This window comes from Nocardia sp. CA-135398 (assembly GCF_050955845.1).
In the GTDB taxonomy this organism is placed as follows: domain Bacteria; phylum Actinomycetota; class Actinomycetes; order Mycobacteriales; family Mycobacteriaceae; genus Nocardia.
This window is the reverse complement of sequence record NZ_CP192084.1, coordinates 3,102,532-3,216,659: the sequence shown is the minus strand read 5'-3', so window position 1 is coordinate 3,216,659 and position 114,128 is coordinate 3,102,532. Positions and strand designations below refer to the sequence as shown.

The window sequence follows — 114,128 nt, the reverse complement described above, 5'->3', positions numbered from 1 at the left end:
GAATTCGGATATACCGCGTGGGGTATGGACTGGGTCCGGCTTGCCGAATCCTTGCGCCAGACCCGACCGGATCCGCTACTCCCCCGTGCCCGCAGCATTGCTCGCAACAATGGCGTCCAAGCGACGATCGAAGGCCGCATCGTGCGCGCCGCCATCCATCGCGGTGGGAAGGCCTCGGTCACCCACCTCGAAATCGCGCCGATGGCCCGTTCGTCGAGAACCGCGATCGCCGAAATCATCCCGGATACAACGGTTCTCACCGACGAGATGCATCGGGCGTTGGTCGGCGCTGGCATCAGTCCTGCGCCGAATCCGGCCGGAACGGACTGCTCCTGTTCGGCCCGCACCGCCCGGTGTGTGCACGTCCTCGCGGTGTACTACGACATGGCCCGCCGCGTAGACGAGAACCCTCGCCTGACCCTGGAGATCCAGGGATATTTCCAAGCAGCAGAGCAAGGTTCGCCAGGGCCGGTCGAGTCGGCCCGCTGGACGCCGATCAACGCACTCGATCCTGCGGACTACTTCGAGGCCGCATTGGCGGTGCACTGAAAGCCTCCTCACTCGGGGCGGCGCGCGCGGAAGCGGAAACTTGTTGCGCCGGTTTCGATCTCGACATCGGTGAAACCGACTCGGGCGAGCCGATCGGCGGCCTGCTCCGGCGGTACCGGGACGCAGGTGTCGCCGAGGTGCAGCAGACGGAATATGCGGCCGTCGAGACCGTCGCTGCCCGCGAATACACCGCCGGGGCGCAGGACGCGTAAGGCTTCGGCGAAGAGAGCGTCCTGCGCTCCGACGGTAGGTACATGGTGCAACATCGTGAAGCACACGACCGAGTCGAATTGCGTTGGCGGCAAGGGCATATCCGCGCCGTCGCCCTGGATCACCGTCATCGAGGCGCCGTGCCGGGTGCGCAGCCGATCGACGAGCACCGGATCGATCTCGACACCGGTCAGTTCGCTCGTGCGCTCTCGCAATGCGCGGATATTGGCACCGTAGCCGGGGCCGATCTCGAGTGCGGACGCTCCCAGCTCCAGGCCGGACAGCGCCCACGGAACGATCCGCGTCGCACTCGTCCGCTCCCAGGCCGCCGACCGGCACAGCAATTTGTGGAGGTAGTTCATCGCCATGCGATTCACGCTAGGAGCGGCCGCTTGTGACCACGACAGGCTACGGTGACAAGTTGTGTCGCGAAACGGCCAATCCCTGGTGCCCGGCCAACCCGGGACATCCGAGCCGACCGAGGGATCCGTGGTATTCCCGGCCGCGATCGGCGATACCGCCATGGTCTTCGGGGCTGGCGTCATATCCGCGGGCTACTGGTTCGACACCCATGAACATCCTCAGCACCAAATCGCCTGGGCGGCACGAGGTGTCATCGCGGTCGAAATCGGCGACGGATACTGGGTGCTGCCACCGACCCGTGCCCTGTGGATCCCCGGCGGCACCCGGCACCGAACCGGAACCACTCAGGGCGCCACCATGCGCGGGATCTTCGTGGCGCCCGACCGATGCCCGGTCTCGTTGACCGCCCCGACGATGCTGCGAGTATCGCCATTGCTGCGCGAACTGTTCGACCATCTCACCGGGCCCGACACCGCGCCGACGCGCAATCCTGCCGACGACAACGCCGCCGCGCGGCGCGAACGGGCAGAGGCGGTCGTCTTCGATCTGATCGAGCCGGTCGATGTGATTCCCGTTGGTGCCCGCCGACCGGTGGATGCCCGAGCCGGACAGGTCGCCGACGCCTTGACCCACAATCCCGCCGACCCCCGCACGCTCGACGAACTCGCCGCAGACGCCGCCACCAGCCCACGCACGCTCGCCCGCCTGTTCCTCGCTGAAACCGGAATCTCCTTCGGCCAGTGGCGAACCCAGATTCGGCTGGCGGCCTCGCTGCCCCTGCTCGCCGAGGGCCTGCCGATCGCCCGCATCGCGGGCCGCGTCGGCTACGCCACCCCGAGTGCCTACGTCGCCGCCTTCCGCCGCGCCGTCGGCGTCTCCCCGGGCCGCTACTTCGCCGGGTGATCACGGAGTCGGCGGAATCAGGCGTTGGTGCCACCGTCGACGGTGAAGGTCGCGCCGGTGATGCTGCGGCCGGACGGGCCTGCGAGGAAGGTTACGGTGGCGGCGATGTCATCGGCGGTGCCGAAGCGGCCGAGAGCGGTCAGCTCGATTTGCCGCGGAGCGTGGTCGCCGTCGGCGGGGTTCATATCGGTGTCGGTGGAGCCGGGCTGCACCAGGTTGACCGTGATCTTGCGCGGACCGAGTTCGCGCGCAAGGGCTTTCGTGAAACCATTGAGTGCGGATTTGCTCAGGTTGTACAGCGTGACTCCGCCGAACGCGGCGCGTTCGGACAGGTTGCTGCCGATGCTGATGATCCGTCCACCGTCGGTCATGTGTTCGACCGCCGCCTGTGCGCCGACGAATGCCGCCCGCGCATGGATATTGAGCGCGCGGTCGATCTCCTCGACGGTGAACTCCTCGAACGGCTTGGCCGGGAAGATGCCCGCGTTATTGACCAGGACATCGAGTCTGCCGAGTTCGTCCGCGGCCCGATGCACCGCCGCGACGACTGCGCCCGCGTCGGCGCTGTCGGCTTGGATGGCGATCGCACGCCGCCCCGATGCTTCCGCCTCGGCGACCACGGATTTCGCCTGCAATTCGTTGTGCTGGTAGGTCAGTGCCACATCCGCGCCCGCAGCGGCCAAGTGCCGGACTATCGCCGCGCCGATCCCCCGGCTGCCCCCGGTCACCAGCGCTACCTTGCCCGTCAGATCCGACATCGCAACTCCTCCTAATTCTGTGTCGATCAATACATAAATAGCTAAGCGCACGGGCGGCGACGGCGTCAAGGGGGTATATTTAACGATCGACACAGAAAGGGAACGAGCCATGGCCGAACGTGGACGTCCACGCGCATTCGACCGCGAGGTCGCGCTGCGTCGCGCCATGGAGGTGTTCTGGGAGCACGGCTACGAGGGCTCGTCGATGAGCGATCTCACCGCGGCGATGGGCATCAACTCACCGAGCCTGTATGCCGCCTTCGGTGGGAAAGAAGAGCTGTTCCGCGCGGCTGTCGGGCTGTACGGCACGACCGAAGGCGGCTACACCGCACGCGCCCTGCGCGAGGAACCCACCGCCCGCGCCAGCATCGAAGCAATGCTGCGCGACAACGCCACTGCCTACACCCACAAGGACAAACCGCACGGCTGCATGGTCGTGCTGGCGGGCTCCACCTACACCACCCGCAGCGAAACCATCCGCGACTTCCTGGTCGAAAAGCGTCGCGAGACAACCGAAGACATCCGCGAACGCCTGGATCGCGGTGTCGCGGAAGGCGATCTAGCGCCGGACACCGACACGGCGGCCCTCGCCAGCTTCTACACCACCGTCCTGTACGGCCTGTCGATCCGGGCTCGCGACGGCGCCTCGCACAGCGAACTCACCCAATCCATCGACTGTGCCATGGCAGTGTGGCCCGCATCGGCCGTCGCACGCTGATCGCCCCGACTACTTCCGGCGCAGGGCGGCGATGCGCTCACCGAGTTGGTCCGCGCTGGCCAATGCCGTTGGCGGACCTCCGCATTCGCGGCGCAACTCACCGTGGATCACACCGTGCGGCTTACCGGTGCGATGGTGGTGCATCGCGACCAGGCTGTTGAGCTCGCGGCGCAGCTCACCGAGTTTATCCGCGGTCGCGACCCGTTCGGCGGCCGAGGCGACCTGCGGACCAGGATCGGGCGTCGCGGCCTCACCGCGTTCGGCGAGCTGCTTCGACTGACGTTCACGCAGCAGCGCCCGCATCTGCTCGGCATCCAATAGTCCGGGAATCCCGAGATAGTCCGCCTCCTCCGCGCTGCCCGCGAAAGTGGCTGTGCCGAAGGAGGATCCGTCGTAAATCACCTGGTCGAGTTCGGCGTCGGCGGCGAGTGCGACGAAGGGCTTCTCATCCTCGCCCGGCTCGTCCTTCTGCTTGTTCGCCTCGATCAGGAGTTCGTCTTCGAGGCCGTTCTGCTCGCGGTGCGGCTTGCCGATGACGTGATCGCGCTGCAGCTCCAGCTGCGCGGCCAGATCGAGCAGTACCGGCACCGACGGCAGGAACACACTGGCGGTCTCGCCCGGCTTGCGCGCACGCACGAACCGGCCGATGGCCTGGGCGAAGTACAGCGGTGTCGAGGCACTGGTCGCGTAGACGCCGACCGCGAGGCGCGGCACGTCGACCCCCTCGGACACCATGCGCACCGCGACCATCCACGGCTGGGTGTTCTTGCTGAATTCGGCGATCCGGTTCGAGGAAGACGGATCATCCGACAGCACCACCGCGGGCCGCTCGCCCGAGATGTGTTCCAGCAGTTCGGCGTAGTCGCGGGCCCGCTCCTGATCGGTGGCGATCACCAGACCACCGGCATCGGGCATACCGGACGCACGCAACTGGCGCAGCCGCGTGTTCGCGGCGACGAGCACCTTGGACATCCAATCGCCAGCCGGATCCAATGCGGTGCGCCACGCGCGGGCGGTGTGTTCGGCGCTCAGCGGCTCACCGAGGCGAGCCGAATACTCCTCGCCCGCGCTGTCGCGCCAGTGCGCCTCACCGGAGTACGCCAGGAAGACGACGGGCCGGACGACGCCGTCGGCCAATGCCTCCGCGTAGCCGTAGGCGTGGTCGGCACGCGAACGCGGGAAACCGGCCTCATCGGGTTCATAGGTGACGAATGGGATCTGGCTGTCATCGCTGCGGAACGGGGTGCCGGTCAGCGCGAGCCGACGGGTGGCGTCACCGAAAGCCTCGGCGGTCGCCTCACCCCAGGACTTCGCATCGCCCGCATGGTGGATCTCGTCGAGAATCACCAGCGTTCTGCGTCTTTCGGTGCGGACGCGGTGCCGCGCCGGATGCGAGGCGATCTGCGCGTAGGTCACCACGACGCCGTGATAGTCGCCGGAGGTCGCACCGGTCGCGTTGGAGAAGCGCGAATCCAGCTGAATACCCACGCGGGCCGCGGATTGGGCCCACTGATGTTTGAGGTGTTCGGTCGGGGCGACCACGGTGACCTGGTCGACGGTCCGGTCGGCCAGCAGTTCGGCCGCCACCCGCAGTGCGAAGGTGGTCTTACCCGCGCCAGGCGTCGCCACCGCGAGGAAGTCCCTCGGCTTGGTGGACAAGTACTTCATCAGGGCCCGGCGCTGCCAGGCACGTAGCGAACCACCTGCAGAAACCGCGGCGCTCGATTTTTGCGAATCGCCCGGTGTTTCCGCTTCTCCCGCCACAGCGGCGCCACCCGACACAGTCACGAAGACGACCCTAGCTGTCCCCCATGGCGTGTCGCCAAACCGACGCGGCGTGGGCGACGGGCATCACACGCCGAACCGTGCGCCACGCCGTGTTCATGTGCTCCCCATCGACTCGATGCCATGGCAAACCGGAACAATATGCCCGGATGCGCGATGCTGTTAGGCATCATGACCGACGAAAGTGCCCTACCACGCCATACCGCGGGGACCGGCGACCAGCCGATCCACAGTGGCGGAAGCGGCGCGGAACCCACCGCGGCGACCTATGCCCACCATGCCGCAACGCGGGTCGCGCATGCCGCGCGACAGGGTGGCAACCTCGTCGTGCGGGCGGCGGTGAAGTCGTGGAACGATTCGATTTTCGCCAAATCCGCGGCCGCGGCGTTCTGGCAGACGATGTCGCTGGCGCCGCTACTGCTCGGGGTGCTCGGCAGCCTCGGTTACGTCGGGGAATGGTTCGGACCCGACACGGTGCAGATCGTCCAGCAGAAGATCATCGCATTCAGCCGGGACCTGTTCAGTTCCAGTGTGGTGAGCGATCTGATCGAACCGACAGTCACCGATGTGCTCGGTCGCGGACGCGCCGCCTTCGTCTCGGTGGGTTTCGTGATGTCGCTGTGGGCCGGATCCTCGGCGATGTCGACCTTCGTGGATTCGATCGTGGAAGCGCACGGACAGAAGGATGCCCGGCATCCGGTCTGGCAGCGCATCTTCGCCTTGCTGCTGTATGTGCTGTTCCTGGTGGTCGCGGTGTTCCTATTGCCGCTGATCGCGCTGGGGCCGACGCTGATCGGTCGGGTGCTGCCCGATTCTTGGCGCGAACCCGGGCTGCGGCTGATCGACTCGTTCTATTACCCAGGTGTCGGACTGGTGCTGATCATCGGACTCACCACGCTATACAAGCTGGCACTGCACAAATCGCTGCCGTGGCACCGCTTGTTCGGCGGGGCGCTGGTCGCGGGCGTGTTCTTCATGGCCGCCAGCGAGGGGCTGCGCCGGTATCTGGGCTGGGTCACCAGGACCGGCATCAGCTACGGCGCGCTCGCGACGCCGATCGCGTTCCTGCTTTTCACGTTCTTCCTGGGCTTCGCCGTCATCCTCGGCGCGGAATTCAACGCCACGGTGCAGGAATTCTGGCCCGCTCGCAGCACCCGCATCGACCAGGTGAAGGAATGGTTGTCCAATCAGTTGAGCGGGGACGACTCCGACGCCGACCAGGATGATCCGGGCACAGCGAAGCCCCCGAACCCACCGGAGGCTCAGGGGCCGATCGAGCGGGCAGACGACGACACCGACGCCGCCCGCGCACGGCTCAGCGCGCCGGGCGGTTCGTCACCATCTCAGCCCTTGCGCAAGCTGTCGTAGACCTTCTTGCACTCCGGGCACACCGGCGAGCCGGGCTTCGCCGAGCGCGTCACCGGGAAGACCTCACCGCAGAGGGCAACCACATGGGTGCCCATGACAGCGCTCTCGGCGATCTTGTCCTTCTTCACATAGTGGAAGAACTTCGGGATGTCATCGCCCGTCGTCTCATCGGTGGTCGTATCCGGGCGAACCAGGGTATCGGTACTCACGGATTCCATGATGCCGCATACTCGCGGGCTCGGCTGATCACGGTCCGCAGTCATCCAACTGACCAGGCCGTGTGCGGTGCGCCCTCGACAGTGGAAGACTCAGGGGTATGCAGCAGCACGGCGACACCCCCGACGCCGACGACATCGGCAGCGGTGATCGCCCGGACGTGACAATGCCGACGCCACCCCGCAAGTCCAGCGGTTACTTCCCCGGCAATGACGAGAAGCACCCGGTGCTGATCACCGAGGCCGCGCCGTCACTGGAGGATCAGCACCGCGCCAGGGTCCGCCGCTACACCATCATCATGGCGTTCCGCATCCCCTGCCTGATCCTGGCCGCGATCGCCTACAGCGCCTTCAGCAATGCACTGCTCTCGATCCTGATCATCGCCGCCTCGATCCCATTGCCATGGATCGCCGTATTGATCGCGAACGATCGGCCGCCGCGCCGCAAGGACGAACCGAGTCGGTGGGACCGGCCACGCACTGCTATCGAGTCCCGGCCGCACCGGGCGATCGATTCCTGAGGCTGGGCTCGAGAGAGTGCCGCCACCAGCGCATTCTCGGCGGTGGGTTCAGGGGTGGCGGCGGATGCCTGCGGACATGAGGGCGGCTGCGGCGCAGAGGGCGCCGGCGATGTACCAGGCGAGGGTGTAGGAGCCTTGGACGTCGCGGATGATGCCGGCACCGGTGGCGGCTATGGCGGAGCCGATCTGGTGTGAGGCGAAGACCCAGCCGAAGGCGACCGGGCCGTCGGCGCCGAAGAGTTCGCGACAGAGCATGACCGTCGGCGGGACGGTGGCGATCCAGTCCAGGCCGTAGAAGACGATGAATACCCACATGCTCGGCTGGGTGTCCGGTGCGAACAGCGAAGGCAGGATCAGCAGCGACAGTCCGCGCAGCGTGTAGTAGCCGACCAATAGGTAGCGGGGGTCGGCCCGGTCGGTGAGCCAGCCGGAGAAGATGGTGCCCGCCACATCGAAGATGCCGACCAGTGCCAGTAGGCCCGCGGCGGTGGTCGGCGGCATGCCGTGATCGTGTGCGGCACTGACGAAGTGGGTGCCGACCAGGCCGTTGGTCGATGCTCCGCAGATCGCGAATCCGCCTGCGAGCAGCCAGAATCCGGGGCTGCGCGCGATCGTGGTCAAAACCGTCAGGGCGCGGGTCGCGCCGCCGGTCGCCTGCACGCGCAGTCCAACTGTGCTGCCGGGTTCGGCACCGTAGGCGAAAACGCCTGCGTCACTGGGGAAGTCGCGGATGAACAGCAGGACAAGCGGCACCACGGCCAGCGCGACAGCCGCCACGATGAGCGAGGGCACCCGCCAACCGTGTGCGTGTGCCACCGCGGATACCAGCGGCAGGAAGATCAGCTGGCCGGTCGCGCCCGCCGCGGTGAGCACGCCGGTCACCAGACCGCGCTGGCGCACGAACCAGCGGCCGGTGATCGTCGCCACGAACGGCATGGACATCGATCCGACGCCGACTCCGACCAGGAGCCCCCAGGTGGCCATCAAATGCCAAGGCTGGGTCATGAAGACGGTGAGTCCGCTGCCCGCCGCGACGAGCACCAGGGCGGATGCCACCACACGGCGGATACCGAATCGGTCCATCAGCGCCGCCGCGAACGGTGAAATCAGGCCGTACAACAGCAGATTCAGCGAGACCGCTGCCCCGATTGTGCCGTGCGACCAGCCGAACTCCTCGTGCAGCGGATCGAGCAGCACACTCGGCACCGATCGGAACGCGGCCGCGCCCAAGAGCGCGACGAATCCCACACCGGCGACGATCCAGGCGGGATGCAGCCGCCTCGGCACGGAATCGACAGGTACCGTAGGCGTCCGCAGTTCAGTCACCCGCTGAGCGTGCCGGAATTTCGCGGATCGAACGAGTGGCCGGAATGCCATAAACCGCCAAGATCGTGCCAGTCACGGCCGAGCCGAAACCGGCTCGACAACCATCGTGGGCGACACCTACTGTGTGGCGGGGTACGAGACGGGAACTCTCTCAGCGTCAGTGATGTGCGACACATCCGCGCCAACCCGGCGCGGGCGGCGCCGAATCGCCGGAAGATGCGACAACTGCACGCCGGCGGCGGCGCGGAAACTCCCGCCAGGAAACAGGAGAAAGCATGATTCGGTGGGTCTGGGCCTTCCTCGACCGCCCGACGCAACGTTTCGACGAATGCGCGACATTCTGGTCGACGATCACCGACACCCAACTCTCGCCGCGTCGCGGTGAGAACGACGAATTCCTCACGCTTCTTCCAGATCCCGCACTCTTCGCCGATGCGGGCGTCAAGATGCAGGCGGTGACCGGACTCGGCCGGGTACACCTGGATCTCGACGTCGACGATGTCACCGCCGCGGTCCGCATCGCACTCGACCTCGACGCCGAACTGGTCGCCAACCACAAGAGCTACGCCGTGCTGCGCTCCCCCGGCGGTCAGATCTTCTGCTTCACTCCCAACGGCCGCGCGAAGGGTACTCCCGCGCCGGCAGTGCGCGCCCCGGACGGCACCCTCACTCGCCTCGACCAAGTCTGCCTCGATATCGGCCCGACCGACCACGCCGCCGAAACCCGGTTCTGGACCACTCTCACCAACTGGGACCTGACGCAGGGCCGCCTGCCCGAATTCGGCCGGCTGCGCGCGAAAGAGTCGATGCCCATACAGCTTCTGCTGCAGCGTCTCGGCGAGGATCGGCCCGCCAGCGCGCATATCGACCTCGCCTCCGCCGATATCGACGCCACCGCCGCCTGGCACCAGTCCCTCGGCGCGACCCTGGTCGAACGGCACGAGCACTGGATCGTCATGTCCGATCCCGCCGACGCGCCCTATTGCATCACCGGCCGCGACCCGAACGGCGTGTGAGACCGCACGAGCGCTGTCCATGTGACACGACGGACACGTTTCGGTTGCTGGCTTGTCGCGGTGGCAGAGTACCGGTGTGCCTACCAACCAGACGACCACCGGATCGCTGCTCACCGCGCTGTGCCCCGATCTGCGGGCCGCGCTGATCCGCGTCGGCTACAACGCCGACACGCTGCTGGAAGTGCTCGGCCCCGACGTGCACGCCGCACTTGGCCGCTCCGAACCGGTACCGGTACGCCGGGCCGCTCGGCACGCGGGCGCGCTCGGCACGCTGATCCGTCTGTTGCTGCTCGGTGACGCACTGCCCGAACGCGACGTCGCGGCCGCACTGATACCGGTGGATATCGACCGCGCGGTGGCAGCCGGGCTGCTCACCCGCGACGGCGACGATGTGCGCGCGGCGCTCGACCTGCGCCCGCTCGACGCAGGCGAAGGCACCCGCTGGATCCTGTCCGACCTCGACGATTCCATGTTCCGGCGCACGCTGACCGAGGATCACGTGCTCGGCGTCGGGCACGCCTCCCTCTCGCTGTTGCGCGCCACTCCCACCCGCCACGTCGGTTCGGTCCTCGACCTGGGCACCGGCTGCGGCGTGCAGGCCGTCCACGCTGCCGCGTACGCGGACCAGGTGACCGCGACCGACGTGAATCCGCGCGCCCTGTGGTTGGCCGAGGCGACAGCCGCACTCAACGGCCTCGATATCGAACTTCTGCCTGGTTCGTGGTTCGAGCCGGTAGCCGGGCGCCGCTTCGACCAGGTGGTGGCCAATCCACCGTTCGTTGTCGGCCCGGCCCGCATCGAGCACACCTACCGCGACTCCGGCCTTGCCCTCGACGGCGCAAGCGAATTGGTGATCTCGCAGGCACCCAACGTGCTCGCACCGGGTGGCACCGCCGCGATGCTGGCCGCGTGGGTACATGTGCACGGCGAGGACTGGCGCCAACGCGTCTCGTCCTGGCTGCCCGCGCACGGCGTCGATGCCTGGGTGGTCCAACGCGATGTCGCCGATCCGGCGCTCTATGTCGGAACATGGCTGCGTGACGCGGGTTTGGATCCGCGCGACCCGGCCGCACAGGCCCGCGCCGAACAATGGCTCGACGCATTCGCCGCCGCCGATGTCGAGGGCGTCGGCTTCGGCTTCGTCTATCTGCACGCCATCGACGGTCCGACCGAACTGCTCGCCGAGGACTTGACGCATGGCTTCGACGATCCGCTCGGCGCCGAGGCCACCGCGTATTTCGCGCGCTCGGCCTGGTTGCGCCGCGCCGCCGCCGAGGAAAACCTCGCCTTGTCAACACGTTTCACGGTGGATCCCGCGACCGCGCTGGAACGGGTCTATCTGCACCGCGAATTCGGTTGGGAGCAGCAGGTCGCGCGGCTGCACCGCGGCGACGGTCCGCGCTGGCAGCACGAGGTGGACGAATCCACCATCGCGCTCGTCGCGGGAATGCGAGCCGACGGTTTGCCGTTACAAGAGCTGATAGAACTGCTCGCGCTCGCCCACGGACCGGGCGAAGTCACCGAGGAGTTCACGGCCGACGCATTATCCGTGGTGGCCGGATTGGTTCGCCACGGTTTGGTGCGGCCCGTGTAACGAAGCGGCACCCGCTCGCATCCCGCCGGACGCTTTCGCGCACGGGTGGTTCCGACAGGGTGGGGTTCTCAGGAACTTCTCAGACGCACGTGACGGAAACCGCAGTTCAGAGCGGTTTATCGGAGCAGTAGCGGGGAACTTTCTACCTGTCGGGTCCGTTGATCGGAGTGAGACACCACCGACAGGAGGCAAGTCATGACAAGCCCCGCCACCACTCGTGTGCGCACCAGCGATTCGGACCTCGATGCCCAGAGCCCTGCCGCCGACCTGGTACGCGTGTACCTGAACGGGATCGGCCGTACCGCACTGCTCACGGCAGCCGACGAGGTCGAGCTGGCCAAGCGCATCGAGGCGGGCCTCTATGCGCAGCATCTGCTGGAGACCGGCAAGCGACTGTCGGCCACCCGCAAGCGCGATCTGGCCGCCATCGTTCGCGAAGGCCAGGCCGCCCGCTCGCATCTGCTCGAAGCCAACCTCCGGCTCGTGGTCTCCCTCGCCAAGCGCTACACCGGCCGCGGTATGCCGCTGCTGGACCTGATCCAGGAGGGCAACCTCGGTCTGATCAGGGCAATGGAGAAGTTCGACTACGCCAAGGGATTCAAGTTCTCCACCTATGCCACCTGGTGGATTCGTCAGGCCATCACCCGCGGCATGGCCGACCAGAGCCGCACCATCCGGCTGCCCGTTCATCTGGTCGAGCAGGTCAACAAGCTGGCCAGGATCAAGCGCGAACTGCATCAGCAGCTCGGTCGCGAGGCCACCGATGCCGAACTGGCCAACGAGTCCGGCATTCCGGTCGACAAGATCTCCGATCTGCTCGACCACAGCCGCGACCCGGTAAGCCTGGATATGCCGGTCGGCAATGACGAAGAGGCCCCGCTGGGCGATTTCATCGAGGACTCCGAGGCCACCTCGGCCGAATCCGCGGTGATCGCCGGACTCCTGCACCACGATGTGCGCAGTGTGCTCGCCACCCTGGACGAGCGCGAGCAGCAGGTCATCCGGTTGCGCTTCGGCTTGGACGACGGCCAGCCGCGCACCCTGGATCAGATCGGCAAACTGTTCGGGCTCTCCCGTGAGCGCGTTCGTCAGATAGAGCGTGAGGTCATGTCGAAGCTGCGCAAGGGTGAGCGGGCCGACCGCCTGCGCGCCTACGCCAGCTGATTCCCGCAATAGCTCGTGCCGGTGATCCTGGCACGTGACGTCGGACTACTCCGAGGCCGTCCGACTTGGTGACCGGGGACGGTCACCCCGAAACGCCGACCGGTGACCGCGCGTCCCGCCCCCTCCGGGTTCGCGCGAGCCGGTCGGCGAACGTCATTCAATCCCCGCCGAGCCCGTCGTTCTCCGGTTTCAGTACGAGCCCGGAGTTCTCGGCCTGCAGATCGAACAGTATCGCGAAATCCTCCAGCACTCGGCTACTGCCGACGCTGGCCTGACCTAGTGTGCGGTGGCCGCCGCGAGTGGCATCGGCACGTCGAGTTGCCGCGCCGCGCACGGATCGAATCCTTGCGCAGAAGTAGTGGTGGCGCGACGCGTTAGTTGACCTGGACGGACCCGAGGCCGCGATCGAAAGTCCGCCCGACGCGACCACCTTCGCATTGCCGCTGGCCGGTGCGGCCAGGAAGCCGACGCCACCCAGTTCACAGGCCCCGCGAATGGCTGCCCAGGATTCCGTCGAGATGGTCGAGCAGTCCACGACTACCGCAGATCAGTGCGTTGCAGGGCGGCGGGGTCGCATGGGACGGCGGGAGTTCAGCCGAGGCGGCGGGGGCCGGAATCGAAGCGGCTCGGTTGGGGGCCGAAGCGGGCTCGGGCGTAGAGGATGGCGGCAGCGTTGGCGGAGGCGAGAACGGGGTCGAAGGATAGTTCTCGGATTTCGGGGAGGTCGTCGAAGAGGGACGAGACGCGTTGGACGAGTTCGATCAGGGCGGGTTTGTCGACCCGGGGGCTGGCGGGGGTGCCGGAGAGGAGGGGGGCGGCGCGAGGAGCGTCGATGAGGGCGGCCGCTTCATCGGCGGTGAGTGGAAGGGCGCGGTAGGCGCGGTCGCCGAGGAGTTCGATGATCATGCCGGAGAGACCGAATTCGATGACCGAACCGAACGACGGGTCGTCCTGCACCCGCAGCACACAGCCGACGCCAGGGGTGGCCATCTTCTGGATGTGCACGGCGGGGTCACCGCATAGTTCCACCAGATGCGAATAGGCCTGGCGCACAGCCTCCGGGCGCCACAGGTCCAGTCGGACGCCGCTGAGATCCGGTCGGCGCCGCCACATTTCGCCGGTCGCCTTGGCCGCGACCGGATAGCCGAGTTCCTCGGCCGCCGCCACCGCATCGTCGGCGCTGCGGACCTCACGGAATTCGACGACGTGAATTCCGTAGCAGTCCAACAGATCCACAGCTTCGAGGTCGGTAAGCCAACGCCCGTCGGATTCGCCCATCCAGCCCGCGACCAGCCGCCTGGCCCGTTCCGCGTCGATGCCCGCCGGACGCACCACCGTCGATACCGGTTTCGTGCGCCACTGCGCGTACCGGTGCGCCCTGGCCAGCGCCCGTGCGGCACGCTCGGGATCCGGATAGGACGGTATCGACCCGCGCACCGCCGTACCGGCCGTACCGCGCACGGCCAGTAAGTTCGGAATCCCTTGTTCGGCAACGAAAGTGGTGAGAATAGGCTTCGCCGCATCTGGCACGACCGCCGCGGCCTCGCGAATGGCATCGGCGAATCCGGCCATCGGCAGCGGCACCGGCGGCGCGAAAACCACGATCACCGCGTCGATCTCGTCCGAGCGCAGCGCGGCGACCACCGCGTCCAGATAGGCAACCGGCGTCGCGTCCGGCCCCAGGCTCACCGGATCGCCGATCGACTGCTCATCCACCACACGCTCGGTCGGGCGCGGGCGCCGAACACCGTCATCCAGCACCGTGGCGGGTCGCCGGACATCGAGCCCCTCACCGCGCGCGGCATCGACGGCCAGCCAGTTCAACGCCGCGCTATTGCCGATCACGGCGACCCGCGGACCCGCGGGCAGCGGCTGATAACCCAGCAGCGCCGCACAGTCGAACAGCTCGGAAATCGAATCGACCTGAACGATTCCGGACTGCGCGAACAGGTCTCGCACGATGGATCGGTCCATATCACCGGTCGGCTGGGAACGCGCGGCCAATCGCCCACTGCTCACCGCGACGATCGGTTTACTCCGTGCGACCCGACGCGCGATCCGGGAGAATTTGCGCGGGTTACCGAAGCTCTCCAGATATAGCAGGATCACATCGGTGGCGGAGTCGGCGTCCCAGTACTGCAGTAGGTCGTTGCCGGACACATCGGCGCGGTTTCCCGCCGAGACGAAGGTCGACAACCCGAGGTTGCGCGCGGCGGCCTCGCCGAGGATGGCCGCACCCAATGGCCCGGACTGACAGAAGAATCCGATGCGCCCTGGCCCGGGCAGCACCGAGGCCAGAGTCGCGTTCAATGAAATCGAGGCATCGGTATTGGCGATGCCAAGCGCGCTCGGCCCCACCACTCGCATCCCGTGTCCGCGCGCCGCGGCAACCAGCTCGTGTTCGGCAAACACACCGCCATCACCGGTCTCCCCGAAGCCCGCGGTGAGCACCACCAATCCCTTGACGCCCTTGGCCATACAGTCGTCGAGCACCGAGCTGATCGCCTCCGGCGGCACGGCGACCACCGCGAGATCCACCTCGTCGGGAATCTCGCGAACCGTCGGGTAGGCCCGCACACCGCGCACCGATCGCCGATTCGGATTGACCGGGAACACCGGCCCCTGGAACACACCGGACAGCAGGTTGGCCAAGATCACTCCGCCGACCCGGGCCGGGCCCACGGTGGCGCCGATCACCGCCACCGAACGCGGCGCGAGCAGATTGCCGACACTGCGTGCCTCGGAGGCGCGCTCCCGCGAATCGCGCACCGAGAGCAGGGCTTCGGTCGGATCGATGGCGAATTCCAGATGCAGCACCGAACCGTCCCTGGCGCGCTCCACCTGATAGCCCGCGTCACGGAAAACGGTGACCATCACAGTGTTCTCGGCGAGCACCTCGGCAACGAAGGTCTCGATCTTGTTCTCCGCGGCCGCACCCGCCAGATGTTCGAGCAGGATCGACCCGAGTCCGCGCCCCTGATGTTCGTCGGCCACCACGAATGCGACTTCGGCGGCGCGCGGTCCGGTGCGATCGGTCAGCAGTTCGTAGCGGCCGACCGCGATGATCGCCTCACCGAGTACCAATAGCAATCCGACCCGGTCGTGGTGGTCGACGTGGGTGGAGCGGTACAGATCCTTGGGCGAAATCCGCGGGTACGGACCGAAGTAGCGCAGATATCGGGAGCGATCCGATAGTGCCGTGTGGAATTCCTGCAGCCGCTGCGCGTCATCGGGCGTGATCGGGCGCAGTCGGACTACGCCGCCGTCGGAGGCGAGCACATCGGCGAACCAATGTTGCGGTGGTGGTGGCGGCACCGCGGGCGTGCTCGGAGATTCCGGGACGGGCGGGTTCTCAGTCACGGGGGTCCTCCGGATCCAGGCCGAGCAACCCGAAGGTGGCTCGGCGCGTAGCCAATACGGCCGTATCGATAGCGCGTTGCGCGCGATCGATACGCGCGTCCCCAGTCTCCCCGGTGCCGCCGGGACCATCCCAAGGGCGGTAGGCGGTGTCACCACCATCACCCATCGTGCGCGGCGGTTCGACGGTCGGCGCCGCGGAGCGGATCATATCGATCCAGTCCTGCGGCACCGTGGTTTCCGGTGCGATGGTGCGGTCCAGTGCGGTCGCCAGCAGATGCGTCCACGCGCGCGGCACCACCCGTACCAGCCCGTAGCCACCGCCACCGACGGCGAGCCACCGGCCTTCGGCGTATTCGTCGGCCAGATCACGCATGGCGATGAAGGCGGCGCGTTGACCGTCGACGGTCAGTTCCATATCGGCGAGCGGGTCCTCGCGATGGGTGTCGACACCGCATTGGCTGACCACGATCTGCGGTCGGAAGGCCGCGAGCGCGCCGGGCACGATCGCGTGAAAGCCGCGCAGCCACTGGGGATCCCGGGTGCCCGGCAGGACCGCCAGATTGATCGCGGTCCCCTCGGCGGCGCCGTGACCGGTCTCCTCCGGCCAACCGGTATTGGGCCACAGGGTGGCCGGATGCTGATGAATCGAGATCGTCAGCACGCGCGGATCGCCGTAGAAGGCGCGCTGCACACCGTCCCCGTGATGCACGTCGACATCGATGTAGGCGATCCGATCGAATCCGTTGTCCAGCAGCCAGGAGATGGCCACGGCCGCATCGTTGTAGATGCAGAATCCGGCCGCCGAATCCGGCATCGCGTGGTGCATTCCGCCGCCGATGCTCACCGCGCGCCGAGTCCGCCCTTGGGCGATCTCGCGTGCGGCGGCCAATGTGCCGCCGACGATCACCGAGGCCGCCTGATGCATCCGCGGGAATACCGGATTGTCCGGTGAGCCGAGACCGTACGGCGGTGCGAGCGGCGCACCCGCAGGTGGTGTGGCATGTTCGACGGCATCGATGTAATCCGCGGTATGGATGCGGAGCAAATCGGACACTTCGGCCCGCTCGGGCACCAATCGCTCGACACCGTCGAGTAATCCGAGACTTTCCGCCAGGGCCATGGTGAACTGCAGGCGCGCCGGTTTCATGGGGTGCTCCGGCGTCCACGCGTAGTCGAGGAAGCGGTCGGTCCAGACGACGGTCCCGGATCGCGTCTCGAGATCACCTTCGTCGAGCGGCGCGGACTGTTCGCCGTGCGGTGCAGTGGCCATGCTCGCAACGCTACGCGGGAAGGTAACGGCCCCGTTGGACGTTCGTATGCAGTAGAAATACAAGCAAGAGCGAACACGGTGACAGGCCGTGCGCCGACAGAATTCCCACAGCGCAGTCACGGGTGTAGCGCGAGACCACGCGGCACGCGGGGGGGCCGGCGTGCGTGGGTAGAATTCGTGCCGACGAAGGGGTAACAGGTGAAGGATCTGGTCGACACCACGGAGATGTACCTCCGTACCATCTACGACCTCGAGGAAGAGGGCGTGGTGCCCCTGCGTGCGCGCATCGCCGAGCGCCTCGAGCAGAGTGGCCCGACGGTCAGCCAGACCGTCGCTCGGATGGAACGCGATGGTCTGCTGCTGGTCGCCGGCGATCGCCATCTCGAACTGACCGAGAAGGGCCGCAGCATGGCGGTCGCGGTCATGCGCAAGCATCGCCTCGCCGAGCGGTTGCTCGTGGACATCATCGGGCTGGACTGGCAGAACGTGCACGCCGAGGCGTGCCGGTGGGAACACGTCATGAGCGAGGACGTCGAGCGGCGGCTGGTCGAGGTGCTCAACCACCCGACCACCTCTCCCTATGGCAACCCGATTCCGGGGCTGGACGAGCTGGGCATCATCCCGTCCAGCGGCGCCGACGAGACCCTGGTGCGGCTTTCGGATCTGCCGCATGGACAGGTGCACGCGGTCGTGGTGCGCCGCCTCGCCGAACACATCCAGACCGATCCCGAGGTCATCGGCCAGTTGCGGGAGGCGGGCGTGGTGCCCGATGCCCGGGTGACGGTCGAGACCAAGCCCGGATCGGTGGTCATCACCGTGCCCGGTCACGAGGGTTTCGAGCTCTCGGACGAAATGGCCCACGCCGTCCAGGTGAAGTTGGTCTGAGACGTGAAACTTCTGGTCACGGGTGGCGCGGGTTATGTCGGTGGCGTCTGCGCGCAGGTGCTGCTCGAATCGGGGCACGAGGTCGTGGTGGTCGACGATCTGTCGACCGGCAATGCCGAGGGCGTGCCCACCGAGGCGCGATTCGTCGAGGGTGATGTCGCGGTCGCCGCGCCCGCACTGCTCGAGGCCGAATCCTTCGACGGCGTACTGCATTTCGCGGCGCAGTCGCTGGTCGGCGAGTCGGTGCAGCAGCCGGAGAAGTATTGGCACGGCAATGTGGTGAAGACGCTCGAGCTGCTGGAGGCGATGCGTCGCACCGAAACGCCGAGGCTGGTCTTCTCCTCGACCGCGGCCGTATACGGCGAACCCGAACGGGTGCCGATCACCGAGGACGCGCCGACCCGACCGACGAACCCCTACGGCGCCTCCAAGCTGGCCATCGACCATGCCATCACCTCCTATTCCATCGCACACGGTCTGGCCGCGACCAGCCTGCGCTACTTCAACGTCGCGGGCGCCTACGGCGGCCTCGGCGAAAACCGGGTGGTGGAAACCCATCTCATCCCTCTCGTGCTCCAGGTCGCCCTCGGTCATCGCAAGGCGATCTCGGTCTTCGGCACCGACTGGCCCACCCCCGACGGCACCGCGGTCCGCGACTACATCCACATTCGCGACCTCGCCGACGCCCACCTGCTGGCCCTCGGCTCCGCGGAATCCGGCACGCATCGCATCTTCAATCTCGGCAGCGGCACCGGTTTCTCGGTCCGCGAGGTGATTTCGGCCTGCGAGCGGGTCACCGGCCTGCCCATCGCCGCCGAGGACGCACCGCGCCGCGCGGGCGACCCGGCCACGCTGATCGCGTCCAGCGACCGCGCCGTCACCGACCTCGGCTGGCAGCCCAAGCACAACAATCTCGACGAAATCGTCGCCGACGCTTGGGAATTCCTGCGCGACCTCGGCCCGCTGGCACACAGCGCGAAGTAAGCGAGTTCACCATCGAGCGCGGTCACATGGTGGTGCTGTACGTGCCGCGACCACCATGTGACTCGCCGAATCACCTCTGACCACCCGAGAACGCGCTCACCGGAGAACCGGCCCCAGGTCGATGCCGAGGTCCGCGGCGATGCCGAGCCCGCAGTAGGCCAGGCGGCGCAACGTATCCGGGCGCATCCCAGTGCGCAGGGAAATCTCGAGCAGACTCGCCATGGAATGGGCGGGATCCGCTTCCAGCGCCGCTTGCAGCGCGATCCCTGCGAGCGGCCCGTCACCGCGGATGTAAGCGCTGTAGCCGAGAAGTGTTGCGGCGTCGGCGCGGTCGCCGCCCGACAGCGCATGTGTCAGTGCCACCCACAGGGTTTCGGCAGGGGCGGCGTCGGATCCGACCGCCAGCCCGAACAGCGAATCACGCACCGTCCGATCACGCAGTGCCGCGGCCAGTTCCGCGTATTCCCGCGCGTCGAGGGCCACACCGGAATCGATGTTGGCTATCTGCCACAGCACGTGTTCGAGCGCCCGCCGGTGATAGCCGTCGGGATCACCGCGCCGGACGGCGGCCGCGTACCGCTCGTGCGCGAGTGCGCGGGCGCTGTCGAGATAGACCGCGACCTGTTGCGCCAGCTCCTCGTTCGGTGCCACCAGATCGGTCAGCTCCGAGCGGGTGCCCCGGATCGGTCGCCCTTCGAGCACATGCGCCACCGTCACCATCGATGCCGCCGGATCCGGCAGTGTCCCACGGTGATCCGCATCGAGCAGACTCCACCACCGCTGCTCGGCCTCGATGGCGCGCACCGCCCAGGCACCCTCGAGGTACACCTCGCCCCGGGCCAGTCGCCGCGCGAACGCCGCGATGAGCGTGCCCCACGTGCCCGTACTCCCTGCACCGTTTCGGCGCGTGCGCCGTGGTTCGCGTGCCCGATCATCGATGATTACCGCGAGTACTTCCGTCGCGCCCTCCGCGGCACAGATATGCGAAACGCACTCCGCATACGCCGCCGCGAGGCCCCGCCTGCTACCACCCTCCTGATCCAGATCGAACCGCACCACCGCCTCGATGATCGGACTTCGCGCCGCGCTCCCGCCTCGCAGCACAGCCACCACCAGCGACCGCTCCGGCACGAATCCGACCATGGCGGGCACCGCCACAATCAATTCACCGGGATCGTCGACATGCAGCGAATCGCCCGCAAGACGATCCCCGAATTCCGGTGGCGGTTCCGCACAGATTCCCGGGCGCAACTGTTTTCCGAAACCACGTGTGCACTCCGACGATCCATCGTCGACATCCGGATCGAAGAAGGCCAACGAATCGATGCGCGCCGAGATCTCGTCCAACCACACGGCTTCAGGACCTTCTGTTGTTCGGTCCATTCGCACACCGCCGCCCGTATCCGCGACGTCACGCGAATGCTCGACATCGCATGGGCCCGGGCCACCGACTCGCGGCGGGCGAGCGGATTTGCGGAGGTGAACGGCGGGGCTCGGGCAAAAATCGGGGCGCTGCGATGCACCATCACCTGGATCTCCGAGGGCGGCAGCGGCGTTCGTGGAAGTCGTCATGCATCGAGGGTGCGCTCACCCACCTCGAAACCCGCGATGTCGACCTGGGGATTTCGCGGGACCCAATTGTCCTGTGGAAAACACTTGGACTGTGGACGAATCGAGGATCACACACCAGAACGGCGGTGACCATGTCGGTGCTACCTGCTACTGTCCGGCTGCGAGCTCCAGCTGCCGCTCGACGGAGCCCTCCACATTCACCCCTTCTTGACCTTCAGCACCGCCGCCGTGAACAACTCGTCCAAGGCGGCGGTATCCGGCTTCGCATCACCGAATGTCATGTACGTCACCGTGATTCGCACATCGGCGATCTGCCCGGTCAGTGTCTGCATCGACTGCGTCAACCCGGCCGCGCTCACCTGCGGCGCCACCGTGCGGCGCAACGCGAGCGTGTCGTCGGCATCGATCGGCGGCGGCGCCTGCAAATCGGTGGTCACCGTCGTCGTCGCACCCGCCCGGCTGACGTGCACCTGCCGACAGCGCTTCACCTGGTCACGCAAGGCCGACAACGGCTGTCCGGTCCTGGTCAACTCCACGGTCATCGTGGCCCGCGTCTGGTTGTCGGTGCCCACCGCGATGGCCGTCTGATTCGAACCGAATTGCTGAGCGGGCGGGGCACACCCATCCGGTTGCACCGTCGAACCGCGCCCGACCCCGGTCAGATCCCCCGCCGCCTGCGCCGCCGCTTCCGCTGGCAGCACCACGGCCTCGTACTCGGCCGGGAACTGCGCGGGATCGGGCAGCAGCGTCGAAAGCTGTGCCGCCACATGCCGGGTCACCGTACTCGGTCCGGAGCCGACCGGATGGCCGGTCACCGTCGACGCGCAGCCGGTGAGCAGCATCGCACTCGCGGCGAGGGACACCCAACCCGAGAGCCCGAATCCGCGTGGTCCCCTGCGCGTCGAATTCGGCACGGTCACCGCTCCACTGTGCCAAACTCCCCGTGTCCGCCCGCGATGCCACGCCGATTCCTCGAGCGCGGCGGGAATGTGCGGGGCACGACCGATGTTGCCCTGTCTTATGGGTCGGTGTCGCCTGTGGCAACGTGTGTCGGTGCCATGGGGGACAATGGACAGTGGTTGACCGCCGCGAATTGCCCAACAGGCCTGTGAACCTGGAAGCTCGCATCGGTGAACCGCGCAGGAAGGAGACGCGATGGACCACGAGTCGCGAATGTACGAGTTGGAGTTCCCGGCTCCGCAGTTGTCGAATGACGATGGCTTGGGTCCGGTCCTGGTACACGGACTGGAGGGCTTCACCGATGCCGGGCATGCGGTGCGGCTGGCCACGACGCACCTGCGCGAAAGTCTGGAGAGCGAGCTGGTCGCCTCGTTCGATGTCGACGAGTTGCTGGACTACCGCTCGCGTCGTCCGCTGATGACGTTCAAGACCGACCACTTCTCGGATTACGCCGAACCCGAGCTGAATCTGTGGGCGCTGCGCGACACCTCGGGCACCCCGTTCCTGCTGCTGTCCGGCCTGGAACCGGATCTGCGCTGGGAGAAATTCACCACCGCGGTGCGTCTGCTCGCCGAACAGCTCGGTGTGCGGCGCAGCATAGGACTGAGTGCCATCCCGATGGCGATCCCGCATACCCGCCCGCTCGGCATCACCGCCCACTCCTCCGATCGCGACCTCATCGCCGACCATCAGCGCTGGCCGGGCGAACTACAGGTGCCGGGCAGCGCGTCCTCGCTGCTGGAGTACCGGATGGCCCAGCACGGCCACGAATCCGTCGGGTTCTCCGTGCACGTGCCGCACTACCTCGCGCAAACCGCCTATCCGGAGGCCGCGCAGACCCTGCTCGAACATGTCGCCGACAACGCTGGTCTGGAATTCCCGCTGGCCGCGCTCGGTGAGGCCGCGGCGCGGGTGCGCGAGCAGGTCAACGAGCACATCGCGGGCAACGCCGAGGTCGAGACCGTCGTGCACGCGCTCGAGCGCCAGTACGACAGCTTCGTGACCGCTCAGGAACGTCAGTCGAGCCTGCTGGTCGGCGACGGTGAATTGCCGAGCGGTGACGAATTGGGTGCCGAATTCGAGCGCTTCCTGGCCGAGCAGGGCGGCTACGACGGCGACGAGGGCGAACAGCCCAACTGACCCGATCACCCTGACCGGGCCGTAGACGGCTGCCCGTAGGGTGGTCGGAGTGGATCTGACCGAACTGCTCGAGATACCGGGAACCGACGCCGACGCCCTCTACGAATCCTTCGGGGCGTGGGCGGCCGAGCAGGGCACCCCGCTGTATCCGGCGCAGGACGAGGCGCTGCTGGAATTGGCGTCCGGATCCAATGTCATCCTGGCCACCCCCACCGGGTCCGGTAAATCCCTCGTCGCGGTCGGCGCGCATCTGTTCGCGCTGACGCGCGGGCTGCGCACCTACTACACCGCACCGATCAAAGCCCTGGTCAGCGAGAAGTTCTTCGCCCTGTGCGAGGTCTTCGGCGCGGACCGGGTCGGCATGGTGACCGGTGACGCCGCGGTGAATCCGGAGGCGCCGATCATCTGCGCCACCGCCGAGATCCTGGCGAATATGGCGCTGCGCGAGGGCGCGGCCGCCGATGTCGGCCAGGTCGTGATGGACGAATTCCACTTCTACGCCGATCCGGACCGCGGCTGGGCATGGCAGGTGCCGCTGCTGGAACTTCCGCGCGCCCAATTCCTGCTGATGTCGGCGACTCTGGGCGAAGTCGACTTCTTCGCTACCGATCTGGAGCGCCGCACCGGCAATCCGACCGCCATTGTCGCGGGCACCGAACGTCCTGTCCCGCTGAGCTTTTCCTACGCGCGCACCCCGATCACGGAAACCCTGGAAGATCTCGTCACGACCAACCAGTCACCGGTGTACGTCGTGCATTTCACCCAGGCGGCCGCATTGGAACGGGCGCAGGCATTGACCAGCGTCAACTTCGCCAGCCGCGCCGAAAAGGACGCCATCGCAACGGCTCTGGGTGATTTCCGCTTCTCCTCCGGCTTCGGCAAGACCCTGTCGCGGCTGATCCGCCACGGTATCGGCGTCCATCACGCGGGCATGCTGCCCAAGTACCGTCGCCTGGTGGAACGCCTGGCCCAGGACGGATTGCTGAAGGTGGTCTGCGGCACCGACACCCTCGGCGTCGGCATCAACGTGCCGATCCGCACGGTCCTGCTCACCGGTCTGACCAAATTCGACGGTGTGCGCACCCGCAGGCTCAAGGCCCGCGAATTCCATCAGATCGCGGGCCGCGCGGGCAGGGCTGGATACGACACCATGGGCACCGTGGTCGTGCAGGCGCCCGACCACGAGGTGGAGAACACCCGGCTGTTGGCCAAGGCGGGCGATGATCCGAAAAAGCAGCGCAAGGTGGTGCGCCGCAAGCCGCCCGAGGGCTTCGTCTCCTGGAGCGAGGAGACCTTCGACCGACTCGTCGCCGCCAGCCCCGAACCGATGGTGTCGCGCTTCAACGTGACGAACTCGATGCTGCTCAATGTGATCGCCCGCCCGGGCAACTGCTTCGACGCCATGCGTCACCTGCTCGAGGACAATCACGAGCCCCGTCCCGCGCAACGCCGCCACATTCTGCGTGCCATCCGGCTGTACCGCGCCCTGCGCGACGCCGGTGTGGTGCAACAGCTTCCGGAACCCGACGCACAGGGCCGCCGTGCCAGGCTCACCGTCGACCTGCAGCGCGATTTCGCCCTCGACCAACCACTGTCCCCCTTCGCCCTCGCCGCACTCGAGCTGCTCGACAAGGACGCCCCCGCCTACACCCTCGACGTCATCTCCCTCATCGAATCGACACTCGAGGATCCGCGCCAGCTGCTCATGGCCCAGCAGCACAAGGCCCGCGGCCAGGCGATCAACGAGATGAAGGCCGACGGCATCGAATACGACGAACGCATGGAGCTGCTCGAAGAGGTCACCTGGCCCAAACCCCTTGCCGAGCTGATCGAACCCGCCTTCGAGACCTATCGCGCCGGGCATCCATGGATGTCGGAATTCGCCCCGTCGCCCAAATCGGTCGTCCGCGACATGATCGAACGCTCGATGACCTTCGCCGAGCTGATCTCGCACTACGAACTGGCCCGTTCCGAGGGTGTGGTGCTGCGCTATCTCGCCGACGCCTATCGCGCGCTGCGGCGCACCGTCCCGGAATCGGCGCGCACCGAGGACCTCGACGATATGACCGAATGGCTGGGCGAGCTTGTGCGCCAAGTGGATTCGAGTCTGCTCGACGAATGGGAGCAGCTCACCAATCCGGGCGCGGAGACCGATGCCGATCAGCTCGCGTTCGGCGCGGAAACGGTGCGGCCGATCTCGGCGAACGAACGCGCGTTCAAGGTGATGGTCCGCAATGCCATGTTCCGTCGCGTCGAACTCGCCGCACTGCGCCGCTGGGAGGTCCTCGCCGAACTGGGCACCGGGCCGGACTGGGCGGCCGAGCTGACCCCCTACTTCGACGAGTACGAGAGCATCGGCACCGGCCCGGACGCTCGCGGTCCGCAACTGTTCCAGGTGGAGCAACGCCCCGGTTTCTGGCAGGTGCGTCAGGTGCTCGACGATCCCGCCGGTGACCACGGCTGGGCCCTGGCGGCGGTGGTCGATCTGGCCGAGTCCGATGCCGCTGGCGAGGTCGTATTCGACGAGGTCACGGTAGCCGCGGGGTGATCATGATCAAGGTGTCGTCAACGAGTTGGTTACCAGGGGCATCGCGCTGATACTCTCTCGCGCGGTGCCCGAACGACGGCCGACCCCCAAACGACGGAGAGTTCCCCTAGATTGACCGGTTCAAACCTGCCCGAATCGCCCTATCTGGTCATTCACCCAGAGCGGGTGCGCGAGAACTATCGCGCACTCGAGGCCGCGGTACCCGGAGCCCGAATTCGCTTCGCGGTCAAGGCGAGTCCGGTCCCGGAACTCATCCGTCTGCTCGACCGTCACGGCGCGGAGTTCGATGTCGCCAGTGTCGGTGAGATCGAACTATGCCTGCGCGAGGGCGTCGACCCGGCCCGCATGTGCTACGGGAACCCGATCAAGAAGGCCGCCCATATCGCCGCCGCCTATGCCGTGGGCGTGCGCCGCTACGCCTTCGACACCGAGGACGATCTGCTGCGCATCGTCGAGCACGCGCCGGGTACGGAGGTCGAGTGCCGGTTCCTGTCCTCGGCGCCGCAGTCGACGACGCCCTTCGGCACCAAATTCGGCTGCTCCCCCACCGAGGCGCTGCGCCTGCTGGTACGCGCCCGTGATCTCGGACTGATCGTCGGCGGTCCGTACTTCCACGTCGGCTCCCAGCAGACCGACCCGCGGGCCTGGCGCATCGGTATCGAACAGGCAGGCGTCATCACGGCAGCGTTGGCGGACAAGGATATTCCGGTTCGCTCGGTGAATATCGGTGGCGGCCTGCCCATTTCGTACGTCGAGGCGGCGCCCGCACTCGACGAGATCGGCGCCGTCATCGCGGCCGCCACCGCCGAATTCCTACCCGAGACCGCCGGACTCGTCATCGAGCCCGGCCGTGCGCTCGTGGGTTCGGCGGGCACCATTCACGCCGAGGTCATCGGCGTGCGCATCGCGCCGGACGGACGGCGCTGGGTGTATCTCGACATCGGCCGTTACAACGGCATGGCCGAGACCGAGAACGAGTACATCGCATACCGCTTCGTCACCGAACGTGACGGAGACCCCGTGGACGAGGCGGTGGTGGCCGGACCGACCTGTGATGGCGACGATGTACTGTATCAACGCACGAAGGTCCTTCTTCCGACCTCGTTGCGAGCCGGTGATCGCATCCAGATCCTCGATACCGGCGCCTATACCGCGAGTTATTCGTCGGTGTCCTTCAATGGTTTTCCGCCCTTGACCGTTCATGTCTCGGGCGCTGAGCGAGAGTGAGTTTGCCTATGACGGCGGAATTCACCGGCTGGCATGTGCTGGCCGAGTTCGGTGGTGTCGACGCAGATCTCTGCGACGATCTCGAACGACTCGAATCGGCGTTGCGCGAGTCTCTGATCGCGGCGGGCGTCACCATCTGCGATGTCGTACACAAGAAGTTCGATCCGCAGGGGGTGACCGTCCTCGCGCTGTTGTCGGAGTCTCACGCCTCGATTCACACTTATCCGGAGTCCGGCGACATCTTTGTCGACGTATTCACCTGCGGAACTATCGGCGCCGGTGCGTCGAAGGCCGTCGAACTACTGCGAGATAAGTTGTCTCCCAGGGATGTTCGCATGCAGGTCATCCAGCGCGGGCACGGCTCGACACGGATCGAGGAGCCGGTCGGCAACGGCCTGACCCGGATCTGGGATCTGCACGAGATCATCGTCGATACCCACACTCCGTTCCAGCACATGGTGATCGCGCGCACCGAACAGGGCATCAGCCTGTTCTCCGACGACGATCGCCAGTCCACGGAGTTCTCCCAGCTGACCTATCACGAGGCGATGATGGTCCCCGCCTTCGCGCTGGCCGCGAAGCTGGACAAGGTGCTGATCATCGGTTCGGGTGAGGGTGTGGCCAGCCAGATGTCGGTCGCCGCGGGCGCGACGCTGGTGGATCACGTCGATATCGACCAGCGCGAGGTCGAGTTGTGCGCCGAGCACCTGCCCTACGGCTACACCAGCGACGAGCTGGCCGCCGCGGTCCGGGGCGAGGGCCCGGTCAAGGTGCACTACGCCGACGGCTGGGACTTCCTGGCCAACGCGACCGAGGCGGGTACCCGATACGACGTGATCGTCATCGATCTGCCCGATGAGCGGGTCGAGGACGCGCAGCACAACCGGCTGTACGAGTCGGAATTCCTGACGCGATGTCGGGCACTGCTCGCACCCGGCGGCGTGCTCAGCGCACAGGCCGGATGCGCGACGATGTGGCGCAACGAGACGCTGAAGCGGTCCTGGAAGCGCTTTCACGACCAGTTCGACACGGTGGTGCAGTACGGCAGCGACGAGCACGAGTGGACATTCCTGTTCGGGTTGAACGAGCGAATCGATGATCCGGTCCAGGCGATGACCGATCGGCTGGGCACGCTGCCCTACCGCGCCGAGACGATCGATGCGCGGGCGCTGGTGCGCGGCGCGATCGAACCGCACGCTTTGCGGGTGTAGCAGCACGCTCGAATCGCACCGGCTCCCAAGGGGTTTCCCTTCGGGAGCCGGTGCGATTCGGTCAGGCATGCGGCGCGGCCTAGGCCTGCTGTTTGCGCCAGTCTTCGACGTTCATTCCGCCGATGCCCCAATCGGTGAGCTCGACCTCGTCGATCACGACGAAGGTGGTCGCCGGGTCCTTGCCGAGGACATCACGCAGCAGGTCGGTTACGCCCTTGATCAGTTGGGTCTTCTGCTCTCGCGTGACGCCCTCGTTGGTGACCTTGATATTGACGTAAGGCATTATGCGGCCCTTCCCGAGATGAACCCACCGTCGACGGGGAAGATGTGGCCGGTGGCGAAGGTGGCGTCCGCGAGATACAGCACCGCCGCGGTGGTTTCGCTCACTTCACCGATTCGGTTCAGCAAAGCCAGTCGAGCCGAGGCGCTTTCGTCGCCGTCACCGAAAAGCGGTGTGCGAATGATGCCAGGTGCGACGGCATTGACCCGGATTCCGTCGGCGGCGAGCTCCGCGGCCAGGCTCGTGGTCAACGCGTGGACGCCACCCTTGCTGACCAGTGCCGCCGATGCGGGCAGTCCCGCGAGCGCGTGGTTGATCAGGACCGTCCCGATATTCACAATGCTGCCACCGCTTTTCTGCGCTCGCAGCTGGCGCACGACGGCCTGCGTGGTGAAGTAGGTCCCCTTCAAGTTCGCGTTCAGGTAGCCGTCGAGATCCGCCTCGGTGACGTCGACGAACGGTTTGGCGCCGAAGATCCCGGCGTTGTTCACCAGTACATCCACTCGACCGAACCGCTCCACGGCAAGGCTAACCAGCTCGGAACCCGTTGTGGGCGTACCGATATCACCGGCGAAAGCCACCAACCGCGAGGGCGCGCCCAACGAATCCGCCACCGCCGCGAGCTTGTCCGCATCCCGCCCGTTGAGCACGACATTGTCACCACGCGCCACGAAGGCTCGAGCGATATCGCGCCCGATCCCGCTGGAGGATCCGGTAACGATGACCGTCTTCACCATATTCATCTCTCTTCCTCGTTGACAATGACCGATACGACCGGTCGTCTTGGAATACGCAAGCGGCTACACAGACCGCAAAACCTATAGGTCAGGGCCGAAAGTAGTCATCCAGCAGTCGGCGCAAACACTTGTGCAGCGGTTCGAGCGAGCGCTCGATCTTCATCCTGATCACCGCCCCCTCCCACGACTCCAACAGCAGATCGGCCAATTCGGTGGCGTCGATATCGTCGCGAATCGTCCCCAGTTCCTGCGCCCGCCGCAGCGCGGTCGCCACCCCGTCCCGCCAGGAATTCCAGGCCGCCGCCAAGGATTCCCGCAGCACCTCACTGCCCTCGAGTTCACCGCCGAGGTTCGCGATCAGGCATCCACCGGTGTACTCGGCCCGCACGAAATCGTCCATGAGCCGCCCGAAGAACGCGTGCAACCCGGCGATCGGATCCGGCGAGCTTCCGAGCGTCTCGGCCAGATTCCGCTGCACACACAGCGAATGGTGATCGATGATGGCCTGCCCGAAGCTCTCTTTGCTGTCGAAGTAGTTGTAGAACGAACCCTTCGGCACGCCGACCGCGTCCAGGATCTGCTTGATACCGGTGCCGTGGTAGCCGTTGGTCAAGAACCCGGCAGCACCCTGCTCCACCAGAAGCTGCCGAGTGTCATCACTGCGTCGCGGTCGCGCCATGGAGTTAATATATGACCGGTCGTCTTGGAATAGCAAATCCGGCCATGATTCAGAGCAGGCTTCGCCACGTGGCACACCTGGCCACGAACGCACCCAGATGCGCGGCGGCAAAGCGCTCTGCGTACCAATCATCTGGCGCAACAACGGAAGTCCACACATACGTCCACGCCGCCGCCGGACCCGGCCGAACCCGCCGCAACTCGTATTCGTCATCCTCGAATGCATCCAGCACCGCCCACTCCCCCGCGTCGAGCCCCGACAGCACCACACCCCGGGCAACACCGCCCGCTGCGGGCACCAGCCCGGGATACACGCGCCCCGGCAGTGCCGCGGCCCGCCACCCGACCAGCTCCGCCGACACCAATTCCGGACACCGCCCGATCAACTCGACCAATACCTCCGGAAACTGCAATGTCCCGTAGACGAACAGCCGATCACCGTGCGCGATCGAGCGACCGATCCGTCGTCCGGGCCTGGCATCCACCTCATCCACCGCGAACCCTTTCCGCCTGCCTACCAGCGGAGATTACGCCCATCGCAGACACAATCCACCCGACATCGACGCCTGGCTACCAGGAACCGGCTTCCCTGCGTGCACCGTGCCACAGGAACCGACACATCCGCCGGGCCGCGACCGCCCGCAGCCGCCATCACCTGGACCAACTCCGGTATCGACATCGAAAAGGCACCGCCCACAACGGATTCCCCGGCAATTGTCCGCACGGGCGCCACAGCCTTGCAGCGCCGAGTTCGAAATCTGCAATCAGTGTCCGCACACGAACGCGTCGATATTGCGCGCGCACCACTCGGCGAACGTACGCGGACTTCTACCGAGCAGTTCACGCACGGTGTCGGTGCGGAACCCCACCGTATCGGCGCGCATCAACTCGAACCCCTCGATGATCGCCGCCTCGAGCGCTGGTGGCGCACCGCCAGGGTAGCGGGATTCCAATGCCTCCTGCGGAGTGGCCGCCTCGTGCACCTCGATGGCGCGGCCGATCGTACGGGCGATGGTCGCGACTTGTTCTGCGACAGTGCAGGTTTCCGCGCCGGTGAGGGTATAGGTCATACCGGCGTGGCCGCTGCCGGTGAGCACCTCGGCCGCCACCGCGGCGATATCGGCGGGGTCGATCGGGGCGTAGCGGCCGGGTCCGGTGGGGTCGAGCACCGTGCCACCGCGGCGGATCGTCTGCGCCCACGCCAGCGCATTCGTCATGAATCCGCCGGGCCGCAGCACGGTCGCCGGTATGCCGGATTCGGCGACGACCCGCTCGCGCTCGCGATGCCAACGCCCCATCGCTGGGACCGGGTCGCCCATCGCATTGAACGACGACAACTGCACGATATGCCGCACTCCCGCTGTTTGCGCCGCATTCACCGCATCAATGGTGTGCTGCAGGCCGATGCCGGGCACGAGCAAGAACAGCGCGTCGGCACCATCGAATGCGGGAGTGAGGGTCGCCGGATCGTCCAAATCGCCGACGACCAATTCGCCCCGACCCGGATCCGCGACACGATCCGGATCACGCACGAGAACACGAAATTCCGCACCTCTTACAGCGAGTTCTCCGACCAGTTCACGACCGATATTTCCGGTGCCACCGGTGACCATTATCATCAGATCTCCACATCGTTAGCCGTCTAACGAGATAGAACGTTAGACGGCTAACGATCTATTCGTCAATCGCTGAGGAGATCCGACAGGTGCCCGAGTTCCTCGACCTACACGGCCGCAGTTCGAAGGCGCTGCGCGCGCTCGCCGACCGCGAAATGCGCACGCACGGACTGCATTTGGGCCAAAATCATGTCTTGGCCCTGCTGTGGGAGCGGGACGGGCGCACCCCGGGCGAGGTCGCCGCCGCGCTGAATGTCGCCACACCGACCGTGGTCAAAATGGCCACCCGCATGACCGCCGCGGACCTGCTCGAGCGCCGTCGGGACGACCACGACAACCGCCTGGTCCGCCTCTGGCTCACCGATAAGGGTCGCGCCCTGCAACGGCCGATCGAGGCACAGCGACAAGCCTTGGAGGACAGAGTGACCGCCGATCTCACCCCCACCGAACGCCGTTACCTCATGAGTGCCCTGCGCAAAATCCACCGCACCGCAACCGAACTCCTCGGCGAGGCCGCGCCCTGATCGCGCGGACTCAGTTCACGCCCGGCCGCTGGGACCGGATGATCTGCGCCAGCCGTTCGTAATCGTCCGCACGCGCCGTCGATGCGCGAAACGCCAGACCGAGCGTGCGCCCCGGCGCAGGTGCGGCGAAGTGCGCGGTTTCCAATGTGCCGCGCGCGGTTTCGGCCGCCACCGCCATCTGCGGAATCAATGTCACCCCGAGACCGCCCGCGACGCACTGGACTACGGTCGCCAGCGACGCGGCGCGGGTATCACCGACCGCACCCGGATGGGCGTCGGCGGAGCGGCAGAATTCCAGGGTCTGATCACGCAGGCAGTGGCCCTCGTCGAGCAGCAGCAGCGGCAGCGCGTCCAGACTGGCGGGCGCGATATCGGTGCGACCGGCCAGCTCGTGACCGCGCGGAGTCACCAGCACGAATTCCTCGGTGTACAACGGGATCTCGACCAGGCCCGGCGCCTCGGTCGGCAGCGCGAGCAGTGCGACATCCAGGACGCCGGTGCGCAATCCCTCCAGCAGCCGGGCGGTTTGGTCCTCGATCACCTGAGGATTCAAGGCGGGCAATACCTTGCGCAATTCAGGCAGCAGATTCGGCAGCACATACGGGGCAACCGTCGGGATGATGCCGATCCGCAGGGTACCGCCCAGGCTGTCACCGGTCGCCGAGGCGACGAATCGATCGGCCGCCTCGAGGGTCGCCGTCGCCTGCGGCAGCAGCCGCATACCCGCGGCGGTGACGAGCACCCGCCGGGTGCTGCGTTCGATCAGCTGCAGCCCGAGCCCGTGTTCCAATGCGGCGAGTGCCTGCGATAACGTGGGCTGGCTCACATTGAGCCGCGCGGCCGCGGTGCCGAAGTGGCGGTACTCCGCGACGGCCACGAACGCACGCAGCTGCGACAGGGTCGGCTGATAAGTCTGATCAGTCACGCCTATCAGTGTAGTGCGACTGATCACGTTTACCTTTCACCGGCCGTTGGGCAAGATCACCAATGAGCTTTTCGATCCACTCGCTCTAGCAAACCGACTGACGAGGAGACAAGCATGGCTTTGCTGACCATCGGCGACCAGTTCCCGGCATACAACCTCACCGCGGTGATCGGCGGTGACCTGTCGAAGGTCGACGCTCAGCAGCCTGACGACTACTTCACCCACATCACCTCCGACGACCACGCCGGTAAGTGGCGCATCGTCTTCTTCTGGCCCAAGGACTTCACCTTCGTGTGCCCGACCGAGATCGCCGCCTTCGGCAAGCTCAACGAGGAGTTCGAGGACCGGGACGCGCAGGTGCTCGGCGCCTCGGTCGACAACGAGTTCGTGCACTTCCAGTGGCGCGCCCAGCACGAGGATCTCAAGACCCTCCCGTTCCCGATGCTGAGCGATCTCAAGCGTGAATTGGCCACCGCCACCGGCGTTCTCAATGCCGACGGCGTGGCCGATCGCGCCACCTTCATCATCGACCCGAACAACGAGATCCAGTTCGTATCGGTGACCGCGGGTTCGGTCGGCCGCAATGTCGACGAGGTGCTGCGCGTGCTGGACGCGCTGCAGTCCGATGAGCTGTGCGCCTGCAACTGGAAGAAGGGCGACCCGACCATCAACGCGGGCGAACTGCTCGCCGCGAGCGTCTGAGCATTATCCGAACCACCTGAAAACCCCCGAACGAGAAGAGGATTCGCCGAATGAGCATTGAGACCCTGAAGAACTCCCTTCCCGAGTACGCCAAGGACCTCAAGCTCAATTTGTCGTCCATCGCACGCACCACCGTGCTGAACGAACAGCAGCTGTGGGGCACCCTGCTCGCGTCGGCGGCCGCGACCCGGTCGGCGACGACGCTGCGGGAAATCGCCGAGGAGGCCGCGGACAATCTGTCGGCGGAGGCCTACAACGCCGCGCTCGGCGCTGCCTCGATCATGGGCATGAACAATGTGTTCTACCGGGGCAAGGCGTTTCTGGAAGGACGCTACGACGATCTGCGTGCCGGTCTGCGGATGAATATCATCGGCAATCCGGGTGTCGACAAGGCCGATTTCGAGCTGTGGTCGTTCGCGGTGTCCTCGATCAACGGCTGCGCGCACTGCCTGGAGGCGCATGAGAAGACTTTGCGCGAGGCAGGCGTCTCGCGCGAGGTGATCTTCGAATCGCTGCGCGCGGCCGCGATCGTCGCCGGTGTCGGCCAGGCCGTGCAATCCACGGAGGCGCTGGCCACCGCCGCGGTCTGATATCTCGCCGGAAACCCGCAACGGCCCCGTCCGAATAGGACGGGGCCGTTGCCGTTTCCGCGCCGACCGGCACGTGTCGGAGCGGCTCGCTAACCTGTCCGCGATACGCACCTCGTGAACAAGGGAGCAGGCCGATGGCTGTCCACACGCCGCCGACCGATGAGGACACCTGGGTGGTACCCGCCGCCTAGTGGTCGAAACCCGATCCGTTCCGCGGTCGTTGGCCCGCACGCGGCGTTGCCGTGAACGCGGCTGCGGCACAAACCATTTCCGACAAGTTGTTCGCAGTCCGCGGATCGGATTCGCGCCATCCTGAGCCATTCCGGCTCGCACCAGGCGCTCGCCGAACGGGGTGCGCGGTATCTTGCCGATCGGCGGCCAGACCCGCTCGGTGCGGCCGTGTGCGCCGCGATCGGCATGGACGCGAAGCTGTGGGATGACAGGGCCCTGGACCGATTCGGCGCACGCGCACCGCATCCTCGATCTGCTCGGCTGGCACTGGCATCTGCTGCGCGACAATAAATCGCTGATCTACAGTGTCGCAGCACATCTCGGTCCGGACGCCGCCTCGGTCCTCACTCGACTGTGGGAGGCGGGCCGGGGCAACAGCTCCGCACCGGGACCGGAAACCCTCTGGAAGTCGCCGCGTCCGATCCCCGCGACCTCGGCGATTGGGTGCTGGAGGCGCTGGCCCAAGCCGATCCGGCGCTCGCCGAGCCGATCCTACGTGCCGAGTGCACCTGGTTACTCTGGTCGGTCAACGGGTTGATGGCGGTCACCGCCGCGCACGGTGCGGCGGCCCACGACCTCGTCACCGGTGCCATCGCGGCGGACCCGCGTGAGCTCGCCGCCGCGATCGCCCCCTTCGAAAGCCCAACCGTCGCAGCCTTCGTCGTCGACCGGCTGGGGTTGCGCACTGAGCAGGGCCACACGGCGGCGGTCCGCGATGCGGCGCACACCCGTGTCGCCGATGTCGCTGGCGAATTGGGTTTGAGCGAGGATCAACTCGCCGACCGTATGGTTCCGGATCTCGGACTGCGCCCCGACGGTACGGCGCTGCTCGACTTCGGGCCGCGCCAATTCGTGCTCGGCTTCGACGAGCAGCTGCGCCCCACCGTCACCGGTACCGAAGGCACCCGCTACAAGGCGCTGCCCAAGGCCGGAGTGCGCGACGACGATGCCCTGGTAGCCGCGGCGATTGCAACGTATCGATCGCTCCGCAAGTCGGTCGAGAAGTTCGCCGCCGACCAGATCCGGCGACTCGAACGCGCGATGGTCACCGAACGCCGCTTCACCCTCGACGAACTGCGCACCCAGTTCATCGCACATCCCGTGCGCATCAACGTGACCCGCCGCCTGATCTGGGCGACCTATCGCGACGACCAGGTGCTCGACTCGTTCCGCATCACCGAGGACAACACCTTCGCCGATGCCGACACAACCGCTCTCGATATCGCGGAGAACGCCGTCATCGGCATTGCCCATCCGCTGCACCTCGGTACCGAGCTGACCGCCGTGTGGGCCGAGGTGCTCGCCGATTACGAACTCCGGCAACCATTTCCACAGCTCGAACGGGAGGTGTACCAACCCCATCCGGAACTGCTCGCCAGTTCCAGCGCCCTCATTCCGGCGAACACCACCGTGCCCCTCGGCCGCATCCACGGCCTGACCAACCGTGGCTGGAATCCGCCCGAACGCGGCGACGGCGGTCGCATCGGAAATCCTGCGTGATCTCGCCTGGCTCTCCGGCCAGCATTGATAGGCATATCCGACAAATCAGGACAGGGGTTTTATCCCGAACAAAAATTCTGCGGCAGCGCACCGACCACTTCTCGGCGGCCGGTAGGCTCGCGAACATGGGCACACAGGGTGAACCAGAGACCATCGGTACGCGGGTCGAGGTCGTGCGCGTTTTCACGGACCCGACCGGGCGAGGCGGCAACGAGCTCGGTATCGCTCGCGCCGCGGACGTCGCCGAGGTCGACCACCAGGCATTGGCGGCGAAGGCTGGGTACAGCGAGACCGTCGTTGTCGAGGACCCGGTCGACGAGATCGCCAGGGTACGGATCTACACCCCCGCGGTGGAGCTGCCGTTCGCCGGGCATCCGTCGGTGGGTACCGCCTGGTGGTTCGCCGAGCAGGGCCAGCCGGTACGGATTCTGCAGGTGTCGGCGGGTGCGGTCGCCGTGGAACTCACCGACGGGCTCGTCTGGATCAGGGCACGCGGGGAATGGGCGCCGGATTTCACCTTCCACCAGCTCGACGACGTCGATGAACTGGCGAATCTGCGCGCCGAGGATTTCGACAGCGGCTCGCATTATCTCTGGACCTGGACCGACGAGCACCGCGGCGCCCTGCGCTCGCGCATGTTCGCCCCCGCGATGGGCGTCCCCGAGGACGAAGCGACCGGCGCTGCCGCGGTTGCCCTCACCGCTCTACTGCGCCGCAGCCTGATCATCACCCAGGGCAAGGGCTCACAGATCTTCACCGAATGGGACTCCGACGGTTGGGTTCGACTCGGCGGCCGCGTCGTCGCCGACTCGGTCGTCAACCTGTAAACCGCGATTATCCGACGTCAGGTCCACTCGGGCTGCTGACAAGGGCTTCGAACCCGGGCAGCTCGACGCGATCAATCGTGGTAGCGCCGAGGCCCTCTTCAACAGTCTGATCAGACGCGACGCGGGCGCTCTATCCCGAGACGGCGGCGACCAGCATGTAGGCGGTGCCCAGGTCCATGACGATATGGGGCACGATCGCGGATGTCAGTGCACGGGAGATGAAGGAAGCCGACCGCCGCGGGTCGGTTCGGATACCGATCTGGTGGCCGAGCCAGCGCTTGCGGCCGGTACTCGCAGCGACGATCAAGGCGAGCGCATCGGCGGTGAAGATCGCGGCCAGTGTCAGCGCCGGTGCGGGGGCCGGCCCGTCGGCGTGCATGCCCATGCTGTGTCCCGCGATCGAGTACAGCATGGTGGCCGCGACGGCGATGTGATATCCGAGGGCGATGATTCGATCATCGGGTAGCGCACGAGTCACATTGCGCCACTGCGCAATTCGATCTGTCAGCAAGGCCGCGAAGACGATGATGAGCGCGATCAGCACACCGCGCAGCACGACCGGATCCGCTCCCATCGGGAAGACCAGCATCGCCAGCATGACCATACACATGATCAGATGTGCGGCATCGGATTCGTGACACACCGCCGCTCCGGCCGAATTCGCCTGCAGGCGAACGGGTTCGGTCCGGCCGATGCCACCCGGCACCGCCAACCTCCCGAGCACCACCACGGCCGCGAACAGAAACGCCACCACCACCGACCACCGCAATGCGGCATACTCCTGCGCGAACTCCACCACACCCACCTCCCGAGGATCCGCGGACTAGCGTGCCACGCTGGGGCGCAGACGATCGGCGGCAGCGCGAGCGAAGCGACCGGGCGAGATGCCGCGCCATTGTTTGAAAGCGTTGGAAAAGCTCGGTGCGCCGGAGTAGCCCATGCGGTAAGCGACATCCTCGACGGTGAGACCGGTTGCGAGTAATTCCTCGGCGAGGGTGCCGTAGGTTTCGACGCACAGTCGACGGTAGGAGGTGCCCTCGTCGGCTAGGCGCCGACGCATCGTGCGCAGGCTCATGTGCAGGCGTTCGGCCACATCCTCCTGGGTGATGCGCCCGTTCATCTGATGCAGCAGCACCTCGCGCACCGATCCGGCGAGGCCCCGCTTCAAACCGCGACGTTGCAGCAGGTCGGCGCACTGTTCCTCGAACAGCAGCGCGGTGAGCGGGCTGGCGTTGGGCATCGGTCGATCGATATCGGCGGCGTCGAAGACCGCGAGCTGCAGCTCCGCGGATTCGGTGCTGGGAATCTCGAATTGTTCGAGTATCGGCCGTATTCGGGACAGCAGCCCACCGGCGACCTCGGCCCGCACCACCGGCGGCGGCACCCCGAAGACCAGATACCAGTTGTACAGCAGCGCCGCCACATCGCGTTCGGCGAGAAAGGCGCGCACATCCGCGGGCAGATCGCGGTCGTCGCCGTAGAGCCAGATCTCGTCGCCGTGATAGACGTGCCAGGCCCGCGCGAACGAGGTCATCATGCTGAAGTAGCGCATCGCGACATCGATGGCCGAGCGCATGGTCGGACTGCTCAGCACCGCCATACCCAGCACGCCGTGGGTGGTGATGCGCGTGCGCATACCCGCCTCGAAGCCGAGTCCAGGTTGGTCGTCGAGCAGGCTGACAAGATTGCGGACGAGTAGAAGTTCTTGTGCCGCAGTGATCTCCGCGCCGGGCGTTTTCAACGCCACCGGATCGATACCGGTGCCGCGCAGGAGGTCGGGGCGCGTCAGGTTGTGATCATCGGCGAGCTCGGCGAGGATCGCCGCATTCGCCACCGACCGCCGCCACTCCCAAGAGGCCACGGATACATCGTGAGCGCTGCTGGCCGATACTCGCAAGGTTTTGGCCGAACAACATATATACCAAGCGAGTTCGGCTCGAGCTGACCGGTATGCGCAATCTCATGACCCGATATCGCATGGCAACGGCACCATCGCATATCTACCGTCATAGCTATCGTTGAGCGAAGACCGAGGTAGGCGAGAACAACATGCCGAGAAAGACCCTTGTCGGCACGCGCGTCGCGATTACGGGCGGCACTTACGGTATCGGCAAGGAGGCCGCACTGGCCTTTCTGGCCGCCGGTGCCGATGTAGCGATCGGAGACGCAGACCTCAGCAAAGTACGTGCAATCACCGCCCAGCTCAACCGGATTCACGGGGCCGAAGCCGTCGGCCTACCCGTCGAGGTCACCGACGGTGTGCGCTTCGCCGAATTCCTGGCGGCCGCCGAACGCAGGCTGGGTGGTCTCGATGTCGTAGTGAATGCCGCTGACGTCGAGCCAACCGGTTCGTTCCTCATCGAATCCGATCATGAATCTGATCATCAGATCGATACCAATCTGCGCGCGGTGATCACCGGATCCCGGCTCGCCGGAATGCGTTTCGTCGAACAGGGCCACGGACATATCGTCAATATCGGTTCGGCCATCGGCGTCACGGCCGCACTCGGCGCCGCGGTGTACTGCGCGACCAAGCATGCGGTGATCGGGCTCGGCACCGCCCTGCATCGCGGACTCGCCGAACAGGGCGTACTGGTCAGCACCATCGCGCCCGGTTGCGCACCCGATCCGGATGCGGTGGCGGACGCGATCGTCGACTGCGTCGAGCATCGCCGCGGCGGACTGGTGGTGGTGCCGCCGACCGGATGGTTCCGCACCGCGATGCCGGATCCGATGCAATTGCGTCATACGATGCGGCGGATGCTAGGCAGTATGTGAGCCGTCAGGCCGGGAGGTCACGCAGGACTCGTTTGAGTACCTTTCCGGTGGGGTTGCGCGGAAGTTCGTCGACGAACAGCACGTCACGGGGGACCTTGAAGCGCGCCAGATGCGTCTTGACGTGCTCGCGCACCTCGTCCTCGGTGAGCGAATGCCCTTCGCGGACAACGACTACCGCGCGCAGGCGCTGACCGTAACGATCGTCGGGCACCCCGAACGCGCTGACCTCCGCCACTGCCGGATGCGCGGCGAGCAGTTCCTCCACCTCGCTCGGAAAGACGTTCTCACCGCCGGAGACGATCATGTCGTCATCGCGGCCGTCGATGAAAAGTCTTCCGGCACTGTCGAAATGGCCGACATCGCCGGTGGACATCAACCGTCCGATGCGCGCCTTGTCACCACCGCCGGTGTAGCCCTCGAATTGGTAGTTGTTGCCGACGAAAATACGTCCGGTAGTGCCGGGGCTCACCTCCCGGTCGTTGTCGTCGAAGATCTTCACCGTGGTGCTGGGTACCGGAGAGCCGACGCAGCCCGGTTCGACCGCCAGATCCGCTGGCGTGGCAATGGTCGCGTAGGCCACCTCGGTGGATCCGTACACGTTGTACACCACCGGACCGAATGCCTCGGTCACCCGGACGCACAGGTCGGCACCGAGCTGCGAACCCGCGACGAAGATGATCCGCAAACGCGAAAGATCGCGTCCGGCAAAGGCTTTCGGTCCGGCATCGACGAGCCGCCGCAACATCACCGGCACCGCGATCATCGCCGTTGCCCCGTGCCGGTCCAGACTGTCCAGCACCGCCTCGGGATCGAAGCGCCGCCGGATCACCAGCGTGGATCCGAAGCCGACCGCGAGAACGGCGTGCGCGAACCCGAGCGTATGGAACAGCGGTGCTGGGCATTCGGTGATTTCGCGGGCACGGAACGGCACCTTGCCGAGGATCGCGCCCAACGGTGACAACGAAATCGGCTCGCTGCCGCGCGGCGCACCTTTCGGGGTGCCCGTCGTCCCGCTGGTCAGCAGGATGATGCGGGCGGCCGTGCGCGGCTTACGCGGTGGCGTGCGCGCCGCACCGGCGATCAGATTGTCGATGGTGTCGACACCGGGTTTATCGGCCCAGGCGCGGTAGCGGCCGCGACGCGGTGTGAAATCGCCGAGCATACTTGCGTATTCGTCGTCGAAGATCAGCAGATCGGCACCCTCGCGGGTCACCACCTCGCGCAGTTGCGGCGCCGCGAAATCGGTATTGAGCAGGATGATTCGAGCACCGCATTTCGCCGCCGCGAAGACCGCGTAGTGGAAACCTCGGTGGTTGCGCGCCAGGATGGCCACGCCCTCGCCGTCGCGCAGTCCGCGCGCCCGCCAGGCATTCGCGAGCGCGGTGCTGCGCTCGTCGAGTTCACGAAAGCTGACCCGGCCGAGTTCATCGATGATGGCGGTGCGGTCGCGATAGCGCAGGGCGGCAACGGTTGTCAGCCCGCCGAGCAGACCGGAGCGCAGCAGCGCGGCACCCATGAGGGCGAGTCGGTCCGGCCGTTCGGGGGTCGCGAGTCCGGCACGCACCGTCAGCGCGGCGTAATAGGTCTCGTCGGCGGCCCGACGCGCCGCAGCCGCGGCCAGCGCCCCGACCTTGTTCGCAAACTTCATGATTCGATCCTGACGCCTATTTCGCCCAACCGCTCGTCGACCCGAATCCCTGCTGAGGGCGAGTGCCCTCACAGTAAAGCGTCGCCGGTGGATTAGTCGAGCACCGACCCAGACAGCAGGGACCACGCCGACACAATCCATGATGGACCGATGTCCAGCGATGTCGGCGAACACCTGCCGAACCCAACCGAACCGGCCGCCGCGCTGCGGATCATCGTCGATGATCTGTCCGGTTCGCAGGTCGCTGCCCTGCTGACTCAACACTTGGCCGAGATGTACGACAACTCGCCCGAAGACAGCGTGCACGCCCTGGACTTGGATGCGCTCCGCGGACCGAACGTCACCTTCTGGAGTGCCTGGGAGGACGACGAACTCGCTGGTTGCGGCGCACTCAAACACCTCGACCCCACCCACGGCGAGATCAAGTCGATGCGCACCGCCAGCGATCGCACCGGCCGCGGCATCGCCTCGGCCCTGCTCGAGCACCTGATCGCCGAGGCCCGCGCACGCGGCTACCAGCGGCTGAGCCTGGAGACCGGAGCATCCGAGTATTTCGCCCCCGCGCAGCGGCTCTACGTCCGCCACGGCTTCGAGATCTGCGCACCGTTCGCCGACTACGTCGAGGATCCGCACAGCCTCTTCATGACGCGCACCCTCTGACGCACGTTCGGTGCGCCCATCGACGCCGGTGGATCGGACGGTCAGCCCGCGTTGATCGCGGTGATCAGCGTGCGGTTGCCCGCCGTCCGGGTCGTGATGATCTGAGTGAAGGTCTGCGGCTCCTCCCCCGGCCGCTGCTGGGTGAGCCGGACTTCCCAATGCGCCTCCCCCGCATCGCTGCCCGCACGGGTGATCTGCACGCAGTAAAGGGTGCCGATCGGCACCTGGTTGATCCCGCGCTGGATCTGGTCGGCGGCGGGCACATTCGCGTCATTGGCGACGACGCCGCGTGCGGCGAAGCCGGAACGCTGCACATAATAGGCACGTTCGAATGCCAGGATCGCCGATGGCCCATCGCTGGTGCCGCCGGGATCGGTGCCGGAGATGACATCACCGGTGCGCCGCTGTTCGCAACCCGGGGTGGCGATCGCCGACGGTTCGTCGCTCGGCACAGTAGTCGCCGGGGCACGCCCAGCCGTCCCGCCCTGGGCGGCCGCCGGTGTGGTGGCCGCGGCCGATCTCTTGTGCTCACCCGAACCGCCGAAGACGAACATCAGCACCGAGACGACCGCCAACACCACACCGAGCACGATCAGCACCGCGACCACTCGATTGCCGCCACCGGTCGGTTGCGAATCGCGACGGCGCGGCGGATGCCGCAGTGCCGGACCGGGATTGCCACCGGACCGATCGATAATCGTCGGCACGACGGAACTGGTCTCCACCGGTAGCTCGGCCTCGGCTTCTACCGCACGCGTCCGAGGCCGACTGCGATCCGCCTCCGGAGGCGGATCGGCGGGGCGGCGCGGTTCGAGCCACTCCTGCCAATCCCCGGCGGGGCGGGGACGGTGCGGCCGCTCGGGTGGATCGAGCGCATCGGCCAGCGGTGTCCGGTGCTGGCCAGAACCACGGCGTGCGTTCGGGCGGCGGCGCCGCTTCTGGGGTGCCGCGGCGGGCCGGACCATGGGCAGCCCGGTGTCGAACGGATTGCCCTGGTTCTGGCTCGAAGAGCCGGAATCAGAGCTCGTCATCGTCGAATTCGCCGATCACCGCAGGCGGTACGGTCGCCAATACGGTGGGCACGGTGACGCCTAGTTGACCGTCACGCGGTCGGCGGTCCTCATCGGACTGCGACGAGGGCGGCATCGCCAGACCACCGGTGGTACCGGGCTGATTCGTCGGTTCCGGACCAGACGGACGTGACGGCGGGGTGTCCGCGCCCGCGGCCGGTGCCTGCGGCGCGGGTACCGGGGTCGGCGCGGGCGCGGGTTTCGTCGCGGTCGAGCCGCCGAGCGGGAACGCCGAGTTGGTTCCGGTATTCGGGGTGGGCTTCGACTGCCCCGACCCGCCACCGAAATCGATGACATTCGACGGCTTGCTGGCACTGTCACCACCGGTCGGCGAATTCGTGGTGCTGCCAGGATGGATGAGTTCGGGTATCGCCTTATCGATGACCTTGTCCGCGGAGGCGGCCGCGGTATCCATCGCGTGCATGCCCACTTCGGCGATCTTATCGATGAGGTGGGTGCCGATATTGACTCCGGCATCGATGGCCGCGGTGCCGACCGAAACGCCCGCGTTGATCAGATACTGCTGCAACTGGAGTTGGGCGGCCTGCACCGGATCCAGTGGCGTTGTCGTGGTCACGCCCGTAGTGGTCGTGCCGTTCGTCGTACCCGGCACTACGGTTTGTTGGGTAGTGCCGACACCCTGCGGGGTGGTCACCGTGAGCGGTCCCATCGCATCCAGTCGCGCGGTGTGGCCGTCCATTTCCGACTGCGCCGTGCTGACCGCGGTGACCGCGTCGCGGAGCGCCTGGGTCGCCCGCGCGATCACCGCGTCGGTGTCCGAGGAGGCGCTCGCGGTGCTCATGATCTGTTTGGCGTCGCGACGGAAGTCCGCGATGATCTGGTCCACCTTCTGCGCGGCCCGGGCGCTGGTGGCATGGGCGTCGCCGAGCACCGACAGGTACTCGGGTCCGCGGTCGGAGATATCACCGATCTGAGTTTGCGTAGTGCGCAACGCCGGAACGGCGTCGTCGGCGGCGCGGGAGGTCCAGGTCGATTCGAGGGCGTGCAGGCCCGCCCGATGCGGGCCCTCGGTATCGGCCGCCTGTGTGGACGCGGCGGACAGCGCGTCGACGACGGACCGGTCCGGAGTCGCGACCCCGCTGCCGAGCGAGGCGCGCAACTGCAGCATCGGTTCGACCAGCGCCGCCACGATCGGCGGATCCACATTCGGATCGATAGGCGTGCTTGCGGGGGTATCGGAGGCGTTGTTCGCGGGCCGCCGTCGGAGCAGTCGTCTCATGCCTGCGCCTCGCTGACGCTCGGCTCCGTCATGTGCGGTGCCTCTCCTTGCCGGGCGAGGGCGCCCGCGGAATCGACATCGATACCCTGCATGTCCGCGCTGTAGTCGCGCAGCACCTGCCCGTAGGCGGCGACCAATTGCCCTGCGGTCGAGAGCGCCTGCACGTGTTCGTTCACCTTCTCGGTGAACCGGGCCACGAATCCGGCGCCGACCTGACCGAGGTCGGCGACCAGCCGCTCGGGATCGACCGCGCCACCCGCGACCGCCGAGGCCGAGGCCAGCTGTTGCGACACCGTATCCGCGATCGTGGTGTAGGCGGCCATCGCCGCCGGGTCGAGCTTCAGCGCGTCCACTGTTCCCCCTTAATACGGAAACCAATCTGTCGCGTCACATTTCGACACTCCGAGCGTACTTGGGACCCGGGCAATACGCGCGCGGATCCTTTCGTTCCGGTGGAGTCTATGCCGCCGGATCCATCGCTTGTGCGACGCCGGTCCGGTTCCACAGACTCCGAGGTCGAAAACGAAAATGATCACTTTCACCCGGTGCCGGTTCTATGCTTGATCGCGACGAAGTTGGTCCCATACCACCCTGGCGATCCACGCCCAGGGTGCCGGCACCGGTTAGGGGTCAGAAGCGTGAAGAACAGCAGACGTTTTCGAAAGTTGTCGGTAAGATCCGCGGCGCTGATCGGTGCCGTTTCCGCAGGACTGCTGATGGCGGGAACGGCACAGGCCGAACCGTTGTGGCCCGGCGGTCCGGATATCGGTACACCGGCGATCATCCCACCGATTCCGCCGGCTCCCGTCTACGCACCGTGTGGCGAGACCGCACGTATGTGCATGCGGCTGTCGACGAACGAGGCCTGGCTGATGGACAACGGCAAGGTCACCTACGGTCCGACTCCGATCTCGCACGGACGGCCCGGATACGAGACGCCGCCCGGCGTCTTCAAGGTCGCCTTCAAGCGGGAAGACTTCTGGAGCACCATGCACAACGCTCCGATGAAGTGGGCGGTCTTCTTCAACGGCGATATCGCCACCCATATCGGCCCCATCGAGGAGCAGTCACACGGGTGCATCCGCATGACACCCGAGGGCGCCGAAGCGACCTACCGCTATCTCAACCCCGGTGACGTGGTCGAAGTCGTTCGCTGACACCGGATTTGCGCATGCGAAGGGCCCAGGCGGATTCCGCCCGGACCCTTCTCATATCCTCGCCTGCCTCAGTGTTCGCCGACGAGCTGTCGATCCGCGTCTTCGGCCATGACCGCCTCGCCGCGCGCGACCATTCCCGCCTCATCGGCGAGTTTCAGATGGGGGATGAACAGGGCGAGCACGAAGGCGATTACCGCGCCCGGGATCAGGTACCAGAAGCCGGGAACCAACGCGTCCACGTAGGCACCGACAATGGCATCGTGTAGGCCGTCGGGCAGATGCTTGACCACCGAGGGCACCAGGGCGCCCGGATCCAGCTTCGCGGCAGCGGCTTCGGGGCCGTGGGAGACGAAGACATCGGTGAGGCCCTCGGTCAAACGGTTGGTGAAGATGGAGCCGAAAATCGCCACGCCCAGTGCGCCGCCCATTTCCCGGAAATAGTTGTTGGCGCTGGTGGCGGTGCCGATTTGGTCGGGGGACACGGCATTCTGGACGACCAGGACGATGATCTGCATGATCAGGCCCAGGCCCGCACCCATGACGAACAGCATGGCGGAGACGACCCACATCGCAGTGTCCGCGTCCAAGCGGGTCAACCACAGCATGTCCGCGAACATCAGCACCGCGCCGAGCGGTGGGTAGAGCTTGTAGCGGCCGGTTCTGGTGATCATCGTCATCGAGGCGACCAAGGCGATCATCAGACCGACCATCATCGGAATCAGCAGCAGACCCGACACCGAAGCCGAAGCGCCCGTTGCCATTTGCAGATAGGTCGGGATGAAGGCGAGGGCGGCGAACATCACCAGGCCGACCACGAAGCCGATCGCGGAGGTCAGCACGAAGGTGCGATTGCGGAACAACCACAGCGGCAGCATCGGCTCTTCCGCGCGCGCCTCCGCGAGTACGAACGCGGCGACCACCACGACGAACGACGCGATCATGGTGACCATAACCATTGAGCCCCAAGCGTATTGCTTGCCGCCCCAGTCGGTGATCAGGATCAGCAGCGTGGTCGCGGCCGACATCAGCACCACACCGAGATAGTCGGGCCGGGTCTTGGGCCGATGGCTGGGAATGCTCAGGTAGCGAAAGGCGATGAACAGCGCGGCGATTCCGATCGGCACATTGATCCAGAAGCACCAGCGCCAGCCGAGATGATCGGCGAAGAAGCCGCCGAGCAGCGGGCCCGCGACCGAGGTGATGCCGAAGACCGCACCCATCGGGGCCATATACTTGCCGCGATCCTTGGCGGGCACCACATCGGCGATGATGGCCTGCGCCAGGATCATCAGACCGCCACCGCCGACGCCCTGCAGGCCGCGGAAGGTGATGAACTCCCAGAAACTCGTCGACGCGGCGGCGCCGATGGAGGCCACGGTGAAGATGGTGATGGCGAACAGGAACGGCCAGCGTCGCCCGAACAGATCACCGAATTTGCCGTAGATCGGCATCATGATGGTGGTCGCGAGCAGATATGACGTTGCGGTCCAAGCCATATGGGAGATGCCGCCCAGATCGCCGACAATGGTCGGCATCGCGGTGCCGACGATGGTCTGGTCCAGGCTCGCCAGGAACATCCCCGCGATCAGCGCGCCGAAGATGAGCCAGATCCGCTTCTGGGTCAGGACGATCGGTGCAGGTGGCGATTCAGCCGTGATGGTCATCTCTCGCGTCTCTCTTTCTTGCCGTCATGCCGTTCGAACAGCCGCGCGGCCATTGCGCAGTGTTCGCGTACTGCCGCCGCCAGCGATGCGGTCGGATCTCCGACCGTGGTCATCGCTGCCCGCGTGGTGATGTTTGTCACGAATCCCGCTGCCAGACCGGCGAATTCGGGAGAAACCGCACTGCCGAGCCGAGCAGCGAGCAGGTCCGCGAACACGCTCTGCAAGCGGGCGCCCGAGGCGACGAAGGCCGCGAGCACCCGCGGCTCGGTCTTGATGATCTCGGTAACCAGCGCGATGCCCTCGCGCACCTCGCTCTCGGATTCGAAGCCGTGCACGAACAACCAGGCGAGGTCGTCGATAAGCACGCCGCTCGGACCGCCCGCGATGAACTGCTCGCGCAACTGCGGAGTGCCGATCTCGCCGATCGGCCCGACGACCGCATCCATTTTCGTCTCGTAGTAGTTGAAGAACGTGCGGGGCGAAACCCCCACCGCTCTCGCGATGTCCTCGACGGTCGTCGCGTCCAGCCCGCGCTCGACCGCGAGCCGTCGTGCGGCGAGACAGAGATCGAGCTCTGTCTGGCGTTTCTTCTGCTCCCGCAACCCGATCGGGCGCTCGTCCTTGGACATGTCCGCCAAAGTAGCACAAACTGCAATTTTTCAGAAACTGCAAGTTCTGGAGAGCTCACGGCTGATCGGCCGAGACCGGACGGCTCCGGGGGGCGAAATCCATCCGGAAGCGAATCTCCAGTTACGCGCAACCCGACGCGTTCACCATCCACAAATCGCCCCGACGCGCGAATCTCCTTGGCAGGAAGGAGAATTAGCGCACCCTCCAAGCCGAGTTAACTCGGTTATAACTCAAGATTCATCGACTTGATACCGGATTTTCGATAGTGTTGATATCGCCTACAGCGAGGTGGGATTTCGAGAACTCACGTCGGTCGGGGGGAATAACGCCCGTAGGAGAACTCCAAGTGAAGTACCCAGTGTGCGCTCGCGTGTTAGGTCCATTGACGCTTGCTCTCAATAATCACAACGCAACGCCGACAGCACAGAAACAACGCCAACTGCTCGCCTTACTTCTCGTGCGACACGACACCGTCGTTCCGGTGACCACACTGGTCGAAGAGTTGTGGAACGACGATCCGCCGCGCAGCGCCGTCACCGTCGTGCAAACCTATGTGCTGGGAATTCGAAAGAAGATGGCCGAGCAACTCGGCATAGGACAGGCGGAGGTGGCCGAACGATTTCTCCGGACACGCAGTAAAGGATATTCGTTCGACGTCAAGGACTGCGTCTTCGATTTGCGCGACTATCAGAGCATGTCCGAGGCCGCGCGCTGCGCCGCCAAGGCCGGCGACGACTATCGGGCGGTGGATCTGTTCACCGCCGCGGAGGCGTTGTGGAGCGGTCCGGCGCTGGTCGATGTGGAGGGCGGCATCCCGCTCGCCGCGGAGATCTCGCATCTGGATCACCTGCGGCTGACCAATATCGAGTTGCGCGTCGAGGCCGAGCTGCGGCTCGGTCGATATCGCGAAGCCTGCCCTGACCTGGCCCGACTCACCATGCAGCACCCGCTGCACGAGCGGCTGCAGGCGTATTACATGTTCGCACTGAGCCGGGCGGGTCAGCGTGCCCGCGCACTGGAGTCCTACCAGCGGTTCAGTAGGTCGATGCAGCGCGAACTCGGGCTGGATCCATGCCAGAAGCTGCAGAAATTGCATCAGGATATCCTCGCCGCCTCCGATGTATCGGTCAGTGCCATGCTCAACAGCCGACACGCGGGATACCTCATCGGCTGGTACTCCCCCGAATTCCGCTCGGCTCGAGCAGAACCGGCCTAATCCGCCCGCAACATCTCGTCCACCAGTGCGGTCGAATGCGTCGCCGACCGCATGGCCGGGTGGTCGAGTACTTCCCCCAGAAAATCCCGGGTCGTCGCGACGCGCGCACCCGAAATCCGGAATTCGGCCAGGGCTCGTCGCATGCGGGCGAGCGCCTGGTCCCGGTCCGGCGCCCAGACGATCAGTTTGGCGAGCAGCGAATCGTAGTGCGGTGGGATCGAATATCCGGCGTGCACATGTGTATCGACGCGCACGAACGGACCGCCGGGCGGTGTGAATTCGGCCACAATTCCGGGTGCGGGCGCGAATTCGGCCGCCGGGTCCTCGGCATTGATCCGGCATTCAATTGCCGCACCGTCGAGGGAAATATCGCTCTGTGTGATGCCGAGCGGTTGCCCGGACGCGATATGGATCTGCTCGGCGATCAAATCGATTCCGGTAACCATTTCGGTCACCGGATGTTCGACTTGGATTCGGCAGTTCACCTCCATAAAATAGTAATTCCCCTGCCGATCCACCAGAAATTCCACGGTTCCGGCCCCGACGTACCCGGCTTCCAACACCCCGTCCACCGCGGATTTGCCCATCCGCGCCGCGAGCCCCTCCGGCAGCCGCGGTGCGGGCGACTCCTCGATGAGCTTCTGATGCCTGCGCTGCACCGAGCAGTCGCGCTCACCGAGGTGCACACCGTTGCCGTAACCATCGCACAGCACCTGGATCTCGACATGCCTGGCGCCCTCGAGGTACTTCTCCAGATAGACTCGACTGTCCCCGAACAACATTCGCGCGGTCGCCTGCGTTTCCTGGTAGGCGCGCGGGAACGCGGCACTCTCGCGCACCACCTGCATGCCTCGTCCGCCGCCACCAGCGGCGGCCTTGACGATCACCGGGTAGCCGATCGAGTCGGCCAACGCGTGCGCCTGCTCGGGGTCGAGCGGATCCAGACTGCCCGGCAGCAGCGGTAGCCCCGCCTTGGCCATCAGGGTGCGTGCCGACTGCTTGTCACCCAGTTGGGCCATCACATCGGCGGGCGGACCGATCAAGGTGATCCCCGCCGCGCGGCAGGCATCCGCGAAATCCGGTGACTCCGAAAGGAATCCGTAGCCGGGATGGATCGCATCGGCGCCGGTCGTCTCGGCCGCGGCGAGTACGGCGGCCGCATTGAGATAGCTGCGCTTGGCCGCGGCGGGCCCGATCTGCACCGACTCGTCGGCGAACCGCACGACGGCCGACTCGGCGTCGGCGACCGAATGCACCGCGACGGTGCGTACCCCGAGTTCCCGACAGGTGCGCGCGACCCGCAGCGCGATCTCGCCGCGATTGGCAATGAGAATCTTGTCGAACATGGCTTCCCGCACTCTCTTACGCCACCGACCGAACCGGAACCTGATGCCGCGCACCGAACCGGCGGAACCGGGCGCGCCGCTCGGCGGCGAGGTCTTCGCCGCCGCGGCCGGTCAATTCGCGCAGGCTCGCCCCCAGTGCACGGTGCAGTTGATTCGCCGCCGCCAGCGGTGCGGCACCGACATCGTCGCCGGGTTCGGGCAGCACCGCATCGACGACACCGAGCCGCAGCAGGTCGGCTGACGTAAGTGACAGCGCGGCGGCGGCTTTCGGTGCCGCGGCAGGATCGTTCCAGACGATGGCCGCGCACCCTTCCGGGCTGATCACCGAATATGTCCCGTTGGCGAACATCAGCACCCGATTGGCGACGCCGAGCGCCAACGCACCACCGCTGCCGCCTTCCCCGATCACCACACTGATCACCGGCACCCGCAGCGCCGACATCAGCCGGATATTCTCCGCGATCGCGACGGCCTGCCCCTGTTCCTCGGCGGTCGCACCGGGATAAGCGCCAGGGGTGTCGATCAACGTGATCACGGGCAGCCCGAGCTTTTCGGCGAAACGCATGAGCCGTGCGGACTTTCGGTATCCGGCCGGTGTCGGCATGCCGAAGTTGCGCGCCATCAGCTCCTTCGGCTCATGTCCTTTCTGATGTCCGATGACCACGACCGGCCGGTCACCGAGCCAGGCGGTACCGCCGACAATTGCCGGGCAGTCCGCCGAGATGCGGTCACCGCGCAACTCCTGGAAGCCGTCGAAGGCCAGGGCGAAGTAATCGAGTGCGGTCGGCCTGCTCGGTGTGCGCGCCCGCCGAACCTGCGTCCAGGGATCGTGCTGGGGAATCCGGGCCGGATCGGTGATGGTTCCCGCGTCCAGTTCGGTCACCGCATCGCCAGTCGGATCGACCGGACCGGCCACGCGCAACAGCGAACCGAGCGCCTGCCGCAAACCGGCACGCGGCACGATCATATCGATCAGACCACGCTCCAACAGGAATTCGGCGGTCTGGAACTTCGGCGGCAGCTCCTGCCGGATCGTCTGCTCGATCACCCGGCGACCCGCGAAACCCAGTCGCGCCCCTGGTTCGGCGATCAGCACATCCGACAGCGTGGCGAACGACGCCGCCACCCCACCGTAGGTCGGGTCGGTGATCAGCGTGATGGTGAGGATGCCCGCGCGGTCCAACTGTTCCAGGGCCGCACTGGTTTTCGCCATCTGCATCAGCGACAGCGGCCCCTCCTGCATCCGCGCACCACCCGAGGCGGTCACGATGAGCAGCGGAATACGTTCGGCGAGTGCGGTTTCCGCGGCGGCGGTGATCATCTCGCCGACCGCGGTGCCCAAACTGCCGCCGAGGAAACGGAAGTCCATGGCGGCGATGAGCACCGGATTGCCATCGATCGCCGCGAACGCGCACAGCACGGCATCGTGCATACCGGTGCGTGTCCGTGCGGCGGCGAGCCGGTCCGGATAGGACTTGGTATCGATGAAGGTCAACGGATCGTCGTCGGTGGGGATGACGGCGAGCGGTTCGAACCGGCCCCCGTCGGCGAGTTGGGTGATGCGCTGCTCGGCGGTGATCGGGGTATGTCTGCCGCATTCGCCGCAGACCCCGAGGTCGCGGGCGAATCGCTTGCCGTACAGCGGAATCAGACAGGCCGGGCAGAGCACCCAGTCCGCGGCACCGTCCAGGCCGTGTGCTGACTTCATCACGCATGTCTCCTGTGCTCGGGGAAGATGCGATCAGCCTGCGCGCACCCGCTAGAGAACAGCTCGACTCCGGCGCTCGAGTCAGGTTCGAGGACCGCCTTCGATGCTTGACCCCACGATCGAAGGGAGTCTCAATGACAATGTCAAGCCGCTCGGGCGGCGGTAGTCGCTGCTGTGGGCTCCCAGGTTCGGTTGTCGCGCAGCAAGGCCCACAGGACGTTGACGCGACGGCGTGCCAGGGCGATGGTGGCGCCTTTGGCGCCTTTGCCTTCGGTGCGTTTGCGGTCGTAGTAGGCGCGGGAGGTGGGACAGCATCGGATGCTGGTGAGTGCGGACATGTAGAACACCCTGCGCAGGGCGCGGTTGTAGCGTTGAGGTCGGTGCAGGCGTCCGGTGCGTTTACCGGAATCGTTGGGCACCGGCGCGAGCCCGGCGTAGGCCGCCAGATGATCGGCGGAGGCGAACCAGCCGGGATCGCCTGCGGCAGCGAGGAATTCGGCCCCGAGACGGAACCCGATGCCGGGCATGCTGGTGATCACTTCGGCGAATCGATGGCGGCGAAATCGGGCCTCGATGGCGGAGTCGAGTTCGGCGATCTGCTCATCGAGGCGCATCACCTCTTTCGCCAGCTCGGCGGCCAGCTCGGCGGCGACATCCTCGCCGGGCAGACGAGTGGTCTGGGTCTTGGCCGCGGCGACCGCCGCCGAAGCGACGGTGGTCGCGGTCTGCTCGCGCACGCCCAGGCTGGTGAGCAGGCTGATCAGACGGGCGGTGCCAGCGCGGCGAATTGCTTTGGGGCGCTGGTATCGCGACAACAACAGCACCCAGCCACGCTGGTGGGCGATGTCGGCGGCGCGTTCGAGGGCCGGGCAGATCGCGGTGAGCTGCTGGCGCAGTCGATTGATGGTCCGAGTACGGTCGCAGACAAGATCGGTGCGGCGGCCGGTGAGCAGGCGCAGTTCGAGGATCAATTCGTCGGTCGGCCGCAGTTCGGCCAGGTCGCGGCGCATGCGGGCCTGATCGGCGATGATACGGGCATCCTTGGCGTCGGTCTTGCCTTCGCTGCGATATCCGGCTGCCGCATGGTTGACGGCCTTGCCCGGCAGATACATCACGCGCTGCTGGTGGTCCCACAAAATCGCAAGCAGCAGAGCCGATTCCACGGTTGTCAGGTCCACCGCCCACGTCACTTCATCGGCTTCCAGTGCGGTGACATCGGCGAGCAACTGCGACACTGCCGCTTCGTCGTTGGCCACCCTGCGCGAAAGGATTCGGTTGCCGTCGCTGTCCATCGCGAAGGCCCAGTGGGTTTCCTTGCCCACGTCGATACCGACCCACAGCTTGCCCAACCCGACCTCCATCAGTGCGGTTCTTACAGGTCAACCCATGGACGAGCCCGCCGTCATCTCCTTAAACCAAGCGATAGTCCGCAGTTCTCAATCAGCGGCCAGGAACGTCCAGACAGGCCGGGCGGCCACTCCTTTCGAGCCGCACCACCAAGGCCGGCAAGAAAACACAAGCCTCACCCGACCCGCCCGGGGTCCAGCACAACGTACTGAACACCAACCAACTTAAGGAGATAACGCCATGAACCCCAACGCATCCGGTGGTGCGGTATGAGCCGCCGCGTTGTCGTCACCGGCCTCGGTGTCCGCGCGCCCGGCGGTTCGGGCAAGGACGAGTTCTGGAAACTGCTGTCCGAGGGCCGCACCGCGACGCGCCGGATTTCATTCTTCGACCCCACGCCCTACCGCTCCCAGGTGGCGGGCGAGGCCGATTTCGACCCGATTCAGGAAGGGTTGTCGCCCAGGGAAATTCGACGCATGGACCGAGCGGTGCAGTTCGCCGTCGTGTGCGGACGGGAGGCGGTGGCCGACAGCGGCATCGATATCGGATCGCTGGATCCGCACCGGCTCGGCGTCAGCCTCGGCAGCGCGGTAGCCGCGGCGACCAGCCTGGAGCAGGAATATCTGGTGCTGTCGGATTCCGGTAAGAACTGGCTGGTCGACCAGAGCTATCTGTCTCCGCACATGTTCGACTACATGGTGCCCAGCGTGATGCCCGCCGAGGTGGCCTGGAGTGTGGGCGCCGAGGGGCCGGTCGCCATGGTCTCCAACGGCTGCACCTCCGGGTTGGATTCGGTCGGCCACGCTGTGCAGCTGATTCGCGAGGGTTCGGCCGATGTGATGCTGGCCGGTGCCGCGGATACCCCGATCACACCGATCGTGGTGGCGTGCTTCGACGCGATCAAGGCCACCACCTCCCGCAATGACGATGCCGAACACGCTTCCCGGCCGTTCGACAACTCGCGCAACGGCTTCGTGCTCGCCGAGGGCGCGGCGATGTTCGTGCTGGAGGAGTACGAGAGCGCGCGCAAGCGTGGCGCGCATATCTACGCCGAGATCACCGGCTACGCCACGCGCTGCAATGCCTACCATATGACCGGGCTCAAGGCCGACGGCCGGGAGATGGCCGAGGCGATCCGGGTGGCACTGGACGAATCGCGCATCGACCCCACCGGCGTGGACTACATCAATGCGCACGGCTCGGGCACCCGGCAGAACGACCGGCATGAAACCGCCGCCGTGAAGCGCAGTCTCGGCCAGCACGCCTACGCGACACCGATGAGTTCCATCAAATCGATGGTCGGCCATTCGCTGGGCGCCATCGGGTCGGTCGAGATCGCGGCCTCCCTGCTCGCGCTGGAATACCAGGTGGTGCCGCCGACGGCGAATCTGCACGAACCCGATCCGGAATGCGATCTGGACTATGTGCCGCTCACCGCGCGCGGGCACCGGATGGACACCGTGCTCACCGTCGGCAGCGGATTCGGCGGCTTCCAGAGCGCGATGGTGCTGCGTAAGCCCGAGGCGGTGGCGGCATGATCCTGGTAACCGGTATGGGCGTGCTCGCGCCGAACGGCCTCGGCGTCGAACGCTTCTGGGATGCGGTATTGGACGGCCGGGGCGGTATCGCACCGCTGACACGGTTCGATACCAGCCGCAGCACGGCGCGATTGGCCGGACAGGTCGCCGATTTCGATGCGGCCGAACATCTGCCGAGCCGATTGCTGCCGCAGACCGATATTTCGACCCGGATGGCATTGGTGGCCGCGCAGTGGGCCCTGGACGATGCCAAGGTCGATACGGCGGCACTGACCGATTACGACATGGGTGTGGTGACCGGAAACGCCTCCGGCGGTTTCGAATTCACCCATCGCGAGTTCAATAAGCTGTGGTCGCTCGGTTCCGAACATGTGAGTGTGTACGAATCGTTCGCCTGGTTCTACGCGGTGAATACCGGGCAGATCTCCATCCGGCACGGTATGCGCGGGCCGAGCAGTGCGCTGGTCGCCGAGCAGGCGGGCGGTTTGGATGCGGTCGGGCACGCGCGGCGCACGGTCAACCGCGGTACCCCGCTGGTGGTCACCGGCGGCGTGGACTCCGCCCTCGATCCCTGGGGCTGGGCCTCGCATCTGGCCAGCGGCCAGGTCAGCGGCTCGAACGTCCCGGAGCGCGCCTATCTGCCGTTCGACACCGCGGCCGCCGGATACGTGCCCGGTGAGGGCGGTGCGATGCTGGTGGTCGAGGACGCAACGACGGCCCGCGCCCGCGGCGTGCCGAAGGTGCACGGCGAAATCGCCGGGTACGCCTCGACATTCGATCCGGCACCGGAGACCGGTAGGCCCTCGGGTCTGCGTCGCGCCGCGGAACTCGCACTCGCCGATGCCGGTCTCGGGCCGGGCGATATCGATATCGTCTTCGCCGATGCGGCGGGCGTGCCCGACCGTGATCGGGACGAGGCGGCGGCCATCGAAGCCGTCTTCGGGGCCGACGGCGTGCCGGTCACGGCGTCGAAACCGCTGACCGGACGGCTGTTCTCGGGTGCGGGCCCGCTCGACATCGTGACCGCCCTACTGTCCATTCGGGATTCGGTGATTCCGCCGACCGCCTACACCACCACCCTCGCCGAGGACTACCGGATCGACCTGGTTCTCGGCGCACCGCGGCCCGCCACCGTCGGCGCCGCCCTCGTCCTGGCCCGTGGCCGTTGGGGTTTCAACTCCGCGGTCGTCGTGCGCGCTGTCGACCAAACCTAGGGAGCCGATCATGACCATGACCATCACCGAATTACGCCGGATCCTCGTGGAATGCGCGGGCGGCGACGATATCGTCGAAGATATCGCCGGACTCGACTTCGAACAGCTCGGCTACGACTCGCTGGCGCTCATCGAAACGGCCTCGCGGATCCAACGCGATTTCGGCGTGCTGATCCCGGAGGAACAGCTCATCGATGTCAAGACGCCGCAGGAGCTGGTCGATATCGTCAATAGTCAATTGCAGGGTGCGGCATGAATACCCAAGTGATGAGCCACACCAAGGTGGTGCAGGCGCCGCCGGAGGTCGTCTACGACCTGGTGGCCGATGTCACCAAATGGCCGGTGATCTTCGCGCCGAGCGTGCTGGTGCGCCATCTGAACCGCGGACCCGACGAGGAGCGGTTCCGGTTGTGGGCCACCGTCAATGGCGAGGTGAAGAACTGGACCTCCCGACGCGTGCTCGATGCCGCGCAACGGCGCATCGTATTCGAACAGGAGCGCAGTCAAGCGCCGATCGCGTCCATGGGCGGCGGTTGGTCCTTCCGCGAAATCGAGCCAGGGACAACGAAGGTCACCCTCGATCATCGCTTCACCGTGGTGGACGGCGCCGATCCGGATCTGGTCGCGGGCGCGGTGGATCGCAACAGCGAGACCGAGTTGGCGGCGTTGGCTCGCATCGCCGAATTGGGCCATCCGGTCGACGAGGTTGTGCACACCTTCGAAGACGCTGTACCGCTCGATATCTCGGCGGCCGAGGCGTACGACTTCATCTACCACAGTGAGCGCTGGCCCGAACACGTCCCGCATGTCGGCCGGATCGAACTCGACGAAGACGGCGACGGCGTGCAGCTGATGGAGATGGATACCGTTACCGCGGGCGGTATTCCGCACACCACCAAGTCCGTGCGTATCTGCTTCACCGACGAGCGCATCGATTACAAGCAGCTGCTGCCGCCTGCCATGCTCTTCGGGCACAGCGGCGCCTGGGAATTCGCGGACGGTCCGGACGGTGCGGTGGTGACGGCACGGCACACCGTCGCGATCAATCCCGCCGCCGCTCGCGAAATCCTCGGGGCCGACACCGATCTCGCCGATGCCCGCGCATATCTCACCGAGGCGCTGTCGACCAACAGTCGCAACACGCTGCTGTGCGCGGTGCGGTACGCCGAATCCGTGAAGTCACCGACATGACGGCCACCGACCTACCACGGGTGGCCGGAGGCCCGGTCGTGCGCGAAATCGCCGACCGGATCTACGCGTACACACACAATCGAGGCGGCTGGTGTGTCAGCAATGCGGGTGTGCTGGCGGGTCCGGACGGCGCGGTGGTGATCGACACCCTGGCGACCGAGGGACGGACGCGCGCGCTCGTCGAATTCGTCGACGGGCTCGATATCGGCCCGGCCAGAACGATTGTCAATACCCACCACCACGGCGACCACAACTTCGGCAATCACCTATTCGGCCCCACCGCGGTGGTCATCGGCCACGATCGGATCCGGCCGGAGATGATCGAGACCGGACTCGCGCTGACCAAACTGTGGCCGCAGGTGCAATGGGGCGACGTGCGGGTCACCCTGCCCGGCATCACCTTCAGCAGCCAGGTGACCCTGCATATCGGCGAACGGCGCGTCGAACTCATCCACCTCGGACCGGCCGCGCACACCACCAACGATGTGGTGGCGTGGCTGCCCGAGGAGAAGGTGCTCTTCGCCGGGGATCTGGTGATGTCGGGCGCCGCACCGTTCTGTCTGATGGGGTCGGTGCGCGGGTCGATCGACGCGATCAACAAGCTCGCCGAACTGGGCGCGGAAACGGTGGTGTCCGGGCACGGTCCGGTGACCGGACCCGACATCTTCGATCGGACGCTGCGATATCTGCGCTGGGTGCAGGAGCTGGCCGCCGAGGGGCGCTCCCTCGGGCTCACCCCGCTGGCCATCGCGCTCGAGGCCGATCACGGTGAATTCGCCGATCTGGTCGACGAAGAGCGCATAGTCGGCAATCTGTACCGCGCAGATGCGGAGTTGGCGGGCGGTCCGCTCGGCGAAGCGCTTGATGTGCTGTCGATTTTCGATGAGATGATCGTGTACAACCACGGGCAGGTGCCGACATGTCTGGCGTGACAACCAAATCGGTGCAGGTCTGCGTGGTCGGCGGTGGACCGGCCGGACTGATGACCGGTCTGCTGCTGGCCCGATCGGGCGTGGAAGTGCTTGTGTTGGAAAAGCATCCGGACTTCCTGCGAGACTTCCGTGGCGACACCGTACACCCGTCCACCCTGCGGGCGATGGACGAACTCGGTTTCGCCACCGAATTCCTCGCGCTGCCGCACGTCGAGCTGCCCCAGCTGCCGATGGCCACCGCGAGCGGTCCGGTGATATTCGCCGACTTCCGGTCTCTCCCAGGTGGTTTCCCATTCGTAGCATTCATGCCGCAATGGGATGTGCTGAATTTCCTGGCCGAGGCGGGTGCGCGATATCCGGGCTTCCGACTGATCCAGCGGGCGGAGGTCACCGAACTCGTCCAGCAGCACGACACCGTGGTCGGCGCGCGGGTAAGCACACCCGAGGGGCCGCTGGAGGTCCGGTCCCAGCTGGTGATCGCCGCGGATGGACGCAATTCGATTGTCCGCGGCGGCCTGCTGGAGGTCGCGGCCAGCGCGGCGCCGATGGATGTGCTGTGGTTCCGGGTCGGCAAACCCGACGGCGAGCGGCTGCCTACCGTGCGCAGCGGCAATGGCTTCTTCATCGTCTGTATCGACCGCGGTGACTACCTACAGGTCGCCTACATGATCCCGAAGGGTGGATTCGCGACCGTCAGGGCCGCAGGGCTCGCCGACTTCCGCGCCGACCTCGCCGCGATCTATCCCAGCCTCGCCGAGCATCTGGCCGCCGAGATCCGCACCTGGGATGATGTGAAACCCCTTGATGTTCGGGTGGATCGGCTGCGGCACTGGTACCGACCCGGTCTGCTCGCGATCGGCGATGCGGCCCATGCCATGTCGCCCGCGGGCGGAGTCGGTATCAATCTCGCGATACAGGACGCGATCGCGGCCGCCCGGCTGCTCGCGCCCATACTCGTCGCGGGTGCTCGACCGAGCGTCGCGCAATTGCGTGCCGTGCAGAGCAGGCGTGAATTCCCCATGCGGGTGGTCCAATTCGCGCAGCTGCGGCTGCTGTCGGATCTCTATCCGAATGCCGGGCGGCCGGGCACCGATAAGCCACTGCTGGTGCGTCTGCTGCGGCGCTTTCCCCGCCTACCCCGTTTGGTGGCCCGGGTGATCGGGCTCGGTATCCGGCCGGAACACGTACCACCGGCGGCCGATATCACCGGAACCGTCACTGCCCTAACCGAATTCAGGGAGAACTGATCGTGTCGACATATCTGCTCGTCCATGGCGCATTCCACGGCGGCTGGGCCTGGCAGCGGGTGGCGCCGCTGCTCGAGGACGCCGGACATCGCGTGCTGGCCCCGTCCCTGGTCGGCCTCGGCGATCGCGCCGATCTTTTGACCCCCGACGTCGGCCTGGATACCCACGTCGAGGACCTGGTCGGACTGCTGACCTCCGAAGATCTCACCGACGTCATCCTGGTCGGGCACAGCTACGCGAGTATGGTGGTGACCGCGCTCGCCGACGCCGTCCCTGACCGCATCGCCGAACTGGTCTACATCGACACCTTCGTCCCGCGCGACGGCGAGGCGGTCGCCGACATCATGCCCGGTATGGTCGACGCCTTCGTCGCCGCGGCCGCCGAATACGGTGACGGCTGGCGCGTACCGCCGCAGACCGAGCCGATGGGCGACGGCGGTCTGTACGGGATAACCGAGGAGCCCGATCTGAGCTGGGCGGCCTCGATGATGACCGCCCAGTCGCTGGAGACGTTCCAGCAGCGCATGCTGCTCACGAATCCCGTTGCGCTGGCGGGTATTCCGGTCACGCATGTGTATTGCAGCGAGGGCGGCGAGACCTACCGGGCCATGCGCGCCGCCATGCCGCGCACGCTGCCACCCGCCGACCTGCCGCCCGGCCGCCTGCATGTGCTGCCGACCGGACACGACTGCATGATCACCATGCCGCGCGAATTGGCCGGGCACCTGCTGACATTGGCACCGCGGACCAGTCTTGCTTGATATCCCGCCCAGCCGGGTCGGGGTCAGGATTCGGCCGAGTCGAAGGCGGCCCGGGCGGCGAGCACTTCGCTGAGATGTGCGCTCGACCAGTCCACGATGCTCGCGAAGACCGGGGTCAGGGTGACCGCGAGCGGGGTTGCCTCGTATTCGACGCGTGGCGGCACCTCGGCGTGGTAGGTGCGCGACACCAGTCCGTCACGTTCCAGCTGACGCAGGCGCTGGGTCAGCACCTTGGGGGTGAGGCCGGGAATGCGCTGCTCGAGTTCGGTGAAGCGCAGGCGACCGTCATGGGTCAGCACCCAGAGCACCTGGGTGGACCAACGGCCGAAAACCAGGTCGATCACCGGCGTGATCGGACATGGATCCACAGTGGCAGGCCTACCGGCCACTCGACCACCACCCGTCATCGATTCGCTACGCGATGCTGGCCTCATTGGTCCTCACTTTCCACTTGGTAAGTACTATACTTTGGAAAGTACTGTGAAACCAGGGTCCGTGAGCGAGCGCGGCGAGCGATAGACGCAGCCGCCCAGCACCGCGAACGAAAACCGAAGGGACACAGTCATGACAACGACATCAGTGGACGGACGCATCGATCTGCCGCGCCGCTCCGGCGACCGGCCGCGCACCCGGGCACACAATCCACATCAGCAGCTCAGCCAGCTGGCACCACCCGACCTGCAGGAAACCCTGTGGTCGCGGATGACCACGCTGAACGGCGTACTGCTCGGCCACAGCGGCGTCTCCCTGCCCGATACCCGGGCGCTGCATTTGCGCCCGACCATCGCCAAGGGACCAGGCGAGGCCTATCTGATCGGCACCGAATTCGCCCATTTGCACGGATACGACGACGGCAGCCTGCACATGTGTCTGCCGAAAGACATCGCGGCCGAGGCGATCGCGCAGGGATGGGCGGAATTGCATCCCATGGCGCGTCAGCGTTTTCTGCCGCAGACACTGGTAATGGTCTACGGGCCACGCGATCTCGACGAACTCGAGGTGGCCTGGCGGCTGGTACGGATCAGCCACGGATTCGCGCGCGGGGCGGCTACACCGTGATTAGAGCGGCGGCCGCCATCGTGGGGGGCATGAACGCGACCGATCTCGTCGGAACCTGGGAATTGCTGTCCTACTTCGATATCGACGAACACGATGCGACCAGCACCGGGCCACTGGGTGACGCACCGCGCGGCCTGCTGATCTATGGCGCGCACGGCTATATGTCGGTGAGCATGATGCGCACCGACGCCGCGACGGGCGGCACACCGCCTTTCCTAGGTTATGCGGGAACCTGGCGCAGGCGCGGCTCGGAGCTGGTGCACGCCATCACCGTGTGCTCGAATCCGGCCTGGGCGGATACCGAACAGGTACGCCAGATGTCACTGAACGGCGACATTCTCACGCTGATCGGGGCCGCCCAGGTCGGCGGGCGGACGCAGCGCCGGGTGCTGACCTGGCGCCGCTCCGGCCCGCCCACCTGAAATCCCTTGCTATTCCGGCGAATACGAGAATAAGGGCTCATCGAATTGGACCGGTTCGTTGTCTTGTTTGAGCACCCCGGTGACCACACCGCTCGACTGCGCGGTCACCGGGATCATCAACTTCATCGCCTCCACGATGGCGATCTGCTGTCCGGCCGTGACACGGTCGCCCACCTGGACGAAGGGATCCGCACCGGGTTCCGGACTCCGATAGAAGACCCCCACACTGGGCGCGCGGAAGACCGCGCCGATCGGCGGGTCATCCTGTGTAACAACCGCTTCCGCCGCTGCGGGCGCGGCCGTAACCGGTGCCGCCGAGACCTGCCATTCGGCCTCGATCGTCACCTCGCCCACCTGGACACGCAGCGCGCTCGGCTGCTGCGGGAAGCCCGCGAGCAGTTGCAGCGCGCCGGTCTGGATGGCTTCGAGCCCCCGCAGGTACTCCTCGTGCCCGGTTGTGTTCTCCTCCACTGCGGTCATTGCCCAGGCCTCTCAGTAATTGCCGAGTCCGCCACAGACATTCAGCGCCTGCGCGGTGACCGCGCCCGCACCGGGGCCGATCAGATAGTCGACCATCGCCGCGACCTCGAACGGCTGCACATAGCGCCCGATCGGCACGCGCGCGCTGACCCTGGCGTGCACCTCGTCGGTATCCACACCCCACAGACCGGAGTAGACCTCTCGAACTCGTTCTGCCATCGGTGTTTCCACGAAGCCGGGACATACCGCATTGACCGTGATCCCGGTCTTGGCCAGTTCCAGTCCGAGTGCCTTGGTGAAGCCGACGACGCCGTGTTTGGAGGCCGAATACGGCGCACCGTGTACGACGCCCTGTTTGCCGCCGGTGGAGGCGATATTCACGATGCGACCGCTGCCACGCTCGAGCATGCCGCCAGCGGTCAGCACCGCCTTGGTCATCAGGAAGACGCTGTTGAGATTGGTATTGATCACGTCGAACCACAGTTCGTCGGTGACCTGCGCGGTGACGCCGCCGCCGCTGCGACCCGCGTTGTTGACCAGAATGTCGATCGGGCCGTAGCGTCGCACGCCCGCGTCGACGTATTCCCGGATCTGCGCGGCGTCGACGACATCGCAGACCGTGCCGTCGACCTCGCGACCGTCGTCCTGCAGGCTCTTGACCGTATCGGTCACCTTCTGCTGATCGCGAGCGCAGATGAACACCGCGATGCCCTGGGCAGCAAGGCTTTTGGTGATCTCCAGGCCCATACCGCTGGTCGCTCCGGTGACCAGCGCGACGCGCTGAGTTTCCGCCATGACTCCTCCATCGGTCTTTCCGTACTCGCCGGGCTTATCGACCTCAAGACTCGTCGCGGGTCCTATAGCCCCGGTCAACCCGCGCGCGGCTCGAGCCAGCCTCTAGCGGCATCGGCGAGCGTTGCGTGCAGCCGCGCCCCGCCGCACCAAGGAGCCACCATGACCACCGTCGCAAGCCGCACCGAGTTGTATGCCGAGGTCCAGCAGTTCTACGCCGATCAGATGCAGCGGCTGGACAATCGCGACATTTCCGGTTACGCCGAAACCTTCACCGAGGACGCGGAATTCGAACACACACCGGGTCGGCCACCGGCCCGGACCAGGGCGGGCATCGTCTCGGACCTGGTCGAATTCCACAAGCGCTTCGAGGCCGATCCGATGCAGCGTAGGCACTGGTTCAACATGATCAACCTGCAGCCGCAGGACGACGGAACCATCGTCTCCACCGCCTACTGCCTCGTGGTCAAGATCCGGCCGAACAGCAAGCCCGAAATCGCGCCGAGCTGCGTCGTACACGACGTGCTCGTCCGCGTGGATGGCAATCTGCTGACCCGGTCGCGGCGCGTCGCCCATGACTGATTCCGCTGTCCCCGACCATATTTCGAGGAGAACCACGTGAACACCGTTCAGCCGGCAACCCTGTTGACTCTTGCCGCCGAAGCCCAGGACCTGTTGTTCCGGGAGGCGCGCACCGCGAACACCTTCACCGACGCACCGGTCACCGACGACCAGATCCGCGATATCTACGAACTGATCAAATACGGCCCGACATCGATGAATCAGCAGCCACTGCGCATCGTCCTGGTTCGCAGCCCCGAGGCCCGGGCCCGCCTGGTCAACCACATGATCGACAACAACAAGCCCAAGACCGCGGCCGCACCCCTGACCGCGATCCTGGCCGCCGACTTGAACTTCCATGAAAACCTGCCGAAGGTCTTCCCGCACGCCCCCGAAGCCAAGGACTACTTCGCCGACCCCGGCTATCGCGCCGAATCGGCCCGCTTCAACGCCCTGATCCAAACCGGCTACTTCATCCTCGGCATCCGCGCCGCGGGCCTCGCGGCAGGCCCGATGAACGGATTCGACGCCGAGGGTCTGGACAAGGATTTCTTCCCCGACGGCACCCACAGCGCGCTGGTCGTGGTCAATATCGGCATCCCCGGCTCGGACGCCTGGTTCCCCCGCTCCCCCCGCCTGACCTACGACGAGGTTGTCACCACGGTTTAGCCGCGATGCCGACGAGTGGCACGGCTCGTTCGCCACTCGTCGGCCTCGACCGCCAGCCCACCACGAGCTCATCCGCATCGCGGCCGTGTGGCTGACGACAATTTCAGCGCTGCCGTGATACTCATAAGCTATGACTGCGTCGGATGATTTCGATTTCGAAGCCATCTACCGAGGCACGGGCGGCCCGTTCGGGCCGGGCGTCAAACCGCCGTGGAGTATCGGGGAACCCCAACCCGAACTCGCCGTGCTGATCGAGCAGGGCAAATTCCATGGCGATGTCCTCGACGTCGGATGCGGGGAGGCGGCGATCTCGCTGTATCTGGCCGAGCGGGGCTACACCACGGTGGGGCTGGATCTGTCGGCGACCGCGATCGAGCTGGCCCGCGCCGAGGCCGCCAGGCGTGGCCTGGTCAACGCCTCCTTCGAGGTCGCCGACATCACCTCCTTCACCGGCTACGACGGCCGCTTCGGCACCATCGTCGACAGCACGCTGTTCCATTCGATCCCGGTCGAGTCGCGCGAGGGATACCAGCAGTCGATCGTGCGCGCCGCCGCGCCGGGCGCGTCGTATTTCGCGCTGGTTTTCGACCGGGCGGCCCTGCCCGAAGTACCCGTCCCCGGGCCAGCACCGGTCACCGCCGACGAGCTCCGTGCCGCGGTGCAGAAGTACTGGACGATCGAGGAGATCAGGCCCGCACGAATCCATGGCGACCTGCCCGCTGGCGAGATCGCGTCGCCCGCGGGTGGCCCGACGTTCCGGTTCGAGGGCATCCGCGACGAGCCGAGTGGCCGCAAGTCGGTTCCTGCCTGGCTGCTGTGCGCCCGGCTGGGCTGATCCTGCATAAGCCGTTTCGCGGGCTGTTCTGTTCGGCGCGACCCGCGGGTCGTCGCATCGTAGGGCTCAGCCCAGAGCGCGGCTGAATCCCTCGACGAGTTCGTCGACCTGGTCGTCGGTCATCACGAACGGCGGCGAGATCTGCATTGCGCCCTGGCCCGCCGCACGTCCTGAGATGCCGTTCTCCCGTAGGGTTTTCACGAACGGTAGCCCCTCGGCGGGGTCGGCGAGCTGGATCGCGGCGACCGCGCCGAGACCGCTGCGGACCTCGGCTACTCGCGGGTGGTCCGCGAGCGGAGCGAGTTTGGTGTGCAGCGTGGATTCCAGGCGCTTCGCCTCGTCGAGTAAGCCCTCGCGTTCGACGATGGCGAGGTTGGCGAGGGCCGCGGCGGCGGCTCCGGCGTGACCGCCGTAGGTGTAACCGTGTCGCCACCAGACACCGCCGCGGAAGAAGGGCTCGGCGATGTGCGCAGCGATGAAGACCGCGCCCATCGGGACATAGCCGGACGTCAGGCCCTTGGCCGTGGTCATGAGATCGGGTTCGAGCTCGAAACGGGTTGCGGCGAACCAGGATCCGCCGATGCGGCCGAAGCCGGTGACGACCTCGTCGACGACGAAGAGGATGTCGTGGTCGCGGCAGATGCGCCGAACCTCGGTGAGGTAACCGTCCGGCGGTAGGTAGATGCCGCCCGCGCCGATGATGGGTTCGCAGAAGAAGGCCGCGATGCGCTCGGCTCCGAGCTCCTCGATGAGTGCGAGCAGCGCCTTCGCATCGTCCCATTCGACGGTGCGGGCATCGGCCATCAGCTCGCCATAGCCCTCCCGGTTGACCGGGATGCCCGCCAAAGCCGTTCCCGCGATATGCATTCCGTGATACGCGCGCTGCCTGCCGACCACGATGGTCTTATCCGGCCGACCCAGCTCGTGCCAGTAGCGGCGGGCGAGCTTGGCCGCGGTATCCACCGAATCCGAGCCACCTGAGGTGAAGAAGATCTTGCTGCCCGGCACCGGTGCGATACTCGCCAACTTCTCCGCCAACTCTTGGGTGGCGGGTTCGGCGAAATCCCCGAAGTTCGAGTAGTGCGCGACCGTGCGCAGCTGTGCGGCGACCGCATCGGCGATCTCGGCGCGGCCGTGCCCGACATTGGTGAACCACAGCCCGGCCGTCGCGTCCAGATACCTGGCGCCCGCCTGGTCGTAAATGTAGGCACCCTCGCCACGCGCGACGACGAACGCGCCGTCGCGTTCCACCGCACCCATATCGGCGAACCCATGCCATAGCGCGCCCATATCAACCACTCTCTACTCGACAACCACGTCACTTCGTCGCTCTACCGATTCGTCCGCACCGCCCCGGCGGCCGCCCAGTGCACCGAGCGCGGCCACCGCGACGGCGACCGGTGCCAGCCCCCAGTCCACGATCATCACGATAGGCATGCTGCGCTGCAGCACGTCATCCACCCACCGCTCCCGTCTCGCACTGAGGTGTGCGCCAGCAGCACCGCGTAGACGATGCCGGTGAGCATGACGTCGACCTCGGCGAGCAGTACGGCGTAGACAACGCCGGTGATCAGCAGGTAGAGGGTGGCGGCGCGCGTGGTCACCTGCCGGCGCCGGTCGCGAGGGTCGCCCGACTCGGGTTCGACGCGTCGGTTTCGCTACCCTGGTGAACGCAATGACCAGGACAGCCGACGCGAATCTCCGCGAGCTTCGGACCCGCCTGGCCGCCGTAACCCTCCGCGATGAACACCGGTTGCGCCGCAACCTGGACCGGTCGCGCGGCGGCGATCTCACCGGCATCACCGCCGAGATCGCGGCGGCCGAGCAGCGCGTCGAGGCCCGCCGCGCCGCGGTACCCGAAATCCGCTATCCGGAGCAGTTACCGGTCTCGGCGCGCCGCGACGATATCGCCAAGGCGATCCTGGAGAACCAGGTCGTCATCGTCGCCGGTGAGACCGGGTCGGGTAAGACCACCCAGATTCCGAAGATCTGCCTGGAACTCGGCCGTGGCATCCGCGGCACCATCGGGCACACCCAGCCGCGGCGGCTGGCCGCGCGCACCGTCGCCGAGCGCATCGCCGAGGAGTTGGGCACCGAACTGGGCGATGTCGTCGGCTACACCGTGCGTTTCACCGATCAGGCCTCCGATCGCACCCTCGTCAAGCTGATGACCGACGGCATCCTGCTCGCCGAAATCCAGCGCGACCGGCTGCTGCGCCGCTACGACACGATCATCATCGACGAGGCGCACGAACGCAGCCTCAATATCGACTTCCTGCTCGGCTACCTGAAGCAATTGCTGCCGCGCCGACCGGATCTCAAGGTCGTCATCACCTCCGCGACCATCGACCCGGAATTGTTCGCCAGACACTTTGCGGACGAGACAGGCACTCCCGCACCGATTGTCGAGGTATCCGGCCGTTCCTATCCGGTCGAAATCCGGTACCGGCCGTTATCGCTGGAGCTACCCGTCGCCACCGATGACGACGACGAGGACACCAGGATCGTGGACCGCGACCCGGTGGACGCCATCGGCGAGGCGGTGCGCGAACTCTTCGCCGAGGGCGACGGTGACGTGCTGGTCTTCCTATCCGGCGAACGCGAGATCCGGGATACCGCGGATGCGTTGCGCGACTTACAGATTCCGCGCACCGAGATCCTGCCGCTCTACGCCCGCCTGTCCACGGCCGAACAGCATCGCGTCTTCGCCCCGCATCCGGGGCGCCGAGTTGTGTTGGCCACCAATGTCGCCGAGACCTCGCTGACCGTCCCCGGCATCCGTTACGTCATCGATCCCGGCACCGCCCGCATCTCGCGCTATTCGATGCGCACCAAGGTGCAGCGCCTGCCCATCGAAGAGGTCTCGCAGGCCTCGGCCCGCCAGCGCGCGGGACGCTGCGGCCGCGTCGCCGACGGCATCTGCATCCGGCTGTATTCCGAGCAAGACTTCGAATCCCGGCCCGCCTTCACCGAACCGGAGATCCTGCGGACCAATCTGGCCGCCGTCATCCTGCAGATGACCGCACTCGGACTCGGCGATATCGAGAATTTCCCCTTCGTGGAGGCGCCCGATCGAAGGGCCATTCGCGACGGTATCGCGCTGCTGGAGGAATTGGGCGCGCTCGCTCCACGGGCGACCGCTAAACCCGCTCGGCGGCAAGCTGATTCGCAAGAGGTTCCGGACCAAGCGAGCAGTACTTCGGCCGAACGGATCCCAGCGGAACAGACATCCGATGCGACGCTGACGCTCACACCCACCGGCCGCGAAATGGCACAGATACCAGTGGATCCGCGCATGGCGCGCATGCTGGTCGAAGCCCACCGCAACGGCGTGCTCGCGGATGTGCTGATCATCGTCGCGGCGCTGTCCATCCAGGACGTGCGCGAACGTCCGGCGGACCATCAGCAGGCCGCGGACACCAAACACGCCCGCTTCGTGGTCGAGGGCTCGGATTTCCTGGCCTACCTACGGTTGTGGGAATACCTGACCGAACAGCGGAAGTCGCTGTCGTCCAATCAGTTCCGGCGCATGTGCCGGGACGAGTTCCTGCACTATCTGCGGATACGAGAGTGGCAGGATCTGCACGGACAGTTGCGGACCATCACGAGGGGACTCGGCTGGTCGGCGCACGCCGACGGCTCGGACGCCGCCGAAAGCGGTTCGCGCCGTGGGCGCTCCGCCGCGGACGGTCGCCGTTCGGACGGTGGGCAGCGCAAGACGCGTGACGCCGATTCGTCGCGCGCGGACTCGGGCGGCGCGAACTCGTCTCGCGCGAAGGCGAACCGCCGTGGCCGCGCAGGCGACGACACCACCGCTTCGCGACCCCAGGCCGCCGAGGCACTCGAAAACGATGGCACCCCATGGGATTCGACCGCCATCCACCAGGCGCTGCTGGCGGGCATGCTCTCCCACATCGGCGTCCGCGAGGCCGAGACCCGCGAATTCCTCGGTGCCCGCAATGCCAAATTCATGATCTTCCCCGGATCCTCGCTGGCGAAGAAGCCACCCCGCTGGGTGATGGCGGCCGAACTCGTCGAGACCTCCCGGCTCTGGGGTCGGATGGCGGCCAGGGTGGAGCCGGAGTGGGCCGAGCGGCTGGCCGGCGATCTGGTGAAGCGCACCTACTCCGAACCGCATTGGTCGTCCAAGCGTGGTTCGGCGCGCGCGTACGAGCGGGTCACGCTGTATGGCGTACCGCTTGTGGTCAGCCGCGCCGTCGATTACAGCCGGATCGATCCGGAGCTGTCGCGTGAGCTGTTCATCCGGCATGCCCTCGTACAGGGCGAGTGGCAGACCCGGCACGAGTTCTTCCACCGCAATCGCGAACTGCTCAACGATGTCGCCGATCTGGAGCACCGCGCCCGCCGCCGCGACATTCTCGTCGACGATGAGGTGCTGTTCGAGTTCTATGACAAGCGCATCCCGGCCGATATCGTTTCGGTGCGCCATTTCGACAGTTGGTGGCGCGGCGCGAAGCGCAAAGATCCTGCGCTGTTGGACTTCTCGACCGATACCGTGGTCAATGAAGCCGCGGCGAGGCTCGACCCGACCGACTTCCCGGATGCGTGGCGGCAGGGTGAGTTGAGCTTCCCGCTCACCTACCAATTCGAGCCTGGTAATGACGACGACGGTGTCACCGTGCGGATCCCGGTCGAGCAACTGGCACATGTGCGCGCCGTCGGCTTCGACTGGCTGGTGCCCGGTATGCGCGAGGAGTTGGCCACCGCGCTGATCAAGACGCTGCCGAAGGCGCTGCGCCGCACCGTCGTTCCCGCACCGGACTTCGCCGCCGCGGCACTCGCCGCGCTCACGCCGCGCGCCGAACCCCTGCGCATCGGGCTGGCCAGGGAGCTGTCCCGGCTCGGTTCGGTCAGCATCGCACCGAGCGATCTCGATCCCGCCGCGCTGCCGGACCATCTGCGCATGACCTTCGCCGCGATCGACGCCCGCGGCCAGGTACTGGCGCGCGGGAAGAATCTCGCCCAGTTGAAAACCAAACTGTCCGAGCAGGTTTCGGCCTCGGTCGCCCGTGCGACCGCGGGTGCGGAACGTGCGCCCGCCACCGTGTGGACCTCGGAATCGCTGGGGACGATCCAGCCGACGGTGCGCAGCGAGGTGGCCGGACAGACCGTCACCGGTTATCCGGCGCTGGTCCCCGAGGGCGAGGGTGTCGCGGTGCGGGTGCTGAGCTCCCCCGCGGAGCAGGCCGCCGCCATGCGGGTGGGCACGCGCGCGCTGGTTTTGAGCGCCGTTCCCACCTCGGTCCGCTCCGTCACCGCGAGTCTGCCACCGCGGGATCGGCTCGCGCTGAGCCAGAATCCGTACGGCTCGCTCGACGCGCTCATCGAGGACTGCCGCGCCGCGGCCGCGGACGAACTGATCGCCGTCGCCGGTGGTCCGGTACGCAGCCCCGGCCAGTTCGACGCTTTGGTCGCGAAGATCCGCCCCGACTTCGTCTCCGCCGTGGCCCGCATCGTGCGCCTGGTGGTGCCGGTTTTGGCTGGGGCGCACCAGGTTTCGTCCGCGCTCGCCGATACCGCCGAACGCGATATCGGCGACGATGTCCGCCACCAACTCGACGACCTGATCTTCCCCGGTTTCATTTCGGAGTGGGGCAGCGCTCGCCTGCGCGAACTTCCCCGTTACCTGGAGGCCGCCCGCATCCGGCTGGAGTCGCTACCAGGCTCCGCGGTCCGCGACCGACAGGGCATGGTCGAAATAGACCGCGCTCTCGCCGCCTACGACCGCCTCGTCAATGCCCTGCCCGAAACCCGCAAGCACGCCCCCGATGTCACCGAAATCTGGTGGATGATCGAGGAATTCCGCGTGAGCCTCTTCGCCCAGAAACTCGGCACCCCCTACCCGGTCTCCGTCAAACGCATCGAAAAGGCCATCGCCGCCATCCGCCGCTGACGTCGCTGCGGCCGCCAGCGTGCCCGATCGGGGGCAGACCGCACCCCTTACACCCCAGTTGTTTCCAGGCGCTGGCTGAGCTCGCAACGGTGGTTCTGGGGGCGCGACCGGGGCCAGATCTGGCGATACAGTCGCCGGATATGGTGGCGCGCAAGAATATTGCGGCCGCTGACAGTACAGCGCCGGTTCGGCAGCCCGACGTGCAGTCTCGAAGAGAGGTGTTCGCCCATGCGGAAATTCCTCGCGCCGATTCTCGCCGCCGGTGCCGTCGCGCTCGCCCCGATGGCGACCGCTTCGGCAGACGTACCGGCACAGCCCGCGCCGGTGCGCGCCGACACCGAGGTGTTGCGGCAGTTGGTTCGGCTGCTCGACACCGGTTCGGTCAGCATCTGTCCGGGCAGGCGATGGGCAGCTTCGGCTGCTCGTGCCCGCCGGGGATCTGTCTCTGACCGCCCGATCAGTCAGCGGAGGCGGCGACCGTCGCATCCTCGCGGTGTTTGCGCAGGTCGGCGATTTCGCGTTCGAAGTCGTCGGCGGAGGTGAAGGAGCGGTAGACCGAGGCGAAACGCAGGTAGGCCACCTCGTCCAGATCGCGCAGCGGACCGAGGATGGCCAGGCCGACCTCGTGGCTGGGCACCTCGGGGGAACCCTTGGCGCGCACCGCGTCCTCCACCTGCTGGGCCAGCAGGTTCAGGGCGTCTTCGGCGACCTCGCGGCCCTGGCAGGCGCGGCGCACACCGCGGATGACCTTCTCCCGGGAGAACGGTTCGGTGACGCCGCTGCGCTTGACCACCGATAGGATCGCGGTCTCCACGGTGGTGAATCGTCTCCCACACTGCGGGCAGGAACGCCGACGGCGGATGGCCGCGCCTTCCTCGGCCTCACGCGAGTCGACGACCCGCGAATCGGGGTGTCGGCAGTAGGGGCAATGCATCCGAGAGATCCTTCGTCGATGCGCGCGCCCGCGTCCGAATCGGCTCCGGTTCGCCAGTCCCGATCCGGCGAGCACGTGTACAGGGGTCTAGACCGATACGTCGATATCAGGTCCAGGATACCCGGGAGGGGTCAACAACCGTCTCACACGTCCCAACTACCCCGTCGAAACGCTCAGCCGAGTTGCCACTGTGTCGTCAGATCGGCGATCAGATCCGGAATGCGAGCGATCATCCGGCCGTGCGCGAGCTTGCTCCAGAACGATTCACCGAGCACCGCCTCGGCGAACGGCCTATTGCTTTCCATATCGATATGCCGCAGCACCAGATCGCCCGTGATGTAGGTCCAGCGGGTATCGCGGTCGGCCCAGTTGAAGTCCGGCAGCGGGGTCCGCAGCGAGACGGTGCGTCCCGCGATATCCGCGCTCACGGTGGCGGGTGCGAAAACACCTGGTGCGCGGACACCGGGAACCGCGGGCTTACCGGCGACCGTGCTCACGTAGGTCATGACCCGGCCCATCGAGCCGCGGCCCGCCGAGGTGACATCCCACTGGTCGGCGATGACGCGGTTCTGCTCACGATCGGTCATGCGGATGAGCGCGTCCACATATCCGTCGCGGGTATGGGAATCGATCGACTGCCAGGCGGTGCGGATATCGGCATCGATCACCCCGGCCGCATACATTTCGTCGATTCCGGCCATTCCCAGCGCGGCATAGGCCTCGTGCATCGGGACCAGATCGGTGAAGATGTGCTTCTGCATGATCATCAGCCGGGTCTGGTACCAGGCGACATCCTCGACGCTCAGGCGCGAACCCTCGGTGGCGAGCAGCCGGATATCACCGGGCACCTCGGCCACCAATTCCGGTGGGGTGCCACGCAACAGGTCGGCGACCGCATCGCCGAGCTGATGGATGCCGGGCACATCGAGCACCAGCCCGACATCGCTGAGATCGAAGAAGCCGGAGGCGAAGGAGCCGCCCGCGATTCCGGCCAGGCCCGCCCACCAGTACTCATGATGCTGATTCGCCAGCCGGAAGTAGTTGACGTACACCTGGCTGAAGGTGCGCTGGTTGGCACGCACACCGAGCGCAGGATCCCAGGCCGCGAGGTCGATATCCGCATTGCGGGTCGAGACCACCAGCCAATACTGGTGCAGCAGTGTGCCATAGCGGCTCGGTGCCACTCCGTCGGCCCTGGCCTGGTCGAGCGCCGCACGCAAGGTCGATTCATCCAGGGGCAGTGCGGGATTCAGTCCACCGCCGCCGGCACCGTCCGCGTTGAGCGCGGGTAGATCCAGGTACGGCTCGTACGCGGGTGCCGCCTGTGCGGCCGGAATCATGGTGAGCCCGAAGATAAGACAGGCCAGCAGCCCGGCGATCCGGGCGAGCAGACGGACGGCGTGTGCAGCGGTGGAGCGATGCGTCATGCGTGGTGTCCCGAAATCGTTCGTCGGCAAGAGTTGCCTAGGTCACGTTTTCAGGCACAGTAGCAACATGTTCTAGTTCGTAATCGACAATTTCGGCCACGCTTTGTGGCGGATCGGTCGGCCGCCATCCGCCACACCGACTTTCGACGAACTACCGCGGCACGCCGGCTCCCGCACTGTCCTGGACGGACTGCTGCTCGACTACGGCGGGCACCGTCCCCGGGGTGTCGCCGCCGAAAGTTCCGGCGCGCCAATGCGCCAACCCGATCAATACCGTCACCACCAGCGCACTCAACAGCGCGGCCACGGCGAGCACCGCGAAGCCGACCTGCGCCTGTTCCACCCGATCCATCGGATGCGGCGCCCGCGCCCGACGTAGTGCGGGCGTTCGAACGAAACCGCGGCCGTACAGCACAACCGCGCCACCGGGCCGACTGTCGCGCGGACGCCGATCGGTCGTGGCGCGCGCGGCCTCCAGGGCACGCACGCCACCGCGATGCGGGCGCTGCACGCGCGGAACGGATTCGAAGCCGAGATCGACCTCGGCCCCGTCCTCGAGGTCGGTGCTCAGGGCGCTGATCGCTGTGCTCATCGGACAAACCTCCGTGAAGGGGTGTTGGTGGGTGCTCAGGTATGTCGCGAGACGATGGGAGTAGCTATTCGATCAAATGTTCGAAGAACTTGTGTTCGATTTCTACCACGCGGCACCGACAAAGTCAGCAGAAAACGCCGACATGCCTCGAACAGATGTTTGATACATCGGCGCGACCGGACTAGATTCGTAGAACGAAATCAATGGACAGGCGACGAGAGCGACGGGCACGGAGGCGGCAGCTTGCGTAACCACCCTGCGTGGAAGTCACGCAGCGCCCCGCGAACGGCGCGAATTGAACACAGAAGGGCGGTTGCGGTGAGCCACACAGACGACACGGGCGACGAGAGCGGGGTCGGCACCGACCCGTCCGTCACCGGAGCGGATCTCACCGTGCGTCAGCGCAAAGTCCTGGAGGTCATCCGCACCTCGGTGAGCGAGCGCGGCTACCCCCCGAGCATCCGCGAGATCGGCGATGCGGTCGGACTCACCTCCACCTCGTCGGTCGCCCATCAGCTGCGCACCCTGGAACGCAAGGGCTATCTGCGCCGCGACCCGAATCGCCCACGCGCCGTTGACGTTCGCGGTCTCGACGAGGCGGTGCGCGCGGTGACCAGCCTGCCGACCACAGATGACGCCGACACCGGGCGGCCAGTTCCGACCTTCGTGCCCGTGCTGGGGCGGATCGCCGCCGGTGGTCCGATCCTGGCCGAGCAGGCGGTGGAGGATGTCTTCCCGCTGCCGCGCGAACTGGTCGGCGATGGCTCGCTGTTCCTGCTCAAGGTCGTCGGTGAATCGATGGTCGACGCCGCGATCTGCGATGGCGACTGGGTGGTCGTGCGCCAGCAGAATGTCGCCGATAACGGCGATATCGTTGCCGCGATGATCGAGGGCGAGGCAACGGTGAAGACGTTCAAGCGCACCGGTAAGGATGTCTGGCTCATGCCGCACAATCCGCTGTTCGAACCTATTCCAGGTAATGACGCGCAGATCCTCGGCAAGGTCGTCACGGTCATTCGCAAAATCTGATTCCAGTCGCACACGACCCGACCTGGCTCAGAGTGGCGGCAGCATGGGCGTCCAGAAGTCGGCTCGATGGTCGGTGGCATAGCTGTCGATGAGCCGATTTCCGCTGGGCCGGAAGGACATGACGAGCGGCGCGGCCGGATCATAGGTGGGGATCGGTTCGAGACCGGCCGGATCCGGGCGCGCGGCAATGGTGAATCGGGCCCAGTACCTTCGCATTTCGGCGGCGAGGCGCTGCTGGTCCGGCGTCTGGACGGCGCCGTAGAGCCAGCCGAGGTCGCGCAGGCTCCACAGTGATGCCAGTTCGCTGGCGTGGTACGCGCCCAGCGGGAAGGTATTCGGTGGGCCGAGCGGCGCGGGGTCGTCGAAGGAATAGGTGTAGGTGGGTGTGCGCGGGCCGAGCCCGTCGTATTCGACGACCAGCATGGTGAGGATGCGGTCGGTCCAGGCGCGGGACAGTGCGAGTGCGGGCTCCGGATAGGCGGCGGCCGGATAGGTCTGTTCGACGCGGTCGAGTTGCTCCGGCGTCAAGTCGGGCATGGCGGCGGCCAGTGCGCCGCGGTATCCGGCGGCGGTCAGCGGCTTGCCGAGGGGCACACCGTATTTCATGTACACCCAGAGCGACATCTCGTCGTTGTTCGCACCGACGAGCGTGGGCACATCGGCGAAGGCACCGTCGCGCACGGCCGCCCGTGGCCCAGATGGCAGGAACTGGCCGCCGAAAACGGTTGCGGTGATGGGATCGTTCACCAACGTATCGACCGGCAGCGCACGCAGACACGCCGCGGCGCCTGGTCCGGCGCATCCGAGACGTGCGGCGTATGCGTCACCATCGGCCACCGCCGTCGCGGCAGGCACACCGGCGCTGCACGGGCCGCTCTCCATGATCGCGGCCCGGAACAGCCCGCGCGAACTCGGCGCGGTCAGCTGAGTGCATACCGATGTGGCACCGGCCGACTCGCCCGCCAGCGTCACGCGGTCCGGATCACCACCGAATGCCGCGATATTGCGCCGGACCCAGCGCAGCGCGGCCTGCTGATCCAGATATCCGTAATTACCGGGACCGGAACCGTCGTCGAGCGCCGAGGCGGCGAGATACCCGAGCGTGCCGAGCCGGTAGTTGATCGTGACCACGATCAGGTCACCGTCACCGTGCGCGATCAGCGGCTCGGCGCCGTAAACGTCACCGGAGCCGGTGACGAAACTGCCGCCGTGGATCCAGACCAGCACCGGTAGCGCAGCACCGTCTACGGGCGGATCGCGCGGCGTCGAAACGTTCAGATACAGGCAGTCTTCCGACTTCGTCGGGTTGGCACCGACCACCCCGAAAAAGTCGACGTCCTGCGGGCAGCTCGGTCCGGCCACTCTCGCATCCCGAATACCGGGCCACGATGCGGGCGGAGCCGGTGGCCGCCAGCGCAACTCGCCGACCGGCGGGGCCGCGTAGGGTATGCCGGCGAACAACCGATGCTCGGCGGCCACCATGCCACGCAACTGACCGGTCTCGACGGTGACGAGATCGGCGGCGACCGGCTGGGCGGGAGTCGGTCCGGCTACCCCGATCAGCACGATGACCGACGCCAGGATCGCGACCCAGCCCCGTGCCGCCAGCCGCTCAGGCAATCCGCGCAGCTCATACGTGCCGCGTACCCAGCCTCCCGTTGTCATCCAACGATGCTTGCGCACGCGCTCACGCTAACCACCCGCATCGCCGAAGCGGGCGGTAATTCCGAAAGTGACCCTTGCCACACCTCGGTACATGAGCGTACCGTGCTGTTGGTACACAGATGTACCACGCTGGGAGGTGCCGCATGACCACGGTGAAATTGCCCGACGGGCCTACAACTCCGGCCTTCGTACAGGCCATCGAGGTATTGGCGGGCCGCACCCGCGCATGGCGTAGATTGCACCGGCGCTACGGCTCGGCGTTCACGGTCTACCTACCGCGCTTCGGGCGGATGGTGGTGCTATCCGAACCGGCCGAGGTGAAGGCGCTGTTCACCGCGAGCTCCGATGTGGCCGATAACGTCGATGTCAATCTCGGCCAGTTCCTCGGTCCCGGCTCACTGTTCTCGCTGCGCGGTGCCGAACACCGCAAGCAGCGCAAATTGCTGACTCCGCCGTTCCACGGTCGTCGCCTCGCGGTGTACGAGACGCTGATCGAGGAGGAGACGGTGCGCGAGCTGGCCACCTGGCCGCAGGGCCGGGAGTTCGCGACGATGGATTCGATGATGCGGATCACCCTGAATGTGATCCTGCGCGCCGTATTCGGCGCCGAGGGCAAGGAATTCGACGAACTGCGCGAGCTGCTGCCCAAGCTGGTGCTGGTCGGGTCGGCACTCGCGGCACTGCCGGTGCCGCGAAAGTTCTTGGGACAGTATGGTCCTTGGGCCCGCTTCGCCGCTCACCGCCGCAACTACGACGAAATCGTCGGCAGGCTCATCGACCGTGCCGCCGCCGACGAGCACCTCGCCGAGCGCGACGATGTGCTGGCAATGATGCTGCAGGCCCGCTACGACGACGGCACCGCGATGACCCGCGGCGAGATCGCCGACGAACTGCTCACCCTGCTCACCGCGGGCCACGAGACCACAGCGACCACACTGTCGTGGACCATCGAGCGTCTGCGCAGGCATCCGGAAGTGTTGCGGCGCTTGGTCGCCGAGGTCGACGAAGGCGGCTCGGCACTGCGCGAGGCCACCCTGCTGGAGGTGCAGCGGGTGCGCCCGGTCATCGACTCGACGATCCGCAAGATCCGCGCGGAGTCGATGCAGCTGGGTCGGTGGACACTGCCCGAGGGACAGAATGTGCTGATCAGCATTCGGCTCATGCACGACAATGAGGAGCTGTTCCCGAATGCCCGCGCCTTCGATCCGGATCGTTTCGTCGGGGTCCGGCCCGGCACCTTCAGCTGGATTCCATTCGGCGGCGGTGCCCGGCGCTGCATCGGTGCGGCCTTCGCCACCATGGAGATGAATGTCGTATTGCGCACGCTGCTGCGAGATTTCACGCTCGAGCCGACCGACGCGGCGGATGAGCGCACCCACTTCCGCGGTGTCGCGCTGGTGCCCGCGAAGAAGGGCCGCGCCGTGGTTTATCGCCGCGCGCCCCGGCCTGTTGCGGCCGAGGCCAGAGCCGAACAGGTAACGGCATGAGCGAGCAATTCGCCGATGTCGGGCACGGCGTCACACTCGCCTACGAGCGCCTAGGTGAAGGCGGCACTCCGCTGCTGCTCGTCGCCGGACTCGGGCAACAACTGCACGACTGGCCAGACGGTCTCTGTGAACTCCTCGTCGCACGCGGCTACGAAGTCATCCGCTTCGACAACCGTGATGTCGGCAAGTCGACGCACTTCGGCTTTCCACCGCCGGGTCCGCTCGATTTCCTGCGAAAGCGTTGGCACACAGCGCAATACGACCTCTCGGATATGGCCGCCGACACGGTGGGGCTACTCGATGCGCTGGAGTTGAGCTCCGCGCATCTGGTCGGGATGTCGCTCGGCGGAATGATCGCGCAGACCGTGGCCGCCCGCTACCCGGCCCGGGTCGCCTCACTGACCTCGATCATGTCGACCACGGGTGCGGCACGGGTCGGGCGTCCGGCCCTGTCGACGTGGCGGTTGATGTTCGGCCGACCGGCCCGCACGCGCGCCGAACACATCGAACGCTCAGTGCGCATGTACCGACACATCTGCTCGCACGGCTATCCGTTCGACGAGCCCGCGGTGCGCGCCGCCGCCGCGGCGACCTGGGACCGCGATCCCCATCCGGCACCGGGCATCGGCCGCCAGCTCGCGGGCATCCTCAAATCCGGTGACCGCACAGCGGAACTCGCCGCGGTCATCGCACCGACCCTGATTCTGCACGGTGACCGCGATCTGATGGTGAATCCGACCGGCGGCACCGTCACGGCAAGCGCCATTACGGGTGCGCGCCTGCACACCCTGCCCGGTATGGGCCATGACCTGCCCGTCGACGTCCGGCCGACGCTCACCGACCTCATCGATACCCATATCCGCACCGCCAGGAGCACCGATGCCCCGCACCGCTAGGCCGCTGTCCGGCCGTCCCGTCATGATCACCGGCGCCGCCTCCGGCATCGGCCGCAGTCTCGCCCAATTGCTTTCGCGCCGTGGATCGCCCGTGGCCATCGCCGATATCGACGAGGTCGGCTTGAAACAGACGGCCGCCACACTTACCGGTCCGGTGCTCGTCCGGGTGCTCGATGTGCGCGATGCCGCCGACCAAATCGCCTTCGCCGCCGAGGTCGAGGACTGGCTGACCGAGCCGCTGGCGGCGGTATTCAACAATGCCGGTGTGGCGGTGAGCTCGTCGGTGCTCGACGCGGTTCCGGAAGACGATGAATGGTTGCGGCAGATCAACTTCGACGGTGTGGTCAACGGCACCCGCGCGTTTCTGCCCATCCTGGTCGAACAGAACCAGGGCACTATCGTGAATACCTCCAGCGTATTCGGACTGCTCGGCATGCCGAATCAAAGTGCCTACTGTGCCGCGAAATTCGCGGTGCGCGGCTTCACCGACGCACTGCGCCAGGAACTTCGGGGCACGGGAGTGTCCGCGGTCAATGTGCACCCGGGCGGTATCACCACCAACATCGCGCGCAATGCTCGGGTGCGCAAGGATCCCGAGGGGCGCGGCCGCTCGCACGAGCAGATGGCGGCGGAGTTCGAGGCGATCACGATGACCTCACCGGACAAGGCGGCCGAAATCATCTGTCGCGGAGTCGAGCGCGGGAAGTCCCGCATTCTGGTCGGGCCGGACGCCTACGTCTTCGATGCGCTCGCACGTGTCGCGCCGACGCACTACTACGACATATTCTCGGTGCTGGAGCGACGGCTGCGCGCCCGCGCGAACGCGGGAGTGACAGCATGAGAGCATCGCGCGGCGATTCGATGCAGGGTGATCACCGAGAGCCAGGTGGGCCCGAGCATTTCGATGTGCTGATCGTCGGCGCTGGTCTGTCCGGCATCGGCGCGGCCCACCATCTGCAGACGGCCTTCCCGAAGCGCAGCTTCGCAATTCTGGAGGCGCGCACGGCGATCGGCGGCACCTGGGATCTGTTCCGCTACCCGGGGGTGCGTTCGGATTCCGATATGCACACCCTCGGTTACCGTTTCCGCCCGTGGACGCAGGCCGCGGCAATCGCCGACGGGCCATCGATCCTGGACTACATCCGTGACACGGCGGCGGACGCTGGTATCGATCGTCGAATCCGATTCGGACACAAGGTCATCGGGGCGTCCTGGTCGACCGAAGCGGCGCAGTGGACGGTGACGGCCGAACACGACGGCGCCACCTCGACGTTCACCTGCGGCTTCCTGTACGTGTGCAGTGGCTACTACCGCTACGACCACGGCTATACCCCCGAATTCGCCGGAATCGAGGATTTCCGTGGCCGACTCGTGCATCCGCAGCAGTGGCCCGCCGACCTGGACTATGCGGGTAAGCGAGTCGTGGTGATCGGCAGCGGGGCCACCGCGGTGACCCTGGTTCCGGCCATGGCCGAGACGGCTGCGCAGGTGACCATGCTGCAGCGCTCCCCCACCTACATCATGTCCGTACCCACCGAGGACGCGGTGGCGATCCGCCTGCGCGAACGGCTCGGGCCCCGCCGGGCCTATACGATCACCCGCTGGAAGAACGTGCTGATCGGCACGCTCATCTACCAACTCAGCCAGCGCCGTCCCCGCATGATGCGCGACTTCATCCGCAAGCAGACGGCCGCGCAACTGCCGACCGGATACGAGGTGGACGTCCACTTCAAGCCGACCTACAACCCGTGGGACCAACGGCTCTGTCTGGTACCGGACGGGGATCTGTTCCGGGCGATCCGGGGCGGGCGCGCCACCGTGGTGACCGATCGGATCGAGAAGTTCACCGCCGACGGCCTGCGTCTGGCCTCGGGTGCCGACCTCCCCGCCGATATCGTTGTCACGGCCACCGGTCTGCAATTGCTCGCCTTCGGCGGAATCGAGTTCAGTGTCGACGGCCGAGCTGTCCCACTACCCGACACCATGGCCTATAAGGGGATGATGCTGAGCGGCGTACCCAACTTCGCCTTCACCATCGGCTACACCAATGCGTCCTGGACATTGAAGGCCGATCTGGTGGGCGAATTCGTGTGCCGATTGCTGCGGCATATGGACGACAACGGCTACGACCAGTGCACGCCGTGGCCGGATCCGAGCATCGCCACGGAACCACTGCTGAATTTCCAATCCGGCTACGTCCAGCGTTCCATCGACCACTTTCCCAGGGCCGGGTCGCGACGACCCTGGCGATTGGGTATGAACTATGCCCACGATGTGCTCGCACTGCGGCACGGGCGGCTCGAGGACGGCACCATCCGGTTCGCGAGCCGGGCCGCCGCGCCCGACCATGTTCCGGTGCGTGTGAGGTCATGATCGCGGTGGCGGCGGGGCGAACTAACCTGATTCTCGTGACCCGTGCCGAGCCCGCCGCCAGTATCGCCACCGAGGGCCCGCCGGAATCCGCATTCCGGCGTCGGCTCCTCGATGCGATGGCCGATGCCGTGCGCGATCGCGGCTATCGCGAAACAACCGTGGCCGATGTGGTGCGCAACGCGCGTACCTCTCGCCGCACGTTCTACGAACATTTCGACAGCAAACAGGACTGCTTCATCGCGCTGCTCGCCGAGCGGAACAGTGAGACGATCCAGCAAATCTACGATGCCGTCGATCCGGCCGCGCCATGGCGCACCCAGGTCCGGCAGGCCATCGAAGCCTGGATTCACGCATCCGATCAGGACACGACGATCACCCTGGCCTGGATTCGGGACACCCCCGCGCTCGGTGAGGCCGCTCGCCAGGTCTACCACGACGCGGCCGAGGCCTTCGTCAATCTGATCCAAAGCCTCACCGCCACACCGGAGTTCGAAGCGCCCGGGCTGCATCCGCCGACTCGTCAGATGGCGACCATCCTCTACGGCGGGTTCCGCGAGCTGATCGCCTCCACGGTCGAAGAGGGCAAGGATATCCGCGACATCATCGACGTCGCGGTCGATACCGCCATCGCCCTGGTCGGCCCGCGCTACGAGCAGGGACGCTAGTCCTTCACGGCCGTGAACTGCGCCAGCGCGCCATTGCACACCAGCTCGACCTCGCGCAGTCCCGCCGCGGCGATCCAGCCCGACAGCTCGGCCGCGGTACCGGACGGACCGAATACGCCCATCGTCCGCATCACCCGCATGTGTAAGTCGAAGCGCGGCCGGACCCCGCGCACCACACAACTGCCGACCAGCCGTCCACCCGGCGCGAGCACGCGGGCGAGCGAGGCGACCGCGGCGGCCGGATCCGGCATACAGTGCAGGCCAGCGAAACTCACCACGAGATCGAATTCGCCGGTTATGAACGGCAGATCGACGACATCCGCGCGCACATAGTCGATATCGGACAGACCGGCGCGCTCGGCCGCGCGACGCGCCGCCGCCAACTGGTCGTCGGAAATATCCGCCGCCACATAGCGGAGCTTGCGACCGGATTCGAGTCGACGCAGGGTCACGCCGCCGCCGACCGGCAGATCGAGCAGTGCGGAACCCTCCGGCAGCTGGTTGACCACATCCATCGCCGCATACATCCGGCGGGTATCGCAGCCCCACATCAACTTTCCGGCGGGCCGGGCGAGCCGCGGATGGTCGAGCACGAAGTCGTAGACCGGAGCCCCGAGATTCCCCCAGACTCGGCTCTGCCACACTTCACGGACGTCGGGCACGGTCGTCTCCTCTTCGCGCGGTGGGAGTCCAGGCTAGGCCGGAGGTCATCGGCGCGCCAAGACTTTCGCCGACCCGCTCTGTCTTGTCAGTGCGACCGCGTGGTGGATGCGATTGCGGCACATCAACGGTTTTGGACGACACCGCTTCCCACGACGACGGCCAACTCCGGCACTCCGCGACGGCGGTCGATCACGCACCGCAATACGCATGCATTACCATCGGCTAGCTGTGCGTGCGGAAATCGAGATGGTCGCGCTGCCCGAGGGGCGGGTGACGCTGTCGGATCGGCGGACCCAGCGCAGTTGGGCAGTCGAGGTGGCGGGGTTTCGGTTGGGTGCGTTTTCGATAACTCGAGCGCAGTATGAGCAGGTCACCGGTGCGGTGCCGAGTGCGGCTCGGGGTGATCGGCTGCCGGTCGAGGGTGTCTCGTGGTTCGATGCGATCCGATTCTGCAATGGCTTGTCACTGGATGCGGGTTTGCCGCCCGCGTATCGCGTGCACGACGACGAGGTCGAGTGGGATGCCGACAGCGACGGGTACCGGCTGCCGACCGAGGCCGAGTGGGAGTACGCGTGCCGGGCGGGCACTTCGGGACCGCGATATGGCGCGCTCGACGAAGTCGCCTGGTATCGCGGGAATTCCGCGGAGCATGTGCACGAGGTCGGCGGCAAGCTGCCCAACGCATGGGGCCTGTACGACATGCTCGGCAATGTATGGGATTGGTGCTGGGACATTTACGACGCCGAGGTGTACGACTCGTATCGGGTGCTGCGGGGCGGCGGCTGGTCCGATGAGAAGTGGAGCTGCCGGGCCTCGGTGCGACGGCGCAGCCATCCGACCTACCGGATCGACGATGTCGGATTCCGTGTCGCGCGTTCGATATCCGGGTCAGACGCCTTATCGCCTGCGGCCCAGTAACTTCGGCAACTTGCGCCTGCCGCGCGCGTCGAGCGCGCGCATCAATCCGGAGATCACCCGCACGCGCGCACGCGAGGCCGGATACCAGATCAACTCGCGCCTCGTCGCCGGTCCCCGCGGCACCGTAATCGCTTGCTGGCGACAGTATTTCCGGATTCCGGCGGCACCGCCCCACCGCGCACCGACCCCGGAATCCTTCCACCCGCCCATCGGCAGTGCGAAGCTGAACAGATTCGCGAAGGCGTCGTTGATATTGACCGCACCCGCTTCCAGCCGCCGTGCCACTCGCTCGCCGCGCTTGCGGTCCGCGGTCCACACGGTGGCCGAGAGCCCGTAGACCGAATCATTGGCCAGGCGCACCGCCTCGTCCTCGTCGGCGACCTTCAGCACCGGAATGGTCGGACCGAATGTCTCCTCGGTGATGCACGCCATCGAATGGTCCACATCCACCAGCACGGTCGGTTCGAAGAAGGTGCCGACCCCGGTCGCCTTCCCGCCGGTGGTGATCCGCGCGCCCGCGGCCACGGCCTGTTCGACGTGACGTGCCACGATATCGCGTTGGGCCTCGGTCGCCATCGCGCCGATATCGAAGCCGAATCCGCGCCCGTCGTGGCCCTGTCGCAACTTGCGCACCTGTTCGGTCAGGCTGGTCACGAACTCGTCGTAGACCGGGGCCTCGACATACACCCGCTCGATCGACACACAGACCTGCCCGGAATTGAACAGACCGCCATAGGCGATGCCCGCAGCTGCCCGCTCGATATCGGCGTCCGCGAGCACGATCGCCGGATCCTTGCCGCCGAGTTCCAGACTGTACGGGGTCAGGGTCGCGCCGCAGGCGGCGGCGATCGCCTTACCGGTCTTGGTCGACCCGGTGAACTGCACATAATCGACCGCCTCGACGACCGCACGTCCGGTATCCCCGCGCCCGGTCGCGACCGCGAAGATCGGTGGCGCACCGATCTCGGCCCACCCCCGCGCCAGCGCGACCGCACTCAACGGCGTGACCTCCGACGGCTTGACCAGCACCGCGGCACCGGCCATCAGCGCGGGCAGCGCGTCGAAGCACACATTCAGCAGCGGAAAGTTCCACGGCGTAATGACCCCGACCACCGGATGCGGCCGATAGGTCTTGATCAGTCGCTTGGTCCGGCCGAGCGGATTATGTGGCGCCGGGTGCTCGTCGAGCAGGAATTTCGCCGCATTGCGCGCCCAGTATTTGATCAGATCGACGGCGGCGGGCACCTCGATCTCCGCGTCGTAGCGGGTCTTGCCGGTTTCGGATTGGACCACATCGGTGAGCTCGTCGGAATTATCGATCAGCCAATCCTGCAGCCGAAACAGCCATTCGGCCCGCTTATCCGGACCGATCGCCTCCCATTCCGGCTGGAACAGGCGCAATTCGCGCACCGTCGCGGCCACCGCCGCACTCGATTCGTCGGGCACCCGGCCGGTCACGCTGCCGTCGGCCGGATTGTGTACCTCGATCTCGACCCGCTGTTGCGCCGTACTCACCCGGCTCACCTCCTGTGCAGTACCTCGCCCTCCAGCGTGGCATTTCCGCCGCCGTGGCACCGGGTGTTCCGATTTTCCTGCGATGAAGAAGAAATGATTGATACGTTCCGCCAATAGCGAGACCGGACCGGCTTCGACGAGGATGCAGTTCAGTGTTCGATTGGGATCTACTGCGTACAACCTCCAGCGTGCATGTGTTGATGCAATTGGCGCAGGAACGCGGCATGTCGCCGGAAGCCTGTCTCGAGGGCACGAGACTAGTGCCCGATGCGGTGCGCGATTCCGATGCCGAGGTGACGGCACGTCAAGAGGTACGCATCGTGCGGAATCTGCTCGCGCGATTCGGCGCTGAACCCGGATTGGGTGTCGAGGCCGGGAACCGCTATCACTTATCGCTGTACGGGCCGTGGGGGCTGGCGCTGCTGAGCAGTCGTACCGTGCGCGAGGTGATCGAGGTTTCACTGCGCTATGTCGATCTGGCCTTCGTATTCGGCCGGTTGACCTTCGAGGAGGGACCGGCCGAGTCGCGGCTCGTCTTCGACGATTCGGAGATACCGGAGGATGTGCGCGCCTTCCTGACCGAGCGCGTCATCACCGGTATCCAATCCATCGGCCGGGAGCGGTTCGCCGCCGGTGTGCCCGCCACCCGGCTCAGCTTCCGCCATCGGGCTCCGACGGATACGACGCGCTACCGCAACGTCTTCGGTGTCGAGCCGGAATTCGACGCGGCGGTCAACGAATTGGCCTTCGACAGTGCCTATCTCGATATCGCGCTGCCGCAGGCCAACGAATGGGCGCGCGGGACATGCGAACAACTGTGCCGCGATCTGCTCACCGCGCGCCGCGCCCGCACCGGTGTCGCCGCCGCGGTGCGTGACCTGCTGGTCCGCAATCCGGGGCAGATTCCGGACCAAATCGCCGTCGCCGCAGCACTTTTCATGAGCCCGCGCACGCTGTCTCGCCGGCTGCGCGAAGAGGGCACCTCCTTCCGCAACCTGCTCGACGAAGTCCGCCAGATGATGTCGGAGGAACTGCTCAGCCATACCGATATGACCACCGAACAGGTCGCCGCCCGCCTCGGCTACGCCGAGGCCGCGTCCTTCATCCGCGCCTTCCGCCGCTGGCAAGGCTGCCCGCCCCAGGAATTCCGAGCCCGCACCCCCCTCGTGGGAACCAGGTGAACCCTCGACCATGCGCTGGTGGCGACAAACGTCGAGAGCGGACTTACCTCAGTGCATTGTCGCCTCGGCGTTGGCGTGGATGATGGCGGAAAGCCAGGGGGTCAGGCCGGGGGCGAGGGTGTTGTAGAAGGTGGTGTGGTCGGGGGTGGTGAGGTAGGTGCGGGCTATGCAGAGGTGCATGGCAGGAGGGCAGTCGAAATAGGTGTCGATGGAGGCTCGGTGGCGTTCGGCGAGGGTGTTGGCTTCGGCGCTGCCGGGGAGTACTCCGGCGCGGTAGGCGGCGGCCAGGTCGGTGTTGAGTGCGTCGACGGTGGCGGCGATCTGTTGCCAGTCCTCGGCGGTTCTTTGCGCGGCGCGTTCGGCGTACTGGGCCCACTGGGCGGTATCACCCCAGCGCTCGTGGGCCTCCGCGGTCCAGTTGGGTTGCCAGTGCTCGCCGAAGATCTCGATCTGTTCCTCGGCGGAGAGCAGGATTCCGGACGCCCTGGCTTCGATCATGCGGTCCATGCCATCGGCCATCTGTTGCAGGCGGGCGGCGCGCTCGCGGAGCTCGTCGCGCTGGCGGCGCAGCGACGAGGTCGCATCGGTGGCAGGTGCGTCCAGGACCGTCTTGATCTCATCGAGGGGTACGCCCAGCTCACGGTAGATGAGCACCCGATGGATGCGGGCGAGGTCCGCGCTCGTATAGAGCCGGTACCCCGCGTCGGTGCGCTCGGTCGGGCACACGAGTCCGATCGCATCCCAGTGATGGAGCGTTCGGATCGTGACACCCATTTGCGCGGCGGTCGCACCGACGGTGCGACCGGCATCGGCCTGATCAGTCACACCGTCCAGTTTGACAGGCACGCTCACGGCCCCTCGATCCCGATGGACCGCAACTGCTCGGCCTCGGCACTGTTCGGATCGTACGGGCGCGCCGCGGTCATGATCACCCGCGTGTTGTCCGGCGTACCGACCTCCAGATCCACCGTATTCCACGGCATCGGCCGTGGCCCCGATGTGCAACCGGGCAGCAGCTGCTCACACGCGGCCGCGATCTCGTCGAGCTGGCTCAGCACGCAGGCGAAGCTCACGCTCAGCTCGGTTGCCGCCGCGGCCTGGTCAGCGGATACGAGCAGGACGTCCTGGAATGCCCAGCGCCGCAGGTGGGTGAGTCGGCCGGGGACAGAGAACAGATCGAAGAAGCCGAGGCCGCGCGTCCAGAAGTCCACCGACGCGGCCAGATCGGCCGTAGGCACCGTGACGAACATCGGCATCCCGTAGATGCCGCGGAAAAGTTCCGGCGGCACAGCGTCGAAGGCTGGTACGGGAACCGGACTGATATCGAATGCTGGGTAGTTTTCGCTCACCGGCACATCGTCGAGCCTGACGTAACGTCAGGGTCAAATCACGGCTCGCCGGACCGAGATGGGCGAGAACCGATCGACGAAAGTCGCTAGGCCGCACGGAAGAACAGGTAGTCGAACAGCGCCAGAATCCGGTCGATGCCGAATTCATCGGGTTGGTCGAGCACCAGGCGCGCCGCTGTTTGGATGGTGCCCTGTACGAGCTGGGCCAACACATCCGGATCCACGCCATCGGCATCGGGCTGCCGCGCCAGCCACCGCCCGAGTGCCTGTCGCAGCGGCGCGCGCAATTCGTCGCGAGCCGCGGCAACCCTTTTCCGCAGGACCGGCGGTACACCATCGATCGGGAAATACACCAGCCGCCAGGTGTCGGGCATCGAGCAGACTTCGGTGAGGAAGTGCCCGAGCATCGCGGGCAGCTGTTCCGGTGCGGCGGAACCGAAGTCGGGTGTCGTGGCGGTATCGGCGACCGAGCGGGCCACCGCCGCCGCCATCCGGGCGGTCTCGCGTTCGATGAGCGCCTCGAGCAGTTCGTCGCGGCTGCCGAATGAGTCGTAGACGACCGGCCTGGTCACCCCGCCGCGCTCGGCGACGGCGGCGATGCTGACACTGGTGAACCCTTCTTGCGACACAAGACGCAATGCCGCGTCGAGTAGTTGTTCACGTCGGTCGGCAGGCTGAAGCCGCTTGGCGTACTTGCGTTTAGCCGGTCCAGGTGCCGGTTGCCTATGGGGCGCTGCTTGTTTCGCGTCAACCATGGCTAGTTCTCCCCGACTCCGGCGGCGACGACCGTCCGACGTGCCAACCAGCGCAATGTCTTGGATACCGCCTCGCGCCGTTGCGCGCCGTCTGCGGCGAGCACAAGTCGGGCACTGGTCTCGCTCGCACTGATCACCGCGTGGCTCAACAACTCCTCGTCCATCTCTCGCTCGGTGAGCGCGGCCATCAGCGCGAGCACCGCTCGACTGCGCGCCCGCAAGGCCTCGCGGGCGCGGTCGACTCGTTCGTGCGCGGTGTCGGGCAACCCGTCGCCGGGCATGAGCACGAAACGCCAGCTCTGCGGTGCGGCCGAGACGAGGTCGAGAAAGATATCGACGGCATCGGCGGAGACGTCCGCGGCGATCGCGGCCAGGTCCGCGCCGTCCTCGAAGACCGGAGTCGCCGCGGACGCCATGGCCAGTACCCGTTCTTCCTCGCGATCGAGCAGTGCCTCGAATAGCTCGTCCCGATCACCGAATTCGGCGTACAAGCCGGGTCGGGTGATGCCCGCCGCTCGCGCGATCGCATGCATACTGGCGCCCGCGTAGCCCTCGCGCACGATCAGATCCCGTGCCGCGTCGAGAATGTCGTCGCGTCGTGTTGACAATTACCCTCCAACGTCGGCTGACGGACACCTGTTTCAGATTTGCTTCCGGCGGGTCAGTGTACGCATTTCGCTCGCGTGCGCTGCCGATTCGACTTCCCAGCTCACGCGAATCTCGTACCGCCGCAAGGGGTGCGTTGAATTTGATTCCGTCGTATTCGATGCCGGTGCCGTTCGGAGTGGTCGTCAGGGGTTGGATCCGAGACGGGGCGGCAATGTCTGCGATGCCACCTTCGCCGGTACGCGCATCGAACGGATCGGTGCCCCACGGCTGCGCATCCTGCCATGCGCGGTGGGGATGTCGAAGCAGGCGCGGTCGCGGTCGAGGTGGGCCGGATTCGCCTCGTCGGACAGCGGCCGGTGCATCACCACTGCTGCTCACGGTCACAAGGCGCTGATGCCGCCACCCGTGGCATGCTCGTCTTATAGGCGATTTCCGACCGGAAGGCGGGTGCGATGCCCGGACCAGTGCCATGACCGAGACCGTGTGGTACGCGTCGTACGGCTCGAATATGCATCTGAGCCGCCTGCGCTGCTACCTCGCCGGCGGCACACCCGACGGCGGCGCGATCACGCTCCCCGGCTGCCGCCACGGGGCCGAACCGCTGCGCTCGGTACCGCTCACGCTCCCCGGCCTGCAATATTTCGCCACCGAATCGCTGACCTGGACCGGCGGGCGCGCCTTCTACGATCCCGACGCCGCCGGTGAAACCGCCGCCCGCGCCCACCTGGTCACTATCGAACAGTTCTGCGATATCGCCGCCCAGGAGATGTACCGGACCCCCGGCACCGACCTGGACCTGCGCGAGGCGATCACCCACGGCCGTCTGAGGCTCGGTCCCGGTCGCTACGAAACCCTGGTCTGCACCGACACTTTCGAAGGACGTCCGGTCCTCACCATTACCGCCCCTTGGCGCTATACCGACCTCCCGGGCAACCCACCTTCGGCCGCTTATATACGCCACCTCGCCGCAGGCCTGACCGAATCCCACGCCTGGACAGTCGAAGAGATCGCCACCTACATCGCCACCCGCCCCGGCGCGGACCTCGGCTGGACCGCCGCGACCATCGCCAGCCTGCTGGGTCGGGACACGTGAATGGACGCTCAGCAGATCGAGTACGTGGACTCGACGAATAGCACGGTGGCGCTCGCGGACGACCGCAGGAATTCCGACCGCGCCAATTCACTGTCCCAGCCGATGATTTCGGGGATCGGCGCATCGTCATTGCGCGCCTTGGTGATGTCCAGCGCCATAGACCAGTGCTGTACCGCAATTCGCCTGCACACCACCACGGCGGGTGTAAGAATCACCCGATGAGCCTGGGTGCGGGCAATATGTTGCTCGAAGGGGATGTGGGGCACCTACGAATACTGGTGGCCTCGCCGCTGGGGCGGGTCATCGAGCCGGCACTGAAACAAGCGTTCGCCGGTTCGACCATCGCGGTCGCCCTGGACCGACAGGCCGTGCGTCGCGAGGTCGTGCACCAGGTCCGCTTCGATGTGGTGATCACCGACCTGATCTGGAACGATCCGGCGCTGGAGTACGGCTTCGACGGCCTGGATGTGCTGGATATGCTGGGTTCGGCGCATCGCCGGGCCGCGGTGCTGATGGCGGCGCAGGGGCACAGCACGGAGCGCGACCATCGGGACGAAGCATTGCTCAGGTCTTCGGAATTGGCCGGTTTCTACTCGAAATCCTCTGGCGTACCGGCATTGTTGGAGGCGATCGCCGCGGCGGCGACCGGACGACGGCCGCGTCTCGAGCCGCCACCGGCAACGCCGCCCCCGCTGTATCGGCTGTTCCAGGGACAGCGCGGTGCGACCGCCGCGCGGCTGGCCGGAGCCATTGCCGCGGGCCGCGCCACCGACGCCGTCACCCTCGCCAGGGCCGCTCGGGTCGGTCTCAATACCGCCAATAAGGTGGCCAGCGTCTATATCGGGCCGATCGTGCTCGAACGCGGCGAGCACGATCCCGAATTGCCGCTGACCGCCAATGCGATCTATCGGTGGTGTGGCGTGCACGCGCATTACCTGCTCAGTTGGTGCCGCCGCAACGGTCACGACGACGTACTCACGGCTGACCCATCGAGCATCAGTTCGTCGAGGGCTACCCGATAGCGCCCGGGCAGGTCACCACCGCATGCGACCAAACGCGCGGCGAGTGCGCCGACGGCACCCGCCATGGTCGCCGCGGTACCTGGCTACTCCCCACCGACGTGGCCGAATGGGCCCACTCCCAAGCACATTCACGTAGATCTGCGCGTCGAAGATCTGGATATCGGTGTATTCCGTTGCCGCCCTTGGGACCCCGGTCCTAGTTGTCCGCGATGCGCAGGATTTCGTCGACGATCAGGTCGGGTTCGGTGAACATGATGAGGTGACCCGAGCGCTCGGCCTCGACCAGTCGGCCCCTGGGTAAGGCGGCGGCGGTGCGGCGGTGGGCGGCGGTCAGCGCGGTTCGGGTGGTCTTGTCGAGACGCGGGAGTTTCGTGCCGGTGATGACGCTGACATCCACGCCGTCGAGTTCGTGCGGCTGGTCGCGGAGATTTCGCAGACCCGCGCTGAACTGGTCCTGTTCGGCGATCATGGTGCGCGCGGCACGCGGGGTGAAATCCTCGGCACGGTGGTCGGCGGCGACATCGGCGGGCTGCTTGCCGCCGATCCGGCTGCCGAGCAGACGGTAGAGGCCGGAGCGGGCCAGCTTGGGCAACAGGACGCGGGTCATCGCGTACCGCTTCTGCGCCGAAGGCAGGAAATACATTTCGCAGTTCTCGTCGCTCTGATCGACCAGCACGATTCCCCGGATGCGGGTCGGATTCGCGGTCGCGGCGACGCGGACGATCGGGCCACCCCAACTGTGGCCGACGAGAATGACGGGCCCCTCCCCCAACTCCGCCAAGACCGCGGCGAGGTCGTCGGCCATCCGGGCGAGGGTGCGTGGGTTCGGATCGTCATCGCTGCGGCCGGTTCCGGCGCGGTCGTAGACAACGGCGCGTACGCGCTCGGCCACAACCGGCTGCACCAGGCCCCAGATCGACCGGGAGAAACCCATACCCGATTCGAAAACGACGGTCGGCCCACCGGTTCCGCGCACCATGTAGTGCAGTCGACGGCCATCGGAGGTGGTCGCGAATGCGCTCGTACCGAAGGTGTGCTCCTGCCCGAGGGCCTGCTCCGTCACTGTGCCCAACCAACCTTTTCTAGCCCTGCGAGCCACGGTGGCCCGATAACAGGACTAGACAACTTCGGCCGGTGGCGCAACAGCCTCGATTTCCCCGCCGCAGACCGGAGCCCGCGGCGGGGCCGCGAAACCGGTTGGTATCAGCTCAGTTTCAGCGAACGACCGATGATTTCCTTCATGATTTCGGTGGTGCCGCCGTAGATGGTCTGCACGCGGGCGTCCATGTAGGCCTTGGCGATCGGGTATTCCTTCATGTAGCCGTAGCCGCCATGCAGCTGCAGGCAGCGGTCGATGAGGTAGAGCTGTTCCTCGGTGCTCCACCACTTGGCCATGGCCGCGTCCTCGACGGACAGCTTGCCCGCGTTGAGGTCATCGATGAAGCGGTCTACCAGGACGCGGACGGCGGTGGTCTTGGTGGCCAGTTCGGCCAGCACGAAGCGAGTGTTCTGCAGGGCGCCGATCGGCTTGCCGAAGGCCTTGCGGTCGCGCACGTACTGGATGGTCATCTCCAGGCAGGCTTCCATGGCCGCGGCCGCCATGACGGCAATGGACATGCGCTCCTGCGGCAGATTGTTCATCAGGTGGATGAAGCCCATGCCCTCGGTGCCGAGCAGGTTCTTTCCCGGGACGCGGACATCGGTGAAGCTCAGCTCGGCGGTGTCCTGGGCCTTGAGGCCGAGCTTGTCGAGGTTGCGGCCACGCTCGAAGCCGGGCATACCGCGCTCCACGACGAGCAGGCTGAAGCCCATCGCGCCCTTGTCCGGATCGGTCTGGGCGACCACGATGACGATATCGGAATTGATGCCGTTGGTGATAAAGGTCTTGGCGCCGTTGAGGATCCAGTCGTCGCCGTCGCGGACCGCGCGGGTCTTGATGCCCTGGAGGTCGGAGCCGGTGCCCGGTTCGGTCATCGCGATCGCGGTGATGATCTCGCCGGAACAGAATCCGGGCAGCCAGCGCTGCTTCTGCTCATCGTTGGCGAGTTCGAGCAGATAAGGGGCGATCACATCGTTGTGCAGGGCGAAGCCGAGACCGGAGTACTGACCGCGCACCGACTCCTCGGCGACGATCGCGTTGTAGCGGAAGTCCTCGACCCCGCCGCCGCCGTACTCCTCTGGCATGGCCATGCCGAGGAATCCCTGTTTACCGGCCTCGAGCCAGACCTCGCGGTCGACAATGCCCTGCTCTTCCCACTTCGCATGATTCGGCGCGACGTGCTGATCGAGAAACTTGCGGAACGACTCCCGGAACAGCTCGTGTTCGGGCTCGAACAGTGTGCGCTCCACGCCAACCTCCTAATAACCCCACGGCCGGTCCACACCGACCCGTCGTTCCTCCCTACGTTACCCGCAACAAGAACCCCCGTTCACTTCACACCCCAAAACCGCACCACCCAGGACGCGCGCAGCGGCGAGAATGCGCTCATGGAGGTTCGCTCTCGACGTTTGCCCGCACCATTACGTGGTGATCATCGGTGCCATTGCGAGGTGAGCAGTCAGCCGGACTCGATGACCGGATCGGCGACGTGGCCGCAGACGCGAGTAAGCCACCTGATGCGACTGGAAATCCCACCCGAACTGCCGCTACAGCGGCCATTCGCACTCTCGTTCCAGCCATTCGGCCAAGGCGGGGAGAGCGATCGGAAAATAGCTGAGAGCAGACTCAGAACAGACTGCGCAGGCGACCGAACAGGGTGCGACCCGGATCACGGTCACGCTCGCTGAACAGGAACTTCAGTTCCTCCTCCAGCTCCTTGCGCACCACGTCGCGCAATTCCACTGCGGCAGCGTGCTTATCGGGCGCATCGCGCCACGGCGTCGGATCGATGGGCGCACCGGCGGAAAAATAGAAGCGCTCGGGACGCGGGATCCCGGTCGGGCCGACGCCGCGGATCAGCGGCGGGGTCAGGTCCCGGTTCAAGCCCAGCGCCTCGACGGCCCAGCGCAGCGGTCGCATGACCGGATGGTCGCCGTCGAAAACGATGTCGTAGGCGTCGTCGACGCCGATCATCGCCACCGGCACGATCGGCGCGCCCGCCTCGATCGCCATATGCGCGAACCCGGAGCGTCCCTCCCATTTGAGGATGTACTTCTCGTTCTTGCGGCGCACCGCTTCTCGACCGCCGCCTGGGAATACGATGACGGCCTCGCCGCGGGCCAACAGCGCCAGACAGTTGCGCCGGTTGCCGCGCACCGTGCCGAAGTGGTGCAGCAGCTGACGGATACCGGGCACATTGATGAGCACATTCTCGGCCAGCCCGCGGATCAGTCGACCGCGCCTGCGCAGCACCTCGGGCAGCAACAGCGGGGCGTCGATACCGCCCATCAGATTGTGATTGCCGACCAGCAGCACCGGCCCCTGCGCCGGAATGTTCTCCAAGCCGTAGAACCGCGGACTCGTCCACGCGCGCAGCGGCGCGAGCAGGGTGTCGAGCACCCGAATATCGGTGTCGGTGAGCGAAACCGACAGTGGCGCACCGTCACTCAGCGCCGGGGCGGCGACCGACGAATCACCGGAGCGCCGATCACCCGAATCGGCCGAACCGGAGTGGTCATGCGACATTTAACCCTCCTGATGTCGATTCGATGACGATAGCGCAACGAATTCGCCTATGTCGCACCGGATGTGCGAGGCATGCGCGACCGACCGGCCGGTTCGTGAAGGCATCGGAGTCAGGCGAAACCATTGGCTTCGGGCGAACCCGTGCCGTTCGTCTCGGACGAACCACCGGCATGCGCATACTGTGACAGCGCCGCCGCCAGCGCGTGCGGGACGCGGGCGTGCACCCTGGTGCCGCCCTCCTCGTGCTCGGAGGAGGTGATGCGACCGTCCGCATGGATGCGGGCGAGCAGATCGCCACGGGTGTAAGGCAGCAGCACGCTGATCTCGACGTCGAGGCCGCCGAGCACCTCGGCGAGGCGCTCACGCAGTTCGGTGATGCCGGTCCCCTTGTGCGCGGAGACATAGGAGGCGTCGGGCAGCATCGCGCGCAGCCGCGTGAGCTCGACCGGGTCGACCGCATCGATCTTGTTGACCACCAACAGCTCCGGCGGCGCCGGTGACCCCGATTGCTTGATCACATCGGTGATCACCTCACGGACCGCCTTGATCTGTTCGGCGGGCAGCGCGTCGGAACCGTCCACGACGTGCAGCAGCAGATCCGCGCCCGTGACCTCCTCCAAGGTGGACCGGAAGGCCTCGACCAACTGAGTCGGCAGATGCCGCACGAATCCGACGGTATCGGTGAAGACGACCTCGCGTCCGTCGTCCAGTTCGGCGCGGCGGGTGGTCGGATCCAGGGTCGCGAACAGTGCGTCCTGGACCAGCAGGCCCGCACCGGTCAGTGCGTTCATCAGGCTGGATTTGCCCGCATTGGTGTAGCCGACGATGGCGACCGACGGGATGCCGCTGGAGGTGCGGCGGGCCCGCTTGGTATCGCGCGCGGTCTTCATTTCCCGAATCTCACGGCGCAACTTGGCCATTCGCTCGCGAATGCGGCGGCGATCGGTTTCGATCTTGGTCTCACCGGGACCACGCAGACCCACACCGCCGCCGTTGCCGCCCGCGCGACCACCGGCCTGCCGGGACATGGACTCACCCCAACCGCGCAGCCGCGGCAGCATGTATTCCATCTGGGCCAGCGATACCTGCGCCTTGCCCTCGCTGGAGGTGGCGTGCTGGGCGAAGATATCCAGGATCAGGGCGGTCCGGTCGATCACCTTGACCTTGACGACCTTCTCCAGCGCGGTCAGCTGCGCCGGGGTCAGTTCACCGTCGCAGATCACGGTATCGGCACCGGATTCGAGTACCACCGCGCGCAGTTCGTCGGCCTTGCCGGAACCGATATAAGTGGCCGGATCCGGCTTGTCGCGACGCTGGATCAGTCCTTCGAGCACCTCCGAGCCCGCGGTCTCGGCGAGCGCGGCCAGTTCGGCCATGCTCGCCTCGGCCTGCGTCGCGGTGCCGGTGGTCCAGACCCCGACCAGCACCACCCGCTCCAGTCGCAGCTGCCGGTACTCGACCTCGGTGATATCGGTGAGCTCGGTCGACAGACCAGCGACCCGCCGCAGCGAGGAGCGTTCGTCGAGCTGCATCTCGCCGACCGTGGGGTCGGCGGTCCACCCGGACCGCCGCATCCGCGCGGCGTGCTCGGCGACTACATCGCCGGTGTCTTCCGTCGTGTCCTCGACGGCCTCGACGTGGTCGTTGTCATCGGCGGCCGGAGTGAATTCAAAAGTCTTCGATTTCGTCATACATCCTCCATGCTGCCACGACTGCTCACCGATGCGCATTCGGTTATCCCTGGACACCGCCCACACCCGGTCATCATGGCTTGCACAGACGAGAGGTATCAGCACTCAGCTCGGCGAATGCGACGACCACCAGTTCTCGGCAATCCGCCCCGTCGCGACCAGCACCGACGGTCCGCGCAACCAAGCCGCGCCCGCGGCGAGGCGGACGGTGACCTCGCCGCCGAGCACTCGCACGCGCACCTCGCCGGTATCGCTGGCGATGTGGAAACCGTCGGCGGCCAAGGCGGCCGCCGCGGCGGCGACGGTTCCGGTTCCGCAGGAACGAGTTTCGCCGACACCGCGCTCGTAGACGCGCATGTCGACCGCGCCGTCCGCCAGTCCGGTCAGGATCTCGACATTCACACCCTGCGGGAACAGGTCCGGGTCGAAGCCGGGAGCGACGTTGAGATCGAGCTTGGCGAGCGCGTCCGCCGACATGCTCGCATCGACGCAGGCCAGGTGCGGATTCCCGACATCGATGCCGATGCCGGGCAGCGCCCAGCCACCGATGGTCGCGGTCGAGGAACCGAGTTCGCGAACGATGCCCATCCCGACGGTAACCTCGCCATTGGCCGGACCACCGGAATGCACCGTGACCGGCCGTGCCCCCGCCCGACTGCCGACGACGTACTCCGTACGCGATTCCAGCCCCTCAGCCGCCAGGTAGTGCGCGAAAACCCGCACCCCGTTGCCACACATCTCGGCGATCGAGCCGTCGGCATTGCGGTAGTCCATGAACCAGTCGGTATCGGCGATGCCTTCGGGAATCTCGGCGAGCACACCCGCCTCCCGCAGCGCACCCGCGCGCGCCACCCGCAGCACACCGTCTGCGCCGAGTCCGCGGCGACGATCGCACAGCGCGGCGATCCGCTCCGGCGTCAGGTCCAGCCGGACCTCCGGATCGGGCAGCACCACGAAATCGTTCTCGGTGCCGTGGCCCTTGGTGAACTCGATATCCGACACGTCGCGCATTCTCCCGCCTTATCGTCCTCGAACCAACGTACGGCGCTGCCGCGAAATTTCGTACAGCGCGACCGCGGCGGCCGAGGGCGCACCGAGCGAGCTGGCGGTGCCGCCCATCGGGATATAGACCATATCGTCACAGGCCTGCTGCCACGCCGCGCTCATACCGCTGGTCTCATTGCCGACCACCAGAATGGTGGCTTCGGCGAAGTCGTAGTCGAAGACCGCGTCCGTGCCGTTCTCATCGGTGCCGACAATGCGGGTCGGAATGCCGCGCTGGATCTGCCGGTCACGGAATTCGAGCACCTGCGCGGGCCCGGCGGCGCGGAAGATCGGCATGGCGAACAGGGAACCCGTTGAGGCGCGGACTGCCTGCGGATCGTATTGGTCGGCCCCGTGACCGGTCACGATGATTCCGCTGGCGCCGAACGCGTCGGCGGAGCGGATGAGCGTGCCGAGATTGCCCGGCGAGTTGGGTCGGTCGAAAACCACCACAACCGGTGGCGCGGCAGCACCGGGTTCACCGGGTTCGAAGGTGTCGAGCTCGGCTTGCCTTGATATCGCGACCGCCACCAATTCGGGTATGCCGCTGGACTTTTCGCCGAGTTCGGCCATCAGTTCCGGCACCAGGCCGACCTGCGGCACGCCGCTGGCCTCCAGTAGTTCGCGCGCCCAACTCGACAGTTCCGGCGCGCCGAGACGGTAGAGCATCGTCTCCAGCGGCCAGTCGTTGCCGATCGCCTGGGTGATCGGGCGCACGCCCTGCACCAGGAAGCGGCCGTCGCGGTGGCGCTTGGTCCGGTTGTTCAGATACGCCTGCCACACCTGGACCGAGGCGTTGCGGGTGCTCACACGACGTGTCACTGCGGGATCCGTTCCTTCTCGAGCAGGGACAACGCGGTCGCGACCAGATCGGGATCGGCGCCGTCCACCCACCGCACCCTGGGATCGCGGCGGAACCACGAGCGCTGCCGCCGGACATAGCGCCGGGTGCCGATCAGGGTGCGTTCCTGCGCGTGGTTCAGGTCGTATTCGTTGTCCAGATACGACAGGACTTGTGCGTAGCCGATCGCCCGGCGCGCCGTGACACCGTCGCGCAGACCCTTATCGATCAGTCCGCGCACCTCGTCGACCAGACCGGCCCCGAACATCAGCGCGGTGCGCCGTTCGATGCGCGCGTCGAGTTCGGCGGTCTCGCGGTCCACGCCGATGATCACGGTGTCCCAGCGCGGTTTTCCGATGACCGGAGCCGAGGCCGCGAACGGCCGGCCGGTGAGCTCCACGACCTCGAGCGCACGCACCATGCGGCGGCCATCGGTGGGCAGGATGGTCGCCGCGGCAGCCGGGTCGGCCGCTTTCAATGCCTCGTGCACGGCACCGACGCCGCGCTCGGCGAGCAGCGTCTCCCAGCGTGCGCGGACGGTCGGATCGGTGGCCGGAAATTCCCAATCATCGAGCAGCGCTTGGACATACATCATCGAGCCGCCGACGATGATCGGTGTGCGGCCACGCGCCATGATCTCGCGCACGTCCACGCTGGCCGCGGCCTGATAGGCGGCGACGGTGGCGGTTTCGGTCACCTCGAGTACATCGAGCTGGTGATGCGGGATGTCTCGGCGTTCGGCGGGCAGGAGTTTCGCGGTGCCGACGTCCATGCCGCGATAGAGCTGCATCGCATCGATATTCACGATCTCGCCGCCGAGTCGTTCGGCGAGATCGAGGCCGAGATCGGATTTGCCGGTGGCGGTGGGACCGACGACGGCGATCGGCTTCAGCACCGATCACCTCCCGATGCGCGCCAGACGCTCACCTGATACCCGACGCCGAATGGGGCGTCGCTGTACAGGGTTTCGACGGATGGGGCGACCGGATCGGCGGCGAAAAGTCCGGCGAGCACCTGATAGGCCGCCCGGCCGGACAGCACGAGTTCGGCACACAAGTCGGGATCCAGAGCGAGCAGCCCGGCGGTATCGCCTTGGGCCAGTGCGCGATCCAGTTCACGCTGCACATCGGGGGCGCGCTCGTCGAGGTATCCCGGCGCCTTGCGGGTCAGGGTCGCCGCGCCGTCCGCGACGACGAGAACGCCCGCCTGCTCGGGCACATCGTCCAGGGCGATGCGCAACCGCGCGCCGATTCGAGCGCACTCGTCAGCGGGGGTTTCCGCGGCGACGATGGTCGTCGCGGCCACTGCCTCCGGTGCGACCCGGCCGCGCAACCACCCGGCGATCAGAGCGGGCAGCGGCTGCTGCGGATCCGCTGCGCCGGGGGTGTGTCGGGATCGCGACAATGCGTCCGCCGAAAGCCCGACCCGCACGTCCGCACCGAAACCGCGGAAGGTGCCGACGGCATCCGGTCCGAGGACCTGCGCGGCCGCGCCTACACCGACGACGGTCCAGTGCCGAGTCGTCGCGGCCAACGCGCCGACCGCGGTGAGTGCGGCCGCCCGCAACACGGCGGTCGCGTCATCGGAATCCGACCCGGCCGCGTTCGCGACAGCGCCGCAGAGCTCGGGCACCAGGATCGGCGGCGACGGGACCAGAGCCGCAATGGAGAACACGCCGTAACCGTAGTCGTTCGCCGAATGCGCGATCCACGGCACCGTCGCGGCGTCCGCAACCTCGGGGTTCGAGTGTCTGTGCCGCAAACTCGGCCGAGATTGATAGTGTTCGAGGTGCTACAACCCAGGTCATCACGGGTTGATTTCCCTGGGAATCATCAGTCGGAGGGCATTGATCGATGGTTTACAGGGCTCGGACCGGGTTCAATGGAGTGAGCTAGGGCGTAACCAGGCAGCCGTGACGCGCGGCAGGGACGAGGAGCTATGAGCGAGAGCAACGGAACGGCGAAAGCGACCCCCGGCAGCACGCCGCGCCCCTCGGATTCCCCGAAGGCCGCCGTGCCTAAACCTTCCGCCGCCCCGAAACCAACCGCGGCCCCCAAACCGGGCGGGTCGGCGGCCCATCCCAAGCCACATGCGGTCAAACCGGCCCCCGGACCCGCCGCGCAGCAGCATCCGCATCCCGTCGTCGTCCCGACCGTCAGCGATCCGAGCGTCTGGGGTCGCGTCGATGACGACGGCACCGCGTGGGTCAAGACCGCCGAGGGCGAGCGCGTCGTCGGATCCTGGCAGGCCGGTGACGCCGCCGAGGGACTGGCGCATTTCGGCCGACGGTTCGACGATCTGGCCACCGAGGTGGCGCTGCTCGAGGCGCGGCTGGCGGCCGGGGCGGATGCCCGCAAGACCAAGGCGGCGGCGGTCGCCATCGCCGAATCGCTGCCAACCGCGGCGGTCATCGGCGATGTCGAGGGGCTGGCCCGGCGACTGCAGGCCATTGCCGAACACTCCGAAGAAGCGGCGGCGCACGCCAAGGAGGAGAAGGAAAAGGCCAGGCACGAGCACACCGAGCGTAAGGAAGCGCTGTGCGCCGAGGCCGAGAAGATCGCCACCGAATCCACCCAGTGGAAGGCCGCGGGCGATCGGCTGCGCGAAATCCTGGACGAATGGAAGTCCATCCGCGGCGTGGACCGCAAGGTCGACGACGCGCTGTGGAAGCGCTACTCCAAGGCGCGTGAGGCGTTCAACCGCCGCCGTGGCGCTCACTTCGCCGAACTCGATCGCGAGCGCGCCGCGGCGAAGTCACGCAAGGAAGAACTCTGCGTGCGCGCCGAGGAACTGTCCGGCTCCACCGACTGGGTCGGCACGGCCGGTGTGTTCCGCGATCTGCTCGCCGAATGGAAGGCCGCTGGCCGGGCGCCGCGCGAGGCCGACGAGGCCCTGTGGCGGCGTTTCAAGAGCGCACAGGACGTCTTCTTCGCCGCACGCAATGCCGCCGTCTCCGAGCGCGACGCCGAATTCGAGCAGAACGCCGCCGCCAAGGAAGAACTGCTGCGCGCCTACGAACACATCGATCCGGCCGCCGGTCTGGACGCCGCCCGCGCCGCCCTGCGCGAACTCCAGGACAAATGGGACGCGATCGGCAAGGTCCCGCGCGAACGCATCCAGGAACTCGAAGGCAAACTCCGCACCATCGAAAAGCGCGTCCGTGACGCGGTCGACGCGCAATGGCGCCGCACCGATCCCGAGGCCATGGCCCGTGCCGCCCAATTCCGCGAGCGCGTCGCCCAATTCGAAGAGCAAGCCGCCAAAGCAACCGCCGCAGGCAAAAAGCGCGATGCGGAGAAGGCGTTGGAGCAGGCCAAGCAGTGGCGCGAATGGGCCGAAGCCGCAGAGGGTGCGGTCAGCAACCGCTGACCCAGTAGCGCCATGCGCAGGTGGGCAGCGCACCGACTGGTCGCAGAGCGCGTTGACGAACTCGGATGCGAGCATCTGGCTGTCCATAGGACTCGCCTCGCGGAGGCCCCGAGGGGTCACAGAGCTCGTTGGCGAACTCAAATGCGACCATCTGGCCGTCGATAGGGCTCGCCTCGTGGAGGCGAGACAGTGTGCATAAGGCCCGCGAGAGGCCAGCACCATGGATCGAGCACCCGCAAGCGCCTCGGGGGCGATCAAGCTGAGCGCCCAGTAGACCAACGGATCTGATGCTCAGCACCGTCGCGCCCGAATCATGCCGCCGCACCACCCGCGTGGTCGGAACCGCCATGCTGGCTGGCAGCGCAGCAGCACTGATGTAGCGGCGCGTGGAGTCGAACTCCGCAGGCACAGACACCGTGAGCTCGAGCCGATCACCACGAATCGCCCAGCCGCAACGGATCTGGTGCGCGACATGGGTGCGCTATGGACCGTGCGCCGAACTGCGGGCCAGGACAGCCGCATTCTCACTGAGGCGCGGTCCGGCCGCGGACACGCAACGGTGGAACGCCCGAGGTGTCCCGCGCGACGTTGCGTAAGGTGCGCAGGCAGGTCAGAAAGAGTCGAGCCGACTCTCGTCAGCGCATGTGTGCTGCCGGATCGAGGTTTCAGCCGTTTTGTCGTGAAAGGTGTTCGCGTGCGCTGAGTGGGTCAGGAGTCGCCGGTGAGGCGGCGGCGGTCACGTTCTTCGGCGGCGGCTGCGGCGTTGCGGCGCTGTTCCTCGGCGGCGAGTTGCAGGGCGGTGCGGCTCCAGACGACACGGATCCAGTGGAAGGTCAGGACGATGATGGCGATGGCGCCGAGGATGAGGCCGATACCGGGGCCCGCGCCGTGGTAGTTGCCGAGGCCAGGGGTCTGACGGTGCCAGATCGAGAAGACGCCGAAGACGCTGCCGATGGCGGAACCGGCGACCGCGATCCAGGCGAGCACCCAGCGGCGAGTCATCAGCGCGAGCAGCGAGAACCCGATGCCGAAGAGCACGGCGAACCAGACGAAGATCCGCGACGGCAGACCGATGTGCTCGGCTCGCGCGGCATCCGTACCGAGCAGCACATCGAACCCCCTGGCACCACCCGCATGCGATAGCACCAGCGAAAACAGCAGCAGGAAAACCGCACCCGCGACCACCATCGCGCGCACCCCGGGGTCGATTTCCCCCGCGATGCGCCGCTCGACGGCATCGAGTTCGTCCTTGAACTGCTCGAAGTCATTACTGCTCTCGACGGAGTTCACTGCGCCCGCGTCTCCTTCGGCTGATCCCTGCTCCGCTGCCAAATCCGCATTTACTGTGCCATCACCGCCCCCGTCCCCCGCACCCACCCCACTACGTCCGGTAGTACTCGCAACCTCCGCACCCGATCGCGAGTCCGCGCCGCCCTCGGCCGCATTCGAGGCACTATCGGGATCGCCCGCACGCACCCCATCGCCCCCAAGCGAATCGACCTCGGGCGAGCTCGACGCCACCTCGCTGCGTTCACCGCTCATCGCGGCACTCGCGCCTGCACGCTCCTCGCGATCAGCCTGCGCGCCGCCCGAATCCGGCTCGCCCGAACTCGCCCCGGATTCGCGACCCGCTACCCCGTCGGCACGCGTCCCGCCATCCGCTTCCGCACCGACCGAATCCGATTCCCGCGCACTCCTGCCAGACGCATCGGACACACGACCGGACTGGTGACCCGCTCCCTCGGCAGCACGCACCCGACGATCCGCTTCGGCACCGACCGAATCCGATTCCCGCGCACCCCTGCCAGACGCATCGGACACACGACCGGACTGGTGACCCGCTCCCTCGGCAGCACGCACCCGACGATCCGCTTCGGCACCAACCGAATCCGGCTCGGAGGATGCTCCAGAAGCATCGGGGGCGGGACTCGATCCCCCAGTACGAGTCAGGTCATCGTCACCAGGCCGGGTGTTCATTCGCCGCAGCCGGTCGAGCAGCCTGTGGCGACGGGTTCGGGGGTGGGGGCGCCGATGCGGGGCAGGCCGAGGCCGACGCCGATGGGGTCGGTTTTGGGGGTGATGCCGCGTTCGTGAGCATCACCGGCGCGGGTCCGGCGGTGGGTTTTGACAGGGCCGTCGGCGATCAGATGGTGCGGGGCCGCGCCCGTGATATCGACGGTGATGATGTCGCCGGGGCGAACCTTTTCCGCAGCGCCCTCGGGGCGGAAGTGCACGAGTCGGCCGTCGCGGGCACGGCCGCTCATTCGGGCGGTCGCGGCGTTCTTCTTGCCCGCGCCCTCGGCGACCAGCAATTCCACCTCGGTGCCGATGAGCGCCTTGTTCGCGTCGAGCGAGATCTCCTCCTGCAGCGCGATCAGCCGTTCGTAGCGCTCCTGCACCACCGCCTTCGGCAGCTGGTCGGGCATATCCGCGGCGGGCGTGCCGGGCCGCTTGGAGTACTGGAAGGTGTAGGCGCTGGTGAATCGCGCCTGACGCACCACATCCAGGGTCTCCTGGAAATCCTCCTCGGTCTCGCCGGGGAAGCCGACGATGATGTCGGTGGTGATGGCGGCATGCGGCATCGCGGCCCGCACCTTCTCGATGATGCCGAGGTAGCGCGTCTTGCGGTAGGACCGCCGCATCGCCTTGAGCACCCGGTCCGAACCGGACTGCAGCGGCATATGCAGCTGCGGGCATACATTCGGCGTCTCGGCCATCGCCTCGATCACGTCATCGGTGAATTCGGCCGGATGCGGCGAAGTGAAGCGCACGCGCTCCAGCCCGTCGATGCGCCCGGCCGCGCGCAGCAGTTTGGCGAAGGCACCGCGATCGCGCGCCTCGTCCGGATCGGCGAAGGACGCACCGTAGGAGTTCACGTTCTGCCCGAGCAGCGTGACTTCCAGCACGCCCTGATCGACCAGCGCCTGCACCTCGGCGAGCACATCGCCCGGACGGCGGTCGACCTCCTTGCCACGCAGTGCAGGGACGATGCAGAACGTGCAGGTGTTGTTGCAGCCGACCGAGATCGAAACCCAACCGGCATAGGCGGATTCACGCTTGGCGGGCAGGCTCGACGGGAACGCCTCCAGCGATTCCAGGATCTCCACCTGCGCCTCGGCATTGTGCCGCGCGCGTTCCAGCAGCACCGGCAGCGATCCGATGTTGTGCGTGCCGAAGACCACATCCACCCACGGCGCCTTGCGCACGACGGTGTCGCGGTCCTTCTGCGCCAGGCAGCCGCCGACGGCGATCTGCATGCCCGGCCGGTCGGCCTTGATCGGGGCGAGGTGGCCGAGCGTGCCGTACAGCTTGTTGTCGGCGTTCTCGCGCACCGCGCAGGTATTGAAGACGACGAGATCGGCCGTCGCGCCCGGCGCGGCCTTCACATAACCCGCATCCTCGAGCAGGCCCGACAAGCGTTCGGAATCGTGCACGTTCATCTGGCAACCGAAGGTGCGGACCTCGTAACTGCGCGCACCGTCCGCGGCCGCAGGGGCGGGAGACAGCACTGCCTGTCCGATCGAATCCACCCGTCCAGGGTACGGGGGTGCGCAACGCGGGTTTTCAGCGCATCGGCGCAGGCTCCGGGCCCCGCCGGGTCGCATCAGTAGGGTTACGGCGCTGTGTCGTATCGGCGCGGCGTCACGGTGTGTCGCCGAAACCCGGGCAAATCGCCGTTTTCCGCTTAAGGTCTTGGACCATGACCGACGACGCCACCGCACCCGACACAATCGGGTTGGCCAAAACCGGGGCAGCTAGTGCTGATGAGGGCAGTACCGCCACAAGCGCGCCGATGATTTCGATGCGCAATGTGCAAAAGCACTTCGGTGACCTGCATGTACTGCGCGATATCAATCTCGAAGTCCCCAAGGGGCAGGTCGTGATCGTTCTGGGTCCCTCGGGGTCCGGGAAGTCGACACTGTGCCGCACCATCAACCGACTCGAGCCGATCGACTCCGGCGATATCGCCATCGACGGCGTGCCACTGCCCGCTGAGGGCCGCGCGCTCGCCGCACTGCGCGCCGATGTCGGCATGGTGTTCCAATCGTTCAACCTCTTCGCGCACAAAACGATCGTCGAGAACGTGATGCTCGCGCCGCTGAAGGTTCGCAAGGTGAAAAAGGAGGACGCCCGCAAGCGCGCGATGGAGCTGCTCGAGCGGGTCGGGATCGCCAATCAGGCCGATAAGTATCCGGCGCAGCTCTCCGGCGGCCAGCAGCAGCGCGTGGCGATCGCCCGCGCGCTGGCGATGAGCCCGAAGGTGATGCTGTTCGACGAGCCGACTTCGGCGCTCGACCCGGAAATGGTCAACGAGGTGCTCGACGTCATGGTGTCGCTGGCCAAGGAGGGGATGACGATGCTGGTCGTCACCCACGAGATGGGCTTCGCACGCAAGGCGGGCAATCGGGTCCTGTTCATGGCGGACGGGCTGATCGTCGAGGACGACACACCCGAGGTGTTCTTCACCGCGCCGAAGTCCGACCGTGCCAAGGATTTCCTCGGCAAGATTCTGAGCCACTGAACCGAGCAATCAACGCAGCCGTAAAGACCTCGGCCACCGTAATCACCAGAGGGAGAAGGAACACGATGAGGATCAACCGTTCGCTTCGACTCGGCATCGGGGCGGTCGCCCTGACGCTGGCCGCAACAACCGCCGCATGTGGCGGTGGTAGCGACAAGTCCGCACTCGACAACGCCAAGGACGGAAAGCTCACCGTCGGCATCAAATTCGACCAGCCGGGCCTCGGCCTGCGCAATAAAGACGGCTCCTACAGCGGCTTCGACGTCGAGGTCGCCAAGTACGTCGCGGGCAAGCTCGGTGTGAAGCCGGAGAACATCACGTTCAAGGAGTCGCCGTCCGGCCAGCGCGAGACGCTGATCGAGAACGGTCAGGTCGACTATATCGTCGCGACCTACTCGATCAACGACGCACGGAAGCAGAAGGTGGACTTCGGCGGACCGTATTACGTTGCGGGCCAGTCGCTTTTGGTTAAGGCCGACAACAGCAGCATCAACGGTCCCGATGATCTGAAGGGTAAGAAGGTCTGCTCGGTCAAGGGCTCCACCCCGGCTCAGAACATCGAGAAGAACTATCCGGGTACGCAGCTGCAGACCAACGACACCTACTCGCTGTGCCTCGAGGGCCTGCAGGCCGGTTCGTACGACGCGGTGACCACCGACGACATCATCCTGGCCGGTTACGCCGCGCAGAGCGCGGGCACGTTCAAGGTCGTCGGCAAGCCGTTCACCACGGAGAACTACGGCATCGGCCTGAAGAAGGGCGATAAAGAGCTGCGCGACAAGATCAATGACGCGATCGAGGCCATGATCGCCGACGGGTCGTGGAAGAAGGCGTTCGACTCCACGGTCGGCCTCTCCGGCTACCAGGCGCCAACGCCGCCGACGGTGAACCGGTACTGAGATACGTGATCGGGTGGCCCGCGCGGGCCACCCGATCTTTTGGCTACGAGCAACCTGTACATAGCGCGCGGAAGGACGATCTCCGGCCGCCGCACAATCCGATCGGAGGGACGCGAGCACGTGTTCGACCTGATCTCGAGGTATGACGTCCTCGGCGCCTTCTGGGTGACCATCAAACTGACCGCGGCGTCGGCGGTCCTGGCCCTGATCCTGGGCACATTCGTCGCCGCGATGCGCGTGTCCCCCGTGCCGGTCGCCCGTTTTCTCGGCGCCGCCTATGTCACCGTCTTCCGCAATACCCCGCTGACGCTGATCATCGTGTTCTGCTCACTGGGCCTCTACTCCACCATGGGCTGGAAGCTCGCACCGGAGGGCCCGAACTCGCTGGCGCAGAACAACTTCCGCTACGCCGTACTCGGACTCAGCATCTACACAGCGGCCTTCGTGTGCGAGTCGTTGCGCTCGGGCATCAACACCGTGCCGATGGGCCAGTCCGAAGCGGGCCGCTCACTGGGCTTCACCTTCACCCAGAATCTGCGAATCGTGGTGCTGCCGCAGGCATTCCGCTCGGTCATCGCCCCACTGGGCAGCGTGCTGATCGCGCTCACCAAGAACTCCACGATCGCTTCGGCGATCGGCGTCGCCGAGGCCGCCACCCTGATGGCCAAGATGAACGAGAACGAGGCCGCCCTGATCACCATCGGCTTCATCTTCGCCCTCGGCTTCGTGATCCTGACCCTGCCGACCGGCCTGCTGTTCGGCTGGCTGGCCAAGCGATTCGAGGTGGCCCGATGAGTGCCGGAGCTTCGGTTCTGTTCGATGCGCCCGGACCCCGCGCGCGCATCCGAAACCAAATCTATTCCGTCATCGCGGTCATCGCGGTGCTGGCGCTCGGCTGGGTGTTCTACCGCGGCTTCGCCGATAAAGGGCAGTTCACCGCGGAGAAGTGGAAGCCGTTCATCGAGGTGGACGTCTGGAAGACCTATCTGCTGCCCGGCCTGCGCGGCACCCTGGTCGCGGCGCTGCTGTCGATCGTTTTCGCGCTGGTGATCGGCATGGTCTTCGGGATCCTGCGCCTGTCGGATCACCGGGTGGTGCGCTGGGTGGCGGGCGCGATCGTCGAGGTGGCCCGGGCCATTCCGGTGCTGATCCTGATGATCTTCCTGTTCTACGTCTTCTCCGATTACAAGGTGTTCAAGGTCGATCAGCTCGCGCTGTGGGCCGTGGTGATCGCGCTGACCGTCTACAACGGTTCGGTCATCGCCGAAATCGTGCGGGCGGGCATCAAATCGCTGCCGAAGGGACAGACCGAGGCCGCGGTGGCGCTGGGTCTGCGCAAGGGGCAGCTGATGCGGTTGATCCTGCTGCCGCAGGCGATTACCGCGATGCTGCCCGCATTGATTTCGCAAATGGTTGTCGCGCTGAAGGATTCGGCGCTCGGTTATCAGATCACCTACCTGGAGATCGTGCGTCAGGGCTCGCAACTCGGTGCGGCCGAACGCAATACGGTGCCCGCACTGATGGTCGTCGCCGTCGTGATGATTCTGCTGAACAGCACGTTGACGGTCGTGGCCAATAAGCTGGAGCAGCGGTTGCGCTCGCGCAAGCGGACCAAGGGCGCGGCCGTCGTGGCGGCCGACTCGATTCTGACCGACGCGACTCCGGGGATGGATATCACGAAGAAGTCGTGAGTCCAGCGGGTCTGAGCGCGAGCGGGACAGATTCGGGTGGATAGGCGGCTGCTGCCACCGAGGTGGCTGCGCGGACGAAGGCCGCCACCGCCGGTGAGTGGCAGCTCTGCGGCCAGGCAACTGCGAGGGTGGTCGGTTTCAGGTCGGTGACGGGGCGATAGGCGATGCCGGGGCGGGGGTGGCGGCGGGCGACCGAGGAGGGCGGGAACCAGATGCTGTTGCCGAGTTCGACCAGGTTGAAGATTTGTGCCAGATCCCGGACGAGACGACGGGTTTCGGAAGGCGGCGCGAGGCCCTCGCGGTCGGCGGGAACTCCGTCGGGCAGCGTTCGACCGGCCAAGTCGGCCAGGCACAGGGTTGCCCGGGCGGCGAGCGGATCGGATGCGGCCAGCGCGACCAGCCGGGGTTCGGTGAGCAGCGGTTCGACGTCCAGACCACGGTCGTCGTATGGGGTGGACAGCAGGGCGACATCCGCACGGCCCTGAAGCAGGGTCGGAACCTGCTCGCCTCGACCACCCAGGATCAACTCCACCGGGACCGCCGCTTCGTGGAGGTGATATGTCTCGAGGATCCGCGGCAGAAGTCCGCCGTCGTAGTCGGCCTTGAGCGCCAGCCGTAACCCTGGTGCGGGCCTGCCGACGTGGCGGGCACGCTGCGCCGCCGCCGCGACGGCATCGAGTGCGGTCCGCGCGTCGCGGAGCAAGGTCTCGCCGGGCGGGGTGAGCACGACGTGTCGAGTGGTGCGCTCGAAAAGTTGCACGCCCAGTTGACGTTCCAGTTCCCGGATCGCCCGGGACAGGGGTGGTTGCGCCATCCCCAGTCGGTCGGCCGCGCGTCCGAAATGCAGTTCCTCCGCGACGGCCACGAAGTATCGGAGTTGCCGAACCTCCAGATCACTCATATCCCCACGGTATCAACGCTTATCGAATCGGTCCTTCAGGTTCGGTGCCGCGCCGACTTGACTGGCCAATGCCAAATCACTCGAGCAGAGGTCGTCATGATCGTTGTTACCGCACCTACCGGCACCATCGGCCGTCAGGTCCTCCCGCATCTCCTCGCCAGCGATGTGCCGGTCCGCGTCATCGCGCGTGATCCCGCACGCCTGCCCGCCGAAATCCGCGAGCGCGTGGAAGTCGTAATCGGTTCGCACGGGGATATCGATGTCGTCACCAAGGCATTCGCGGGTGCCGATACCGTATTCTGGCTGCTTCCGCCGGATCGGCAGACCGCGAGTCTCGACGCGGCCTTCCTGGATTTCACCCGGCCCGCCTGCGAGGCATTCAAGAGCCAGGGCGTCCAGCGCGTGGTCGGAATTTCGGCCCTCGGGCGCGGTGCCGCGTCAGTCGGGAACGCCGGACTGGTCACGGCATCACTGGCCATGGACGATCTGATCGCGAGCACCGGCGTGAATTACCGCGCGCTGGCGATGCCGTCGTTCATGGACAATTTCCTGCAGCAAATCGAGGCGATCAAGACTCAGGGCGTGTTCTTCGCACCGCTGTCCCCCGATCTGAAACGCCCCACTTGCGCAACCCGCGATATCGCCGCCGTCGCCGCCGAACTGCTGCTCGACGACTCGTGGCATGGATACGACAGCGTCCCCGTGCTCGGCCCAGAAGACCTGTCCAGCAACGACATGGCCCGAATCATGTCCGAAGTGCTGGCCCGCCCGATCCGGTTCCAACAAGTCTCGGGTGAAGCCTACAAAGCCACCATGCTCGAATCCGGCATGTCCGAGGCCTTCGCCCAGGGCATGTACGACATGCTGGAAGCAAAGGAGAACGGCCTCGACAACGCCGAACCCCGCACCCCCCGATCCACAACCCCCACCACCTTCCGCCAATGGTGCGAGGAAGTCCTGGCCCCCGCCCTCCAGCTCTAACTGCCAGGCCAGCCCGGAAGCAGCTCCCGCGAGCTCAGCGGGGCAGTCTGCCAGGGCGGAGCCAGGGTCCGGCTCCGTGAACTGCCCTGGGCCAGCTCGGCTTCCGCTGCGGTCCGGCGCGGATAGACTGCCGCCGCGACGTGTCAGTGGGCGCACAGCCGAGACCTGTCGCAGCGCCAACTGGCTGATAGCCGGGGGTCATTCGGGGTCCCCCGCGTCGAATTGCGCTTGTGCGAGTTCGGCTTTCACTACGGTGAAGGCGGTGGATTGGTTGTAGCCGCGGCGGGCGAGCATGGCGACGAGACGGCGGATTGTTTTGTCGCGGTCCAGGTTCGCGGGCATGGTGCGTAATTTGCGGCGGACCAGTTCGGTGGCTCGTTGTTCCTCGTCGTCGGCGGTGATGGCCTCCAGGGCGGAGGCGGCGTCGGACTGGGATACGCCTTTGCGGCGAAGTTCTTGGGCGAGAGCTTGTTTGCCCTTGCCGGAGAAGGTGTGGCGGGAGTGCACCCACTGTTCGGCGAATGCGGCGTCGTCGATCAGGCCGACCTCGGTGAAGCGGTCCAGGGCGCGTTCGGTGATTTCGGGCGTAAAGCCCTTGGCCGCGAGACGCTGCGCTAATTCGGCACGGCTGCGGGCGCGGACGGCGAGCAGGCGAAGACACGCCTCCTTCGCCTGCTCGACCGTCCCGCCTTGGGGGCGGCGCTCTGCACGGGACCGCGGATCATCCCCGCCTGCGTGGGGAACAACGGCACCTGTGTGTTGCGTACCCTCCTCGGATCCGGCCGCCACCGGACCCGCCCATCGGCCTTCGTAACTCTGGATGTCAGCCGAGTGGGAGTCGTTGCGCCGGAACTCGTTCGGGCGCCCGCGACCGCGCCGGGACCCAGTCGAACGCGCCCGCTGCGGATCGGGCGCGCTCGACCGAGTTCCCATGATGTCCGAATCGGCCAAACCACCTTCGGCCAACCGGACCCGTCTATCCCCCTGCCCCCGCCCCCGAAAACCCGATCCCCCCGAATCCCCTCGTCCCGCCCCGGACTCGTCCGACCGGAAATCCTCAGCCGCCGACCACCGCACCCAATCCGGCTCGGGCTCGCCCGAACCGGTGGGAGTTGAGACGGGTGGGCGACCTGAGGCGGAGAGTAGTTCGTTCAGGCGGCGGCGGACCTCGATTACCGGATCGGGTCGCGTTGTATCGGGTGCGTCCCGGGTGGGGTGTGGGGTTGGGCGCCGAGGGGTCATCGGATCAGAAGTCGGCGGGGACCTCGGCGGCCGCGCCTTCGGCGGTCACGTCGGCGCCGATGCCGAGCTTTTCCTTGATCTTCTTCTCGATCTCGTCGCGGACGTCGGTGTTCTCCAGCAGGAACTTGCGGGCGTTCTCCTTGCCCTGGCCGAGCTGATCGCCCTCGTAGGTGTACCAGGAGCCGGACTTGCGGATGAAGCCGTGCTCGACACCCATATCGATGAGCGAGCCCTCCTTGGAGATGCCCTGGCCGTAGAGGATGTCGAATTCGGCCTGCTTGAACGGCGGCGAGACCTTGTTCTTCACGACCTTCACGCGGGTACGGTTGCCGACCGCGTCGCTGCCGTCCTTGAGCGTCTCGATGCGGCGCACATCCAGGCGCACCGAGGCATAGAACTTCAGCGCCTTACCACCGGTCGTGGTCTCGGGCGAACCGAACATCACGCCGATCTTCTCGCGCAGCTGGTTGATGAAGATGGCGGTGGTGCCGGAGTTGTTCAGCGCACCGGTCATCTTGCGCAGCGCCTGGCTCATCAGACGCGCCTGCAGACCGACGTGGCTGTCACCCATCTCGCCCTCGATTTCGGCGCGCGGTACCAGCGCGGCCACCGAGTCGATGACGATGATGTCGATCGCGCCCGAGCGCACCAGCATGTCGGCGATTTCCAGCGCCTGCTCACCGGTGTCGGGCTGGGAGACGAGCAATGCGTCGGTGTCGACGCCCAGCTTGCGGGCGTAGTCGGGATCGAGCGCGTGCTCGGCGTCGATGAAAGCGGCGACACCGCCCGCGGCCTGGGCATTGGCCACCGCGTGCAGTGCGACGGTCGTCTTACCCGAGGACTCCGGACCGTAGACCTCGATGATGCGGCCGCGCGGCAGACCGCCGATGCCGAGCGCCACGTCCAGGGCGATGGATCCGGTCGGGATCACCGAAATGGGCTGGCGCGCCTCCTCACCGAGACGCATCACCGCGCCCTTACCGAAGCTCTTCTCGACCTGAGCCAGCGCCAGCTCGAGCGCCTTGTCACGGTCGTACGCCTGTGGTGCCATATCCTGATCCCCTTTTCGACGGGTAAGTCTCGTTCTTGGTTGGCGCCCACATTAGAGGGCGGCACCGACAAGTTCTGGCGACCAGCCTAGACGAACAGGTGTTCGAGTCAAGCGACGCGCCCGACAACACGCACCCCGAACTCCCCGAGCACGGCAACCGCCGCGCTACGGCCGGTCGCAGCCCCTTTCCGAGCGCCGAACACCCATCACCGCCCCAGCGAAATCCGATCACTGTCCAGCAACGTCTGCGCCTGCTTGTACACCCGCAGCGCGGGCGTCACCTCCACATCCGTGATCCCATCGAGCGCACCCAGCCGCTGCGTGACATATCGGTAGAGGTGTGCGGTATCGCGGCACATCAGCGATGCCATCAGATTGGTCGGCCCGGTGGTCGCGGCGATGAAGACGATCTCCGGATGGGTCGCCATCGCGGTGCCCACCGCCTCGAGATCCGCCGGTCGGGTGCGCAACCACAGCGCCGCCCGCACGGCGTACCCCATCCGTTCGATCGCGAAATCGAGATCGAAGTACAGCACCCGGGATTCGACGAGTTCGGCCATGCGGCGCGCCACTCTCGTTGCGGTCCAACCGATTTCGGCGGCGATCCGAGCGTACGGCGCGCGACCGTCGCGACCGAGCAGCGCCAGCATCGCCTCGTCTTGCGCCGAAAGCTCCACCGGAGCTTCCGGTCCGGTATCGGCCCGCCACAACGGCCGCGGGCCGAGTTCGCGCAGTTGCGCCGCGGTGAACAGGTGCCCGAAATGCGGCCACTCCTCGTCGAGCGGGAAACGGTGGAGCACCTCATGGGCCGTCAATCCGATCACCTGACTGGCCTGGGGCAACGTCTGCATCAACAGCTTGTCGCGCCGCTCGACCGAGCGCGGCCTGCTGACGCACGTCACCTCGGATCCGGTGGACAGCAGGGTGACCCAGCTCAGATCCGGAAAGCGAGCCAGCGATTCGGCCAGCCGGGCCGCCTTGTCCGGCGTGGACCGCAGCCGGATCACCCAGCGCGCATGCCCGAGCGGCACCGCGTTGACCTGCCCCGCCACATGCAAGATGCCGCGCTGCCGCAGCGATCGGTAGCGCCGCGCCACCGTCTGCTCCGAAACCCCGAGGATGGCGCCGAGCTTGGCGAACGGGATGCGCGCATCGGTCACCAGTGCGTGCAGGATCTGCTTGTCGAGGACATCGAGTACGGAGGAATCCGCGCCCTCTTCGGATTGCATAGGAGGAATCTAACGCAGACTGCCCTGTGGCTATGTGGATATCAACGCCTGTCGCACTCTGAGTGTCGATATCGTTCGAATCGCCTCGGAGGCTCCCGTGAGGAAATGGCTGCCCTTATTCGCCGCGTGCCTGGGCACGCTGATGCTGCTCATCGACGTCACCATCGTCAATGTCGCGCTGCCCGACATCGCCGCCGATCTCGGTACCGGCCTATCCGGACTGCAGTGGGTGATGGACGGGTACGCGCTCGCGCTGGCCGCGCTGCTGCTGGTGCTCGGTTCGCTGGCCGACCGAGTCGGTGCGAAGCGCGCCTATCTGGTCGGCCTCGTCGTCTTCGCACTCGCATCGCTGATCTGCGGGATCGCCGATACCTCGGCAAGTCTCATTGCGGCGCGGGCACTTCAGGGCATCGGCGGCGCCGCGATGTTCGCGACCACGTTGTCGCTGTTGAACTCCACCTACACCGGCCGTGATCGTGGTGTCGCCTTCGGCGTCTGGGGTGCGGTCTCGGGTGCGGCGGCCGGAATCGGGG

112 protein-coding genes (2 of these 112 only partly in view) are annotated in these 114,128 nt (G+C 66.5%); 53 read left to right on the top strand and 59 right to left on the bottom strand.

Going from position 1 to position 114,128, the window contains the following annotated elements:
• A protein-coding gene (locus ACQP1T_RS14160) for a hypothetical protein (RefSeq protein WP_433760593.1) crosses the window boundary here: on the top strand, positions 1-549 show its 3' portion. Its footprint begins 12 nt before the window's first position; 549 of the gene's 561 nt are visible here — the last part of the coding sequence; its start codon lies off the left edge, out of view; its stop codon occupies positions 547-549.
• An 8-nt stretch (positions 550-557) separates the two neighbouring features.
• Here the strand turns inward: ACQP1T_RS14160 and ACQP1T_RS14155 are convergent, their stop codons facing one another.
• Positions 558-1,127 (bottom strand): class I SAM-dependent methyltransferase, encoded by a 570-nt coding sequence (locus tag ACQP1T_RS14155; RefSeq protein ID WP_433760592.1) that lies wholly within the window; start codon positions 1,125-1,127, stop codon positions 558-560.
• Positions 1,128-1,182: 55 nt separating this feature from the next.
• Here ACQP1T_RS14155 and ACQP1T_RS14150 point away from each other — a divergent pair, with 55 nt between their 5' ends.
• The gene (locus ACQP1T_RS14150) at positions 1,183-2,025 is read left to right on the top strand and encodes an AraC family transcriptional regulator (RefSeq protein ID WP_433760590.1); all 843 of its coding nucleotides are present in this window, start codon (positions 1,183-1,185) and stop codon (positions 2,023-2,025) included.
• 17 nt (positions 2,026-2,042) lie between these two features.
• On the opposite strand, the gene ACQP1T_RS14145 is transcribed toward ACQP1T_RS14150, so the two are convergent.
• On the bottom strand, positions 2,043-2,783 hold the full coding sequence (locus ACQP1T_RS14145) for an SDR family NAD(P)-dependent oxidoreductase (protein ID WP_433760589.1): 741 nt from the start codon (positions 2,781-2,783) through the stop codon (positions 2,043-2,045).
• Positions 2,784-2,892: 109 nt separating this feature from the next.
• Between ACQP1T_RS14145 and ACQP1T_RS14140 the strand changes: the two genes are divergently transcribed.
• Positions 2,893-3,501 (top strand): TetR/AcrR family transcriptional regulator, encoded by a 609-nt coding sequence (locus ACQP1T_RS14140; RefSeq protein WP_433760587.1) that lies wholly within the window; start codon positions 2,893-2,895, stop codon positions 3,499-3,501.
• 9 nt (positions 3,502-3,510) lie between these two features.
• On the opposite strand, the gene ACQP1T_RS14135 is transcribed toward ACQP1T_RS14140, so the two are convergent.
• The gene (locus tag ACQP1T_RS14135; RefSeq protein ID WP_433760585.1) at positions 3,511-5,169 is read right to left on the bottom strand and encodes a DEAD/DEAH box helicase; all 1,659 of its coding nucleotides are present in this window, start codon (positions 5,167-5,169) and stop codon (positions 3,511-3,513) included.
• Positions 5,170-5,457: 288 nt separating this feature from the next.
• On the opposite strand from ACQP1T_RS14135, the gene ACQP1T_RS14130 reads away from it, so the two are divergent.
• Positions 5,458-6,654, top strand: coding sequence for a YihY/virulence factor BrkB family protein (locus ACQP1T_RS14130; RefSeq protein WP_433760583.1), 1,197 nt, complete (start codon positions 5,458-5,460; stop codon positions 6,652-6,654).
• On the opposite strand, the gene ACQP1T_RS14125 is transcribed toward ACQP1T_RS14130, so the two are convergent.
• Positions 6,630-6,863, bottom strand: coding sequence for a DUF3039 domain-containing protein (locus ACQP1T_RS14125; protein ID WP_433760581.1), 234 nt, complete (start codon positions 6,861-6,863; stop codon positions 6,630-6,632). The genes ACQP1T_RS14130 and ACQP1T_RS14125 overlap by 25 nt on opposite strands.
• Before the next feature lie 173 nt (positions 6,864-7,036).
• Between ACQP1T_RS14125 and ACQP1T_RS14120 the strand changes: the two genes are divergently transcribed.
• Positions 7,037-7,390 (top strand): DUF3099 domain-containing protein, encoded by a 354-nt coding sequence (locus ACQP1T_RS14120; RefSeq protein ID WP_433762199.1) that lies wholly within the window; start codon positions 7,037-7,039, stop codon positions 7,388-7,390.
• Between the two features lie 48 nt (positions 7,391-7,438).
• Here the strand turns inward: ACQP1T_RS14120 and ACQP1T_RS14115 are convergent, their stop codons facing one another.
• The gene (locus tag ACQP1T_RS14115) at positions 7,439-8,767 is read right to left on the bottom strand and encodes an MFS transporter (RefSeq protein WP_433760579.1); all 1,329 of its coding nucleotides are present in this window, start codon (positions 8,765-8,767) and stop codon (positions 7,439-7,441) included.
• Between the two features lie 224 nt (positions 8,768-8,991).
• Here ACQP1T_RS14115 and ACQP1T_RS14110 point away from each other — a divergent pair, with 224 nt between their 5' ends.
• From ACQP1T_RS14110 to ACQP1T_RS14100, 3 genes are all read left to right on the top strand, one after another.
• Positions 8,992-9,732 (top strand): VOC family protein, encoded by a 741-nt coding sequence (locus tag ACQP1T_RS14110; RefSeq protein WP_433760577.1) that lies wholly within the window; start codon positions 8,992-8,994, stop codon positions 9,730-9,732.
• Between the two features lie 76 nt (positions 9,733-9,808).
• Positions 9,809-11,326, top strand: coding sequence for a DUF7059 domain-containing protein (locus tag ACQP1T_RS14105; RefSeq protein WP_433760576.1), 1,518 nt, complete (start codon positions 9,809-9,811; stop codon positions 11,324-11,326).
• A gap of 195 nt (positions 11,327-11,521) precedes the next feature.
• A complete protein-coding gene (locus ACQP1T_RS14100; protein ID WP_397045490.1) occupies positions 11,522-12,490 on the top strand; it encodes a sigma-70 family RNA polymerase sigma factor in 969 nt (322 codons plus the stop codon).
• Between the two features lie 157 nt (positions 12,491-12,647).
• Here the strand turns inward: ACQP1T_RS14100 and ACQP1T_RS14095 are convergent, their stop codons facing one another.
• Genes ACQP1T_RS14095 through ACQP1T_RS14085 form a run of 3 tightly spaced genes read right to left on the bottom strand, consistent with a single transcriptional unit; the run spans position 12,648 to position 17,120 of the window.
• Entirely contained in the window at positions 12,648-13,025 is a 378-nt protein-coding gene (locus ACQP1T_RS14095; RefSeq protein ID WP_433760575.1) for an NAD(P)-binding domain-containing protein, read from the bottom strand.
• A 56-nt stretch (positions 13,026-13,081) separates the two neighbouring features.
• Positions 13,082-15,850 carry a GNAT family N-acetyltransferase gene (locus ACQP1T_RS14090; protein WP_433760573.1) on the bottom strand — a complete coding sequence of 923 codons (2,769 nt, stop codon included), beginning with the start codon at positions 15,848-15,850 and terminating at the stop codon, positions 13,082-13,084.
• A complete protein-coding gene (locus tag ACQP1T_RS14085) occupies positions 15,843-17,120 on the bottom strand; it encodes an acetoin utilization protein AcuC (protein ID WP_433760572.1) in 1,278 nt (425 codons plus the stop codon). Before ACQP1T_RS14085 ends, ACQP1T_RS14090 begins: the two co-directional genes overlap by 8 nt.
• A 198-nt stretch (positions 17,121-17,318) precedes the next feature.
• Here ACQP1T_RS14085 and ACQP1T_RS14080 point away from each other — a divergent pair, with 198 nt between their 5' ends.
• Both ACQP1T_RS14080 and galE read left to right on the top strand, forming a co-directional pair.
• A complete protein-coding gene (locus tag ACQP1T_RS14080) occupies positions 17,319-18,005 on the top strand; it encodes an iron dependent repressor, metal binding and dimerization domain protein (RefSeq protein WP_433760570.1) in 687 nt (228 codons plus the stop codon).
• A 3-nt stretch (positions 18,006-18,008) separates the two neighbouring features.
• Positions 18,009-18,989, top strand: a complete 981-nt coding sequence (gene galE / locus ACQP1T_RS14075) for a UDP-glucose 4-epimerase GalE (protein WP_433760568.1) — start codon at positions 18,009-18,011, stop codon at positions 18,987-18,989.
• A gap of 96 nt (positions 18,990-19,085) precedes the next feature.
• On the opposite strand, the gene ACQP1T_RS14070 is transcribed toward galE, so the two are convergent.
• Entirely contained in the window at positions 19,086-20,372 is a 1,287-nt protein-coding gene (locus ACQP1T_RS14070) for a DUF4192 domain-containing protein (RefSeq protein WP_433760566.1), read from the bottom strand.
• Between the two features lie 386 nt (positions 20,373-20,758).
• On the bottom strand, positions 20,759-21,481 hold the full coding sequence (locus tag ACQP1T_RS14065; RefSeq protein ID WP_433760565.1) for a sensor domain-containing protein: 723 nt from the start codon (positions 21,479-21,481) through the stop codon (positions 20,759-20,761).
• Positions 21,482-21,716: 235 nt separating this feature from the next.
• Between ACQP1T_RS14065 and ACQP1T_RS14060 the strand changes: the two genes are divergently transcribed.
• The 4 genes from ACQP1T_RS14060 (at position 21,717) to speD (ending at position 27,647) form a co-directional block, all read left to right on the top strand.
• Positions 21,717-22,661, top strand: coding sequence for a PAC2 family protein (locus tag ACQP1T_RS14060; RefSeq protein ID WP_433760563.1), 945 nt, complete (start codon positions 21,717-21,719; stop codon positions 22,659-22,661).
• Between the two features lie 49 nt (positions 22,662-22,710).
• Positions 22,711-25,209 (top strand): DEAD/DEAH box helicase, encoded by a 2,499-nt coding sequence (locus tag ACQP1T_RS14055; protein ID WP_433760562.1) that lies wholly within the window; start codon positions 22,711-22,713, stop codon positions 25,207-25,209.
• A 126-nt stretch (positions 25,210-25,335) separates the two neighbouring features.
• Positions 25,336-26,436, top strand: coding sequence for a type III PLP-dependent enzyme (locus ACQP1T_RS14050; protein WP_433762198.1), 1,101 nt, complete (start codon positions 25,336-25,338; stop codon positions 26,434-26,436).
• Positions 26,437-26,444: 8 nt separating this feature from the next.
• Complete coding sequence (gene speD / locus ACQP1T_RS14045; protein ID WP_433760561.1) at positions 26,445-27,647, top strand: adenosylmethionine decarboxylase; 1,203 nt, start codon at positions 26,445-26,447, stop codon at positions 27,645-27,647.
• Between the two features lie 79 nt (positions 27,648-27,726).
• On the opposite strand, the gene ACQP1T_RS14040 is transcribed toward speD, so the two are convergent.
• The 5 genes from ACQP1T_RS14040 to ACQP1T_RS14020 form a co-directional block, all read right to left on the bottom strand.
• Positions 27,727-27,930 carry a tautomerase family protein gene (locus tag ACQP1T_RS14040; RefSeq protein ID WP_433760559.1) on the bottom strand — a complete coding sequence of 68 codons (204 nt, stop codon included), beginning with the start codon at positions 27,928-27,930 and terminating at the stop codon, positions 27,727-27,729.
• Positions 27,930-28,670: an SDR family NAD(P)-dependent oxidoreductase gene (locus tag ACQP1T_RS14035; protein WP_433760557.1), complete on the bottom strand. Its 741-nt coding sequence runs from the start codon at positions 28,668-28,670 to the stop codon at positions 27,930-27,932. The genes ACQP1T_RS14040 and ACQP1T_RS14035 overlap by 1 nt, the downstream gene beginning before the upstream one ends.
• Before the next feature lie 82 nt (positions 28,671-28,752).
• Positions 28,753-29,343, bottom strand: coding sequence for a TetR family transcriptional regulator C-terminal domain-containing protein (locus tag ACQP1T_RS14030; protein WP_433760555.1), 591 nt, complete (start codon positions 29,341-29,343; stop codon positions 28,753-28,755).
• Between the two features lie 49 nt (positions 29,344-29,392).
• Positions 29,393-29,836 (bottom strand): gamma-glutamylcyclotransferase family protein, encoded by a 444-nt coding sequence (locus ACQP1T_RS14025; protein ID WP_433760553.1) that lies wholly within the window; start codon positions 29,834-29,836, stop codon positions 29,393-29,395.
• A 270-nt stretch (positions 29,837-30,106) separates the two neighbouring features.
• Positions 30,107-30,961 (bottom strand): NAD(P)H-binding protein, encoded by an 855-nt coding sequence (locus ACQP1T_RS14020; RefSeq protein WP_433760551.1) that lies wholly within the window; start codon positions 30,959-30,961, stop codon positions 30,107-30,109.
• An 86-nt stretch (positions 30,962-31,047) separates the two neighbouring features.
• Here ACQP1T_RS14020 and ACQP1T_RS14015 point away from each other — a divergent pair, with 86 nt between their 5' ends.
• Positions 31,048-31,482 carry a MarR family winged helix-turn-helix transcriptional regulator gene (locus ACQP1T_RS14015; protein ID WP_433760549.1) on the top strand — a complete coding sequence of 145 codons (435 nt, stop codon included), beginning with the start codon at positions 31,048-31,050 and terminating at the stop codon, positions 31,480-31,482.
• 10 nt (positions 31,483-31,492) lie between these two features.
• Here ACQP1T_RS14015 and ACQP1T_RS14010 read toward each other — a convergent pair whose 3' ends face one another.
• Positions 31,493-32,407 carry a hydrogen peroxide-inducible genes activator gene (locus tag ACQP1T_RS14010; protein ID WP_433760548.1) on the bottom strand — a complete coding sequence of 305 codons (915 nt, stop codon included), beginning with the start codon at positions 32,405-32,407 and terminating at the stop codon, positions 31,493-31,495.
• A gap of 114 nt (positions 32,408-32,521) precedes the next feature.
• Between ACQP1T_RS14010 and ACQP1T_RS14005 the strand changes: the two genes are divergently transcribed.
• From ACQP1T_RS14005 to ACQP1T_RS13990, 4 genes are all read left to right on the top strand, one after another.
• Positions 32,522-33,109, top strand: coding sequence for a peroxiredoxin (locus ACQP1T_RS14005; RefSeq protein ID WP_433760545.1), 588 nt, complete (start codon positions 32,522-32,524; stop codon positions 33,107-33,109).
• 50 nt (positions 33,110-33,159) lie between these two features.
• Positions 33,160-33,699 (top strand): carboxymuconolactone decarboxylase family protein, encoded by a 540-nt coding sequence (locus tag ACQP1T_RS14000; RefSeq protein ID WP_397045528.1) that lies wholly within the window; start codon positions 33,160-33,162, stop codon positions 33,697-33,699.
• Between the two features lie 585 nt (positions 33,700-34,284).
• Positions 34,285-35,430, top strand: a complete 1,146-nt coding sequence (locus ACQP1T_RS13995; RefSeq protein WP_433760543.1) for a DUF4132 domain-containing protein — start codon at positions 34,285-34,287, stop codon at positions 35,428-35,430.
• A gap of 125 nt (positions 35,431-35,555) precedes the next feature.
• On the top strand, positions 35,556-36,257 hold the full coding sequence (locus ACQP1T_RS13990; RefSeq protein ID WP_433760542.1) for a PhzF family phenazine biosynthesis protein: 702 nt from the start codon (positions 35,556-35,558) through the stop codon (positions 36,255-36,257).
• 130 nt (positions 36,258-36,387) lie between these two features.
• On the opposite strand, the gene ACQP1T_RS13985 is transcribed toward ACQP1T_RS13990, so the two are convergent.
• Together ACQP1T_RS13985 and ACQP1T_RS13980 are read right to left on the bottom strand one after the other, a co-directional pair.
• Positions 36,388-37,062 carry a DUF5134 domain-containing protein gene (locus ACQP1T_RS13985; protein WP_433760540.1) on the bottom strand — a complete coding sequence of 225 codons (675 nt, stop codon included), beginning with the start codon at positions 37,060-37,062 and terminating at the stop codon, positions 36,388-36,390.
• Positions 37,063-37,080: 18 nt separating this feature from the next.
• Positions 37,081-38,118: an AraC family transcriptional regulator ligand-binding domain-containing protein gene (locus tag ACQP1T_RS13980; protein WP_433760539.1), complete on the bottom strand. Its 1,038-nt coding sequence runs from the start codon at positions 38,116-38,118 to the stop codon at positions 37,081-37,083.
• 188 nt (positions 38,119-38,306) lie between these two features.
• Between ACQP1T_RS13980 and ACQP1T_RS13975 the strand changes: the two genes are divergently transcribed.
• Positions 38,307-39,035 carry an SDR family NAD(P)-dependent oxidoreductase gene (locus tag ACQP1T_RS13975; RefSeq protein ID WP_433760538.1) on the top strand — a complete coding sequence of 243 codons (729 nt, stop codon included), beginning with the start codon at positions 38,307-38,309 and terminating at the stop codon, positions 39,033-39,035.
• A 4-nt stretch (positions 39,036-39,039) separates the two neighbouring features.
• On the opposite strand, the gene ACQP1T_RS13970 is transcribed toward ACQP1T_RS13975, so the two are convergent.
• A complete protein-coding gene (locus ACQP1T_RS13970; protein ID WP_433760536.1) occupies positions 39,040-40,683 on the bottom strand; it encodes an acyl-CoA synthetase in 1,644 nt (547 codons plus the stop codon).
• A gap of 150 nt (positions 40,684-40,833) precedes the next feature.
• Between ACQP1T_RS13970 and ACQP1T_RS13965 the strand changes: the two genes are divergently transcribed.
• Positions 40,834-41,343 carry a GNAT family N-acetyltransferase gene (locus tag ACQP1T_RS13965; protein WP_433760534.1) on the top strand — a complete coding sequence of 170 codons (510 nt, stop codon included), beginning with the start codon at positions 40,834-40,836 and terminating at the stop codon, positions 41,341-41,343.
• 41 nt (positions 41,344-41,384) lie between these two features.
• Here ACQP1T_RS13965 and ACQP1T_RS13960 read toward each other — a convergent pair whose 3' ends face one another.
• Genes ACQP1T_RS13960 through ACQP1T_RS13950 form a run of 3 tightly spaced genes read right to left on the bottom strand, consistent with a single transcriptional unit; the run spans position 41,385 to position 44,006 of the window.
• Positions 41,385-42,374 carry a hypothetical protein gene (locus ACQP1T_RS13960; protein WP_433760532.1) on the bottom strand — a complete coding sequence of 330 codons (990 nt, stop codon included), beginning with the start codon at positions 42,372-42,374 and terminating at the stop codon, positions 41,385-41,387.
• Positions 42,361-43,653, bottom strand: coding sequence for a hypothetical protein (locus ACQP1T_RS13955; RefSeq protein ID WP_433760530.1), 1,293 nt, complete (start codon positions 43,651-43,653; stop codon positions 42,361-42,363). The genes ACQP1T_RS13960 and ACQP1T_RS13955 overlap by 14 nt, the downstream gene beginning before the upstream one ends.
• Positions 43,650-44,006 carry a hypothetical protein gene (locus tag ACQP1T_RS13950; protein WP_433760529.1) on the bottom strand — a complete coding sequence of 119 codons (357 nt, stop codon included), beginning with the start codon at positions 44,004-44,006 and terminating at the stop codon, positions 43,650-43,652. The genes ACQP1T_RS13955 and ACQP1T_RS13950 overlap by 4 nt, the downstream gene beginning before the upstream one ends.
• A 312-nt stretch (positions 44,007-44,318) precedes the next feature.
• Here ACQP1T_RS13950 and ACQP1T_RS13945 point away from each other — a divergent pair, with 312 nt between their 5' ends.
• Complete coding sequence (locus ACQP1T_RS13945) at positions 44,319-44,810, top strand: L,D-transpeptidase (RefSeq protein ID WP_433760528.1); 492 nt, start codon at positions 44,319-44,321, stop codon at positions 44,808-44,810.
• Between the two features lie 68 nt (positions 44,811-44,878).
• Here ACQP1T_RS13945 and ACQP1T_RS13940 read toward each other — a convergent pair whose 3' ends face one another.
• Together ACQP1T_RS13940 and ACQP1T_RS13935 are read right to left on the bottom strand one after the other, a co-directional pair.
• A complete protein-coding gene (locus ACQP1T_RS13940; protein WP_433760525.1) occupies positions 44,879-46,474 on the bottom strand; it encodes an MDR family MFS transporter in 1,596 nt (531 codons plus the stop codon).
• Positions 46,471-47,103, bottom strand: coding sequence for a TetR/AcrR family transcriptional regulator (locus ACQP1T_RS13935; protein ID WP_433760523.1), 633 nt, complete (start codon positions 47,101-47,103; stop codon positions 46,471-46,473). Before ACQP1T_RS13935 ends, ACQP1T_RS13940 begins: the two co-directional genes overlap by 4 nt.
• Before the next feature lie 266 nt (positions 47,104-47,369).
• Here ACQP1T_RS13935 and ACQP1T_RS13930 point away from each other — a divergent pair, with 266 nt between their 5' ends.
• Complete coding sequence (locus tag ACQP1T_RS13930; RefSeq protein ID WP_433760521.1) at positions 47,370-48,320, top strand: AfsR/SARP family transcriptional regulator; 951 nt, start codon at positions 47,370-47,372, stop codon at positions 48,318-48,320.
• Here ACQP1T_RS13930 and accC read toward each other — a convergent pair.
• The 3 genes from accC to ACQP1T_RS13915 all read right to left on the bottom strand — a co-directional run bounded on the left by accC (position 48,317) and on the right by ACQP1T_RS13915 (position 52,735).
• On the bottom strand, positions 48,317-49,678 hold the full coding sequence (gene accC, locus ACQP1T_RS13925; RefSeq protein ID WP_433760519.1) for an acetyl-CoA carboxylase biotin carboxylase subunit: 1,362 nt from the start codon (positions 49,676-49,678) through the stop codon (positions 48,317-48,319). The two genes, ACQP1T_RS13930 and accC, sit on opposite strands and share 4 nt — an antisense overlap.
• Before the next feature lie 4 nt (positions 49,679-49,682).
• The gene (accA, locus tag ACQP1T_RS13920) at positions 49,683-51,374 is read right to left on the bottom strand and encodes an acetyl-CoA carboxylase carboxyl transferase subunit alpha (protein ID WP_433762197.1); all 1,692 of its coding nucleotides are present in this window, start codon (positions 51,372-51,374) and stop codon (positions 49,683-49,685) included.
• Positions 51,375-51,517: 143 nt separating this feature from the next.
• Complete coding sequence (locus ACQP1T_RS13915; protein ID WP_433754477.1) at positions 51,518-52,735, bottom strand: IS110 family transposase; 1,218 nt, start codon at positions 52,733-52,735, stop codon at positions 51,518-51,520.
• 255 nt (positions 52,736-52,990) lie between these two features.
• Between ACQP1T_RS13915 and ACQP1T_RS13910 the strand changes: the two genes are divergently transcribed.
• The 7 genes from ACQP1T_RS13910 to ACQP1T_RS13880 are packed head-to-tail and all read left to right on the top strand — an operon-like array spanning position 52,991 to position 59,604.
• Entirely contained in the window at positions 52,991-54,259 is a 1,269-nt protein-coding gene (locus ACQP1T_RS13910) for a beta-ketoacyl-[acyl-carrier-protein] synthase family protein (protein WP_433760518.1), read from the top strand.
• Positions 54,256-55,473, top strand: a complete 1,218-nt coding sequence (locus ACQP1T_RS13905; RefSeq protein WP_433760516.1) for a ketosynthase chain-length factor — start codon at positions 54,256-54,258, stop codon at positions 55,471-55,473. Before ACQP1T_RS13910 ends, ACQP1T_RS13905 begins: the two co-directional genes overlap by 4 nt.
• Positions 55,474-55,483: 10 nt before the next feature.
• Positions 55,484-55,729, top strand: coding sequence for an acyl carrier protein (locus tag ACQP1T_RS13900; protein ID WP_433760514.1), 246 nt, complete (start codon positions 55,484-55,486; stop codon positions 55,727-55,729).
• Positions 55,726-56,664 carry an aromatase/cyclase gene (locus tag ACQP1T_RS13895; RefSeq protein ID WP_433760511.1) on the top strand — a complete coding sequence of 313 codons (939 nt, stop codon included), beginning with the start codon at positions 55,726-55,728 and terminating at the stop codon, positions 56,662-56,664. The genes ACQP1T_RS13900 and ACQP1T_RS13895 overlap by 4 nt, the downstream gene beginning before the upstream one ends.
• Complete coding sequence (locus ACQP1T_RS13890) at positions 56,661-57,596, top strand: MBL fold metallo-hydrolase (protein WP_433760509.1); 936 nt, start codon at positions 56,661-56,663, stop codon at positions 57,594-57,596. The genes ACQP1T_RS13895 and ACQP1T_RS13890 overlap by 4 nt, the downstream gene beginning before the upstream one ends.
• Complete coding sequence (locus tag ACQP1T_RS13885) at positions 57,584-58,843, top strand: FAD-dependent oxidoreductase (protein WP_433760508.1); 1,260 nt, start codon at positions 57,584-57,586, stop codon at positions 58,841-58,843. Before ACQP1T_RS13890 ends, ACQP1T_RS13885 begins: the two co-directional genes overlap by 13 nt.
• Positions 58,844-58,845: 2 nt before the next feature.
• Positions 58,846-59,604: an alpha/beta fold hydrolase gene (locus ACQP1T_RS13880; protein ID WP_433760507.1), complete on the top strand. Its 759-nt coding sequence runs from the start codon at positions 58,846-58,848 to the stop codon at positions 59,602-59,604.
• A gap of 23 nt (positions 59,605-59,627) precedes the next feature.
• Here the strand turns inward: ACQP1T_RS13880 and ACQP1T_RS13875 are convergent, their stop codons facing one another.
• Positions 59,628-59,948 carry a winged helix-turn-helix transcriptional regulator gene (locus ACQP1T_RS13875; protein ID WP_433760505.1) on the bottom strand — a complete coding sequence of 107 codons (321 nt, stop codon included), beginning with the start codon at positions 59,946-59,948 and terminating at the stop codon, positions 59,628-59,630.
• 220 nt (positions 59,949-60,168) lie between these two features.
• Here ACQP1T_RS13875 and ACQP1T_RS13870 point away from each other — a divergent pair, with 220 nt between their 5' ends.
• Together ACQP1T_RS13870 and ACQP1T_RS13865 are read left to right on the top strand one after the other, a co-directional pair.
• On the top strand, positions 60,169-60,663 hold the full coding sequence (locus tag ACQP1T_RS13870) for a luciferase family protein (RefSeq protein ID WP_433760503.1): 495 nt from the start codon (positions 60,169-60,171) through the stop codon (positions 60,661-60,663).
• Between the two features lie 29 nt (positions 60,664-60,692).
• Positions 60,693-61,085, top strand: coding sequence for a lipocalin-like domain-containing protein (locus tag ACQP1T_RS13865; protein WP_433760501.1), 393 nt, complete (start codon positions 60,693-60,695; stop codon positions 61,083-61,085).
• 9 nt (positions 61,086-61,094) lie between these two features.
• Here the strand turns inward: ACQP1T_RS13865 and ACQP1T_RS13860 are convergent, their stop codons facing one another.
• A complete protein-coding gene (locus ACQP1T_RS13860) occupies positions 61,095-61,565 on the bottom strand; it encodes an acetyl-CoA carboxylase biotin carboxyl carrier protein (RefSeq protein WP_433760500.1) in 471 nt (156 codons plus the stop codon).
• Between the two features lie 12 nt (positions 61,566-61,577).
• Positions 61,578-62,360: an SDR family NAD(P)-dependent oxidoreductase gene (locus tag ACQP1T_RS13855; RefSeq protein ID WP_433760498.1), complete on the bottom strand. Its 783-nt coding sequence runs from the start codon at positions 62,358-62,360 to the stop codon at positions 61,578-61,580.
• A 159-nt stretch (positions 62,361-62,519) separates the two neighbouring features.
• Between ACQP1T_RS13855 and ACQP1T_RS13850 the strand changes: the two genes are divergently transcribed.
• From ACQP1T_RS13850 to ACQP1T_RS13840, 3 genes are all read left to right on the top strand, one after another.
• Positions 62,520-62,939, top strand: a complete 420-nt coding sequence (locus ACQP1T_RS13850) for a nuclear transport factor 2 family protein (RefSeq protein WP_433760497.1) — start codon at positions 62,520-62,522, stop codon at positions 62,937-62,939.
• Positions 62,940-62,975: 36 nt separating this feature from the next.
• Positions 62,976-63,587, top strand: a complete 612-nt coding sequence (locus ACQP1T_RS13845; RefSeq protein ID WP_433760496.1) for a malonic semialdehyde reductase — start codon at positions 62,976-62,978, stop codon at positions 63,585-63,587.
• A gap of 130 nt (positions 63,588-63,717) precedes the next feature.
• Entirely contained in the window at positions 63,718-64,422 is a 705-nt protein-coding gene (locus ACQP1T_RS13840) for a class I SAM-dependent methyltransferase (protein WP_433760495.1), read from the top strand.
• 66 nt (positions 64,423-64,488) lie between these two features.
• Here ACQP1T_RS13840 and ACQP1T_RS13835 read toward each other — a convergent pair whose 3' ends face one another.
• Genes ACQP1T_RS13835 through ACQP1T_RS13825 form a run of 3 tightly spaced genes read right to left on the bottom strand, consistent with a single transcriptional unit; the run spans position 64,489 to position 66,026 of the window.
• Positions 64,489-65,712 carry an aspartate aminotransferase family protein gene (locus ACQP1T_RS13835; protein ID WP_433760492.1) on the bottom strand — a complete coding sequence of 408 codons (1,224 nt, stop codon included), beginning with the start codon at positions 65,710-65,712 and terminating at the stop codon, positions 64,489-64,491.
• 12 nt (positions 65,713-65,724) lie between these two features.
• On the bottom strand, positions 65,725-65,850 hold the full coding sequence (locus ACQP1T_RS13830) for a hypothetical protein (protein WP_433760491.1): 126 nt from the start codon (positions 65,848-65,850) through the stop codon (positions 65,725-65,727).
• Positions 65,847-66,026 (bottom strand): hypothetical protein, encoded by a 180-nt coding sequence (locus tag ACQP1T_RS13825; RefSeq protein ID WP_433760489.1) that lies wholly within the window; start codon positions 66,024-66,026, stop codon positions 65,847-65,849. The genes ACQP1T_RS13830 and ACQP1T_RS13825 overlap by 4 nt, the downstream gene beginning before the upstream one ends.
• Before the next feature lie 71 nt (positions 66,027-66,097).
• On the opposite strand from ACQP1T_RS13825, the gene hrpA reads away from it, so the two are divergent.
• Positions 66,098-70,336 carry an ATP-dependent RNA helicase HrpA gene (hrpA, locus tag ACQP1T_RS13820; RefSeq protein ID WP_433760487.1) on the top strand — a complete coding sequence of 1,413 codons (4,239 nt, stop codon included), beginning with the start codon at positions 66,098-66,100 and terminating at the stop codon, positions 70,334-70,336.
• A gap of 47 nt (positions 70,337-70,383) precedes the next feature.
• On the opposite strand, the gene ACQP1T_RS13815 is transcribed toward hrpA, so the two are convergent.
• From ACQP1T_RS13815 to ACQP1T_RS13800, 4 genes are all read right to left on the bottom strand, one after another.
• Positions 70,384-70,725, bottom strand: a complete 342-nt coding sequence (locus ACQP1T_RS13815) for a hypothetical protein (RefSeq protein WP_433760486.1) — start codon at positions 70,723-70,725, stop codon at positions 70,384-70,386.
• A gap of 68 nt (positions 70,726-70,793) precedes the next feature.
• Positions 70,794-71,270 (bottom strand): transcriptional regulator NrdR, encoded by a 477-nt coding sequence (gene nrdR / locus ACQP1T_RS13810; protein WP_433760484.1) that lies wholly within the window; start codon positions 71,268-71,270, stop codon positions 70,794-70,796.
• A 173-nt stretch (positions 71,271-71,443) separates the two neighbouring features.
• Positions 71,444-72,697 (bottom strand): hypothetical protein, encoded by a 1,254-nt coding sequence (locus tag ACQP1T_RS13805; protein ID WP_433760483.1) that lies wholly within the window; start codon positions 72,695-72,697, stop codon positions 71,444-71,446.
• 151 nt (positions 72,698-72,848) lie between these two features.
• Positions 72,849-73,289, bottom strand: a complete 441-nt coding sequence (locus ACQP1T_RS13800) for a hypothetical protein (RefSeq protein WP_433760482.1) — start codon at positions 73,287-73,289, stop codon at positions 72,849-72,851.
• 318 nt (positions 73,290-73,607) lie between these two features.
• On the opposite strand from ACQP1T_RS13800, the gene lexA reads away from it, so the two are divergent.
• A complete protein-coding gene (gene lexA / locus ACQP1T_RS13795) occupies positions 73,608-74,318 on the top strand; it encodes a transcriptional repressor LexA (protein WP_433760480.1) in 711 nt (236 codons plus the stop codon).
• Between the two features lie 27 nt (positions 74,319-74,345).
• On the opposite strand, the gene ACQP1T_RS13790 is transcribed toward lexA, so the two are convergent.
• The gene (locus ACQP1T_RS13790) at positions 74,346-75,983 is read right to left on the bottom strand and encodes a carboxylesterase/lipase family protein (protein ID WP_433760478.1); all 1,638 of its coding nucleotides are present in this window, start codon (positions 75,981-75,983) and stop codon (positions 74,346-74,348) included.
• 143 nt (positions 75,984-76,126) lie between these two features.
• Between ACQP1T_RS13790 and ACQP1T_RS13785 the strand changes: the two genes are divergently transcribed.
• The 5 genes from ACQP1T_RS13785 to ACQP1T_RS13765 are packed head-to-tail and all read left to right on the top strand — an operon-like array spanning position 76,127 to position 81,404.
• Entirely contained in the window at positions 76,127-77,470 is a 1,344-nt protein-coding gene (locus ACQP1T_RS13785; RefSeq protein WP_433760476.1) for a cytochrome P450, read from the top strand.
• The gene (locus ACQP1T_RS13780; protein WP_433760474.1) at positions 77,467-78,366 is read left to right on the top strand and encodes an alpha/beta fold hydrolase; all 900 of its coding nucleotides are present in this window, start codon (positions 77,467-77,469) and stop codon (positions 78,364-78,366) included. Before ACQP1T_RS13785 ends, ACQP1T_RS13780 begins: the two co-directional genes overlap by 4 nt.
• Complete coding sequence (locus ACQP1T_RS13775; protein WP_433760472.1) at positions 78,350-79,207, top strand: SDR family NAD(P)-dependent oxidoreductase; 858 nt, start codon at positions 78,350-78,352, stop codon at positions 79,205-79,207. The genes ACQP1T_RS13780 and ACQP1T_RS13775 overlap by 17 nt, the downstream gene beginning before the upstream one ends.
• Entirely contained in the window at positions 79,204-80,739 is a 1,536-nt protein-coding gene (locus ACQP1T_RS13770) for a flavin-containing monooxygenase (RefSeq protein WP_433760471.1), read from the top strand. The genes ACQP1T_RS13775 and ACQP1T_RS13770 overlap by 4 nt, the downstream gene beginning before the upstream one ends.
• 35 nt (positions 80,740-80,774) lie before the next feature.
• Positions 80,775-81,404: a TetR/AcrR family transcriptional regulator gene (locus ACQP1T_RS13765; protein WP_433760469.1), complete on the top strand. Its 630-nt coding sequence runs from the start codon at positions 80,775-80,777 to the stop codon at positions 81,402-81,404.
• Here ACQP1T_RS13765 and ACQP1T_RS13760 read toward each other — a convergent pair.
• Positions 81,401-82,066 carry a class I SAM-dependent methyltransferase gene (locus tag ACQP1T_RS13760; protein ID WP_433760468.1) on the bottom strand — a complete coding sequence of 222 codons (666 nt, stop codon included), beginning with the start codon at positions 82,064-82,066 and terminating at the stop codon, positions 81,401-81,403. The two genes, ACQP1T_RS13765 and ACQP1T_RS13760, sit on opposite strands and share 4 nt — an antisense overlap.
• Before the next feature lie 247 nt (positions 82,067-82,313).
• On the opposite strand from ACQP1T_RS13760, the gene ACQP1T_RS13755 reads away from it, so the two are divergent.
• Positions 82,314-82,985: a formylglycine-generating enzyme family protein gene (locus tag ACQP1T_RS13755; protein ID WP_433762196.1), complete on the top strand. Its 672-nt coding sequence runs from the start codon at positions 82,314-82,316 to the stop codon at positions 82,983-82,985.
• Here the strand turns inward: ACQP1T_RS13755 and ACQP1T_RS13750 are convergent.
• Positions 82,965-84,509, bottom strand: coding sequence for an aldehyde dehydrogenase family protein (locus tag ACQP1T_RS13750; RefSeq protein ID WP_433760466.1), 1,545 nt, complete (start codon positions 84,507-84,509; stop codon positions 82,965-82,967). The two genes, ACQP1T_RS13755 and ACQP1T_RS13750, sit on opposite strands and share 21 nt — an antisense overlap.
• 143 nt (positions 84,510-84,652) lie before the next feature.
• Between ACQP1T_RS13750 and ACQP1T_RS13745 the strand changes: the two genes are divergently transcribed.
• The gene (locus tag ACQP1T_RS13745) at positions 84,653-85,681 is read left to right on the top strand and encodes an AraC family transcriptional regulator (RefSeq protein ID WP_433760465.1); all 1,029 of its coding nucleotides are present in this window, start codon (positions 84,653-84,655) and stop codon (positions 85,679-85,681) included.
• Between the two features lie 48 nt (positions 85,682-85,729).
• Here ACQP1T_RS13745 and ACQP1T_RS13740 read toward each other — a convergent pair whose 3' ends face one another.
• From ACQP1T_RS13740 to ACQP1T_RS13725, 4 genes are all read right to left on the bottom strand, one after another.
• Positions 85,730-86,506: a MerR family transcriptional regulator gene (locus ACQP1T_RS13740; protein WP_433760463.1), complete on the bottom strand. Its 777-nt coding sequence runs from the start codon at positions 86,504-86,506 to the stop codon at positions 85,730-85,732.
• A gap of 23 nt (positions 86,507-86,529) precedes the next feature.
• Positions 86,530-87,030 (bottom strand): VOC family protein, encoded by a 501-nt coding sequence (locus ACQP1T_RS13735; RefSeq protein ID WP_433760461.1) that lies wholly within the window; start codon positions 87,028-87,030, stop codon positions 86,530-86,532.
• A gap of 86 nt (positions 87,031-87,116) precedes the next feature.
• Complete coding sequence (locus ACQP1T_RS13730) at positions 87,117-87,785, bottom strand: TetR/AcrR family transcriptional regulator (RefSeq protein ID WP_433760459.1); 669 nt, start codon at positions 87,783-87,785, stop codon at positions 87,117-87,119.
• 2 nt (positions 87,786-87,787) lie between these two features.
• Positions 87,788-88,393 carry a TetR/AcrR family transcriptional regulator gene (locus tag ACQP1T_RS13725; protein ID WP_433760457.1) on the bottom strand — a complete coding sequence of 202 codons (606 nt, stop codon included), beginning with the start codon at positions 88,391-88,393 and terminating at the stop codon, positions 87,788-87,790.
• A 470-nt stretch (positions 88,394-88,863) separates the two neighbouring features.
• Between ACQP1T_RS13725 and ACQP1T_RS13720 the strand changes: the two genes are divergently transcribed.
• Positions 88,864-89,487: a histone deacetylase gene (locus ACQP1T_RS13720; protein ID WP_433760455.1), complete on the top strand. Its 624-nt coding sequence runs from the start codon at positions 88,864-88,866 to the stop codon at positions 89,485-89,487.
• Positions 89,488-89,495: 8 nt separating this feature from the next.
• Here the strand turns inward: ACQP1T_RS13720 and ACQP1T_RS13715 are convergent, their stop codons facing one another.
• Complete coding sequence (locus ACQP1T_RS13715) at positions 89,496-89,702, bottom strand: hypothetical protein (RefSeq protein WP_433760454.1); 207 nt, start codon at positions 89,700-89,702, stop codon at positions 89,496-89,498.
• Positions 89,703-89,705: 3 nt separating this feature from the next.
• Between ACQP1T_RS13715 and ACQP1T_RS13710 the strand changes: the two genes are divergently transcribed.
• Complete coding sequence (locus ACQP1T_RS13710) at positions 89,706-90,509, top strand: response regulator (RefSeq protein ID WP_433760452.1); 804 nt, start codon at positions 89,706-89,708, stop codon at positions 90,507-90,509.
• 196 nt (positions 90,510-90,705) lie between these two features.
• On the opposite strand, the gene ACQP1T_RS13705 is transcribed toward ACQP1T_RS13710, so the two are convergent.
• The 8 genes from ACQP1T_RS13705 to ACQP1T_RS13670 form a co-directional block, all read right to left on the bottom strand.
• Entirely contained in the window at positions 90,706-91,572 is an 867-nt protein-coding gene (locus ACQP1T_RS13705; RefSeq protein WP_433760450.1) for an alpha/beta fold hydrolase, read from the bottom strand.
• 140 nt (positions 91,573-91,712) lie between these two features.
• Positions 91,713-92,858, bottom strand: coding sequence for an acyl-CoA dehydrogenase family protein (locus ACQP1T_RS13700; protein ID WP_433760449.1), 1,146 nt, complete (start codon positions 92,856-92,858; stop codon positions 91,713-91,715).
• Between the two features lie 376 nt (positions 92,859-93,234).
• Positions 93,235-94,134 carry a lysophospholipid acyltransferase family protein gene (locus ACQP1T_RS13695; RefSeq protein WP_433760447.1) on the bottom strand — a complete coding sequence of 300 codons (900 nt, stop codon included), beginning with the start codon at positions 94,132-94,134 and terminating at the stop codon, positions 93,235-93,237.
• Positions 94,135-94,244: 110 nt separating this feature from the next.
• A complete protein-coding gene (gene hflX, locus ACQP1T_RS13690) occupies positions 94,245-95,708 on the bottom strand; it encodes a GTPase HflX (RefSeq protein WP_433762194.1) in 1,464 nt (487 codons plus the stop codon).
• A 222-nt stretch (positions 95,709-95,930) separates the two neighbouring features.
• Entirely contained in the window at positions 95,931-96,818 is an 888-nt protein-coding gene (gene dapF, locus ACQP1T_RS13685) for a diaminopimelate epimerase (RefSeq protein WP_433762193.1), read from the bottom strand.
• Positions 96,819-96,845: 27 nt separating this feature from the next.
• Complete coding sequence (locus ACQP1T_RS13680) at positions 96,846-97,691, bottom strand: TrmH family RNA methyltransferase (protein ID WP_433760445.1); 846 nt, start codon at positions 97,689-97,691, stop codon at positions 96,846-96,848.
• On the bottom strand, positions 97,688-98,605 hold the full coding sequence (gene miaA, locus ACQP1T_RS13675) for a tRNA (adenosine(37)-N6)-dimethylallyltransferase MiaA (RefSeq protein WP_433760444.1): 918 nt from the start codon (positions 98,603-98,605) through the stop codon (positions 97,688-97,690). The genes ACQP1T_RS13680 and miaA overlap by 4 nt, the downstream gene beginning before the upstream one ends.
• A complete protein-coding gene (locus ACQP1T_RS13670; protein ID WP_433760443.1) occupies positions 98,599-99,384 on the bottom strand; it encodes a hypothetical protein in 786 nt (261 codons plus the stop codon). The genes miaA and ACQP1T_RS13670 overlap by 7 nt, the downstream gene beginning before the upstream one ends.
• A gap of 264 nt (positions 99,385-99,648) precedes the next feature.
• On the opposite strand from ACQP1T_RS13670, the gene ACQP1T_RS13665 reads away from it, so the two are divergent.
• Complete coding sequence (locus ACQP1T_RS13665) at positions 99,649-101,079, top strand: DUF349 domain-containing protein (protein WP_433760442.1); 1,431 nt, start codon at positions 99,649-99,651, stop codon at positions 101,077-101,079.
• A gap of 708 nt (positions 101,080-101,787) precedes the next feature.
• Here the strand turns inward: ACQP1T_RS13665 and ACQP1T_RS13660 are convergent.
• Positions 101,788-102,369, bottom strand: a complete 582-nt coding sequence (locus tag ACQP1T_RS13660; RefSeq protein ID WP_433760441.1) for an Rv2732c family membrane protein — start codon at positions 102,367-102,369, stop codon at positions 101,788-101,790.
• 683 nt (positions 102,370-103,052) lie between these two features.
• On the bottom strand, positions 103,053-104,609 hold the full coding sequence (gene miaB, locus ACQP1T_RS13655; RefSeq protein WP_433760439.1) for a tRNA (N6-isopentenyl adenosine(37)-C2)-methylthiotransferase MiaB: 1,557 nt from the start codon (positions 104,607-104,609) through the stop codon (positions 103,053-103,055).
• 263 nt (positions 104,610-104,872) lie between these two features.
• Here miaB and gluA point away from each other — a divergent pair, with 263 nt between their 5' ends.
• The 4 genes from gluA (at position 104,873) to ACQP1T_RS13635 (ending at position 108,191) form a co-directional block, all read left to right on the top strand.
• Positions 104,873-105,601: a glutamate ABC transporter ATP-binding protein GluA gene (gene gluA, locus ACQP1T_RS13650; RefSeq protein WP_433762191.1), complete on the top strand. Its 729-nt coding sequence runs from the start codon at positions 104,873-104,875 to the stop codon at positions 105,599-105,601.
• Positions 105,602-105,666: 65 nt separating this feature from the next.
• A complete protein-coding gene (locus ACQP1T_RS13645; protein ID WP_433760438.1) occupies positions 105,667-106,500 on the top strand; it encodes a glutamate ABC transporter substrate-binding protein in 834 nt (277 codons plus the stop codon).
• Positions 106,501-106,620: 120 nt separating this feature from the next.
• Complete coding sequence (locus tag ACQP1T_RS13640) at positions 106,621-107,295, top strand: amino acid ABC transporter permease (protein WP_433760436.1); 675 nt, start codon at positions 106,621-106,623, stop codon at positions 107,293-107,295.
• Positions 107,292-108,191, top strand: coding sequence for an amino acid ABC transporter permease (locus ACQP1T_RS13635; protein WP_433760435.1), 900 nt, complete (start codon positions 107,292-107,294; stop codon positions 108,189-108,191). The genes ACQP1T_RS13640 and ACQP1T_RS13635 overlap by 4 nt, the downstream gene beginning before the upstream one ends.
• Here the strand turns inward: ACQP1T_RS13635 and ACQP1T_RS13630 are convergent.
• On the bottom strand, positions 108,175-109,092 hold the full coding sequence (locus ACQP1T_RS13630) for a LysR family transcriptional regulator (RefSeq protein ID WP_433760433.1): 918 nt from the start codon (positions 109,090-109,092) through the stop codon (positions 108,175-108,177). The genes ACQP1T_RS13635 and ACQP1T_RS13630 overlap by 17 nt on opposite strands.
• Positions 109,093-109,188: 96 nt before the next feature.
• Between ACQP1T_RS13630 and ACQP1T_RS13625 the strand changes: the two genes are divergently transcribed.
• Positions 109,189-110,073, top strand: coding sequence for an NAD(P)H-binding protein (locus ACQP1T_RS13625; RefSeq protein WP_433760431.1), 885 nt, complete (start codon positions 109,189-109,191; stop codon positions 110,071-110,073).
• 198 nt (positions 110,074-110,271) lie between these two features.
• On the opposite strand, the gene recX is transcribed toward ACQP1T_RS13625, so the two are convergent.
• The 3 genes from recX to ACQP1T_RS13610 all read right to left on the bottom strand — a co-directional run bounded on the left by recX (position 110,272) and on the right by ACQP1T_RS13610 (position 113,595).
• The gene (gene recX / locus ACQP1T_RS13620; RefSeq protein WP_433760430.1) at positions 110,272-110,862 is read right to left on the bottom strand and encodes a recombination regulator RecX; all 591 of its coding nucleotides are present in this window, start codon (positions 110,860-110,862) and stop codon (positions 110,272-110,274) included.
• Between the two features lie 457 nt (positions 110,863-111,319).
• Positions 111,320-112,366: a recombinase RecA gene (recA, locus tag ACQP1T_RS13615; protein ID WP_433760428.1), complete on the bottom strand. Its 1,047-nt coding sequence runs from the start codon at positions 112,364-112,366 to the stop codon at positions 111,320-111,322.
• A gap of 206 nt (positions 112,367-112,572) precedes the next feature.
• Positions 112,573-113,595: an Lrp/AsnC family transcriptional regulator gene (locus ACQP1T_RS13610; protein ID WP_433760426.1), complete on the bottom strand. Its 1,023-nt coding sequence runs from the start codon at positions 113,593-113,595 to the stop codon at positions 112,573-112,575.
• A gap of 97 nt (positions 113,596-113,692) precedes the next feature.
• On the opposite strand from ACQP1T_RS13610, the gene ACQP1T_RS13605 reads away from it, so the two are divergent.
• Positions 113,693-114,128 carry the start of an MFS transporter gene (locus ACQP1T_RS13605; protein WP_433760424.1) on the top strand. It continues 971 nt past the right edge of the window, so only the first 436 of its 1,407 coding nucleotides appear in the window; it begins with the start codon at positions 113,693-113,695; the stop codon falls past the right edge of the window.

Bases quoted from the DNA above. Each gene is read 5' to 3' on its own strand.
- ACQP1T_RS14155 (WP_433760592.1), bottom strand. From the start codon at position 1,127: ATGGCGATGAACTACCTCCACAAATTGCTGTGCCGGTCGGCGGCCTGG.
- ACQP1T_RS14145 (WP_433760589.1), bottom strand. From the start codon at position 2,783: ATGTCGGATCTGACGGGCAAGGTAGCGCTGGTGACCGGGGGCAGCCGG.
- ACQP1T_RS14140 (WP_433760587.1), top strand. From the start codon at position 2,893: ATGGCCGAACGTGGACGTCCACGCGCATTCGACCGCGAGGTCGCGCTG.
- ACQP1T_RS14135 (WP_433760585.1), bottom strand. From the start codon at position 5,169: ATGAAGTACTTGTCCACCAAGCCGAGGGACTTCCTCGCGGTGGCGACG.
- ACQP1T_RS14130 (WP_433760583.1), top strand. From the start codon at position 5,458: ATGACCGACGAAAGTGCCCTACCACGCCATACCGCGGGGACCGGCGAC.
- ACQP1T_RS14120 (WP_433762199.1), top strand. From the start codon at position 7,037: ATGCCGACGCCACCCCGCAAGTCCAGCGGTTACTTCCCCGGCAATGAC.
- ACQP1T_RS14115 (WP_433760579.1), bottom strand. From the start codon at position 8,767: ATGGCATTCCGGCCACTCGTTCGATCCGCGAAATTCCGGCACGCTCAG.
- ACQP1T_RS14110 (WP_433760577.1), top strand. From the start codon at position 8,992: ATGATTCGGTGGGTCTGGGCCTTCCTCGACCGCCCGACGCAACGTTTC.
- ACQP1T_RS14100 (WP_397045490.1), top strand. From the start codon at position 11,522: ATGACAAGCCCCGCCACCACTCGTGTGCGCACCAGCGATTCGGACCTC.
- ACQP1T_RS14085 (WP_433760572.1), bottom strand. From the start codon at position 17,120: ATGGCCACTGCACCGCACGGCGAACAGTCCGCGCCGCTCGACGAAGGT.
- ACQP1T_RS14070 (WP_433760566.1), bottom strand. From the start codon at position 20,372: ATGGACCGAACAACAGAAGGTCCTGAAGCCGTGTGGTTGGACGAGATC.
- ACQP1T_RS14060 (WP_433760563.1), top strand. From the start codon at position 21,717: ATGGACCACGAGTCGCGAATGTACGAGTTGGAGTTCCCGGCTCCGCAG.
- speD (WP_433760561.1), top strand. From the start codon at position 26,445: ATGACGGCGGAATTCACCGGCTGGCATGTGCTGGCCGAGTTCGGTGGT.
- ACQP1T_RS14040 (WP_433760559.1), bottom strand. From the start codon at position 27,930: ATGCCTTACGTCAATATCAAGGTCACCAACGAGGGCGTCACGCGAGAG.
- ACQP1T_RS14035 (WP_433760557.1), bottom strand. From the start codon at position 28,670: ATGAATATGGTGAAGACGGTCATCGTTACCGGATCCTCCAGCGGGATC.
- ACQP1T_RS14030 (WP_433760555.1), bottom strand. From the start codon at position 29,343: ATGGCGCGACCGCGACGCAGTGATGACACTCGGCAGCTTCTGGTGGAG.
- ACQP1T_RS14020 (WP_433760551.1), bottom strand. From the start codon at position 30,961: ATGATAATGGTCACCGGTGGCACCGGAAATATCGGTCGTGAACTGGTC.
- ACQP1T_RS14005 (WP_433760545.1), top strand. From the start codon at position 32,522: ATGGCTTTGCTGACCATCGGCGACCAGTTCCCGGCATACAACCTCACC.
- ACQP1T_RS14000 (WP_397045528.1), top strand. From the start codon at position 33,160: ATGAGCATTGAGACCCTGAAGAACTCCCTTCCCGAGTACGCCAAGGAC.
- ACQP1T_RS13990 (WP_433760542.1), top strand. From the start codon at position 35,556: ATGGGCACACAGGGTGAACCAGAGACCATCGGTACGCGGGTCGAGGTC.
- ACQP1T_RS13975 (WP_433760538.1), top strand. From the start codon at position 38,307: ATGCCGAGAAAGACCCTTGTCGGCACGCGCGTCGCGATTACGGGCGGC.
- ACQP1T_RS13970 (WP_433760536.1), bottom strand. From the start codon at position 40,683: ATGAAGTTTGCGAACAAGGTCGGGGCGCTGGCCGCGGCTGCGGCGCGT.
- ACQP1T_RS13965 (WP_433760534.1), top strand. From the start codon at position 40,834: ATGTCCAGCGATGTCGGCGAACACCTGCCGAACCCAACCGAACCGGCC.
- ACQP1T_RS13960 (WP_433760532.1), bottom strand. From the start codon at position 42,374: ATGACGAGCTCTGATTCCGGCTCTTCGAGCCAGAACCAGGGCAATCCG.
- ACQP1T_RS13955 (WP_433760530.1), bottom strand. From the start codon at position 43,653: ATGAGACGACTGCTCCGACGGCGGCCCGCGAACAACGCCTCCGATACC.
- ACQP1T_RS13940 (WP_433760525.1), bottom strand. From the start codon at position 46,474: ATGACCATCACGGCTGAATCGCCACCTGCACCGATCGTCCTGACCCAG.
- ACQP1T_RS13935 (WP_433760523.1), bottom strand. From the start codon at position 47,103: ATGTCCAAGGACGAGCGCCCGATCGGGTTGCGGGAGCAGAAGAAACGC.
- accA (WP_433762197.1), bottom strand. From the start codon at position 51,374: ATGAAGTCAGCACACGGCCTGGACGGTGCCGCGGACTGGGTGCTCTGC.
- ACQP1T_RS13915 (WP_433754477.1), bottom strand. From the start codon at position 52,735: ATGGAGGTCGGGTTGGGCAAGCTGTGGGTCGGTATCGACGTGGGCAAG.
- ACQP1T_RS13910 (WP_433760518.1), top strand. From the start codon at position 52,991: ATGAGCCGCCGCGTTGTCGTCACCGGCCTCGGTGTCCGCGCGCCCGGC.
- ACQP1T_RS13905 (WP_433760516.1), top strand. From the start codon at position 54,256: ATGATCCTGGTAACCGGTATGGGCGTGCTCGCGCCGAACGGCCTCGGC.
- ACQP1T_RS13900 (WP_433760514.1), top strand. From the start codon at position 55,484: ATGACCATGACCATCACCGAATTACGCCGGATCCTCGTGGAATGCGCG.
- ACQP1T_RS13895 (WP_433760511.1), top strand. From the start codon at position 55,726: ATGAATACCCAAGTGATGAGCCACACCAAGGTGGTGCAGGCGCCGCCG.
- ACQP1T_RS13890 (WP_433760509.1), top strand. From the start codon at position 56,661: ATGACGGCCACCGACCTACCACGGGTGGCCGGAGGCCCGGTCGTGCGC.
- ACQP1T_RS13885 (WP_433760508.1), top strand. From the start codon at position 57,584: ATGTCTGGCGTGACAACCAAATCGGTGCAGGTCTGCGTGGTCGGCGGT.
- ACQP1T_RS13870 (WP_433760503.1), top strand. From the start codon at position 60,169: ATGACAACGACATCAGTGGACGGACGCATCGATCTGCCGCGCCGCTCC.
- ACQP1T_RS13865 (WP_433760501.1), top strand. From the start codon at position 60,693: ATGAACGCGACCGATCTCGTCGGAACCTGGGAATTGCTGTCCTACTTC.
- ACQP1T_RS13860 (WP_433760500.1), bottom strand. From the start codon at position 61,565: ATGACCGCAGTGGAGGAGAACACAACCGGGCACGAGGAGTACCTGCGG.
- ACQP1T_RS13855 (WP_433760498.1), bottom strand. From the start codon at position 62,360: ATGGCGGAAACTCAGCGCGTCGCGCTGGTCACCGGAGCGACCAGCGGT.
- ACQP1T_RS13850 (WP_433760497.1), top strand. From the start codon at position 62,520: ATGACCACCGTCGCAAGCCGCACCGAGTTGTATGCCGAGGTCCAGCAG.
- ACQP1T_RS13840 (WP_433760495.1), top strand. From the start codon at position 63,718: ATGACTGCGTCGGATGATTTCGATTTCGAAGCCATCTACCGAGGCACG.
- ACQP1T_RS13835 (WP_433760492.1), bottom strand. From the start codon at position 65,712: ATGGGCGCGCTATGGCATGGGTTCGCCGATATGGGTGCGGTGGAACGC.
- hrpA (WP_433760487.1), top strand. From the start codon at position 66,098: ATGACCAGGACAGCCGACGCGAATCTCCGCGAGCTTCGGACCCGCCTG.
- ACQP1T_RS13815 (WP_433760486.1), bottom strand. From the start codon at position 70,725: ATGCTGACCGAACCGGTGTCGAGCAGCCGAACCAACTGCCGCAACACC.
- nrdR (WP_433760484.1), bottom strand. From the start codon at position 71,270: ATGCATTGCCCCTACTGCCGACACCCCGATTCGCGGGTCGTCGACTCG.
- ACQP1T_RS13805 (WP_433760483.1), bottom strand. From the start codon at position 72,697: ATGACGCATCGCTCCACCGCTGCACACGCCGTCCGTCTGCTCGCCCGG.
- ACQP1T_RS13800 (WP_433760482.1), bottom strand. From the start codon at position 73,289: ATGAGCACAGCGATCAGCGCCCTGAGCACCGACCTCGAGGACGGGGCC.
- ACQP1T_RS13790 (WP_433760478.1), bottom strand. From the start codon at position 75,983: ATGACAACGGGAGGCTGGGTACGCGGCACGTATGAGCTGCGCGGATTG.
- ACQP1T_RS13785 (WP_433760476.1), top strand. From the start codon at position 76,127: ATGACCACGGTGAAATTGCCCGACGGGCCTACAACTCCGGCCTTCGTA.
- ACQP1T_RS13780 (WP_433760474.1), top strand. From the start codon at position 77,467: ATGAGCGAGCAATTCGCCGATGTCGGGCACGGCGTCACACTCGCCTAC.
- ACQP1T_RS13775 (WP_433760472.1), top strand. From the start codon at position 78,350: ATGCCCCGCACCGCTAGGCCGCTGTCCGGCCGTCCCGTCATGATCACC.
- ACQP1T_RS13770 (WP_433760471.1), top strand. From the start codon at position 79,204: ATGAGAGCATCGCGCGGCGATTCGATGCAGGGTGATCACCGAGAGCCA.
- ACQP1T_RS13755 (WP_433762196.1), top strand. From the start codon at position 82,314: ATGGTCGCGCTGCCCGAGGGGCGGGTGACGCTGTCGGATCGGCGGACC.
- ACQP1T_RS13730 (WP_433760459.1), bottom strand. From the start codon at position 87,785: ATGGTTGACGCGAAACAAGCAGCGCCCCATAGGCAACCGGCACCTGGA.
- ACQP1T_RS13720 (WP_433760455.1), top strand. From the start codon at position 88,864: ATGACCGAGACCGTGTGGTACGCGTCGTACGGCTCGAATATGCATCTG.
- ACQP1T_RS13710 (WP_433760452.1), top strand. From the start codon at position 89,706: ATGAGCCTGGGTGCGGGCAATATGTTGCTCGAAGGGGATGTGGGGCAC.
- ACQP1T_RS13695 (WP_433760447.1), bottom strand. From the start codon at position 94,134: ATGTCGCATGACCACTCCGGTTCGGCCGATTCGGGTGATCGGCGCTCC.
- hflX (WP_433762194.1), bottom strand. From the start codon at position 95,708: ATGCGGCGGTCCGGGTGGACCGCCGACCCCACGGTCGGCGAGATGCAG.
- ACQP1T_RS13665 (WP_433760442.1), top strand. From the start codon at position 99,649: ATGAGCGAGAGCAACGGAACGGCGAAAGCGACCCCCGGCAGCACGCCG.
- gluA (WP_433762191.1), top strand. From the start codon at position 104,873: ATGATTTCGATGCGCAATGTGCAAAAGCACTTCGGTGACCTGCATGTA.
- ACQP1T_RS13645 (WP_433760438.1), top strand. From the start codon at position 105,667: ATGAGGATCAACCGTTCGCTTCGACTCGGCATCGGGGCGGTCGCCCTG.
- ACQP1T_RS13635 (WP_433760435.1), top strand. From the start codon at position 107,292: ATGAGTGCCGGAGCTTCGGTTCTGTTCGATGCGCCCGGACCCCGCGCG.
- ACQP1T_RS13630 (WP_433760433.1), bottom strand. From the start codon at position 109,092: ATGAGTGATCTGGAGGTTCGGCAACTCCGATACTTCGTGGCCGTCGCG.
- ACQP1T_RS13625 (WP_433760431.1), top strand. From the start codon at position 109,189: ATGATCGTTGTTACCGCACCTACCGGCACCATCGGCCGTCAGGTCCTC.
- recA (WP_433760428.1), bottom strand. From the start codon at position 112,366: ATGGCACCACAGGCGTACGACCGTGACAAGGCGCTCGAGCTGGCGCTG.
- ACQP1T_RS13610 (WP_433760426.1), bottom strand. From the start codon at position 113,595: ATGCAATCCGAAGAGGGCGCGGATTCCTCCGTACTCGATGTCCTCGAC.